This window comes from Heliobacterium chlorum, assembly GCF_014502795.1.
GTDB lineage: Bacteria > Bacillota > Desulfitobacteriia > Heliobacteriales > Heliobacteriaceae > Heliobacterium > Heliobacterium chlorum.
Genome location: NZ_JACVHF010000006.1, coordinates 57,672 through 173,014 on the forward strand (window position 1 = coordinate 57,672; position 115,343 = coordinate 173,014).

At 51.4% G+C, this 115,343-nt stretch carries 98 protein-coding genes; 10 read left to right on the forward strand and 88 right to left on the reverse strand.

Annotated elements, in window-relative coordinates:
• Window positions 1-69: 69 nt before the first annotated feature.
• The 6 genes from H1S01_RS08115 to fabZ form a co-directional block, all read right to left on the reverse strand.
• Entirely contained in the window at window positions 70-1,536 is a 1,467-nt protein-coding gene (locus H1S01_RS08115) for a phosphoglucomutase/phosphomannomutase family protein (RefSeq protein ID WP_188039592.1), read from the reverse strand.
• Complete coding sequence (locus H1S01_RS08120) at window positions 1,526-1,708, reverse strand: hypothetical protein (protein ID WP_155477012.1); 183 nt, start codon at window positions 1,706-1,708, stop codon at window positions 1,526-1,528. The genes H1S01_RS08115 and H1S01_RS08120 overlap by 11 nt, the downstream gene beginning before the upstream one ends.
• A gap of 551 nt (window positions 1,709-2,259) precedes the next feature.
• A complete protein-coding gene (locus tag H1S01_RS08125; RefSeq protein ID WP_188039593.1) occupies window positions 2,260-3,189 on the reverse strand; it encodes an NAD-dependent epimerase/dehydratase family protein in 930 nt (309 codons plus the stop codon).
• Between the two features lie 68 nt (window positions 3,190-3,257).
• Window positions 3,258-4,130: an SH3 domain-containing protein gene (locus tag H1S01_RS22290; protein ID WP_188039594.1), complete on the reverse strand. Its 873-nt coding sequence runs from the start codon at window positions 4,128-4,130 to the stop codon at window positions 3,258-3,260.
• A gap of 94 nt (window positions 4,131-4,224) precedes the next feature.
• Window positions 4,225-5,313, reverse strand: a complete 1,089-nt coding sequence (locus H1S01_RS08135) for an MraY family glycosyltransferase (RefSeq protein ID WP_188039692.1) — start codon at window positions 5,311-5,313, stop codon at window positions 4,225-4,227.
• A 125-nt stretch (window positions 5,314-5,438) separates the two neighbouring features.
• Entirely contained in the window at window positions 5,439-5,879 is a 441-nt protein-coding gene (gene fabZ, locus H1S01_RS08140) for a 3-hydroxyacyl-ACP dehydratase FabZ (RefSeq protein WP_188039595.1), read from the reverse strand.
• A gap of 124 nt (window positions 5,880-6,003) precedes the next feature.
• Here fabZ and H1S01_RS08145 point away from each other — a divergent pair, with 124 nt between their 5' ends.
• The gene (locus tag H1S01_RS08145; protein WP_188039596.1) at window positions 6,004-6,498 is read left to right on the forward strand and encodes a DUF4330 family protein; all 495 of its coding nucleotides are present in this window, start codon (window positions 6,004-6,006) and stop codon (window positions 6,496-6,498) included.
• 119 nt (window positions 6,499-6,617) lie between these two features.
• Here H1S01_RS08145 and H1S01_RS22295 read toward each other — a convergent pair whose 3' ends face one another.
• Entirely contained in the window at window positions 6,618-7,859 is a 1,242-nt protein-coding gene (locus H1S01_RS22295) for a glycosyltransferase (RefSeq protein ID WP_188039597.1), read from the reverse strand.
• Window positions 7,860-7,976: 117 nt separating this feature from the next.
• Between H1S01_RS22295 and H1S01_RS08155 the strand changes: the two genes are divergently transcribed.
• Entirely contained in the window at window positions 7,977-9,947 is a 1,971-nt protein-coding gene (locus tag H1S01_RS08155) for an O-antigen ligase family protein (RefSeq protein ID WP_188039598.1), read from the forward strand.
• A gap of 122 nt (window positions 9,948-10,069) precedes the next feature.
• Here the strand turns inward: H1S01_RS08155 and H1S01_RS08160 are convergent, their stop codons facing one another.
• The 8 genes from H1S01_RS08160 to H1S01_RS08195 all read right to left on the reverse strand — a co-directional run bounded on the left by H1S01_RS08160 (window position 10,070) and on the right by H1S01_RS08195 (window position 26,684).
• A complete protein-coding gene (locus tag H1S01_RS08160) occupies window positions 10,070-14,593 on the reverse strand; it encodes a S8 family serine peptidase (protein WP_188039599.1) in 4,524 nt (1,507 codons plus the stop codon).
• Window positions 14,594-15,115: 522 nt separating this feature from the next.
• Window positions 15,116-16,702 (reverse strand): murein biosynthesis integral membrane protein MurJ, encoded by a 1,587-nt coding sequence (murJ, locus tag H1S01_RS08165; RefSeq protein WP_188039600.1) that lies wholly within the window; start codon window positions 16,700-16,702, stop codon window positions 15,116-15,118.
• Between the two features lie 95 nt (window positions 16,703-16,797).
• A complete protein-coding gene (locus H1S01_RS08170) occupies window positions 16,798-17,922 on the reverse strand; it encodes a glycosyltransferase family 4 protein (protein WP_188039601.1) in 1,125 nt (374 codons plus the stop codon).
• 206 nt (window positions 17,923-18,128) lie between these two features.
• Window positions 18,129-19,382: a flagellin lysine-N-methylase gene (gene fliB / locus H1S01_RS08175; RefSeq protein ID WP_188039602.1), complete on the reverse strand. Its 1,254-nt coding sequence runs from the start codon at window positions 19,380-19,382 to the stop codon at window positions 18,129-18,131.
• Between the two features lie 200 nt (window positions 19,383-19,582).
• A complete protein-coding gene (locus tag H1S01_RS08180) occupies window positions 19,583-20,716 on the reverse strand; it encodes a TolC family protein (RefSeq protein ID WP_188039603.1) in 1,134 nt (377 codons plus the stop codon).
• Between the two features lie 96 nt (window positions 20,717-20,812).
• Window positions 20,813-23,017, reverse strand: a complete 2,205-nt coding sequence (locus H1S01_RS08185) for a copper amine oxidase N-terminal domain-containing protein (RefSeq protein WP_341479060.1) — start codon at window positions 23,015-23,017, stop codon at window positions 20,813-20,815.
• A 216-nt stretch (window positions 23,018-23,233) separates the two neighbouring features.
• Entirely contained in the window at window positions 23,234-24,355 is a 1,122-nt protein-coding gene (locus H1S01_RS08190) for a TolC family protein (RefSeq protein WP_188039604.1), read from the reverse strand.
• Between the two features lie 112 nt (window positions 24,356-24,467).
• On the reverse strand, window positions 24,468-26,684 hold the full coding sequence (locus H1S01_RS08195) for a stalk domain-containing protein (protein WP_188039605.1): 2,217 nt from the start codon (window positions 26,682-26,684) through the stop codon (window positions 24,468-24,470).
• 298 nt (window positions 26,685-26,982) lie between these two features.
• On the opposite strand from H1S01_RS08195, the gene H1S01_RS08200 reads away from it, so the two are divergent.
• From H1S01_RS08200 to H1S01_RS08210, 3 genes are read left to right on the forward strand one after another with little or no spacing between them, the layout of a single operon-like run.
• Window positions 26,983-28,383, forward strand: a complete 1,401-nt coding sequence (locus H1S01_RS08200) for a copper amine oxidase N-terminal domain-containing protein (RefSeq protein WP_188039606.1) — start codon at window positions 26,983-26,985, stop codon at window positions 28,381-28,383.
• Window positions 28,384-28,443: 60 nt separating this feature from the next.
• On the forward strand, window positions 28,444-29,067 hold the full coding sequence (locus H1S01_RS08205; RefSeq protein WP_188039607.1) for a sigma-70 family RNA polymerase sigma factor: 624 nt from the start codon (window positions 28,444-28,446) through the stop codon (window positions 29,065-29,067).
• Window positions 29,068-29,073: 6 nt separating this feature from the next.
• A complete protein-coding gene (locus H1S01_RS08210) occupies window positions 29,074-30,072 on the forward strand; it encodes a hypothetical protein (protein WP_188039608.1) in 999 nt (332 codons plus the stop codon).
• Window positions 30,073-30,074: 2 nt separating this feature from the next.
• On the opposite strand, the gene H1S01_RS08215 is transcribed toward H1S01_RS08210, so the two are convergent.
• The 60 genes from H1S01_RS08215 to speD all read right to left on the reverse strand — a co-directional run bounded on the left by H1S01_RS08215 (window position 30,075) and on the right by speD (window position 97,208).
• A complete protein-coding gene (locus H1S01_RS08215; protein WP_188039609.1) occupies window positions 30,075-33,449 on the reverse strand; it encodes a S8 family serine peptidase in 3,375 nt (1,124 codons plus the stop codon).
• A 115-nt stretch (window positions 33,450-33,564) separates the two neighbouring features.
• The gene (locus tag H1S01_RS08220; protein ID WP_341479061.1) at window positions 33,565-34,362 is read right to left on the reverse strand and encodes a WecB/TagA/CpsF family glycosyltransferase; all 798 of its coding nucleotides are present in this window, start codon (window positions 34,360-34,362) and stop codon (window positions 33,565-33,567) included.
• A complete protein-coding gene (gene csaB, locus H1S01_RS08225) occupies window positions 34,359-35,468 on the reverse strand; it encodes a polysaccharide pyruvyl transferase CsaB (RefSeq protein WP_188039610.1) in 1,110 nt (369 codons plus the stop codon). Before csaB ends, H1S01_RS08220 begins: the two co-directional genes overlap by 4 nt.
• A 138-nt stretch (window positions 35,469-35,606) precedes the next feature.
• The gene (locus H1S01_RS08230) at window positions 35,607-38,006 is read right to left on the reverse strand and encodes an S-layer homology domain-containing protein (protein WP_188039611.1); all 2,400 of its coding nucleotides are present in this window, start codon (window positions 38,004-38,006) and stop codon (window positions 35,607-35,609) included.
• 32 nt (window positions 38,007-38,038) lie between these two features.
• Window positions 38,039-39,643, reverse strand: a complete 1,605-nt coding sequence (locus H1S01_RS08235) for an S-layer homology domain-containing protein (RefSeq protein WP_188039612.1) — start codon at window positions 39,641-39,643, stop codon at window positions 38,039-38,041.
• A gap of 28 nt (window positions 39,644-39,671) precedes the next feature.
• Window positions 39,672-42,359, reverse strand: a complete 2,688-nt coding sequence (locus H1S01_RS08240; RefSeq protein ID WP_188039613.1) for an S-layer homology domain-containing protein — start codon at window positions 42,357-42,359, stop codon at window positions 39,672-39,674.
• A gap of 20 nt (window positions 42,360-42,379) precedes the next feature.
• On the reverse strand, window positions 42,380-48,343 hold the full coding sequence (locus H1S01_RS08245) for an IPT/TIG domain-containing protein (protein ID WP_188039614.1): 5,964 nt from the start codon (window positions 48,341-48,343) through the stop codon (window positions 42,380-42,382).
• A 261-nt stretch (window positions 48,344-48,604) separates the two neighbouring features.
• Window positions 48,605-49,378, reverse strand: coding sequence for a flagellar basal-body rod protein FlgG (gene flgG / locus H1S01_RS08250; RefSeq protein ID WP_188039615.1), 774 nt, complete (start codon window positions 49,376-49,378; stop codon window positions 48,605-48,607).
• A 92-nt stretch (window positions 49,379-49,470) separates the two neighbouring features.
• A complete protein-coding gene (gene flgF / locus H1S01_RS08255) occupies window positions 49,471-50,277 on the reverse strand; it encodes a flagellar basal-body rod protein FlgF (RefSeq protein WP_188039616.1) in 807 nt (268 codons plus the stop codon).
• Between the two features lie 202 nt (window positions 50,278-50,479).
• Window positions 50,480-51,367 carry a UTP--glucose-1-phosphate uridylyltransferase GalU gene (galU, locus tag H1S01_RS08260; RefSeq protein ID WP_188039617.1) on the reverse strand — a complete coding sequence of 296 codons (888 nt, stop codon included), beginning with the start codon at window positions 51,365-51,367 and terminating at the stop codon, window positions 50,480-50,482.
• Window positions 51,368-51,474: 107 nt separating this feature from the next.
• On the reverse strand, window positions 51,475-52,503 hold the full coding sequence (gene mreB, locus H1S01_RS08265) for a rod shape-determining protein MreB (RefSeq protein WP_188039618.1): 1,029 nt from the start codon (window positions 52,501-52,503) through the stop codon (window positions 51,475-51,477).
• Window positions 52,504-52,636: 133 nt separating this feature from the next.
• Window positions 52,637-52,888 carry a sporulation transcriptional regulator SpoIIID gene (spoIIID, locus tag H1S01_RS08270; protein WP_155476687.1) on the reverse strand — a complete coding sequence of 84 codons (252 nt, stop codon included), beginning with the start codon at window positions 52,886-52,888 and terminating at the stop codon, window positions 52,637-52,639.
• Between the two features lie 127 nt (window positions 52,889-53,015).
• Complete coding sequence (gene spoIID / locus H1S01_RS08275) at window positions 53,016-53,960, reverse strand: stage II sporulation protein D (RefSeq protein WP_188039619.1); 945 nt, start codon at window positions 53,958-53,960, stop codon at window positions 53,016-53,018.
• 130 nt (window positions 53,961-54,090) lie between these two features.
• The gene (gene murA, locus H1S01_RS08280) at window positions 54,091-55,353 is read right to left on the reverse strand and encodes a UDP-N-acetylglucosamine 1-carboxyvinyltransferase (RefSeq protein WP_188039620.1); all 1,263 of its coding nucleotides are present in this window, start codon (window positions 55,351-55,353) and stop codon (window positions 54,091-54,093) included.
• A gap of 186 nt (window positions 55,354-55,539) precedes the next feature.
• A complete protein-coding gene (locus H1S01_RS08285; RefSeq protein WP_188039621.1) occupies window positions 55,540-56,742 on the reverse strand; it encodes a YwmB family TATA-box binding protein in 1,203 nt (400 codons plus the stop codon).
• A gap of 89 nt (window positions 56,743-56,831) precedes the next feature.
• Window positions 56,832-58,334, reverse strand: coding sequence for a B12-binding domain-containing radical SAM protein (locus H1S01_RS08290; RefSeq protein ID WP_188039622.1), 1,503 nt, complete (start codon window positions 58,332-58,334; stop codon window positions 56,832-56,834).
• Between the two features lie 180 nt (window positions 58,335-58,514).
• Window positions 58,515-58,934: a HEPN domain-containing protein gene (locus H1S01_RS08295; protein WP_188039623.1), complete on the reverse strand. Its 420-nt coding sequence runs from the start codon at window positions 58,932-58,934 to the stop codon at window positions 58,515-58,517.
• Window positions 58,918-59,244: a nucleotidyltransferase domain-containing protein gene (locus tag H1S01_RS08300; RefSeq protein WP_207732249.1), complete on the reverse strand. Its 327-nt coding sequence runs from the start codon at window positions 59,242-59,244 to the stop codon at window positions 58,918-58,920. The genes H1S01_RS08295 and H1S01_RS08300 overlap by 17 nt, the downstream gene beginning before the upstream one ends.
• 137 nt (window positions 59,245-59,381) lie before the next feature.
• Entirely contained in the window at window positions 59,382-59,801 is a 420-nt protein-coding gene (locus tag H1S01_RS08305) for a F0F1 ATP synthase subunit epsilon (protein ID WP_155476682.1), read from the reverse strand.
• 17 nt (window positions 59,802-59,818) lie between these two features.
• Entirely contained in the window at window positions 59,819-61,234 is a 1,416-nt protein-coding gene (atpD, locus tag H1S01_RS08310; protein ID WP_188039624.1) for a F0F1 ATP synthase subunit beta, read from the reverse strand.
• 42 nt (window positions 61,235-61,276) lie between these two features.
• Window positions 61,277-62,143: an ATP synthase F1 subunit gamma gene (gene atpG / locus H1S01_RS08315; protein ID WP_188039625.1), complete on the reverse strand. Its 867-nt coding sequence runs from the start codon at window positions 62,141-62,143 to the stop codon at window positions 61,277-61,279.
• A gap of 54 nt (window positions 62,144-62,197) precedes the next feature.
• Complete coding sequence (gene atpA, locus H1S01_RS08320) at window positions 62,198-63,706, reverse strand: F0F1 ATP synthase subunit alpha (RefSeq protein WP_188039626.1); 1,509 nt, start codon at window positions 63,704-63,706, stop codon at window positions 62,198-62,200.
• A gap of 40 nt (window positions 63,707-63,746) precedes the next feature.
• Window positions 63,747-64,307 (reverse strand): F0F1 ATP synthase subunit delta, encoded by a 561-nt coding sequence (locus tag H1S01_RS08325; RefSeq protein ID WP_188039627.1) that lies wholly within the window; start codon window positions 64,305-64,307, stop codon window positions 63,747-63,749.
• Window positions 64,301-64,798, reverse strand: coding sequence for a F0F1 ATP synthase subunit B (gene atpF, locus H1S01_RS08330; RefSeq protein WP_341479062.1), 498 nt, complete (start codon window positions 64,796-64,798; stop codon window positions 64,301-64,303). Before atpF ends, H1S01_RS08325 begins: the two co-directional genes overlap by 7 nt.
• A gap of 86 nt (window positions 64,799-64,884) precedes the next feature.
• A complete protein-coding gene (gene atpE / locus H1S01_RS21410; RefSeq protein WP_170291904.1) occupies window positions 64,885-65,121 on the reverse strand; it encodes a F0F1 ATP synthase subunit C in 237 nt (78 codons plus the stop codon).
• 68 nt (window positions 65,122-65,189) lie between these two features.
• On the reverse strand, window positions 65,190-65,924 hold the full coding sequence (atpB, locus tag H1S01_RS08340; RefSeq protein WP_155476676.1) for a F0F1 ATP synthase subunit A: 735 nt from the start codon (window positions 65,922-65,924) through the stop codon (window positions 65,190-65,192).
• A gap of 21 nt (window positions 65,925-65,945) precedes the next feature.
• Entirely contained in the window at window positions 65,946-66,338 is a 393-nt protein-coding gene (locus H1S01_RS08345; RefSeq protein WP_188039628.1) for an ATP synthase subunit I, read from the reverse strand.
• 52 nt (window positions 66,339-66,390) lie between these two features.
• Window positions 66,391-66,654, reverse strand: coding sequence for an AtpZ/AtpI family protein (locus H1S01_RS08350; RefSeq protein WP_188039629.1), 264 nt, complete (start codon window positions 66,652-66,654; stop codon window positions 66,391-66,393).
• Window positions 66,655-67,209: 555 nt separating this feature from the next.
• Window positions 67,210-68,373 carry a non-hydrolyzing UDP-N-acetylglucosamine 2-epimerase gene (wecB, locus tag H1S01_RS08355; protein ID WP_188039630.1) on the reverse strand — a complete coding sequence of 388 codons (1,164 nt, stop codon included), beginning with the start codon at window positions 68,371-68,373 and terminating at the stop codon, window positions 67,210-67,212.
• 5 nt (window positions 68,374-68,378) lie between these two features.
• Complete coding sequence (locus tag H1S01_RS08360; RefSeq protein ID WP_188039631.1) at window positions 68,379-68,840, reverse strand: nucleoside triphosphate pyrophosphohydrolase family protein; 462 nt, start codon at window positions 68,838-68,840, stop codon at window positions 68,379-68,381.
• On the reverse strand, window positions 68,841-69,269 hold the full coding sequence (locus H1S01_RS08365; protein ID WP_155476671.1) for a deoxycytidylate deaminase: 429 nt from the start codon (window positions 69,267-69,269) through the stop codon (window positions 68,841-68,843).
• Window positions 69,270-69,957: 688 nt separating this feature from the next.
• Complete coding sequence (gene upp / locus H1S01_RS08370) at window positions 69,958-70,587, reverse strand: uracil phosphoribosyltransferase (RefSeq protein ID WP_188039632.1); 630 nt, start codon at window positions 70,585-70,587, stop codon at window positions 69,958-69,960.
• A 309-nt stretch (window positions 70,588-70,896) separates the two neighbouring features.
• Window positions 70,897-72,168: a serine hydroxymethyltransferase gene (locus H1S01_RS08375; protein ID WP_407928952.1), complete on the reverse strand. Its 1,272-nt coding sequence runs from the start codon at window positions 72,166-72,168 to the stop codon at window positions 70,897-70,899.
• A gap of 51 nt (window positions 72,169-72,219) precedes the next feature.
• On the reverse strand, window positions 72,220-72,759 hold the full coding sequence (locus H1S01_RS08380) for a TIGR01440 family protein (protein WP_188039634.1): 540 nt from the start codon (window positions 72,757-72,759) through the stop codon (window positions 72,220-72,222).
• 13 nt (window positions 72,760-72,772) lie between these two features.
• Window positions 72,773-73,222, reverse strand: coding sequence for a ribose 5-phosphate isomerase B (rpiB, locus tag H1S01_RS08385; protein WP_188039635.1), 450 nt, complete (start codon window positions 73,220-73,222; stop codon window positions 72,773-72,775).
• 213 nt (window positions 73,223-73,435) lie between these two features.
• Entirely contained in the window at window positions 73,436-73,966 is a 531-nt protein-coding gene (locus tag H1S01_RS08390; RefSeq protein WP_341479063.1) for a low molecular weight protein arginine phosphatase, read from the reverse strand.
• Window positions 73,963-74,613: a manganese efflux pump MntP gene (locus H1S01_RS08395; RefSeq protein WP_188039636.1), complete on the reverse strand. Its 651-nt coding sequence runs from the start codon at window positions 74,611-74,613 to the stop codon at window positions 73,963-73,965. The genes H1S01_RS08390 and H1S01_RS08395 overlap by 4 nt, the downstream gene beginning before the upstream one ends.
• Before the next feature lie 116 nt (window positions 74,614-74,729).
• Complete coding sequence (locus H1S01_RS08400; RefSeq protein ID WP_188039637.1) at window positions 74,730-75,875, reverse strand: L-threonylcarbamoyladenylate synthase; 1,146 nt, start codon at window positions 75,873-75,875, stop codon at window positions 74,730-74,732.
• 147 nt (window positions 75,876-76,022) lie between these two features.
• Window positions 76,023-77,312 (reverse strand): SLC13 family permease, encoded by a 1,290-nt coding sequence (locus H1S01_RS08405; RefSeq protein WP_188039638.1) that lies wholly within the window; start codon window positions 77,310-77,312, stop codon window positions 76,023-76,025.
• Between the two features lie 80 nt (window positions 77,313-77,392).
• On the reverse strand, window positions 77,393-78,424 hold the full coding sequence (locus H1S01_RS08410; protein ID WP_188039639.1) for a N5-glutamine methyltransferase family protein: 1,032 nt from the start codon (window positions 78,422-78,424) through the stop codon (window positions 77,393-77,395).
• Window positions 78,425-78,625: 201 nt separating this feature from the next.
• Window positions 78,626-79,690 carry a peptide chain release factor 1 gene (prfA, locus tag H1S01_RS08415; RefSeq protein WP_188039640.1) on the reverse strand — a complete coding sequence of 355 codons (1,065 nt, stop codon included), beginning with the start codon at window positions 79,688-79,690 and terminating at the stop codon, window positions 78,626-78,628.
• Window positions 79,687-80,637: a DUF1385 domain-containing protein gene (locus H1S01_RS08420; RefSeq protein ID WP_188039641.1), complete on the reverse strand. Its 951-nt coding sequence runs from the start codon at window positions 80,635-80,637 to the stop codon at window positions 79,687-79,689. Before H1S01_RS08420 ends, prfA begins: the two co-directional genes overlap by 4 nt.
• Before the next feature lie 58 nt (window positions 80,638-80,695).
• On the reverse strand, window positions 80,696-80,893 hold the full coding sequence (gene rpmE / locus H1S01_RS08425; RefSeq protein ID WP_188039642.1) for a 50S ribosomal protein L31: 198 nt from the start codon (window positions 80,891-80,893) through the stop codon (window positions 80,696-80,698).
• Window positions 80,894-81,035: 142 nt separating this feature from the next.
• On the reverse strand, window positions 81,036-81,893 hold the full coding sequence (locus tag H1S01_RS08430; protein WP_188039643.1) for a peptidoglycan DD-metalloendopeptidase family protein: 858 nt from the start codon (window positions 81,891-81,893) through the stop codon (window positions 81,036-81,038).
• Window positions 81,894-81,958: 65 nt separating this feature from the next.
• The gene (locus H1S01_RS08435; RefSeq protein ID WP_188039644.1) at window positions 81,959-82,438 is read right to left on the reverse strand and encodes a DUF2062 domain-containing protein; all 480 of its coding nucleotides are present in this window, start codon (window positions 82,436-82,438) and stop codon (window positions 81,959-81,961) included.
• Window positions 82,439-82,569: 131 nt separating this feature from the next.
• The gene (gene glpX, locus H1S01_RS08440) at window positions 82,570-83,553 is read right to left on the reverse strand and encodes a class II fructose-bisphosphatase (protein ID WP_188039645.1); all 984 of its coding nucleotides are present in this window, start codon (window positions 83,551-83,553) and stop codon (window positions 82,570-82,572) included.
• A gap of 77 nt (window positions 83,554-83,630) precedes the next feature.
• Window positions 83,631-84,278: a fructose-6-phosphate aldolase gene (gene fsa / locus H1S01_RS08445; RefSeq protein WP_188039646.1), complete on the reverse strand. Its 648-nt coding sequence runs from the start codon at window positions 84,276-84,278 to the stop codon at window positions 83,631-83,633.
• A 148-nt stretch (window positions 84,279-84,426) separates the two neighbouring features.
• Window positions 84,427-85,281, reverse strand: coding sequence for a class II fructose-1,6-bisphosphate aldolase (locus tag H1S01_RS08450; protein WP_188039647.1), 855 nt, complete (start codon window positions 85,279-85,281; stop codon window positions 84,427-84,429).
• Between the two features lie 151 nt (window positions 85,282-85,432).
• Complete coding sequence (locus H1S01_RS08455; protein WP_188039648.1) at window positions 85,433-86,101, reverse strand: hypothetical protein; 669 nt, start codon at window positions 86,099-86,101, stop codon at window positions 85,433-85,435.
• A 69-nt stretch (window positions 86,102-86,170) separates the two neighbouring features.
• Window positions 86,171-86,548 (reverse strand): response regulator, encoded by a 378-nt coding sequence (locus H1S01_RS08460; RefSeq protein WP_207732250.1) that lies wholly within the window; start codon window positions 86,546-86,548, stop codon window positions 86,171-86,173.
• A gap of 164 nt (window positions 86,549-86,712) precedes the next feature.
• Window positions 86,713-87,588, reverse strand: a complete 876-nt coding sequence (locus H1S01_RS08465; protein WP_188039649.1) for a Yip1 family protein — start codon at window positions 87,586-87,588, stop codon at window positions 86,713-86,715.
• Between the two features lie 53 nt (window positions 87,589-87,641).
• On the reverse strand, window positions 87,642-88,604 hold the full coding sequence (gene sppA / locus H1S01_RS08470) for a signal peptide peptidase SppA (protein WP_188039650.1): 963 nt from the start codon (window positions 88,602-88,604) through the stop codon (window positions 87,642-87,644).
• A gap of 112 nt (window positions 88,605-88,716) precedes the next feature.
• The gene (gene alr / locus H1S01_RS08475) at window positions 88,717-89,949 is read right to left on the reverse strand and encodes an alanine racemase (protein WP_188039652.1); all 1,233 of its coding nucleotides are present in this window, start codon (window positions 89,947-89,949) and stop codon (window positions 88,717-88,719) included.
• A gap of 24 nt (window positions 89,950-89,973) precedes the next feature.
• Window positions 89,974-91,044 (reverse strand): peptidoglycan bridge formation glycyltransferase FemA/FemB family protein, encoded by a 1,071-nt coding sequence (locus tag H1S01_RS08480; protein ID WP_188039654.1) that lies wholly within the window; start codon window positions 91,042-91,044, stop codon window positions 89,974-89,976.
• A gap of 100 nt (window positions 91,045-91,144) precedes the next feature.
• On the reverse strand, window positions 91,145-92,758 hold the full coding sequence (locus H1S01_RS08485) for a CTP synthase (protein ID WP_188039706.1): 1,614 nt from the start codon (window positions 92,756-92,758) through the stop codon (window positions 91,145-91,147).
• 157 nt (window positions 92,759-92,915) lie between these two features.
• The gene (gene rpoE / locus H1S01_RS08490) at window positions 92,916-93,311 is read right to left on the reverse strand and encodes a DNA-directed RNA polymerase subunit delta (protein WP_155476649.1); all 396 of its coding nucleotides are present in this window, start codon (window positions 93,309-93,311) and stop codon (window positions 92,916-92,918) included.
• A 52-nt stretch (window positions 93,312-93,363) separates the two neighbouring features.
• Entirely contained in the window at window positions 93,364-95,043 is a 1,680-nt protein-coding gene (gene argS, locus H1S01_RS08495; RefSeq protein ID WP_188039655.1) for an arginine--tRNA ligase, read from the reverse strand.
• The gene (locus H1S01_RS08500; protein WP_155476648.1) at window positions 95,040-95,474 is read right to left on the reverse strand and encodes a YwiB family protein; all 435 of its coding nucleotides are present in this window, start codon (window positions 95,472-95,474) and stop codon (window positions 95,040-95,042) included. Before H1S01_RS08500 ends, argS begins: the two co-directional genes overlap by 4 nt.
• Before the next feature lie 123 nt (window positions 95,475-95,597).
• Complete coding sequence (locus H1S01_RS08505) at window positions 95,598-96,305, reverse strand: Crp/Fnr family transcriptional regulator (RefSeq protein ID WP_188039656.1); 708 nt, start codon at window positions 96,303-96,305, stop codon at window positions 95,598-95,600.
• A 48-nt stretch (window positions 96,306-96,353) separates the two neighbouring features.
• On the reverse strand, window positions 96,354-97,208 hold the full coding sequence (speD, locus tag H1S01_RS08510) for an adenosylmethionine decarboxylase (protein ID WP_188039657.1): 855 nt from the start codon (window positions 97,206-97,208) through the stop codon (window positions 96,354-96,356).
• A 181-nt stretch (window positions 97,209-97,389) separates the two neighbouring features.
• Here speD and H1S01_RS08515 point away from each other — a divergent pair, with 181 nt between their 5' ends.
• Window positions 97,390-98,397, forward strand: a complete 1,008-nt coding sequence (locus H1S01_RS08515; RefSeq protein WP_188039658.1) for a methyl-accepting chemotaxis protein — start codon at window positions 97,390-97,392, stop codon at window positions 98,395-98,397.
• A 94-nt stretch (window positions 98,398-98,491) separates the two neighbouring features.
• Here the strand turns inward: H1S01_RS08515 and H1S01_RS08520 are convergent, their stop codons facing one another.
• The gene (locus H1S01_RS08520) at window positions 98,492-98,962 is read right to left on the reverse strand and encodes a response regulator (protein ID WP_188039659.1); all 471 of its coding nucleotides are present in this window, start codon (window positions 98,960-98,962) and stop codon (window positions 98,492-98,494) included.
• A gap of 27 nt (window positions 98,963-98,989) precedes the next feature.
• Window positions 98,990-101,260 carry a PAS domain S-box protein gene (locus tag H1S01_RS08525; RefSeq protein WP_188039661.1) on the reverse strand — a complete coding sequence of 757 codons (2,271 nt, stop codon included), beginning with the start codon at window positions 101,258-101,260 and terminating at the stop codon, window positions 98,990-98,992.
• A 227-nt stretch (window positions 101,261-101,487) separates the two neighbouring features.
• On the opposite strand from H1S01_RS08525, the gene H1S01_RS08530 reads away from it, so the two are divergent.
• Window positions 101,488-102,456, forward strand: a complete 969-nt coding sequence (locus H1S01_RS08530; protein ID WP_188039663.1) for a LysR substrate-binding domain-containing protein — start codon at window positions 101,488-101,490, stop codon at window positions 102,454-102,456.
• On the opposite strand, the gene H1S01_RS08535 is transcribed toward H1S01_RS08530, so the two are convergent.
• The 4 genes from H1S01_RS08535 to H1S01_RS08550 all read right to left on the reverse strand — a co-directional run bounded on the left by H1S01_RS08535 (window position 102,409) and on the right by H1S01_RS08550 (window position 107,171).
• Window positions 102,409-103,404 carry a YeiH family protein gene (locus H1S01_RS08535; RefSeq protein WP_188039665.1) on the reverse strand — a complete coding sequence of 332 codons (996 nt, stop codon included), beginning with the start codon at window positions 103,402-103,404 and terminating at the stop codon, window positions 102,409-102,411. The genes H1S01_RS08530 and H1S01_RS08535 overlap by 48 nt on opposite strands.
• 260 nt (window positions 103,405-103,664) lie before the next feature.
• Window positions 103,665-104,576 carry a DHH family phosphoesterase gene (locus H1S01_RS08540; RefSeq protein ID WP_188039667.1) on the reverse strand — a complete coding sequence of 304 codons (912 nt, stop codon included), beginning with the start codon at window positions 104,574-104,576 and terminating at the stop codon, window positions 103,665-103,667.
• 151 nt (window positions 104,577-104,727) lie between these two features.
• Window positions 104,728-106,239: a nickel-dependent hydrogenase large subunit gene (locus tag H1S01_RS08545; RefSeq protein WP_188039669.1), complete on the reverse strand. Its 1,512-nt coding sequence runs from the start codon at window positions 106,237-106,239 to the stop codon at window positions 104,728-104,730.
• Window positions 106,236-107,171, reverse strand: a complete 936-nt coding sequence (locus H1S01_RS08550; protein WP_188039671.1) for a hydrogenase small subunit — start codon at window positions 107,169-107,171, stop codon at window positions 106,236-106,238. Before H1S01_RS08550 ends, H1S01_RS08545 begins: the two co-directional genes overlap by 4 nt.
• A 248-nt stretch (window positions 107,172-107,419) precedes the next feature.
• On the opposite strand from H1S01_RS08550, the gene H1S01_RS08555 reads away from it, so the two are divergent.
• A complete protein-coding gene (locus H1S01_RS08555) occupies window positions 107,420-107,935 on the forward strand; it encodes a hydrogenase maturation protease (protein WP_188039673.1) in 516 nt (171 codons plus the stop codon).
• Between the two features lie 76 nt (window positions 107,936-108,011).
• Here H1S01_RS08555 and H1S01_RS08560 read toward each other — a convergent pair whose 3' ends face one another.
• Window positions 108,012-108,731 carry a peroxiredoxin gene (locus H1S01_RS08560; protein WP_188039675.1) on the reverse strand — a complete coding sequence of 240 codons (720 nt, stop codon included), beginning with the start codon at window positions 108,729-108,731 and terminating at the stop codon, window positions 108,012-108,014.
• 102 nt (window positions 108,732-108,833) lie between these two features.
• On the opposite strand from H1S01_RS08560, the gene H1S01_RS08565 reads away from it, so the two are divergent.
• Together H1S01_RS08565 and H1S01_RS08570 are read left to right on the forward strand one after the other, a co-directional pair.
• Window positions 108,834-110,933 (forward strand): methyl-accepting chemotaxis protein, encoded by a 2,100-nt coding sequence (locus H1S01_RS08565; RefSeq protein WP_188039677.1) that lies wholly within the window; start codon window positions 108,834-108,836, stop codon window positions 110,931-110,933.
• A 191-nt stretch (window positions 110,934-111,124) separates the two neighbouring features.
• Window positions 111,125-111,433, forward strand: a complete 309-nt coding sequence (locus H1S01_RS08570) for a zinc-ribbon domain containing protein (RefSeq protein ID WP_155476633.1) — start codon at window positions 111,125-111,127, stop codon at window positions 111,431-111,433.
• Window positions 111,434-111,550: 117 nt separating this feature from the next.
• Here H1S01_RS08570 and H1S01_RS08575 read toward each other — a convergent pair whose 3' ends face one another.
• The 6 genes from H1S01_RS08575 to H1S01_RS08600 form a co-directional block, all read right to left on the reverse strand.
• A complete protein-coding gene (locus tag H1S01_RS08575) occupies window positions 111,551-112,024 on the reverse strand; it encodes a YhcN/YlaJ family sporulation lipoprotein (RefSeq protein WP_188039679.1) in 474 nt (157 codons plus the stop codon).
• Window positions 112,025-112,226: 202 nt separating this feature from the next.
• Window positions 112,227-112,580 (reverse strand): stage V sporulation protein AE, encoded by a 354-nt coding sequence (spoVAE, locus tag H1S01_RS08580; RefSeq protein ID WP_188039680.1) that lies wholly within the window; start codon window positions 112,578-112,580, stop codon window positions 112,227-112,229.
• 12 nt (window positions 112,581-112,592) lie between these two features.
• Window positions 112,593-113,606 carry a stage V sporulation protein AD gene (gene spoVAD / locus H1S01_RS08585; protein WP_188039681.1) on the reverse strand — a complete coding sequence of 338 codons (1,014 nt, stop codon included), beginning with the start codon at window positions 113,604-113,606 and terminating at the stop codon, window positions 112,593-112,595.
• 1 nt (window position 113,607) lies between these two features.
• Window positions 113,608-114,087 (reverse strand): stage V sporulation protein AC, encoded by a 480-nt coding sequence (spoVAC, locus tag H1S01_RS08590; protein WP_188039682.1) that lies wholly within the window; start codon window positions 114,085-114,087, stop codon window positions 113,608-113,610.
• A 52-nt stretch (window positions 114,088-114,139) separates the two neighbouring features.
• Entirely contained in the window at window positions 114,140-115,000 is an 861-nt protein-coding gene (locus H1S01_RS08595) for a DUF421 domain-containing protein (RefSeq protein WP_188039683.1), read from the reverse strand.
• 28 nt (window positions 115,001-115,028) lie between these two features.
• Entirely contained in the window at window positions 115,029-115,235 is a 207-nt protein-coding gene (locus tag H1S01_RS08600; protein WP_188039684.1) for a DUF1657 domain-containing protein, read from the reverse strand.
• Between the last annotated feature and the right edge of the window lie 108 nt (window positions 115,236-115,343).

Genomic DNA, 115,343 nt, shown 5'->3' on the forward strand with positions numbered 1-115,343 from the left:
CACCAGATGATTTAATTTCATATTTGCTCGATTCGCTTTTCTACAGTTCCCTTTCTCCGCGGCCAATTTTTACAGCTTCAAGGCTTCCTTAACCTCACTCTGAATCGCCTTCAACTGCTCCTGGCTGTTGGCTTCCACATAGAGTCGGAAGAGCGGTTCCGTACCGGATGCGCGAACCAGAGCGTAGGCGCCGTCAGCTAACAGCAGCTTCACTCCGTCGATGGTCAGCCGTTTGACCACGTCCACCCCGGCGATCTTCGACGGTGAATAGGCTTGCAGAGCCGCCATAATGGCCCCTTTCTCTTCCGGCGCCGTATGCAGATCAAGTCGTTGCGAGACCAGTTGACCGTATTCCCGACTAATGTCAGCAAGCACTTCTGTCAAAGGCTTCCCAGCGGCCGCCCGGACTTCCGCCATCAGGATGCAGGCTAAGACGCCGTCTTTTTCCGGCATATGGCCTCGGACCGATAAACCGCCCGATTCTTCCCCGCCGAGCAGTGTTCCATGGTCCCGCAGGGAAAGGCCGATGTATTTAAACCCGACAGGGGTCTCTTCAACAGTGGCGCCCTGCTTGGCGGCGATACGGTCAAGCATATGCGTCGTCGCTACGGTGCGGGCGACAGGCCCCGTCAATCCCCGACGCGTCAGCAAGTGGTGGTACAGTAGCGTCAATACCTGGTTGGCATTGATAAAGGTGCCGTCAGCATCAATGACGCCAAAGCGGTCGGCATCCCCGTCTAATGCGAGCCCGAGATGAGCGCCCGATTCGACCACTCTCGCTTTTAGCTCTTTGAGAACAGCGTCGGAAGGTTCCGGCAGACTGCCGCCAAAGAGAGCATCGCGATAGTTGTGAATCACCTGATATTCGAGGCCGCACTGTTCCAGCACTTTCTCCAGGTAGCCGATTCCGGCTCCCCACATGGGATCGACGACAATTTTCAGTCCCGAGGCAGCTACCGTTTTCATATCCACGACCAATGCCAATTGCGCCATATAGGCATCCATGGGATCGATATCCCGGACCAACCCTTGTTTCCGGGCTTCGCCCAGTCGCAGCTTTTTCACCATCGGGGGGAAATCTGCGCGTTCCTGGTCATGGTTCCCCTCAGAGCCCTGCGTTGATGCGACGAGCTCCTTGACCCTCGATTCGATGCGATCAGTAATCTCCGGCAGGGCAGGGCCTGCATATTCGGGAATAAACTTTATCCCGTTGTATTCCGGCGGATTGTGGCTCGCCGTCAACATGATCGCCCCGGCAGCCTGGTGATGGGTGATGGCAAAAGCCGTCACCGGTGTGGGCAACGCCGCCGGCGGAATGAGCACGGGAATCCCGTTGGCCGTCAAAACTTCGGCCGCCCGGACAGCAAACTTATCCGATAAAAAGCGCATATCATAGCCAATGACAACACCACGGCCGGCAATTCCTGCTCCCTGGACAAAATCAGCGATCGCCTGGGCCACGATCTCCACATTTCCAAAGGTAAACTCATCGGCCATGATGGCACGCCAGCCATCGGTACCGAACTTAATCGCCATTCATCGACATCCTTTCATTTGAAGAAACGCATTGCAAATGGGGGATGGGCCGGATGACCAACCGGCCTTCCGCATCTATGTTAAAACGGACTAGGCCACCTTGGGGAAAGGCTTCCCATAAACCCTGGGGAATCGACAGCTCTCCTTGTTTGGACAGGTAAGTCAACTGCATGCCTGCGTCCCTCCGCAATCGTTTGTCAAATTACTCAGCGGCGGCGGCGAGCTGGTGACGTATTCCGCATCGGTGTCTACACATTAGTGTATATCACCCAAACCAGCGCCCTGCCTCCTGGCGAGTGTTAGCATAGCATGCCTTTTATCGGGTTGTCCTCAGAAAAGCGTCGAAGAGTCGTGCCATTCCCTCTCCTGTTTTGTCTCATTCTGTCGAGGAAAGTCCTATCTTCCGGCCAGCCGTCGCAACTCTGCCAACTGGCCGCCGGAATTTACCACCAAAACCCATTCTCCGTCAGTCTTCAACCCTGTCAATATATAGCGTTTCCTAAATGATGTTTCCAGACGTGAAGTCGATTCTCCTGCTACCTTTCACTCCCTCAAAGTGTCTCCCAAAAAAGACTTTTCCATGATCACCGGCCTAATTTCCTCATCAAGCCTTCTTCATCCACCTTAAGGGAACAAAAAAGCCGCTTCGGCAGCGGCTACGTCAAAAAAGCTATGCATGTTAAGAACCGCTAAGGTCCGTTAGGTCCCATTCCTTCTGTTCAACTACTTGTCGTTTCTCCAGAAAGCGACGGTCTGTTCCAACCCCGCTCTGAGCTCAGTTCTGGGTACCCAGTTGAGGGCTTCATGCAACCGGCGGTTATCCAAATAGCTGTGCAAAATATCGCCGGGACGGGGTGGCAGGTAGTGAGGGTTCGGATCAGCGCCGGTGGCCTCGCAAAGGGTACGAAAGAGATCGTTTACCGTTAGCGGCCGACTGGTGCCTACGTTATAGACGCTTTCCGAAATCCGGTCGGCGTCCGCCTCAAGCACCGTAACGATCGCGTCAGCCACATCGCCTACATAGACAAAATCACGGGTCTGCTCGCCGTTCCCGAAGATCGACGGTGCTTCCCCTTTACAGAGGCGGTCGCAAAAAATAGCGACGACCCCGCCCTCACCGTTTGCGTCTTGGCGCGGACCATAGACATTGGCAAAACGCAGCGCGACGCCAGCGATTCCGAAAAGGCGGCGGTAGACTTGTAAGTAATGTTCCGGCGTATGCTTGCTGACACCGTAACAATTGGCCGGATCGAGGGGATGATCTTCATCGATGGGCAGCCGCAGGGGATCCCCGTAGACGGCTGCCGACGAAGCGACGATCATCCGGTTCACCGCACTCTCCCGGCAAGCTTCCAATAAGTTCAAGGTCCCTAGAATATTCACCTGTGCATCGCGCATGGGATCGCGGAGAGACACTTGGATATCCACTTGGGCCGCCAAATGAACGATTCCATTGGGACGTTCCTGGCGAACGACCTCACGAATCTCCGGCTGGGCCACATCCATCTGCAGAAAACGGGCCCGGGGATGAATATTTTCCGCTTTTCCCGTAGACAAATCGTCCACAATCAATACATCATCGCCCCGGTCGATCAACCGATCGACCAGGTGGGAGCCAATAAAACCAGCCCCGCCAGTAACCAATATTTTCAACGATGCACACTGCCTTTCCATCCGGAAAATGGTTCCCTGATGTTTATAGCCGACTTAGGCGGCCCTAACTATTTTTTCAATGTGACTAAATCCTGGCGAATAAATCCTTCTCGCCCATCAGGCAACGTAACCCGGTACCAATTGGAACCATCCGATCCGGACTTCGTTTCCAGGATGGTCAGTAGGGTTCCATGATCTGCGATGCAGAGGACGGTGTAATCCATGCCCGGGCCGTAGCGCACATTGGCTCCCGTCGTCGAGTTGATCGTCCCCTGCGGTTTTCCGCTGGGAACTACGGCAGAAGCATTGCCAGCCCCAGCTGCCGAACCATCGCTGCCTGCTCCAGTCGAGCCGTTTAGGCCAGGATTTCCCGTAAAACCAACGGCCCCGGAAGTTCCCCGATTTGCCGTCGCCCCAGTATCTCCTGCTGAACCCCCAACGGGGCCATTAATCAGCACGGGCCCCGTATAGCCCCCGCCGCTGGTCGCCGTCCAAGGCGTATTTTGATAGTTCGACGGCATCGGCGGCAGCTGTACTGGGGTACCGGACTTCTCGAGCGCGTTCTGCAGCGTTTCAATCCGTTGATTTAAGGCAACAATTTGATTATGTACCTCTACGGAGTTATCGCGCAGGATTTTATCCAAAAAACTCTTCGAGATCAAAGGATCGTCGGAACCACCCGGGGCCGCGACGGCCAACACCACTTGCCCCATGATAAAACCAGCGACGAGAAGAGCCACGCCACCGGAAAACAAGCGGACAAAGCCTCTTCCCCGCCTCGGCGTGGCGTCAGATTCTTCTGACACTCCAAGGAGCACCTTTCGCTCCTCTGCAGTGAGGCCGGAAAAGCTGCCTGATTCGGCCTTCGATTCTACCGTCATCAATTCTTCTTTCCATTGCAAATCGGGCTGTTCGGTAGCTGGTAATCCTTTCTGTTTCACTGGAACTCCCCCTAGGATATGTATTTCGAAAACAGGAAAAGCCACTGGCGTTTATACCAATGGCCTATATTCGCCTCCAACCCGACCCTAGATACTATTCATCGTCTGCCTCTAAGCGAACACGACTCGCCGCCACTTCCGAGGCGCTCGCCGAACGCCCCAAGATGCCCAGCCGATCAGCCGTGACGATGATCAAACTCGATATCAGGATGAGAATAAAGACGCTCTGGGCGGTGGAAAGACTGGTCAACACGACCGCGGTGACCCCTAAGACGGTATTGATGCCGTAGATGATCATCACCGTCTGGGGATGGCTAAAGCCTAAGGCCAACAACCGGTGATGCAAGTGATCCTTATCGGCCTGAAAAATAGGTTGTCCCTTCTGATACCGGCGAAATATGGCGAACCCGGTATCGAGAATCGGAATGCCGACGATCAAAATCGGGATAAATACCGAAATAACCGTAGCCACTTTCGCTAAGCCAAGAATGGACAAGCAGGCCAAGGCAAAGCCTAAAAACATAGCCCCGGCATCACCCATAAATATGCGGGCGGGGTGAAAATTATATTTCAGAAATCCTACGGAAGAAGCTGCAAGAATCAGTGCCAGATAAGCGACTAAAATTTGCCCTTGCGTCCAAGCGACCACAGCTAGCGTCACCGAGGCAATCGAGGCAATCCCCGCGGCAAGCCCGTCCAGACCGTCAATCAGGTTGACCGCATTGGTGACGCCAATAATCCAGATGACTGTAATGGGCGCCTTCAGCCAACCCAGGTCGACCACATCCGGTCCAAACAAAGGCCCGAAAAAGGGGTTGGTCACAAACTCGACAGACAGTCCAAAAGGTATGACCGCACTTGCCGCCAAAATCTGTCCGACCAGCTTCCACTTGGGCGACAAATCTCGCGCATCGTCGATCACCCCGACGAGAGTAATGATGAATCCGCCAATCAACAACCCGACGATTTCCGAACGTAAAAAGTCGGAATCCTGAAAGCTCATGACGGCGATAGCGGCAGCAAAACCGCCATAGATCGCCACACCGCCCAGATAGGGCATGGGCTCCCGGTGAACCTTGCGTCCGGAGGGCATATCGACGATGCCAAGGCGTAAGGCCAGTCGGCGGACCAGAGGGGTTAGTACGAGGGCGAATAGAAACGCAGCACAGGCTGCCAGGGCCATCGACACCCAGGTCGCCTCCTTCAAACTAAATCGACATATACAACTGTTATTTTACTCCACGTCTCAGGTGAATACAACGGGGACCTTCGTCCCGGCAGCAATGTTAACAAATGTATTACGAAATTTTACTTGGCGATCGCAAAGGTCAGTTCCGCTTCACAAGCCAACTGAGCGTCCACATAAGCCTTGCCGACGCCTTTGCCGATGCTCTTGCGAAGGGCCGTCAACTCCACCTCAAGACGGAGCGTATCCCCGGGCACCACTTGACGGCGGAAGCGAACTCCATCTACCGCAGCGAACAAGGCAATGCGCCCCTCATACTCGGGCATCTTCAAGAGGGCAACTGCCCCGGTCTGGGCCATCGCTTCGAGGATCAGCACGCCGGGCATCACCGGATGGCCCGGGAAGTGGCCTTGGAAAAAAGGCTCGTTGATCGTCACATTTTTCAGCGCAACGGCTGATTTTCCCACTTCCAGTTCCGTCACCTTATCGATGAGTAAAAAAGGAGGTCTATGGGGTAGAATCCCCTGAATATCTTGGGCCGATAAATTCACATTTTCCCTCATGGGTATAAATCTTCCTTTCCCTTTTTATTGTGTCCTGAAAAAAAGGAACGGGACCCCTCATGTCGAAACAACTATCTTTTAGGGACCCATCCCAATTACAACAGTCGAGGAGGCTTTTCATCCCGTGAAACTAGTCGACGAAAAAGGACGACTCTTCGGTATCGTCAACCCGCTGGATCTTGTCATTCTACTGGCGGTCCTCTTGCTAGTCACCGGACTAGCGACGAAAACCAAGACCATCGTTCAAGCGAAAGAAACAGAAGTGCAGTTTGAGGCCATCTTCAAACGGGTCGCGCCGGAAGTGGCGGCAAACTTGAATGCGAACGAACCCCTGTTAGCGGCAGGTGCACTGGTGGATCCGAAAGATGCTCACGTCGACTCCATCCGCGTCGTCCCCACCCGCTCATCCCAACCGAACGCCCAAGGCCAACTGGTCCTTACCGATGATCCTTATCTCAAAGATGTATATGTAACCGTACGCGGCATATCCCGCTCGGCTACCGATGACTTAAAAGTGGCTGCCCAAGAAATCAAGTCAGGAAAAGAGTATTACTATAAAACGCAGCGGGTTCAGTTGCTGGGCACCGTCGGCGGCGTTACGGTACTGAACGGAAAGTAAGTGTTCACAGCCACTGTCTTTAGTATTTCGCCGTTAACTATTTCGCCGAAACTTTCCCCGTGACTATCTCAACGTTTACAATTTCACCGTTTACTCCGAAAACCTTGTCCCTCTTCATGTCACTTCTCACCCAGCTTTTGTTGAATCTCCTGCAGCATCGGTTCGAGCCGGGCGTCCCAGGAATGGTGTTCTGCCAAAGCCAATCGTTCGGCCCGCTTTTCCGGCGAATCAGTGGCTAAGGCATTCCGAACGGCTTCAATAAAAGACTCTTCGTCTTTTGCCACGGAAACCACTGGCGCAAATGGTGTCACTTCCGGCAAAGCCGTCGATACGACCGGTTTTCCGGCAGCCAGATACTCGTAGACTTTCACGGGATTGACGCTGAGCGTTAGTTCATTGATGCGAAAGGGAGACAGGCAAACCTCAAAGTGTCGAATATAGTCCGGAAGAGAGCCGTAGGGTTTTCGGCCCAGCAAAAAAACATTGGGCAGACTCTTTAAGGCTTGCACATCGGTCTCCACCGGCCCGATTAAGACTAGGGCGCTCTCTTTTTGACCCGCAGCCAAACGGGCGAGCAGGCTTACGTCGATCCAGTCGCCGATCCCCCCGACAAAGCCGATCAAATGTCGAAAACCGGACGGGAGATCGGAAGGTGTGCAGATATCGGTCGCTTCAGCATCGGGCTTCCCGGTGCTGAGCTTGCCATCGCTAAGGATACCAGCGACGGATTGTTCGCCATTTGCAGTTTCGCATCGTCCATAGGCCTGGCGGAAATGCTCCACATCAGCTGCATTCGGAACGAGCGTCACATCCTCCCGAACGCGGCGCATCTTATCACGAAGCGTCATCGCCGAAGCGAATACAGCATCTGCCTCGCGGGCCAGCTCGTTCTCCATGTCGACCATCACCGCCGGATCGATGAACCCGGAAAATGCGGCGTGGTCATCGACACAATCGTAGACCACTCCTTGCCAGGGGAAGCCTGTTGAGAGAAGGTCACAAGATCCGGGAAGATAGGTCCAGAGCAAAGGCTTGTCCCAACGAAGTTGTTTCAGCGCTTTCCGCAAGGAAGAACCCAATCGCCGCTGGTTCATCCGGTTGATGCTGCGCCGCATTCCATGAAAGGGAAAAAAGACGGGCGGCTGATATAGCCAGATTCTCCCGGCATCCACTTCTTGCAACTGGTCGACCTCTTGCCAACGAGTCTTCCACAGGGCCGGATTTTTTAATGGCGCCAGGTAGGTGATGGGCGGATCGACATAGAGTATCCGGTGCCCTTGCCGGGCGAGCCGAACCATAAACTGCTGCGCCCGTGCCCAGATGCCATGCCACTCAGCAGCGCCAATACAGACAATATCCACGTACGTCCATCCTTTACGTGTATTCCCTATTGTTAGATTATACGCGATGGTCTACCCCTTGTCATATTCGCAAGGAATGTACGCGTTTAGAAGGGCTCGCAAAAGGTAGCCCTGGAGGTGAATCCCCTGAATACCATTCAAACCCTTAATCGAATAATTGTCAACAGTCTGGTCGTTCGAGCCGGACTTTGGCTTTATCAACTCGTCCTTCGTTTGGAACCCCTTTGGTTGTACAGCCGCTTTTACGAAGTGATGGATCGTGGGATTACCCTGGCAGGCAAAAGCGCCTTCGGCCAATTTTTCGGCGCCGATCCCCTCGTGCGTCACGAAAGGCAGCTTCGATCCTCGTGGATGATCGGCCTATGGCGAAAAGTCACCGGCCCGGTTCAGTCGCTCCGGCTCACCCTCATCGACCGGCTTCACCGTATCGCAAAGGGCAGCTTCATCGGTGACATCCTCGCCCATATGGCTGTTCCGGAAGGTTGGCAGTTAGGCGGCTTAGCCAAAGCCGGTTTAGCCTTTTTGCCTGGGTTCATCCTATCCTACAGCTTGTTCAAAGGGACAAACCAAATTGTCGCCCTATCCCTACTGGTGCTGTCCGCTCTCTTCAACTGGCGCCGTTCGGAAACGACCGTGACCGAAATCTGGTATGATTCGTGGCTCGGAAAAGCGGTTACATCTCTGATTCCGGAGGATATTGCCCCGCGGAATAGGGAAAACATCATCGCCCCTGCTTTGACGGGGGGTTCGGCCATCGGCATGTACACGGCACTCTTTGGTTTCGGAGTCCTTTTACCTTTTTTGTGGACAAAAACAGGGAATCCCCTTGTTCTCGCCCTCCCGGTTGCCCTATTCGGCCTGCAACTCATTCTTCTTCGGCCTTCGAGTGCCTTATGGATCGTCACCGCCTATACGGCAGTCGACTGGCTCCTTCGCTTAAAGACAGCCTCATTAGCCAACTGGTGGGACGAAATGCTCTTCGCATTGATGGTAGCCGCCATCGCCGCACACTGGTTGACCCGCCGCGATTTCCGCTGGCGCCTCCATCCCTCCTGTTTTACGGTGACCACCTTTATCTCAGTCATGCTGTTCCTCTTCTTGATCGATCACTCCTATCCAAACATCTCTATACCGATAGACGGCCTGCGGGTTGTCATCCAGCATATTCTCTGGTTTTACGTGGCCGCCCAACTGGTTCGATCGCCGAAACAGGCGAGCCTCTTGCTCATCTTCTTTACCCTGATTGGTACGGCGATTGCCGCTTACGGCGTTTACCAGTATGTCACAGGTGCCCCTATGCCGGCCGGTTGGGTCGACCAGGCCGAAGATATCAAAACCCGGGCCTTTTCCATCGTCGGCAGCCCCAACATTTTAGGAAGCTTTCTCGTACTCACCACGCCCATTGCCTTAAGCTTGGCCTACCGGGGAACGGCCTGGCAACGTCTCTTCTATCTGGCTTGCGCCGGTATCATGGGCCTCGGGATGATCTTTAGCTTCTCCCGCGGCGCCTGGCTGGGACTCGCCATCGCGATCATACTCTTTAGTCTCCTACAGGACCGGAGACTGATTGCGCTCATGATTATTGGCGGTATCCTGCTTCCCATCGCTTCGCCTTCCGTTTCGGACCGGATTAGTTACTTACTGAGCCCAGAGTACTTCAAAAAATCGGCCACCGACGGCCGGCTCGAGCGGTGGGACCTCGCTTTAGACCAGTGGAAAGCTCATCCCGTTACCGGCGCCGGTTTTGGCCGCTTCGGCGGCGCCGCGGCGGAACGGCATAAAGATGAATTACCTCACCGCACGCTCTATACGGACAACTACTATATGAAAACAGCAGCCGAAACGGGCACGGTCGGTCTCATCGCCTTTATCACCCTGATGATCGCGGCTATCCGAACAGCCATCGGATCCGCTCTGCATACTCCTCGAAACTACCGTGCCCTGGCCACCGGGGTCGCCTGCGGACTCGTTGGGGTCGCGCTGCATAATGCGGTGGAGAATGTCTTTGAAGTGCCGCTGATGGTGGTATCTTTCTGGATATGTGTGGCGCTTGTGTGGGCTTTACGAAGGCAACAGCCAATCAGTTAATCAGAGCAGAACTTTATATACCTGTTTCTCCTTATATACGAAACAGCCCAAGGTCTCAACTATAGGAAGACCTTGGGCTGTTTCTATTGGTAATGTAACCTCATGTTTCAGAACTTAAGCGTTTACGGATTTACCGTAGTCGATTGTATATCAGAACTTGCTGTTTGCGAGTTAGACGATGGCGTCTGTGTATCAGAGCTTGGCGTTTGTGGCTCAGGGGTGGGAGCTTGTGCATCGGGATTTAACGTTTGTGGATTTGTGGCTGGGGCTTCTACGTCAGAGCTTGGCGTTTGTGGATCTGCGGCAGGAGTTTGTGTGTTGGAGTTTGGTGTTTGTGGATTTGAGGACGGAGCTTGTGTGTTAGAGCTCGATGTTTGTGGATTAGAGGATTGTTCTTGTGTGCTAGAGCTTGGGGTCACAGGCGTTTGAGTATTATTTTGATTGTTTTGTTGTGAAGCCTCTTGTTGGTTGCCTTGCTCAATTTTGGTCTTATCGGTAGGTGTTTCGGGAGTTTGAACCGTTTCAAGGTTTGTAAGCTGTTCGATTTTCTGTTGTTTAAGATTTGTTTTTTGGGCAACTGAGAGATCGGTAATTACGTCAAAAGCATCTAGATTAATATAGGAGTTAGTCGAAGATGCGTTTTTCGTTCCATTTCTTACGATTTTTATCGTATGTGAAGTGTTTGGTAAACTTAGATTCTCATATAAGGTCTGTTGATAGGCTGCAGTTGAAGAATACAAATCGACGTTAGAAGCTACTTTCGTACCGTCGATGTAGACATCAGCATAGCCCATAGTATTGTTCTTATACCCGATCCAGCGAATACCCGTTCCCGTGAATGTGTACTGAGCATATGCACCGGTAGTTGTAGCGTATTTTGCTGAACTTCCGCTGTAACTAGTGCCGGTCACTGCAGTCCATGTACCGCTGATAGTTGCTGCCGATTCTTCAACCCTTTTAATCGTTGGCGCCTTATAGGTATACGTTCGGGTGACATGTTGTGATGTATTCCCTTTTGCGTCAACGGCATAAAGATCAACGGTGGTGACGGAGCCATCGACTGCACCCTCATTTTTCAGATTGACAATCGTCGAGAAATTAAACGTGTTTGTCGTGTTTGCGTTCGGAATCTCGATGTTCTTGGTTACTGTTCCGCTTTGCGTATTAAACGAGCAAGCGACCTTCACGGAACTAACAACCTTATTATCGTTCGCCGTTCCGCTAATCGTTAGCTGACCTCCAACGGTTGCTCCGTTTGCGGGGGATACTGTGGAAATGACCGGGGGTAGATTATCCAGGATATCCACAGCCAGATCATAGGGAGTTCCCCCAAAGCTGTAAGAACCGTTTACATCGAGATAGTAAACACCGGTTGTGGGGACCGTATAGGAGAAGCTAATACTTTGCGTATCATAATCACCATAAGCACCGGCCACGTTCGGGATATAACCTGGGAGTTCAGGGTTTACGGTCGTTGATTGCGGTGGGAACAGATAGAGGCCCATCGTATGATCTGGGTTTTTCGTGCAAGTTGACATCTGGGCATTAATCGTATCTCCAGCACTAAGGGATATCGCGTAGACATCATCCGCATCAAGCTTATCTACCATATCGCTAGCCTTATTATTTTGCAGGGGTACTCCGGGAATATCGTCATCATAAACCGTCGGTTTGGAGTTTACCGTCAGCGTATAATTGCCGGAACCAGAAAATCCGACAACCCAAATATAGTACTTTCCAGATTGGTTGACCGGGTAAGAGAAGTATTCTTCCGATCCAAAGGTGCCTCCCGAACGAAGGATATTGTCATTGAATACGTCTTTTGCATCAGGACCGAATAGGGCGAGGTCAAAATCAGTACCGTCTGCACCTTTGAGGCCGAAGCTGTAGGTTTTATTGGCGTCTAAATCGATGCTCCAGACATCGGAAAAGTCTGTCGAGTTAAAATTTACGTCGTCCAAATAACCGGTCACTGAACTGGTTTTCATGGGGAATCCAGGAATGTTATCATCGCAGGCAAATTCGAAGGGCTTAGACTTATCCGATTCATTTTTACTGTAATCTACTGCGGATACGGCGTACTCGTACACGTTTCCGGGAACGGCTTTAGCGTCGTAGAAGTACGTATCCACCACAGGTACCGTCGTAAGTTTGGCGAAGTTCGTCTCACCTTTCAATCTCCGATATACATGGAATCCCTGCAGGTCTTCGATGTTACTTGCCGTCCAATAGACTCCCGCAGCATGCATAAAGGGCTCATAAAAGACCGTTTCCATCGTCGGTGCCGAAGGTGGAACGTTATCCCACGAGGCGACAAGTGCGTCAATGTTGATGTTGGTACCACTCTTCCGTCCCGACGGATCGCACTTACCGGTCCATTCGATTTTTACATTGTGCTTTCCTGGACGGGTCGCATATTGGAAAACTTTCTGTTGAGTAGCTGTTGTTGAACTGTATAGCGAAGGGGAACCCACCAATTTGCCATCCAGGTAGACGTTGGCAATACCCTGGTTCGAATTCTTCATTCCAATCCATTCAAAACGGCTGCCTACAAAGGTTAGCTCTACACTTCCACGTGCGTTAATTTGTTTGGCTGTGCCGTTGGAATAGGCTCCGGACAGATTCGCCCAAGGTCCGCTATATTGAAGCTGACTACTCGTGTCCTCATATACGCCTGGACCATTTCCGGTATACAAATAGTAAGAACCGGTTCCTTTATAGGTGTAAACATCAATATAGTAAACACCTGACTCGGGGGCCGTATACTTGATTGATTCCTCGGAGGAAGCTACGTTCTCAGAGAAGGCCAGCATGCCTTCACTGTTATTGACTGTCGTTGCGTAGGGCGAATAGAGATACAGGTCGAAGTCTGTACCTGATTGACCGCTTAAGTTAATTGAAAAAGGCTGCCCTTGTTCGAGATAGACGGAATATACGTCATCGGTGTCACTTTGTTCTGTCAGATTTTCTTCAACAAAAGCATCTTTAAAGGGGACTCCAGGAATATCATTATCGCTGATTGGGCCTGAGTTTGTGAGTGCGTTATAAGCGTTAATCATCCGACCGCTGCCGACATAACCTTGCAGGCTGCCAAGAGGCGTTCCCGTATTCTTCAACCTATTAATTACATCGGTCGCCGATAGCCCTGGATTTTGACTGTATAATAAGGCTGCCGTACCCGTCACATGAGGTGTCGCCATGGAGGTACCACTATAATAGTCATAGCTGTTACCGGGAAGAGTGCTCTTGATTAAGTGGCCCGGGGCCGCCACGTCTACTGTATTTACACCGTAATTGGAAAATCCGGCAAGCCATCCCCAGTTTGTAAGCGCGGCGACAGAGATGATGTTGCTGCTGTCATAACAGGCAGGATATGTAGGAGAAAGGTCGGTGTTTTTACCGTCGTTTCCGGCAGCGCATACGAAAAGCTTACCGAAGCTATCAATCGCTTCTTTCAATGCAGGGTCGTAACCGCCGCCTCCCCAACTGTTGTTGGCCAAAGTGGCTCCCATTTGCTTCGCATATTCGATAGCGCTGATCGCGTTCGATGTAGAGCCAAACCCATCGGGGCCGATAAACTTCAGTGACATAATTTTTACGTTGGGAGCGATGCCTGCCACACCAATCTCATTGTTCGAAGCGGCAGCAATGGTTCCAGCTACGTGGGTCCCATGATAATCGGAATCGGAGTATCCACCATCATTCGGATGAAATAAAGTATTGTCATTGTAGTAGAAGTCCCAACCGTTCACATCATCCACATAACCGTTTTGATCGTTGTCTATACCGTCCCCTGGAATCTCACCCGGGTTTACCCAGGCCGCTTGTTGCAAATCGGGATGGCTGAAGTCAATGCCCGTATCGATAACGGCAGCGACAACACTCGGACTCCCTTTAGTGATATTCCAGGCTTCAGGTGCGTTGATGTCGACATCGGGGGCACCTAAATTGCCCAAGATCGGCTGTCCCGTGTTGTTAAGGCCCCAGAGCTCTGAAAAATAGGCATCATTCGGTATATCGGTCAGCCGATATTTGTAGTTCGGCTGTACGGAGAGAATGGTGGGATCCTTCTTCATTTTCTGCATCATCGTGGAGACAGACGTTCCTTTGGGTAACTTCACCAACTCAGATCCGATGGAATTAAACTTTTTGGTCGATTTTAAAGAATAAACTTTACGTATCTTATTTTGATCTACACCAGGTTTATATTTGACGATTAATTCATCAGGAGCATAGGCAGCTGCAGAAGCAGTAGAGATCTTTCCAAACGTGGCTTTTGCCGCAACAGCCTTCGTTTTATCCGACTTTTGTAAAGGAATGCCTAAGCGCTTGGCGGTCTGTTCAACCGGACGAGCACTTTTTCTCGGCTTGTCGCTGGTTCCAGTGACGTTCGTAGATGTCTTGTTCGCAGAGGCCAGGCTTTTGGCATTTGCCGTGGGTCTATTCTTTTCCTGCGCATGAAGTTGATCCAGCATTGCTTTCAGCTTATCTTTAAAGCTGGTCTTGTTCGGCACCTGAGGTTGAACTACGGTTGTTTTAATGGCTGTTGATGTATTCGATGTCGATGCAAAGCCTGGTGTAATCATGGAAAAAAGAAGTGTGGTGCTCAGTGCAATTGATGTGATTCGATGGACATACCTGTTCATTTGCTTCCCCCCTCCAATAAATTTACTTAGTAAAAAGGGTTTTCTTTGAGACAATATGAATTAAGCATCCCCCCAAAAGTTTACTTGGGCGAATTCATTTGCTTAGAAAAACCACGATATGTAAATAACTGTAATTTAATAAATTTGTACGTACACTCATATCGCCGGGATAACACTCATCCACCCAATGAAGATTAAACCATAAAATTAAAAATACTGTCAATCTATTCAAACATATTAATCACACTTAAATGTCCGCTGTTTACCCATAATTCTCCATGTATTTTTAGATTCTTAACGATCTTCTAACTCTCTACAATCCTGATCGCAATCGCAATTACATAATCTAAACCGGTTCATTAAGGTATAATTTTTCTAATTTCCCTGATGCTTCTATAATGTATTCAAGTTAAAAAGCGAGTCTAACTCATTCAGTAATGGTTAGGCTCGCTTTCTTTACTAAAGACATTTTATAAGTTTTGGTACGATCGCTCAAAGACTCATAATGAGAATGTGTAAATATTACGAATGCGTGTTTCGAAAAACAAATCGAGAGAGCAACCCTTGAATCTTCTGTCTAAAAGTGACCACAAGAACCTGCACTTCCTCCACTTTCAACAGCCACATGACTAATAAATAGATAAGAAAACCTGCTGAAATAGCTCCGGTAAGTTGGAGCACTTTGTCTATTTCCGTAGTCCCACCAAGATAACGGAAAAGCAGGCGGTCTATTTCTAATACGGCAAAACCCATCAGCACTGCTGCCAGCGCAGATTTTCCCAAGAGTATAAGTTGTCCTTTCAGCGCCCAACCTCCGACACGTCTCCAGAGAATCCAGCCGAGGATAAGCATATTGATCATCGTCGCCAGGGATGTAGCTAGAGCGAGACCGGCGTGAGACATAAACCGTACCAGGACAAAGTTTAGAATGATATGCAGCGTCACACTGACAGCACCGACTTTAACAGGTGTACTCGTATCCTGTAACGCATAGAAGACCCGGGTGATCAAATCTCGTATCGCGCTGGGGAGAATCCCTAGTGCATACCAAAAGAGAGCTATTGCTGTAGCAGCCGTATTCTCCGGTGTAAACTCGCCTCGTTCTAAAATGGCCCGGACTGCTGGCACTGACAGGACCATGAGGCCTACGGTGATGGGCGTCAGAAGGAGGGAGTAATAATTAAACCCTTTACTCATCGTCCGCTCCAGTCCCGCCTGGTCATTCTGAGCTGCCAAGGCAGACAAAGCTGGAAAAATCGGAATGGAAATGGCCTGGACGAAAATCCCCATGGGAAGCTGCATAATCTGATTGGCGTAATTCAAGGCGGTAATACTCCCACCCGGTAGTTGAGAGGCCAACATCCGGTCGATGAGAATATTGGCTTGTCCGATGCCAACGCCGATCAGAACCGGAACGATAAGTACTCCGATCTGGCGCACTAATGGATCTTTTAAATCGAGGACCCACTGGTAGCGAAACCCTAACCGGGGTACAGCCGGAATTTGAATGAGCAACTGTAAAAACAAACCTGCCAATGTGCCTACAGCCAGTGCATAAATCCCTAATGAAGGCTCTAAGAACAAGATGGAGGCCACAACGGTGAGAGAAGCTAAGGCTGGACCGATAGATGGCAGAATAAAATGATCAAAGGAGTTTAAGATACCCGATGTAATCCCGCTCAGACAAGCAAAAAGTAATGTGGGAAACATGATCCGCATCAGTTTTACCGTCACGTCCAAACGTTCTCCGGCAAAGCCAGGCGCCAGCACATCCACGACAAATGGAGAAAAAATAATACCCAGTATTACGAGCGCAGAAAAGAATAGAAGGATAGCATTTAAGACTGTCGAAGCGACGCGCCATGCCCGTTCTTTTTGCCCGTTGACAATCAGCTGGGTGAAGGTCGGAATAAAGGCCGCTAAAAAGGCTCCCGTCATGGTAATGCCAAAAATATTCGGGAGCGTATACGCCACCAAATAAGTATCGACCAGTTCCGCCGGAAAATGGCGGGCTGTCAACATCTCACGAATAAAACCGAAAAAACGCCCGGCCAAGGTCACTACCATAATGAGTGCCGCGGCCTGGGCGATGCGTTTTTCTTTAGCCATTCGTCTCCCCACGCGTGGTTCCTAAAAAGGAACTCAAATACTTCTACATATTTAGCCTTTATCAACCCTTAAACAGATCCAATTTATCCTTCTTTCTAGGTAACCAAATGCCTATACACCGCTTGAGTTCTTTCAGCCATGCGTTGAGCGGTAAAACGCTCTTCAATCGTCCGCTTGGCTGCTTCGCCGAGGCGCCGGGTCAAGCAGGGATCTTCCAAAAGACGAAGCAGCGCCGCGGCTAAGGCCAAGGAATCCATCGGCGGCACGATAAGACCATTTTTCCCGTCCGATACAATCTCCGGATTTCCGCCAACAGCGGACACTACAGCGGGACAGCCGGACAGCATGCTTTCCATTAGAGTCAAACTCAGCCCCTCCGAAAGAGAAGGAAGAGCCAGTATATTGATTGCACCATAAATATTTGCGATGTCTTCCCGGAACCCAGTAAAATAAAAATAAGAATCTAAGCCTTCATCCCGGACCAAGGCTTCCACTTCATCCCGTTGAAAGCCTTCGCCTACGATCAGGTAACGAACATCACGATTGATTTTAAGGATCTCCTTCGCCGCGGCAACCAAGTAAATATGTCCTTTAACCGGGTGAAAACGGCCCACCATACCGACTAGAGGCACATTATCCTCGATTCCTAATTCAGCCCGCAATGTAGTTGAGATACTTTGGCGAGAAAACTTCTCCTCGTCCACACCATTATGAATAACGGTGATCTTCGAGGCCGGAATGCCAATGTCACAGAGATTCTTTTTTAGATACTCAGCAACGACCACGTACCGATCAGTAAGGCTCGCCGTCATTTTTTCGGACCAGTGATTGATAAATCGAGATAGGGGATCTGGATAATCATTTTCCAGTACGCTGTGCACCGTGGTTACGATACGGGAAACACCCGCTAATTTTGCCGCGACGCGCCCAATCAAATTAGCCCGCACACCATGGGTATGGACAATATCCGGATTTACCCGGCGAATCAGCTGGATAATTCCCCAGTAAGTGGTCAAATCCACCTTAGATTTCATCGGAACTGCCGTGGCCTGGATTCCCTGCTGCCGGGCGCGTTGGACAAGCGGTGCCGGAAAAAGGCAGCACAGATGCAAGTCCACCTCTTGCGGCGAAAAATGTTTGGCCAGGTCCAGGATGTGAATCTCGGCGCCGCCGATTTCCCCACCGCCGATAATATGTAGTACACGGATAGGCCTGGACATGGACTCTCCCCCATCGCCAGAAATCATCTTTCATTATATCCGGGAACTGGCACTAAAACAAGCATATCGATTAACCCGATAAAATAATAAAAAACCGCGCAAGATTACTTGCACGGTCAAACGTTTCGAAACCCATATTGGATTTATTCATCTACTTTTTCCGCAATGCAGTAATTGTTATTCCAAGTCAAGCACCATCTATAACGTTAATATTTTAATAAATAAGTGAGAAAGGCCATGTTATAATAGTTGTTATGCTCCAAAATCTCTAACATTTGATCTTTAAACGATTGAGCATGTTCAACGTTTCGTGAAAACAAATAGATAACCTTGATAACATGATCGACTGTAAAACCTTCCTTATGATAGGCAGAAATTCCGACGAGATGCAGTTTAATTAAAGTATAGTACAATACCATGACAAAATACCATTTGAATAAAGAGTTGGTATCTTCGTAGGGATAAAACCGCAAAAGTGTGTGATTGATTAAATAGTTCTCCAGAATACCCTCTGGATTTACTGTAGAAGACTTGAAAATATCCTCATGTAGGGCAGTGTATTTGTTGGCAAAGGTTTCGTCGTTTTGATCGGGCGCCAGTCCCAACCCTTCAAAAACCTCGGTATATAGTTGAAAATAGCTATTCTCTTGTGTCTTTTCAGAAGCACGGGCTTTCACGTATAGGTTGAAAAGATATGACAATACTGCCGTTGTAGTGCCCTTGATCATGTCAGCAGGAATCTTTACCGTAATATTATTTCCCCGCCCAAACTTCTCTTCAAAGGACTTCATTATTTTAATAATATTATTTTTACTATGCACTTTTTTCTTTTGTACTTCATTAAAAAATAACCCAAGTATCAAAAGTCGATCTTTGAGTGCATAATTATGATTTTGCAACCATCGAATCGTAAATTCCCTCAAATAATAAAACGATCTGGAAACATCGTTTTTCGATTTATCGACTGTATAAATATGAGAGCTCGTATTTCTTGTTACAATCCTGTTCGGCACTTTTTGAAGTAGCAATTGATTAGGTTCAAGCAAGGCTATCCTTGCCACGACAGGGCAGGACATTGTACATACAACCTCTAGTTTATCGTCGATGACTTTTGCTACCCTGGGATACATGCTGCAAATATCCGGAATATATTCTTCCCCTACTTGCTTTTGAATTGAACACATCTTTTCTGAATCAAGGAAGGGGCAATAGGTGCTTTTTCCCATGAGGATTCGAGCAAACTTAACTTCCTTTTGATTTTCTTCGTGTGGCACAATGTATTGTTCAATGAGATTTTTTAAAGACTCATCTGCTATCGTACAATACTTTGTAAAAGTGCGCTTATCAACGTCAATATCCCAGTTTGCACAGCATGTATCCTCACAATCAGAACCAGTACAAGAAAATTTTCGCATGTAAGCAGGTGCATAAACTCCAGTAACTTTTACATCTATATTCATTAGCTTGCTCTACCTTTCAGATTCTTTTTTCGGACTAACCATAAAGTCTACTCTATTTTAGTATAACATAAAAGCTAGTTTACGAGCACAATCTTCTTATTCAAATTCTTCTTCGAAATAAATACAGCTATAGGTTTTTCGGTAATGTCACAATAAAAGAAAAACTGTACCGACATTTCGATACAGCTTAACAGCTCTTCCTATGAAGATGCCGCATAGGCCCAGGGTTTTTCAAACCCGTAAACTAGATTCTGATGACGTACTAAGGCGTCCATCAGATCATCACGACAGTCAGCGAGCTTACTTTTCGCACTCAACAAATCCGCCTGTGTCGCCATGCCGATCTCGAACTTCACTTGTACGACTCGTAAGTCTTCCTCCGCGACAGCCAGCTTTTGTTGGGATGCTTTATAGAGATCCTCGACTTGTTTCGCCGAATAGTAGATTGTTCGAATTACCTTATCCATCTGTTCACGTGTGCTTTGAGCAGAGACAGCCGCTTTATCGATATCGATCTCCTTGGCTTGGGATGGTTCTGTCCGGGACTGACTCGCAAAATTATAGGTGTCGTAAGCGATCTTTGCCAAGTCCACGTTCTTCTCGGCCAGCCATACGGTCGGGCTCTCATCTAGCTTTCTGGCGACTTCGTTGTCCAGGTTATCTATTTTAAGCTCTACAAACTGGGGTTGATCCGTAAGGACGGGTTTTGCATCGACTGCGATCCCCAGATGGCGGTTGAACTTTTGATAAGCGTCATTTAGAGAAGCCTGTGCTGCTTTCAAAGACTCTTCGGATGCGTTTACAGAAAGCATGGCTTGTTTTCGATTGTAATCGGATGTACTCCCCACTGTGTATCCAACAACTGAATTATTGTATTGAGCCCTGATGTTATCCAGTCGAATCTGTGCGTTTTTCACTTTTTCTTGCGCTTGCAGCAAGCCATTATAGAGCTGATAGGTTTGCATCACTATGGTATCTTCAGTGGCAGAAACGTTCTTGCGCGCCGACTGCCAGTTTATGTAAGCCTGGTTCATGCCCATATAGACGGAGTAAGCCGCGTCCGATGTAGTCGTATCGGTAGGAATGCCGTGGTTTGTATCTAAGACCCGTTGACCCATAAATTCGTGCACTTTTTCACTGCGATCGAGACTGAGTTCAGCGACCTGAAGGGACTTACTGTTGAGCTTAGCCTGTTTTAGTGCTTCTTCGAAGGTGTACGTAGGTTGCTGCGCCTGCACATCGGCGTATGCTACGGGAACGCCGAGATTGACAGTCGGCAGGAGGCAAAACGTTGCGGTCACGATGGAAGCGATACAAGCAGTAAGTTTACGCATACTAAACACCTCTTAGTTGGCCAAATGGCAAAGAGGCGAAAGCCGGGTTCTGATGTGAAACCCGGCTTTCGCTCATTTAGGTATTGGGAGAAAATCTTAGTTGCAGGTTACGGTTTGAGTAGCGGCATCCCAGTTGAGGGTTACGCCGAGAGCTTGAGCAACCCAGCGGACCGGCAGCATGATGCGACCGGGTTCAACGATTTCGGGAGCTACATCCATGGATACGGGGATACCGTTGATGCTCATTTCAGTGCTACCAACAGTCAGTTTGACGGCACGGTCGCCTTTGAGCAGGACTACGCTGCGGTCAGCGGCGTTGTAGACGATGTTGTTGTCTTCTACGCCGACAGCTTTAGCTACATAGCGGAGGGGCACATAAGTGCGATCGTTTTTGATGTACGGAGCAGCGTCCAGAGCTACTTCTACGCCACCGATGGTCATTTTGGCATCGCCAATTTTGAAGACAGCGGTGCGTTGCTGTTCGCCAGGAGCAGGGGTAACGACTTTGGCAACTACACCCTTAGCAGCCCAGCTTTGATCGAACTCGCCATTTTCCAGAAGGCTGGGGTTGCCAGCGGACTTGTCGTTCTCAGCTACGGCAGTACCTTTGACCTTCATTTCGATGTTACCTTCAGCAACAGAGCGGTTCAGGTCGATTTTGGCGCCAGAGATCTTGATCTTGGCAGCTTTGGTGCTGGCAGACTTGACAGGAACAGTGACAACGTTACCGTCTTTGCTGATGTTGTCTTCGTCGATGTCGAGGTTACCTTCGACAACTTCAACTTTCGGAGTATCGCTCCATTCTACATCATCAGGCAGTTCAAAATTGAGTTCGTAGCCGTTTTCATCGTTGATGGTGCCGGCTTTGGTCTCAGTGACATAGATGTCGCCCAGCGCTTGTTCTTTGATACCAACGCGGACTTCTTTGGAATCACTGGTTACTGCTACAGGGCAGTAAGCTTTACCAAGGATAGCTTCGCCTTCTGCACCGGCTTTACCGGAGACAGTCGCTTTGATATCGCCGGAAGCGTTGGCTTTAGCGGAGACTTTGAATTGAATTTCCATTTCGGCTTTGGTGCCGCCAGCAGGAGCGTTGTAGGTGAACTCATAGTAGCTGTCTTCACCGACGGAAGCAGGCTTAGTGGCGCGGGCATCACCTTTGGAGAAGGAAGCATCGGTGACTTTTACCCAGGAGGGGAAGTCAACGCGAATTTTGCGTCCGTCAACGAAGGAACCGGCAATGTTTTCTTTAATGCGAATTTTGGCCAGCTCTTCGTCTTGACGTCCAGCCATGACGTCTTTAACGTCTTCAGTGGCTTTGACTTCAGCACCGAATTCAGCATAAGTAGCGATGATTTGATCGGTGTCATCAATATCGGCGGCTTTGCCGTCGATCGATGCTTCCACATCGCCGAACTTAGCGTCAGATTCAGGGCTGATGACCGGATGGATTTCGATGATACCACGGTCTTGTCCGGCTGCATAGTTGATGGTACCGTAAACATCCAGTTCGTTGTCGTCAGCGTCGAGTTTGCTGATGCTCAGGTTGCCGCCCTTGTAACCAGCGATACCGGTGATTTCGGTGGTGTTGGTACCGTCACCGTTTTTGACGCCGTTGGTGACCCATTTGAAGTTGGAGGGCAGTTTTACCTTAAAGAGCAAGGAGTCTGCACCAATGTCTCCGAGTGAGCCAGCATAACGCTCCTCGATACGGATGATGCCACCGACTTCTTTGCCGCCGTCGCCAATGGTTTCAACTTTCACAACAGAAGCGGTGGTCTTGTCGCCGGAAGCTACGCGGCCAACAACGTATTTACCGCTGGTGGCACCGGATTCCATTCCGTCAACAGAAACTTCAATGTCGCCGCCGTCAAAGCCATCGACTTTGATGTTCGGGGTGAAGTAGATAGCTTGCTGGTTAGCATATTCGAAAGTACCTACAACTTCATCGGGCAGAGTAACGGTTACGGTGTAGTCACCGCTAACGCTTACGGTAGTCGCATCGCCAGCAACTGTTTTGTTGTTGATGAGATCCTTAAATTGGATCATTTTAGCGGGATCAGTGTCAACGAACTTGATGCCGGAGGGAAGAGAGATGGTGAAGGATTTACCTGTTTTCAGATCATCGGTGAAATCACTGTCTTCTTTCATGAGCAGTGTTCCCAGGTTTACGCCGTCCGCAGTGTCAGAAATGGTGGTTACAACGGAAACGTTGTTGTTCGTCATTGCGAACGCAGGAGCTGCCATGCTGGCCAGCAGACCTGCAGTGGCCAGAGAGGCAAAAAACTTTTTCGTGTACACCTATGTTCCTCCTCATATTCTTATCTAGGCTCTTAGCCGGAATCTTCATATCGGTTATGGGCGTTTAATTTGCCACAAACCAACTCTATTTTCCAGCCTTGCACCTTTACGTATTATTTGACCTCAATCTTTCCGTAAAAGTTCCGTCATTACAAAAAACTTTTTTAAAAAAAATTAGCGGAGGATCTTTTTCCCCCGCTGGCGACTCGTAAGTTGTTAAGTGTTATTATTAGCACCCGCATAGGCCCATGGTTTTTGCAATGCATACATCAGATTCTGATGACGAATTGTGATATCTATTAGCGTATCCTCCGCATTTGCCAACGTCGTTTCTGCTTCGGTTACATCGGCTGCCGTAACTATCCCGATTTGATATCGCAACTTGGCAACTCGTAAAGAGGTTTCGGCGACAGTCTTTCTTTGTTGGGCGGCATCGTGCTGATGTTCTAGTTGCTTGATTGAGTAATAGAGGGTACGAACCAGCTTTTCCATTTGTTCCTTGGTCCCGGCGGCTGACCATTTGGCTTTGTCTATGTCGATTTCTTTGGCTTTGGAAGGCTCTGAACGATTCGGATTGGCGAAGTCGTAGGCATCGTAGATCGTTTGTGCGAGATCTACTTTCTTCTCAGCCAGCCAGATAGATGGGCTGTCACTCAGGGCTTTCGCGACGATCCCGTCAAGGTCATCATCCGTAGACAACTCATATTTTGGTGCGTCAGAAAGAACCGGGCGGGCGTCGGGAGACAGATGTTCCAATTGATTGAATTTCTGATAGGCATCGCTCAACGATTGTTCCGCAGCGTTAAGACTCGCTTCTGCCGCGATTTTCGCGACGAGAGCTTGTTCGAGCCCATTTTTATCGATCAACCCGGCTTCATTTAGCGCCTGTGCTTTCGCGTATTGAATACGTGCATTTTTTAGGGTGGATTCGGCCAGTTCCACTTTTTCTTTCGCCTGGTAAAGACCATTATAGGTTTGATAGGTCTGCATGACCAACGTATCTTGCTGAGCGGATAGATTTTTCTTCGCCATTTCCCAGTTGATATTCGATTGCACCAGACCGAGAAAAAGGCTATAGGAAGAATCGGGAACGCTCCCCATGGGAATTCCACCAGCGACCGTTGAAAGCCGTTCACCGGTAAAGTCACGGACTTCTTTACTTCGGTCGATATCTAACTCGGCAGCACGAAGGGTTTCGCAATATGCTAAGGCTTGGTCAACGGCCTGCTGAAGCGTAAACGCAGGTTGGCTATCCAATTGAGCTTCTGCAAAGGCTGGCAATACGTTTACACCGATCAGTACCGAGAAAATGGTGATGACGATAGTCTTTTTTAGCATTTGGTTCTCCTCTGGTCGTCAGTCATTATGTACCCATAACAGGGAGAACAGAAGCCGGGTATTCCCGGCTTCTGTCTAATGGTTCTTAGAGGGGCAATATACAAGAGTAAACTTAGTTCAGGGTTACCGTTTGAGTGGCACCATCCCATTTGGCGGAGATGCCCAGAGCCTGAGCGACCCAACCCACAGGGAGCATGACACGACCGGGTTCAACGATTTCAGGAACTGTATCCATTTGGATGGTAACACCGTTGACAGTCATCATGGGGCTGTTAATGGTCATTTTGACGACACGGTCCCCTTTGATGATGACAACACTTTGAGAATCGGCATTGAACATGATGTTGCTTTCAGATACACCGACAGCTTGGGCTACAAAGCGGACAGGCAGGTAGGTGCGGTCGTTCTTGATATAGGGAGCAACGTCCATAGTGGATTCGACACCGCCCAGGTTCAGCTTGGTGTCACCGATTTTGAAGATAGCGGTCCGTTGTTGTTCAGCAGGAGCAGGAGTAACGACACGGGCTACTACGGCACTCGAAGCTGTAGATTGGTCAAACTCACCTGCGGCGAGAGTCGCACCGGATTTATTGTTTTCAGCAACGGCAGAACCTTTGAGGTCTAGTTCGATGTTGCCTTCAGGTACCATACGGTTCAGGTCAACTTTACCGCCGGAGATCTTAATTTTACTGGGCTTGGTGCTGCTGGATTTGACGGGAATGGTCACTTTATTGCCGCTCTTGCTGATGTTGTCGCTATCGATATCCAGGTTACCTTCAACAACTTCCACAGTCGGGGTGCTGCTCCATTGAACGTCATCCGGCAGAGCCAGGACGAGTTCGTTGCTGCCATTTTCGTCGCTGATAGCTCCGTCTTTAGTTTCCGTGACATAGATGTCAGAAAGGGGTTGATCTTTCACACCGACACGAACTTCTTTAGCATCTGCAGTGATGGTGGCCGGAGTGATCGCTTTGCCGAGAACGGCTTCACCGGTGGCGCCGGCTTTACCGGAGACGGTGGCTTTAATATCTCCGGAAGCATTGGCTTTGGCAGATACTTCGAATTTAATTTCAAATTCAGCTTTGCCGCTGCCGGGTTTATTGTAGGTGAATTCATAGTAGCTGTCGGTACCGCTGGGAGCGCTAGCTGTAGCATTTGCGCCGCCTTTAGTAAAGGTTGCCTTCGTTACTTTGGCCCAGCTTGGGAAATCAACGCGAATTTTGCGACCGTCTACAAAAGCACCGGCGACATCTTCTTTGATGTTGATTTTGGCCAGTTCTTGGTCGAAGCTGCCTGCAATCACATCTTTCGCATTATCAACCGCTTTGACTTGACCGCTGTAGTCGGCATACTTGGCAATGACGAGGTCGGCACCGTCGATATCGGCAGCTTTACCGTCAACGGAGGCTTCTACATCACCGAATTTTGCGTCCGAATCAGCACTGATTACGGGATGAATCTCAAAGATACCGCGGTCTTGTCCGGGAGCATAAGCAATGGTACCGTATACACTCAGTTCATTGTCGTCGGCTTCCAGTTTGCTGATGTTCAGGTTGCCGCCTTTGTATCCTGCAATTCCGCTTACGGAAGTGGTGTTGGTGCCATCACCGTTCGATTGATTGTTTTCTGTAACCCAGTTGAAGTTAGAGGGGAGTTTGATTTTGAAAAGCAACTGATCAGCCCCACCAACTTGAGGAACGCTACCAAGGGAACCTGCATAACGTTCTTCTACACGGATGATACCGCCAACTTCTTTACCACTGTCTCCGATGGTTTCGACCTTCACGACAGAAGCGTTCGTTTTGTCTCCGGTAGCAACTCGACCGAGGACGTATTTGCCGCTGGTTACACCAGATTCCATGCCGTCAACAGTGGCTTCGATGTCGCCGCCGTCAAAACCGTCTACTTTAATGTTCGGTGTGAAGTAAATGGCTTGTTGGTTCGCGTACTCGAAATTGCCGGCGTCTTCAGCGGGCAAAGTTACGGTAACTGTGTAATCGCCGCTGACACTGACTGTATTGGCATCGCCAGCAATGGATTTACCAGTGGTGAGGTCTTTGAATTTAACCATATTGGCAGCAGTTTTATCGTCCAACTTGATACCGGAAGGAAGCGTGATGGTAAAAGATTTGCCTTCTTTCATATCGTCAGCGAAGTCGCTGTCTTCTTTCAGGAGCAGGGTACCCAGGTTTGTATTTTCAGCGGTATCGGAAATCGTGCTGACGACAGAGACGTTGTTGTTGGTCATAGCAAATGCAGCCGGGGTCAACATGGAAGTCATAACGACTGCGGTCGAGACGGTTGCAAAGATTTTTTTCAAGTTAGTCACGTAATTTCCTCCTAAGTTTCTCTCATTTAGTGATTGTGAGATTTACCTCTTGTTGTTGCGGATAACTACCTTGGGCTGGCAGCATCCCCCCTTTAATGCAAATTGTTATTCTTTAATTGGAATTGGTTTCAGCGACTGTTTGTTTGTCGTCTGTCATATAAATTCGACTGTCGCCGTTTCTTTGTGTCCATCGTATTCAACCATTTTTTTCTTAACCATGGACACGATGATAAGTGTGTACGGGAGTTTCGATTGCTTATATAATGAAAGTAATTCATTTAAGCAAAGGAGGGTTTCTATGTTCTCCCGGTTTTTCACTAGTATATTCGCGCTTTCGCTCCTATTTCTGTCGGTAGTCAGTCCCGCGGTTGCCAGTTCGACTTGGCAATCTATGAGCGGAAACGGCTATGCAGAAGTATATCCCGCACCAAAAGGCTCTGTACAGGAACAATATCTGGTTTTATTGGATGGTAAGCTTTATGGCGCGGGCGTCGACAACAAACTTACCTTGCTGTCTGATGACGCGATCCGGCAAGTTTATGCAACACCTAGCGGAGATCTCTACGCCTTGAAAGGAATGGACAAGCAGTCCTTGTACATAGGTAAGTGGGATCCCCTTCAATCCTCCTGGACGAAGATATGCTCTGCACCTCCAAACACGGACCGCTTCGCTGTCACCTCGAGTGGTGCGATTGTATATGGTGTCTTCATCTATGACACTCATATCCGTAAGTTAGCTATGACCCTGCCGGACCAACCGAATTGGATACAAAAGAACGAAACTGGCGGTTATCGGTTTGCGGCTACCCCCGACGGGATCGTATTCACCCGGGAAGAGGGAGAAGTAGGGAATAAGCGAAGCGCAGACAATGGAGTCACCTGGCGTAAGATTCTAGGCGTTGACACCTTTGAACAGTTCTTCGTTTCACCGGCCTATAACGATGATGCTACTGTCTTCTCCATCAGCAGTCACGGTCAGATAAACCGGTCATCAAGCCGTGGAGAAACATGGGTAGAAATCATGGAGGGCATCGAAGGAAACAGAGCTCTCAATGTACTGGCATTTTCACCGAATTACGCCCAAGACAAAACTATTTATGCCGCTGATAAAGACGGTCGAGTTTTTTCCTCTGACAACCGGGGCAATTCATGGAACCCTCTTTCTGTTCAGCTTCCTAGCGGTACAACCTTGAACAGCATAGTCGTATTGCCAAATAAGAAGCTGATCGCTGGAACCGATCACGGTATCGCTCAGTTGGTAGACGTAGATATAGCTCCTGCAAAACCAGCGCCAACCTTGAAAACCATGGCAGCTAAATTCAGATTGGGACAAGACACTTACCAAGTCAATGATGATCGCTGGCTTATGGATGCGCTCCCTTATTACAAAAATGACCGTGTCTATGTACCGGTCCGCTATCTCGCCAAGGCGCTCGGGATTTCCGATAAGCAAATCCTCTGGGATCCCGATGCAAAAACGGTCACGCTAACCCGGGGTGAAACAAAGGTCACTCTATTTTTAGATAGAAAAGTCATCATCGTGAATGACAAACCCACTCTGATCGATGTATATCCGGAAATCACGAACGAGCGGGTTTACTTGCCTGTTCGATGGGTGGCAGAAGCCTTCGGAGCGAACGTATACTGGAACGCCGACGAAAACAGCGCGAGCATCATTTATCAAAAAGTACAGGAATGAGTGGAACTTTCCACTCATTCCTCTTGTCTAAAGTAATAACACCGGATCCTGCGGTGATTGATGGAGGAGAGAACCCTGTCCGAGCTTAAAGATCTCATCCTCGCCGCCCAGTCCGGAGACCGTCAAGCCTTCTCGCAACTGGTTGAGTTATATCAAAGCCGTGTGTATGGTTTGGCCGTCCACCTGACGGGTAACCTAGAGGACGCCAACGACTTGGCACAGGAAGCTTTTATCCGGGCCTATCGGTATATCGGAAGTTTCCGTCATGAGTCTGAATTTACGACATGGCTTCATCGTATCACAGTGAACACGTGGATCAACATGAGCCGGAAGAGCCGCGGTGTTGTCGTAGAGTCGCTGGATCAAGACTGGAACGACGATACTAAGGTCAAACGAGAAGTGGCAGCGACGACCGGGGATCCTTTAGAAGAGTTTGAAAACAGCGAGTTTAAATCGATGGTTCGATCAGCTCTGAAGGAAATGACGGAAGAGCATCGCACTGTTTTGGTCATGCGTGAGCTGTACGGCTACTCTTATGAAGAGATCGCTGAGGCGACCAATACCTCTTTAGGAACGGTAAAGTCCCGTATCAATCGAGCGAAATCTCAATTTCGCAGTACCATTTCTTCTTTAGCCGGTAAGTTCGGCATCCATCTACCTGCCGAGTCAAAACAAAGGGGGTGAAGCATCATGAAGAAGGGGCGTAGCGACAACTCAAACATCACCAGTGAATTTGAATTGTGGCGGCAGGCTGAACTAGCGTTACGTCAGCTTCCGATGGAGATGCAACCACCTGTTGGTTTTGCCAGCCGGGTGATGGAGCGGATAGACCAAGAACCCCTTTCATCTGTTAATTCTCCAGCGCATTCGATTTCCATTTCAGCAGTTCGACGCTGGTTGCCGTCCGTTGCTGTTCTTTTATTAACACTTGGCGTTGGCGGCGGAGCTTATGTGGCAATGGATAATTCCACTTCGCTCGTGCCTGCCGAGAAAATCGCCATACATGACCCCGCCTATACGGCTGGACAGACCGAAACGAATCATCCTTCATCCCCTCCACCTTCAAACGTCTTACCGAATGAATCTACAGTAAATGATCATCCTCCATCTACGGAGAAGTCCAATCCTAATTCTTCGGCAAACCAGACAACGGTCACAGATCGTACTACTACAACGCCCCCGCCTAGTTCGACATCGTCTTCTTCCCGCGTAAGCGGTGAAAAGACGGGCGAATCGCAAGTTACCCTGCTAAGCAAGCCGATGGTTATCAATCGAACCCTGCTACGCTACCGGGTTAACGCTCTTGATGCAAGTGCGGATAAAATCAAACAAACAGCACAGCTTTTCAATGGTACTTTCAGCAGCTTAGGTCTTCAAGAATCAGAAGGGATTAAGGTTCAAAATATCATCGTAAAAGTTTCTCCAGAACGAGCTAAAGAATTTATCAGTACTATCCAACCAGGCCCATTGTTGGAGAACAAAAACGATAGTCAAGACGCAACGAATCAGTATCAAGATATGTTGAATCAACTAAACTTCCTCAAAGGCCAAATGGCTTCAACACCTTCAGATCAGCAAGCTGTTGTTAGCTCCAAGATTCAAAGTTTGGAACGTCAGCTAACCGTTATTTCACAGGATTCGGCCTTACAAACGATTGTTATCTGGCTAGAAACAGAGAGTGGACAGTGATATCACTGTCCACTCTCTTCTTTTTGATAGTGTTCTATTGCTTGAATTACTTGTTGTAGTAGAACTACAGCCATCGCCCGGGTTGCTGGATGCTCTGCTTGGTATCCTTCCGGCCCAAATTCTCCTTCTATCCAACTGGGCCAGTAACGAGGGGGTATATCCGATTTAGACATCTTTGATTGCGCGATTTGAATCAATTCAGATTGGGATAACTCGCTCATCCCTGTCGCTTTTTCATAGTCTTCCATGCCGAATAGACGCGAGAACATGACATTGAAATCTTGTCTTCGAATCGACCTATCCGGTTGGAAGGTTCCATCGGGGTAGCCTCGAATCAGACCCATGCGCCGGGTCTTGTTGAGTGCCTCTTCCGCCCAGTGTCCGGAAACGTCTTTAAAACTATAATCTCTCCCGGCCGGAATCGCCAGATATCGTCCGGTGACTTGCCCCGATAGCGAAGCCGCAACGATTTGAAATCCTGTCTCGCCTAGCCGAGGTTCTGCAGCCCATGCATAATAGCCGTCAGGCTGAACAGGGACATGAATCTTTTCGTTCCCTAAGCTGGGGTAAATCCAGATGTCTTTGCCATTTGTTTTTCCTAGGATCAACAACTTCTGATCCATCGGAAGAACGGACGCCGTTAGAGAAGGCTTTTCGTTCGGCTTTTGAAGTGTATTTTTTATGGAGAGAGATGCAGCATACCGTTGATTCGTATCGGCTTTTTCAAAGACAGGCACCCACTCGACGGTTTGGCCTGGATGAAGCCATTCTGCTGGGATGGGCAGTCCGTCATAATTGAGAGATGTCAGGGAAAAAAGCCGGATATGTACGTTTTGATCCGTCAAGATTTCTTTTTTCGATAGATCGACGCGCTGAATCAAACCCACAGAAACAGGATCGGTTTCCACAACTCGCACATTCTGAATCCGGTTGTCCAGACCAAGGGTGATCCATGCCCAGCCTCCTATTGGAATCGCCGACATTTCTACAGGCATATTCCATCGTTGAATCGCAGCTCCAGGATTCAGTAGAGAACGATGCAAACGTTGAAACTGATCGGCAAAGTATACCTGTCCGTCTTTGGCCGAAACATAGATGATTTTTCCCCACAACGCCCGTTCTGTCGCTATGACTCCGTAGGCTTTGTATTCCCGCGATAGAAGATTTGCTTGAACATAGTCCCCCATGCGCAGATCTTTTAATTCTATCTCTTCCCCATCTCGGCGAATTGTAGATCCCGGCATCACAGAGATCGTTCCGAATCCCTCGATGTTGAATTCTCGGTTTTGATTGGTTTTGGTAACGAGCCCTTGAACCACCGTTCGGAGAACTTGAATATTTGTCACTTCAAAGGTCTGGGGATCGATGGTAAGTCGCAAATCACTGCCTGGAAGGATTGAATCGGAAAGGCGATTGCCAAAGATGGGTCCGGGTACATCCGCCTCTCCGAGTGTTTCGTTGATGATTTCCACAGGAGTGTCGGCGCGAGCCCGATAAACTTTCTTCTGTCCGATCAGTGTCAGTTGTTCTTTTTGGCTCAACCATTCTTCCAGTTTTCCATCCACTCTAGTATACGCAGCTTCAATCTTCATGGCTTTCTGGCTCGGTGGGTGCAACCATACGAGAGTACTGGAACCCTTTGCATCCGTAGGCCACAAAGGGCTCGTCTTACCATTCACCTGAATAGAAGCTTTGGGATCGATGGAATATCCCTGAAAGAGCGAATCGTTCCGCCTAGGAACAAGTACGTTTTTTCCCCCGATAGAGGCTACATCGGCACCCTGTAAACGGACAGCTCGAGCAATTCCGTATCTATTTTGAGGTCCGTCATATACCTGGGCGCCTACAGGTATAAGGCCGGTAGTGTTTTTCGCTAGACTATCATTGAACACGATTCGAAGGGGCTTATCATCTTGGTTTTTCGCTGAATAGGTCACGACGGGTTCTTCGACAAGCGGTTGTCCCATCACCAGGGCGAATCGCTGATGAGGCACCGTGATCGATGACCCGGTTACGGTAATCCGGTACCGTCCCGAAACCGGATGAGGAATGATGACTTGTTCAACGTTGTTTTTATGATCACCGTTCTTCATTCCCATATGAGCATTCCCGGTGTACAGAACTCCATCAGGCCCAGTAACTGTTAAGTCGAGATCGTTAACTAATTCCCCGCTGTCCTTTACGGGATCGATCCAGCTTAAGGTGACTTTTACGGGGGCACTTTCTGTCCACGGCTTAACGTCGAATGTCTTCGTTTCCCCATTTGTAATTTCGGAGTCGTTATCGACATAGGTAAAACTCTTTTCTCGAAGTGCGAGAATCGTCCGTCCTACATCCAGGATTCCGAAGCCTTCACTGTTCGGCTGACTATTGGTTTCGTTGTTCTGTCCCATGCTTTCCGCTTGGCTTCGAGCTCCGTTAATCAGGGCTGCCTTCAGCAATGCGGAGGATGGCATCGGGTAATCTTCCTCCCTGAAATACTGTCGAAGTAACGCTGCCGCACCTCCGGCGGTGGCTGCAGCCATGCTTGTTCCTTGCATCCTTTGATATAGATGAGCTTCATCGTCAGCCATACCAGGCACACGCGGGGCCGTTGAAACGATGCCTACTCCCGGTGCTGTTAAATCCGGCTTTATTCGGCCGTCCGCAGTTGGTCCCCGGCTTGATAGTTCAGCGATTTGCTGAGGTTCTGTTGTTAAAAGAGAACCTGCGGGGCGAACGCTCGATGAGGCGCCGACGACTAATGCGTTTTTGCTGTTGGCTTCACAGGTCAGAGAGTTCGGTTGCGGTCCGCCGTTGCCAGCTCCAAATATCACTAAGAGATCGGTATATCTATTTAAAAACCGATCTGTCTCTCGTGCAATTCGGTTATATTTATTGCCCGGCGTCCCCCATCCGTCCACATGAATATGTGCGTTTGCCTTATAGGCTGGTTCATAGAGCCGGCTCACATCTTCTGGAGGTGATACTTGCCCTTGCGAATCGATAATTCCTTGAATATATAAACTGGCTTCCGGCGCCATCCCCTTGTATTTTCCTTGAGATGCGGCGCCGGTTCCTGCGATTATCCCTGCCATGTGCGTACCGTGCCCGGTCGTATCTTCTGTCGGTCCATAAGCCCAAGATTTTAGATTTAGCACTTTGGGAAAGCGACCCGGTTTATTTTGAAAATCCGGGTGTAAGTGGTTGATATCTCCACTGTCTAACCCACTATCGGCGATAGCGATGACTTCACCTTGTCCTTGTATTCCTGTCGAATGTACCACTTCGGGAACGGCGACTAATGAAGCGCCGATAATGTCTCGCGTACGATCGTTCAGCAGGGTTGGGTGACCCTGATCGAAATCAATAGCCTTTCCTTCTGTGAAAGGCATCATCGGCGTTACGCCTGAGAGAATAGCACCCACAAGCGTTACGCTTAAAAACCTATACTTAATTTTCCTTATATCCATATAAGACATCTCCCAAACAGGGATGGGTATAATGCTGTGTTTATTTCCCCCCCCGATTTGACTGACGCAAAACTTGCCAAGCGAAGATCGGTAAATTTAATTGTCTCTTTATACGGGAAGGTTGAGTCAGTAAACGGTAAAGCCATTCTATATGCAACTGTTGACACCATGCTGGAGCCCTCTGCACAGTTCCTGCAAAGACATCCATGCTTCCACCTATACCCATAGCTAGTAAATCGGGCAACGGTGTTCGCTGTAGATACATTTTTATCCACTTTTCTTGCCGGGGAGCACCTAGCCCGACAAAAAGCAAGCGGGGCTTGGCTGCCGCGATTTGCATGTCAAGCTCCGCCTGTTGCAATTCGTTAAAATAGCCGTGAGCCGTTCCTACCACTTGTAGTCCTGGATAGAGACGCTTAAGGCGTACTGCAGCTTCTTCAGCTACAGAAGGGATAGTCGGTTGCGTACCGGACGCCGCCTTTTCAGGCGCTCCACCTAAAAAGAAGCAAGGCCATCCTTTTTGCGCAGCCCTAGCTAAGATATTTGACATGAGATCGATGCCGGTCACTCGTTCAGGTACCGGCGTGCCCACACGGGAAGCTGCCCAGACAACTCCGATCCCGTCTGCTGTCACTAATGATGCCTGTTCTATGATTTGGTTTAACTCGCTGTCTTGAAGTGCCGAGTACAGGATTTCCGGGTTTGCTGTTACGACTTGGTGGTTCCCGCCTTTTTCAACGAGATTCTCCACTTTTGCTAAGGCCGATGACATGTCCAGCACATCAACAGGAGATCCGAGTATATAGACTTTTTGGGGTTGATTCTCTTGTCGATTCACGCACGATCCATCCCATGATTGTTTTTTTCGGAAAATGCTTCTCCCGATTGCAATAGTTCCAGCGCTAACACCGCATTTCTTTCAGAACGCACTCGCATTTGCTCTGCCCATCGGCGAGATTTTTCTCGTTCAGCATCATGATTGGCTAGAATCCGCTTCACTTCACCGATTAAAGCATGCGGGTTTAATGGCACTCCGTCTCCGAAGGAGGGAAGCTCAATCTCCCGCAGAAAGTCTCTCACCTTGGGATCGTACGCGATGCCCACAACGGGGACACCCTGCATGGTCCCAAAAATCAGGGCATGTAACCGTACTCCGATGAGTAAGTCAGCATCACCAATCACATCAATGGCTTGTTCAAAGTCCGAAGCCGTCGTATTTACTGTTGCCTGTGGATGAGACAACTGTTGCACTAGTTTTATACTGTACTCTGTGTCTTCGTGGACATGCATAGGTAAGAAACTGATTTTCCAACCTTCAGCGAGTAAAAATTTTGCAACTTCGAGAATTGAGATTTCCATTTCCGAAAAGGACGGCCAACGTCGAACACAAAAAACCGCTTGTTTGTGTTCTTTCGCACTTGCCTCGGTTTTGCCTTGGTAAAGGGCAAAGACGGGATCGGCGGTTACATACAAAGGAGGTCGATTGACCCCCCACTCCTTTAATCGTCCCTTGGAATGAGAGTCTCGTAGTGTGATAAGTTGAACCATATTGGCTATTTTTTTAATAAGGTATTTTCCAAAGGATCTACGCACCGGCCCTATCCCTTGTGCATAGAACATCACTTTTCGTCCAAGCAGCTTTGCAATTAATACGACTAGCAAATAGTAAGGGATGGTCAATAACCCTGTCACATCCTGTAATAGGCTCCCTCCTCCGCTGATGACGAGATCAGCCTGAGAAAGAGCCACGAGGACCGTAACCGGATTATAGCGGTATACGGCCTCTACTTGGTGCAATCGCCGAGTTACCGCCGGGTTTCCGGATAGGACGACGATATGCACCTCGGGACGTAAACGTCGCAAGGTTAGGACCATAGCTTTTAGCAATGCTTCATCACCAGCATTGTCATATCCGAAATAACCGGAAAGCACAATCGTCGCCACGAAATCCCTTCCCCCGGCCACTAGAGCCAAATCTAGCCGTATTTTAACACGATTGGTCTCTGGTTGCCAACAAAGCTTCTTGAACTTGTCCCCAGAATGTCGAATTTGTTGCTTTCGACTCCCCTCTGGTTTTGTATATTAGCGCACAGATGTTAAAAAAGAATAAATTACGGTAGCTGCTTCTGCACGGGTGGTACTGCCTAGCGGATCAAAACTTCCATCAGGTCTCCCGTGAATCAGATTTCCACGAACGGCCGACGCAACGGAGTCTCGTAAATTCTGGTTGACCGACTGCCAATCTTTAAAGCTAGTCGGGTCTATGCTGGTTCCGAAAGCCATACGCCCGCTTAAACTACGTCCAACCCAGGCTGCCATGTCTTGGCGCGTAATGGGATCGTACGGTCGAAAATGTTGGTCCCCTGTTAGGATGATACGGCGTTGAAGGGCTTGGCGTAAAGAGGGGGCAAACCAGTCATCGGCGCGTACATCTTGGAACGGCAGCGAGCTTGGTAAGAGATCCTGGCTCCCCTGAGTGCGCATCAGCATAGTCAGAAATTCCGCTCTTGTCACAGCTTTGTCGGGTTCAAACATGCGCGGAGCTGTTCCGCTGAGGATTCCCTTTCCTGCCAGTGTTTCAATCTGGGAACGAGCCCAGTGTCCGGTAATGTCGATAAAGGAGGTATTCGCTCCCCCGGAATAGGCACCTTGGGTATATGCTATACCTCCATAATTTGAATAGGCATTTGTCACCGGAGATGAGTATTGAGACGGATTATATCCGGGTTTAGTATCATTAAAACCTGCTCCGTACCCTGGCCCAAAACCGGGAGGATATCCTGCCGGAGTGGGTAAATTCGTATTAAAACCCGGGTACCCATACGCACCTGGGTAGGGTATGGTAGAAGTTCCCGGAACCAGACCGCTTGCGCCTGTAGGAGTCTCAAACAATGCGAACCGGCTAAAGTGATTAACCTTTGCGGTTACCGCCCGATCCGCCGTATTCACAGAGCTTGGCAATTCCGCCCAATTCCCGTTCTCCATCGTGTAGATTTTTAGTGACTGGGGATTGCTCGTTCGCCAATAATCATAGTAGAAGGTGATGATGACATCCTCATCATCATCGTCAAACTCGTTCTCGGTATAACCTTTATTGGTGTAATCAGAGTAACGAATTAAATCAAATTCGTAAGCCGTACCGACACGAAGCTTGCCGGTTGGGGCACTTGTATTGTCCACATACTCTCGAAGACCCACCGCCATACCGCCGGAATCATCACTGCGGTCTAGAAGTTTAGCCGGTATTTTTAGTTCGACATCAGAGGTTGAGATTCGTACGCGCCCCTCTCCATAATCATCAAGCGCATCGCTGGTGAAGGCGACGTATCGATTTTTCTCTGTCATAACGACATAGTCCTTATCGTCGTCTACATCAGAGGGGTCGATAATCACTACGTCTGAGGCTGAGACAGCATTATCTAAGGCGTATTGAAGTGCATCGGCTATGCGAGAGCGATCAGAGCTAGAGCTATTCGACCCGCTGCTGCTATCGGAATCGTCGGTCCGAGCCGAGGCATAGATCGATTTGTCCCCCTCTTTCGACGTTGTAGTCCCGTCACCCGCTCGGTAAGCCCGAACATAACGACGATAGGTATGATTCCGTTCGAGTCCGCTTTCCTGGAAACTCGTTCGGCCCGCTTCCACCCGTCCGATAAGATCATCCGTATCATAATCGTAGATGTTATAGCCCGTCTCTCCGTAGGCGTTATCGGTCCACGTCCAGAGAATTTCACGGCTGGTGATGCTTTGCGGGTCCGCCTTAAAGTCGAGCGGCGGAGCCAAGGAGTTAAAAGTGAAGTTCACTGTATTGGATTTGCTGCTGTAGTTTGTTCCGTTGTAGGCATACAAAGTACGAGTATAGCTGTTCCCATCCACTAGATTTCCTTCAGTTATTTTTAAGTTGCTCGTTCCCTGGGAACTATTTATAAAGCTACCCGTATTATCGTTGCCTGCGTAAAGCTTAAAACCGGTTACCGGTCCACCGCTGTATGTCCATGTCCACTCAACTGAACTAGGTCCGGTAACACGATAGGTGAGGTTTTTCGGTGTAAAAGCGCTGTCAGTGAGAGCGATAGTGGTGAAGGTAATCTCGATATCGTCCGTCAACACGTTGGTTGCATCACTTTTATCGGCTAAAGCAGTGCGGGGTACGGTCAGTTTATATTGGGTACCGTAGCTTAAATTCTGTCCACTGACGGGCGTAATCCGCAGTTTATCGTCACCCGGGGATTCGACACTGGCCGTAACAGTGGTGCCGCCATCCGTCTGCGGTTTGAACTGGATCGCGTTGATGGCTGACGTGGTTTTTATCGTCTTATCAAATGTGATCGTTATGGTGGGACGGATGCCATAATTATTGGTTCCAAGATCAATACTGTGCGTCTCTGTCAGTGCCCAGGCCGGCATAGAGAGCCCCAGAAAAATACAGACCGTCGCCGTGAGGAAAAGAAACTTTCTCCATGGTAAACGGGTTTGGCTCATGAAAGTAGTCACCTCCCGATGAGAATTTGAGGTTAATGCAAGTTAAGCAGGCGATCTCGGTAATCCCGTTTTAGATCTCTTTGGAGGAAATCGATCGACTTCATGAGCAGGCTGGCCGCTTCGGCCCGGGATAGCAGATCCTGTGGTCGGAAGGCGCCGTAAGCATCGCCGGACAGTATCCCCAATCGCTGTGCCACATAGATAGAGTCGCGTGCCCACGGGCTGATTTGCCCATCATCATAGTACGGTAAGTAAACGCTCCCCGATGGGGCTAACGTTTCCAATCCTAGTCCACGAACGATCAATGTCGCCGCCTGTTCCCGGGTCATCAGTCCATAGGGATCAAAACGGCTAGGACTAACGCCCTGCATGAGGTTGCTTTCGAAGGCTGCCTTTACCTCGGCATATCCCGGTTTTTGCGGGCTAATGTCTGAAAAAGGTGGTTGTTCCGGCGGAACTTTCTTGTTTCTCGGTATACCTGTTGCTCCGTTATATCCGGTGCCTCCACTGCGACTACCTGTACTTTTTTGCCCCGGCTCCGGCAGGTTGGGATAGCCCGCCGTATAAGCAATATTTCCGGCCGGTCCGTCCGTTGATAGGATGCCTAGTGCATTGACAAAAGCGGTGGCAAAATCCATACGCGTAATGGGCTGCCCTGGGCCGAAATAACCCGTAGCATTGCCCCACGCTTTTACCCCGGCGAGTCTAGCGATGTCAGCTTCTGCCCAGTGCCCGCGAGTGTCTTGATAGGCCGGTACGTAAAGTCGTTGAACTTTCGGTGCTGTCTTCAAGTTTAGTGACAGCGTGTCTTGGTCACGCCGTGAATTTTTTGTGATGGTTCCGTCTGAAGACGCATAGGGGAGGTCGTAACGGGCCAGAACAGCCGTACTCCCCTCTTCGTCAAGGAGGTAGCCGCCGCTGAAGCTGATGTCTACCGGTTCGTTTTCGTGATAGCTCATCTCCCGATCGGTAGAGAGATTGATGGTATAGTCGACTTGACCATCCCAATTGATAGAAGGCGTGTTTCCGGTGACTGTTTCTTTAAGCGGTTCGTAGGAAAGCGTTTGGGTCATCCGTTGGGTCTCGGACCGTCCCCAGTTATGGTCGTAGCCGACAGTCGTGCCGGAGATATCGACGGTGAGTCGGCCTTGATCCTTTTCGACTTGATAGATCTTTCGGCCTTCCCAGTTACCGCTGTAGTAATTTACGGCGGGGTGCTTATCGATGACTACGGATTTACTCTGCCGGTAGTCGACTAGTTGATACTTTACATCGTTGATCGTTGCTGATTCGCTGAATTTATCGACTTGGCTGGTGCGAACGGTTTGCCCCATTTCCGGCTGGTCCGCTTTCTTTTCTAAAAAAGTGAGACTGCGGCTTAATTTGTCGAGGCCTGTGTCCTTGTCTTTTAAAGTGTAGGTAATCTTCGTGGTCGTCGTATCCCCGCTAGATGAGACGGTTACTTTAAAGGTTCCTGTAAAAAGAATGGGCTTACCGGAGAGAAATACGTATTCCTGATAATCATATTCATTGGCTCCGCCGCCTTCAATCGTTAGGTGACTCGATTCGGCGAAGGCCGCTGCCGGTGTCCATAGGGCCATTAGAAAGAGAAGCACCGCGCTAAGACAGCGTTTCAAGGTAAATACCTCCTTGCGTCGCAAAGGTTTATTGTTTGAAGATAAAGTAGGCGATGCGGTCAGGCGATTCGCCGGAGCGTGGTTCTTTGCGGATTATTAAGCAGGTATCTCCCTTGCGCAGGTTCTCTAAATCGCTGATCTTACGGCTGTCGATGACAATAGCTTTATCGGCTAGGACGCTTAGACTAATCGGATTGGGGAGCCAACGTCGACTACTGTCGGACCAGTCTCGAACGGCCTCAAGGGTCAGCGTTTTACTGTCCGTATTGATATCAGTAACCCGAGCCAAAGTGGTCCGTTCCTGGGGAGCCTGATCGGTCGATGGGCCGCTTGAGAAGATAGAAATGGCCAGTGGACGACCGTTTTGAACAAAGGCATACAGAAAGTCCTTATCGTATTCGCCAGCAGGACCTTGGGATAGGAAATCGCGTACGGGGACTTTCGTACCTGAAAGACCACTTCGGTAATCGTAGATGATTGTATCGCGGGCTGGTTTCAGGGTAAAAGTGCTGGAACTGCCGCTAAAGCGCTCCCACTGGTTGTCACGATAACGGCTGTAGAAGTTAAGATCCAGATATCCGTCTTCATCAAAGTCTTTTACAGTTCCCTGTACCAAGCCGTCTTTGTTATCTGTCTCCTGTATGAGGTCTTTGTCTACGGTGATCAAGGCGGCCCGGTAGCCGCTAGACGAGGTGTCTGCGTAGGCTAAGATGGGGTCGCCTTCTTTGAGGTCACGCAAGTCGGTAAGGCGTCCATTTCGGATGACGATGGTTCCCGGATCGATCGCTAGATAGCTGCCATCGACGTCAAGTTTAAGAGAGTTGCCTGGAATATCGATACGGTCCACACGATCGTTGAATGACTCCAATTCAGAACCGCTGTCGATTACCGCTACCCGGGTAGCAGATAAGCCATCAAACCCATCGGCGGCACTGAAGATGATTTGCTGACCCCGGCCGAAGCGTTGGAACTGGCTTTTATTGACGGTACGGCCATTGATGGTGACCGTATCGAGGTTGTCGAGTTTAACCTGTTTGCTGACATCCACATTTGACCATGTGCCGCTGTCAAACTTTTTTAAGCTCCGTAAGGTAACCCATCCGGTGACGGGATTGATGGCGCTCACGTCACCCAGATAGACCCCTTCAACCTGCCGGTTTAATGTCGGGATTTCAATGGCCGCTACCTGTTTGCCTAGATAATCGGAAAAACGAAGGGTGACAGGGTCGCCGATTTCTACATCGTCAATACTTCCCAATTCGCGGCCGACCCGGACGACATAATCGGATGCAAGCGAGTAAGCACCTTCTCGTCCCTGCCCGTCTGCGATCCGAATAGAGTCATTGGTAATTTCCCGCACCTTTCCTTGTTGAATCAGGCTTTCCGGTACGATAGCTCCCGGCTCCGCAACGGGTAAATCCGCTGTGACAGAGGTGAGGCCATTGCCGGATCCTCGACCAACGATATAGGTTCCACCGGGAATATCCGTTAGTGGTCGCTGGACGCCGCTGATCCAAGCAACTGCCCCCGGCATTATCTGGGCAGTGCGTAGATTCCCCCAAGCATCCTGGATCACCATTTGTCCATTTGAGGAGTCGTAGTGGATCAAAGTCCCTTCTATGGTTGTGGTAGTAGGTAATACACGTACATAGTATGCCGTTAACGAAGTAGGGAAGGTTGAATTTTGACTTATCGCAGAGGTTGTGCTTCCAGCGGAGGATTCTAAAGGATATAGTTCAATTTGATCGCCGGGAGATAAAGCTTGGCCGTCGGTGGGTCCTACTTTCCACACGGCTACATTTGTTCCAAAGGGATTGTCCGGGTCAGGACTACCGAGTAGCAGGGCTGACTTTTCACCGTTGGGACCGATAATATGAATACGTTTTTGTCCTGGGAGACCGGAACTGGATGAGATTTGATCGATATCGGTGACGCTTGCCGAGATGACCGGGCGGTTTTGCAGTTGACGGGCTGGTTTTAATGCCCGGGTGAGAACGGCCGCCGCCTCGGCACGTGTCAGTGCCCGCTGAGGGTATAAATAGGCGCCATCTCCGTTAAGGAGATTTTGTTGCAATACGGCCTCCATCCATGGGACGTTGTCTGCTTTCATTTGGTTCCAGTCGTAGAACATATATGTACGAGATTGGGCACTTCCGTAGACGGGCTGTAACGGAAGTGCCTTGGCGATCCATAAAGCTAGTTCTTCTTTGGTTACAGGATCGTCTAGCTTGACTCCCCGGACGGTTCCGGGATTGTTCGATCCTGCCGTTTGATTCGGAAAAAATCCTTTTTGGGCGGCGAGAGTAAGAACACGATTCCCCCATGTCTCCCAGCTTCCCGTCGATGGAGCGGCGCGCTGGTTCGTACCGTTGCCGCCCGGCGTTTGAACGTTTTGCATCCACCCCGCTAAGGCAGCAACGGCCAACAGGCCGTCGCGCTTGTTGAGGAGTTCATCGGGACGAATCCTGCCATCCGGATCTGGCCGGAGCAAGCCGTTTACCCCGGCTGCAAATAGATATTCTTCGGCCCAGTGCCCCCGGCTGTCATTAAAGGTTCCGTTTGTCACTAGGCTTTGCGCATAAGGCACTCCCTTTATTTCAGGAGGAAGGACAGCAACTGCTGCCCATCCCGCCCCTGGTGTTAAAGCTGCTGTGAGAGTCAAGGCCGTCGATAGGATCGAAGCGGTAAAAGTTTGCCAAAATGTTTTCCTGAACATGGCAGTTCCATCCTTTTGGTTTATTCAGGGAAGACAGCGTAATATCCAGCACGGGTGATTGCCGCTGATACAGCCACGTTGTCTGTGTATCCGTCTACTTTGGTCCAGGCACGATTCATGCCGTCATAATAGTACATGGCAGCCCGCTGGGTCGGTACGGTGGCTTGATAGTTCAAGGTCAACGTCACTGCTTGGGCGTAGACCGCCGGGGTGGAGGACTGGCTGTCTTTGTCGAAAGTCAGTTTGAACTCATAGATGGGGGAGATAGGACGCTTGTAACGGTTGGCCATGAGTACTTGTTCTTTCTCCCGGCCCGTAACAGGGGTTACGAAGACTGTCGCATAAGCGTCGGTCAGCGGATTCGAATTGTAGCGAAGTGCTAGAGGCGGAATCAGCACCTTCCAATCACCACTGTCGAGGAGTACGGGGCTACTAAACCCTTGCGCATCAGGACTGAAGGCAATTGCTTTTTTGGCGGCACTGCCCATGGTCCCGGTGCGAAGATCATAATATTTTTCCGGCGGTCCTTTATGGATAACGAGTTTCGCACCGCCTGGTATGGTGACGGCTTCGTTATCAGGTTGCTCAAAGCCTTTCCAGCCATTATTGCTGCCCGTGTCGGCTGAGACGGCATCTGAGTATGGCCCAGGACCTAACGAGGAGATAGCCCGAACACGGAACCAGTATTTGGTGTCACCGCTTAACCCTTTGACGAGCACGTAGATTTGCCCGTTTTGCAAGTGGTCTTTATCAATGACTTCGTATAGCCGAAAATTACCCCGGCCACCTTCCGACACTTCCACCTCGTAGGCTTTCGCCATGTTAATGGGGCTCCAGGTAACCCGAACTGTATTTTCATTGATTGCCTTGGCGACGATGAGTGGTGCTTCTGTAGGTTGACCCTCATCCTTATAGTAGGTGAATCCTTTTGCGTAAGTGTGGGCGCTCCCGTCAGTATTAGTCACGGTGACATCAACAGGAATGCGGTTTTCTCCGGTGGGGATTGCCGGTCCTGCTGGTGTAACCAGTTTAATTTCGGTGTCGCTCACCGATTTCACTGTTGCTTGACCGGAACCGAAGGAAACTTTCGCGCCTTGAGCAAAACCGCGTCCAGTAATGCTCACTTCGGTGCCTCCCGATACAGGGCCTGAGGCAGGACGGATCGATTCGATGAGGGGCATTTTCGTATAAGTGAACTTTTGAGCTAGGATACCTTCCGAACCGTCGGGATTGGTAACGGAGATATCTACTTTCCCCGCTTCATGGGCCGGCACTTGGACGGTCAGTTCGGTCGGTGTGAGGCTGAGCACCCCAGCTTCAACGCCGCCAAACTCGACGCGGGGCATTCCGCCGTTGTTATTAAATCCTTTGGAGTTACTGTTGATGGCGGCTGTAATGACGGCAGTGATGTTCCCTTCGACCGGGGACTTATCCGGCGTCACTGACAGCAGTTCCAGGCCGCCGGCGGGGCGGGTGTAGATAAATTTGGAATCAGCCGTCCCACTGGTGCACCATAGCCGGTCGACAGCCATAACATCGACGGGGAGTTGAGTGAGATTCTTATGGTCATCATCATTCGGCCAAGGATATTCGGGGACGATGACTTCCCACTCCCACTCATCGGTTGTACTGTTGCCGGGGGTAATCAGTCGCACTGGTTCGTTCGTCAGGTCTTTGTTGGGATCCGCAGGGTAATTGATTCCTGTTGCGTCGTTGGGCATAACCCGGATGCCGCCGAAGACGAAATAGGGCCATTGCTGTTTTTTGTTCCAATCAATGAGCAGATTGGTCATTTTGATGCGAACAGCTTTTCCGCCTTTGGCGGAGGCAGTATCGGGAGTGATCGATAGGATTTGGGGACCTGATTCATTGTCAAAGAGCCGGAATCTTCCAGACCATTGAATTTCCTGACCATCGGGGTTATAGATGGTGATTTTAATTTTATTCGTATCACTGTAGGGATCGATTCCGTTGTAAAGTCCCTCTAGATTCGGAACCGTGACTCGGTATACGCCCCGCTTTGTGGTAGAGTCATAGGTCACCGTTTCAACACCAGGCTTGCTATCCGGAAGGGGAATGGGAACTCCGGAATCGCTCATACCTAGTTGGGTCTTGGTCACGTCATAAGGTCCGCTCGCGGGCTGCCGAGTGCTCTCTCCAAAACGGACGATCAAGCCTGTTCCGTCGTTGTAGAGGTCGGTTCCGGCGATGAGGATAGATGGCCGGGGTAAATCATTTATATCGGCACCACAGGGACTGATGCTTTCGATGACCGGAGAAGCCCCAATGTAAGTAAAGCCGTTCGCAACAGTAACCGAGCCAAAGTCCCAGTTGGTGACGGTAACATCTTTCGCACCGGCCTTATTCACTGGAGTGACAACCTCTAAGGTCTGATCGTCCTGGTAGAATACTTGTTCCGGCGGTACGGGTACCCCGCCAAACGTAACTGTAGGAAGTACGGTTTTTACTTCATCCGGCCCTAATGGGCCGTAGATTTCTGTATAGATGTCGACAAGATCAGGCGGATAACTCTTGATGGTTTTGCGAAAGTCAGTTCCCTTGATGACAACTGTGGTTCCGCCGATAGAGGGACCTGATTTAGGTGTAATCGAGGTGATTGTTGGTGAACTTCCTGGGGGAATGAAATAGTAGCCTTTTGGTCCCGTCGATACGGTACCGCCATCGGGGTTTGTCAAGGTTACCCGTTTCCACCCTTGAGAGTTAGTCGGTGTTTTAACATAGATCAATTTAATCGGTTCCGAGTTGGTGGAATCAGTTTCTCCTGTAGCAACTACCTGAATAATAGTGGCTTCTTTTCCACCGAAGTACACTTTTGCATTCGTGCGGACATCACTGGCTTTGATTGTGACTGAGGTGCCTCCCTGGATCGGGCCGATTTGTGGTGTCACGCTCAAGATGTGGGGAGCGCTGTCAACCATTTTGTACGTATAGGCGTTTTTCAGCAGTGCGACTGCTCCGTCAGGGTTGACAACTCGCACATCGTAGGTGCCCAGTTCACCAGGAGGGGTGAACACCTCAATTGTGTTACTGGTTACCCTATGGGCCGGTTGTTCGAAGGGACCGAAATAAACTTTTGTATACTCGCCCGGAGTTGTCTGTCTATCACCAGGATCGAGGGCATCTGATGGATCGGCGGGGTGACTGGGAAGTGGTTTTCCATAGCCCGTATTGGCTTTAAAATCACTGCCAGTAATAGTTACCAGTGTTCCACCCTTAACATCACCTGACGGCGGGGTTACGGCGTTAATTCCGGGGTGACTAAAGGTATTTTTATATTGGAAGTCAGTATATAAGGCTGAACTCCCGTCATAGGGGTTGACGACGCGAATGGGAATGTTGATACCGACACGACTACTGTCATCTTTAAAGGGGTAGATTTCTTTAACCGCGGGTACGATAACTCGAAGTTCTGTGGAACTAGCCCGTATCACTTTGTCAGCGCTTAGTTTTGTCATGTCGAAATAGACGGTGGCGTCTTCATCGAAGTCTTTACCTTTGATCAGGACTTCAATATTTCCATCCCGAGTCACTCGGTTGGGGATCACGCTGTCAATTTGCGGGTCGAGATTGGGGTCGCGGATTTCAAATCCGTCTTTAAACTCGGCCGTTTGTCCGTCGGGGTTAGTGATCTCAACGATCGCTTCTGAAGATACGCCATTTTTGAAAAAGGGAGAGGGATTTGTCGGAATGCCGAACCGCAAGTCCTTGTCTGAGTACAACTGGATGACATAGTTGTAGTCCACAATATCATCGGGTTGTTCGATCTCTTCGAAGGCACTTTTGTCGTTGTCGTAGTAAATTCTAATTTTTGGATACGTGAGTTTTCCGGCGATGACTTCTGACATATAGTCTTGGCCAACTAACTGTACGATGTTTCCGCCGAATTGAGAGACCCGGGCTGGGTTTACTGCAGTAATCTTCGGCAAACTCTTATAGCGAAATTTGATATCTTTCGTTGTGGTTCCGCCATCCTTGTTGATTACCTTAATGCGATAGTTGCCCGGCGTTTGCCAAGCAGGCATGGTCACTTCGAGCCGGCGACTGTCTTTCAAAACGACGGCAGAAGCGGGCAGTGCTGTTTCTCCAACGTATACAGTGCATCCCTCGTGGAAATCTCGCCCTACGAGGACGGTTTTTACAGGTACGTTTCTCGGGGTTTTACGAATCCAGCCATTGAATGTATCTGTAGCTACATTTCCCAGATTATCTTGATCTGTCGTCGCATAGTCGTCTTGGTGCCCCGGAAGTTCGGGATCAAAACTTGAGTCATAAGCTTTTTCCGGAGAAAAAATGCCGAATAATTCCGGGCTACTTTCCCGAGGCAGGTACAGAAAGTTTTTTACCGTTCCTGTACCGTACCTCGTGACTAGTTTGATGTCGGTATATCCGGGGTTGTTAGCTGGTACGAGTACTTTGATCTTTTTATTTCGGATATTGGGATCTGCTGCAAGTTCTTCAGCGGAGAAATCTAACTTCTGATAAAGAGTTGGGTCTGCGTCTTTGTCTACATTATAAATCGTTTTTCCCGGTTGATCGCGAAAGTAGACAACTGGATAGTTGGGTAGATTCTGGAACGTATTTCGCACGTACTTATCTTGGGTAAGTTTCTGATTGGCATCTTCGATGATTACGATTTTTTCGTTGCCGCCAGTTAAGGGATCGCCGCCATCTACATATGCCGATTTATCTCCCTCGATTTTTAGATCGTAGGGTTCATTGATAAAGCTGTAAGAACTGTTAGCCGTATATGCCAATCCCGCATTGTTTACAATCGTGACCGAACCAAAAAACTTCGGCTTCGCTTTTGTCTCCCATTGTTCGCCTAACTCGGTCGGTAAGCTTACTGCGATGGCTTGCAAAGCATCGGAACTGCTATCAGTAAGTCCTGCGAGGGGCATTAGTACTTCATCGTCGAAAACGAGGGGACAATCAACGCCGTCAATCTGAACTTTTATAGGTTGACTCGTTAGCACGTTTTTTGTCTTAAAGTTTTTCCCGACGATGATAACTTTGTAACCGGGGTCGCCGAACTGGTCTTTAATGTTGACAGTATCTAATGTACCCTCTGGCAACATATCTGATGGAATGGTTGCTCCGGTTGTGCCAATGATGCTTAACAGTAAATTCTTCAGATCATCTTTAGTTTTTGGGACCCATGATGGATCTGTTCCTGTTGAAGAATAAGGGAAAATGTTATAGGTGTTATGAATGACAGGCTCCGTGTTTCCACCGCCGATATGAAAGTTGAGGGGCCCAAAACTTTGTTGAAACGTCATTTTCACCTTGGTATTCTCTGCGGTTGTTCGTGTAAATTCGGATACGAGGTATGACTTCTGTAAGCCCGATGCTGCGGGTGTAGAGAAGGTGATCTGTGTATTGGTTACATTCGCTCCGTCTTTATCTATCGGTACTTGTACATTCCCAACAACCACCATATAGCTTGACAATGTTCCATAGTCGCCGCTAGCTAATTTAAAACCGGAACCGGTTAAGTTCAATGTAGCCGGGTTGGGGGAACCCGCACTCATGTCAATATTGTATTTATCTACTTTGGTGACGGTAAAAGGAGCACCGAAGGAAATGGCGTCAGTTGCCGTAGCGCTATTGCCGTTGCTTGGATTATAGATGTGCACAGTATACTTCCCAGTAGCATTAATGGCAGATGACGGTAAGGGTACTGTTACTAACCCCGTTGCTTCAGTAATAGTTTGGGAAGGAATAGTGTTTGGCCCAATAAAATCGATGACATAACCTTTAAGACTTGTTAAATCGGTTTTGATCATTAACATGGGTACTGATTGCCCATCGTATATGTAGGAAATCTCTTGAATGGTAAAGCTGGCAGCTTCCGCTTTTTGAATCCCTCCCACCCACATCGTAAAGGGGAACATGGTAAGAACCATTACCAATAGCAGAAACGTCGCTATTGCCTTATGAAGTTTTTGCATATGCTGTCTCAACATCAATACCCCCCCGGACAACCGGCACAGTTTTCGTTATCTTTATTTTCGAAGATTTTCTATGGTATCTTAAAAAGATTTATCGAGGATTAGTAAGAATCCTTCTATGAAAAGCTCTATTATCCTCCTGTTTTTGTTTCTTCCGCTATAGTTAACAGTTTACAAAAAAAGTGGCTAAGCGTGACCCCTACTGGGTCACGTTTTTAGATTTCAGATAAGTAAAAGCCACTGCTGTCTCGGTGGCAGCAGTGGCAACGCTCGACATTACCGTTTTAAATTGTTCGCCTGCCCTAGCATTTCATCGGAGGTTTGGATTGATTTGGTGTTAACCTCGTAGGCCCGCTGAGCCGCGATGAGGGCTACCATTTCTTCGACAACCTGAACGTTTGACGATTCCAGGTAGCGCTGAGCAATGGTGCCTCTTCCTTCTTCTCCTGGGATTCCTTCGATCGCGTCGCCTGATGCGGCAGTTTGGGTAAGCAGGTTCCGACCCTCGCGGTTCAAACCAGCCGCGTTCGTAAAGGTATAAATCTGGAGTTGCCCCAGCTCTTCTCGAGTTCCTTCGGCGTTCTGATAGGTGATTCGTCCATCAGAATTAATATCGATGTTCGTCGCCCCTTCAGGGAACGGGTCTATACCGTCGAGGCGATATCCGTCCGCATTGGTCATATAGCCTTCACTATCAATTTTGAAGCTGCCATCCCGGGTATAAAAGGGCCGATCGGCATTCGTTGGGTTCGTCAGACGAAAATACCCTTCCCCCATGATGGCCATATCGCTTGGGTTCTCTGTCTGAATCATGTTTCCGTTGGTTGCAATCGTAGTGATGGAACTAGGACGGACACCGGATCCGACGAGCATCCCTGTCGGCACTTCTGCCGTCGCCGCACGCAGGTTGGTATATAAGAGATCCTGAAATTCAGCACGGTTCTTTTTGTATCCGTATGTATTTACGTTGGCCAGGTTGTTGGCGATGGTGTCCATATTCAGCTGTTGGGCCTTCATCCCCGTGGCTGCTGAGTACATGGCTCGAATCACGATGGTTCACCTCTCTGATTCGTTATAGAGTTCCACTTAGTTCGTTTACAGTTCGCAAGGTTCTATCTCTACATTTACTACCGTTATCTCAATTATGCTCTTCCTAATTCCCCGCAAGCTTTATCCAAGGTCCCATCCTGGGCTTGGATGGCTTTTTGGTTCGCCTCGTAGGCACGAGCGGCACTAATCATCTGGACCATTTCTTGAACTACGTTGACATTGGCCAGTTCAAGACTGCCTGATTTCACTTCCGTTTCTCCGGCAGTCATCTCCCGAAGTGTTCCGTTGCCTTGCTGTTGACCCGATAAACGAAAGAGGCTGTCACCTTGTTTCTCAAGAATCGGCTCCTGTCCGGCCACTGGTTCGTCAAAACCCATGATGCGCAACTGGTCTAGTTCTTGGTCGCCGTTAAAAATGCGGCCATTCGCATCAACGTGAATTTTCGCATTAGCCGGGACAACGATGGGACCCTTTTGCCCAAGAAGCTGATAGCCGTCGGGGGATACTACGGTTCCGTCGGCTCGGACTGAAAATTGACCGTTACGGGTGTAGCGCTCCCCATCGGGTGTATTGACGACAAAATATCCTTTACCGTTGAGAGCCAAGTCGGTAGGATTATCGGTCACTCGTACCCCTGAATAGGAGAAGTCTGTCATAATCCCGTCCGGGGTAGCCCCTGTGCCGAGCCGGCCGATGACCGGATTTTTTTCCGTCTGACCCGGTTCAGGGGGGCTGAAGTCGGCCATCCGCCGAATGAGCATTTCCGGAAAAGCACGGAAGACGGCCATATCTTTTTTGTAGGAGGGAGTATTGACGTTAGCGAGGTTGTTCGCGATTACGTCCTGGTTCGTCTGCTGGACGAGCATTCCCGACGCTGATGTGTATAAGCCACGAATCATTGAGGGATGATTCACCTCCGTATTTGCCCTTGTACGTCTGGTCCAATGATTTGATCTATCGAATGGATTCAGGCTCAAGAATCACAATCTGCAAAACAGTATGTATAGCGACATGTAGTCACGTCTTATTATATCGTCAAACGCAGCCAAAATCTTTAGGGAAAAAGTCCTTTCATTTGTAAAAAATAAAAAAACCGGGGGTTTAACCCCGGCGTTGTAAGACCTCTTTGAGATAGGTAAGAAACTCTTCGGCCAAATCGTCCCGGCGCAGCGCAAAATCCACTGTCGCTTTCAGATAGCCGAGACGATCCCCTACATCATATCGAGTGCCCTCGAAAATGTAAGCGTAGAGGCCGCGCTTGAGTTGTGAGTGCAAGCCGTAGAGCGCATCGGTCAGTTGAATTTCGCCGCCCTTACCGGGAGCCTGGTTTTCCAAGATATCGAAGACGTCCGGTTCAATGACGTACCGGCCCATCACCGCTAGATCAGAAGGTGCACGCTCAGGATCGGGCTTTTCCACGATGGAGTTGAGCTTCCACGTGTTTGGCGCTATTTCCGCTTCGAGGGAGACGATGCCGTAGCGGCGGCTCTGTTCTCTGGGGACCGGTTGCACGCCGACGACGGTTCCTTTCACCTGGTGGTAGGCGTCGATCAGTTGTCCGATACAAGGTTTATTGGCGTGAATCACATCATCGCCCAAGAGGACGGCAAAGGGTTCATCGCCGATAAAGGAACGAGCGCAGTTGATGGCGTGTCCGAGCCCAAGCGGTTCTTTTTGCCGTACATAATGGATATCGGCCAAGCTGCCGATCTGGCGGACCGTATCGAGCAGTTCCCACTTTTGTCGGTCTTCCAGAAAAACTTCCAACTCAACGGAACGGTCAAAGTGATCTTCGATGGCCCGTTTATTCCGCCCGGTGACGATCAGGATATCTTCGATGCCAGCCGAAATGGCCTCTTCGATGATGAATTGGATCGTCGGCTTATCAATGATGGGCAGCATCTCTTTCGGCTGCGCCTTTGTCGCGGGAAGAAACCGCGTCCCCAGCCCAGCGGCCGGGATAATGGCTTTTCGAACCTTTTTCCGCAATACAAACCCACTTCCTCTAGAGCCCCGTCGGAGATGGTGCGCTTTTACAAAGCCTCTCCGATGGCACAGTTTACTCTATTGTTTTATGGTTTGTACTGGATTATGTGCTACATCACTTTTTTCGATAGGATCGTGTTCTTTTGCAGGTAGTTAAGCATGCCTAATGCCAGGCCTGTCCCTAATGCGACGCAGGAGATGGCATCGTCCGCTACATGTACCGGCAGCCGGGTTTCTTTGGAGATGAGTGTATCTAGTCCGTTGAGCAAGGATCCGCCGCCGGTCATGACGATGCCTTTGTTCATGATGTCGGCCGACAGCTCCGGTGGAGTCCGTTCGAGGACCTCTTTGACGCCGCTGACGACGGCTTCGATGTTTTCCTGCATGGCCCGGTATGTTTCCATCGTCGATACCCGGACGGTTTTCGGTAAGCCGCTGACAAGGTCCCGTCCACGGATCTCGGCGTATTCTTCGCCTTTTCGTCCTTGCGGGTAGGCGGTGCCAATTTTGATCTTCAGTTCTTCTGCAGTCCGCTCACCGATCATGAGGGAGTGTTCTTTCCGGATGTAACGGACGATGGCTTCATCGAACTTGTCCCCACCAACGCGGAGCGATTTGGAGCAGACGATGCCGCCCAGCGAGAGGACAGCGATGTCGGTGGTGCCGCCGCCGATGTCCACGACCATCGAGCCGGAGGCTTCCGAGATGTCCAGGCCGGCCCCTAACGCCGCTGCTAGGGGTTCTTCGATGAGATAAGCCTGCCGCGCACCGGCTTGCAGTGCCGCTTGCCGTACGGCCCGCTCTTCGACGCCAGTTACGCCGGAGGGGATGCAGACCATCACCCGCGGTTTAAAAAAGAAAGACTTGCCGCACGCTTTCGTGATGAAATAGCGCAGCATCCGTTCGGTTACGTCATAGTCGGCGATGACTCCGTCCCGCAGGGGCCGGATGGCGACGATATTGCCCGGTGTCCGGCCGAGCATCCGCCGTGCTTCTTCCCCGACGGCAATGATGGAACCTGTATCCTTGTTGATGGCCACCACTGATGGCTCCATGAGCACGATGCCTTTTCCCTTTACAAAAACCAGCACGCTGGCTGTTCCCAAATCAATCCCAATATCCACGTTTAACCCAAACACGCGCCGTCCCCCTAGTCTGCGACAAAATTTCGAGTTTCTATGTCAAATACAGTATACCCTGTCGAATACATGCAGCCAAGGGGAACTGGGAATGAAATTTTTGCGACAAGCACAATTGGCGCGATGAGGTTGCCTACAGCGCTTCTTGATACTTTTTTCGCGTAGCTTCCCCACCCCGGATATGCCGTTCTGCCTTGTTTTGTTCTAGGACGTTTTTGATTTCCTCGGCCAGTTCCGGATTGATGGACGGGAGGCGTTCGGTTACATCCTTGTGGATGGTGCTCTTGCTGACTCCAAAGACGGTTGCCGTTTGGCGTACTGTAGAGGCGGTATCCAATATGTACTGAGATACCTCCATCACTCGTTTGCGGATGTATTCCTGCATGCCCGGCCCTCCCTCACCTGAAGTCAGTTAGATTATATGAGGGAGGGAGGAAAAAAGAACGACGAGGGGCGCCGAAGCTAGGCGGTAAAATCCGGTCATATTCGGGAATTGTTGCCGTATTCGAAGGCTAATACATCTTTTTTAACTCTGTTTCCGGATAATAATGGGCAAGAATTTCTTCGTAGCTCTTCCCTTCTTCAGCCATGGTGATATCGCCGGTTTGACAAAGACCGACCGCATGCCCATATCCGCGGGTTTGGATGCGCAGTTGATTCTTTTCCCATTCCATCTGCAGATCTGTCGAGGCGAGTCCTAACAGAGAACGGAATTTCGTTCCTTCCAGGTCTGTCTGACCGATCCGGATGGTCTTCACACGCCCGCCAGCCGTTTTATCGGCGACTTGCAGGGCTTTTGCCCGGTCTTTCGGGCTCATCGCCGCTAAGGTCGTCCCGAACTTGGCATCGAGTTCTTCCGCGGTAAAGCGGGCTTCCTTGACGACTGGTTTTTCCGGGCACGATACGCTCTGTAAATAGGGGATGTCCGCCCCCCAGACGTCGGCAGCCGACTCGGTGTGGCCGCCACAAGCGGCGTGGTAGGTCGCGTCAATGACCTGGCTGTGATAGAGCAGGAACTGCCCTTGCGTCGCTTTGACCGCTTGCTCGATCCGCCAGGTGTAGAGGGGAGTTTTCAGGCCCCACCGTTCTTGCCGCTCTTCCGGCGAGAGCCAGACTTGGCAGTGGACAGTAGTACAGATGGGATCTCCCTTTAGGGCGTGGTACCAGGCGTAGCCGCGAGCAGCTACGGCCATCGCTTTTAAGGCTTCCGGGGGATCGAGCGGGGACATTTCTCCGGAGAGCACGCCGACGAGGTATTCTTCCATGGGAATGTCCGAGATGTTTCCGTCTTTTTGCTGTAGCTGTATCTTCGGTCCTTCCGGTGGAGTTTTCCAGAAGAGAATTTGCGGATTCTTGAGGATGAGCAAGGGAATGCCCAAAACCAGCAGCAAAGCAGTCATGATGGTCCCGAGCAAGTAGAGTTTCCAAGGCTTCCACCGACTTCGTCTCGCGGGCATGAAAATCCCTCCCCGTCGTCGTCCATGCGCCTACATGTTTATGACGAGGAGGGATTCAAGATACCTAGCGACTGCCTCTTGCTCCTAAAATATAGCGGTGTCAACGCTAGCGGGGGAGTTCTCTTTGAGCTTAACAGCCCCCATTATACCGGTCGATTCGTGCACCTACTGCCCGCAGTTTTCCGACGATGTCGTCATACCCGCGATCTATATGGTGAACGCAGCTGATCTCTGTAGACATTTCCGCGGAAAGGGCCGCGATGACGAGGGCCGCGCCGGCTCGCAGATCTGTCGCTTTGACTGGGGCGCCGTAGAGTTTTGATACGCCTTGCACGACGGCGGTCCGGCTTTCGACCTTGATCTGGGCACCCATCCGTTTCAGTTCATCGACGTGCATAAAGCGGTTCTCGAAGACGGTCTCGGTGACGACACTGGTCCCTTCACTGACTGCCAGCAACGCCATCATCTGGGCTTGCATGTCTGTCGGAAAGCCGGGATAGGGGAGGGTCTTGATGTCCACCGCCCGGAGGGGTTGTTCCGCTTTGACACGCAGGCTTGTTTCCATTTCCTGAACGGTGACGCCCATCTCTTTCAGCTTGGCAATGACCGGTTTGACATGGTCGATGATGACATTGTCGACCATGAGGTCTCCGCCAGTGGCAGCGGCCGCGACCATATAGGAGCCGGCTTCGATGCGGTCGGGGATGGGTGTGTAACTTGCCCCATTCAGTTGTTTGACGCCTTCGATTTTGATGACTCGTGTGCCGGCCCCTTTGATCTTAGCGCCGACGGCGTTCAGGTAGTTGGCGAGGTCGATGATTTCAGGCTCTTCGGCAGCGTTTTCGATCACCGTTTGCCCGTCGGCCAAAGCAGCAGCCATCATCAGGTTTTCCGTGGCCCCTACGGAAGGAAAGTCTAAGTATATCTGGGCCCCTTGTAACCGGCGGCACCGGGCTTCTACATGGCCGTGTTCCATTCGCACTTTGGCACCCATTGCCTCTAGGCCTTTGAGGTGCAGGTTGATCGGCCGCGTTCCGATGGCGCATCCACCGGGCAAGGAGATTTTCGCCCTACCGAGGCGGGCAAGCAACGGTCCCATGACCAAAAAGGAGGCACGCATGCGCCGGACAAATTCATAAGGCGCTTCATGGCTGATCAGTTTGCCGCAGCGAACGACGATGTTGTTCTCGACACGGGCCACTTCGCAGCCCATATGTTGGAGGACCGCGCAGGTCGTATCGACGTCGGCCAACCGCGGCACATCGGCGATGATCGATTCGCCGTCAGCCAAGAGGGTGGCGATCAGAATCGGCAGTACGGCATTTTTGGCGTTGCCGACACGAATATTTCCGACGAGGGGGATACCCCCGTTAACGACTATCTTTGTTTCCATCTTATTGCTTCTGCCGTCTTCATGTAGTGGTTCTGGAAGCCGGCGGCTCCCCCCTTCTTCCGGGTTTTCCCATTTTCTGCTGGATATGTAGAAACTTATTAGGTTTTTAGTCCAACCTGAATATTTTTCGACAGGTTTATTGCCTTTCCTGCCTAAAATAATTTTTCCGAAAACCTTTTTTCTATCCTACATCTCCTGCATGACGAGGGGGTAACCGATGGCAAAGTAGGTCCGCTGATCCACGCCGTGATAGCGAGCTAAGGCCTGTAGGTTGAGATTTTGCTCTCCCATTTGGATTCCCTTGGGAAGTAGCGGACAGTAGCCGCTGACGAGCAGTGCGTCGTTGTTGGTCACCCGTACGCGCTGAGCTTGGATTCGTTCGAAGCAGGCGTTAATGGCAACTTCTTGTTCTTCCGGCGATAAACGACCATCCCGGCTTCCATGCAATGTGACACTATAGTCAAAACCGGGATTTTTTTCGGCATATTTATTCAGCCGTTCAAACCATGATCCCGTAGTAAATTCCGGAAGCGGTTGGTTGACTGACAGGGTCAGATGGCCTTCATTTCCATCGAGTTGAAGGGTCATTTCCAGATGGGCGTTATCCGGTTCATCACAGTGAAGCTTTCCGTAGAGTCGTTTTCCCTCCATACGTACGTTCGGCTGTTCCGTGCAGTCGTGATTCGTCACGTCTTTATACGTGGTCAGCAGATACAAGCCAGCCCAACCAAGTGGATCCCTGTTCCATGGATAATGGAGCACCCTTTGACTCATCCCGTTGTTATCGTCAGAATGAGGCGCTCTGCTTTCGTCAATTTTCAACGAACTTCTAGTAAACGAAGGGGCCGTTAAAGAGGATTTTGCCTCATTATCGTTCTTTTGATCGTTCTTTTGCGGATTTCCATGTATGTTTACACTCTGATTTACCGTAGGGGTGATGGGAGAATTATCTGGAAATCTCAGTGGGATCCAGAGAGTCACCGAACCATCCGTCGGGGTTATATGAGCCTGTTCCATAGCACGATGTATCTTGTTAATACTTTCCGGATCAACTTTTTTTAGCTCTGTCGACGAGAGTTCCCCTTTCGGATCCGTTGAATCAATTTTACTATAGCTCGCTCCCGGTTCTTGAGCTTGGTCTGTTATCTTCAAACTTTCACTTTTCCAACTGTTAGGAACGGGTAATGACGTCCAAGGGATGATGCTTTCCAACTTTTCCACCATTGCTGGTATATGATTCAGTCTGTATTCTACGATGGTTTTTTCCACTTCGGGAATACGATACATGACCCACTTGGCTCCTGCACCATCATTTCGAAAGAGGAGAAAGAAGCTGATGAAGATGAACAGTGTCGTCTGAAGGATCATCTGAAAGAGGAACTTACACATGAAAAACACCCTTTTTCCGGCAGTAATCATTTCCAGTCTTGCCGTTAGGGGTGTATTTTTAATCTTTTATGGGTAATGTTCGTTTGTTGTTACGCTATGCCCAACTTGAGCCGGATCTTACGGTTTACCCGTCGCAATAAGTTCCAACCGTTGGCCGATGTGCGAAAGAGGTTCATCGTTTCGGGCTTTTGCCGGAAGAAATCCTTTTCGAAAAGGGGTAAGATCGCCGAGGCGAATCTAAACTGGGTCAAGTAAATCATGTTTTTCCAGTAAGCCCGTTCTCGATCCTCTTGGGAACCCGTATGGGTCCACCAACTGAAGGACCGATACATCTCTTCGATCGGTTTGGATTGTTCTCGCTTTAGCTCTTCCCAAGTGAGCAATCCCTGGTTGATAGCCAGTTTTTCGATGTCTGTTCCAGGCAAGAAGCTGAGCCCGTGCAGGTTCAGGGTATAGGGTTTATAAAGTTTCCGACAGAGATGATATGTGTCCTCTAAATCTTTAACGGTTTCGAAAGGACTGTCTAGTATCAGGTCGTAGACCATTTCCGGTACCTTCGCCTCTGCGAGGATCCGGCTCATCTCGATCAATTGTTCATCTGTCTCGATCCGATAATAGATGTCTTTTCGAATGCGTGCTGATCCGTGTTGAATACCGATGACGATTTGATGCAACCCCGCATTGACGAGCAGTTCGATGATGTTTTGCTTAATTTTTAAGGGGTGGCCCCAGATATTAAAGGGAAGGTTGATTTCTTGCTTATACATATGGACGAATTCTTTGACCCATTCTTCGTCATCAGCAAAAATCTCATCCCAGAACCAGACCATGCGCATGTTTTTGACCTGGCTCCGTGCCCACTTGAGCTCTTCAATGGTATTTTCGACGGAACGCATGCGTACGAAGGTTCCTTTATTTTTATAGAGGCGCTTTAAGCTGAGGCAACTGCAGTAGGAGCAGACGTAAGGACAGCCTCGGGATGCACTCATTTCATAAGAAATACTGCCAAGCAGGGGGTCACAGTCCCATAGCTTGCCGTGAGAGATATGCGTCATACCTTCCCCGCCCATGTCGGGAAAGGGTAATTCGTCCAGCTCCTGCCGAAGCTGATTCATCTCATTGATGATGACTTGTCCATCTTTTTTGTAGCAGAGGTTAGGGACGTCCGTAATGTCTCGTCGCCCTTCTAACGCTTCGACGAGATCGATGATGGCCTCGTCACATTCGCCACGCATGAGATAATCGCAGTGTTCCAACCCTTCCTTCGGAAACAGCGTCGCGTAGACACCGCCCCAAAGCAGGGGAACCTGAGGAAAAGTTGATTTAATCCGCAAGGACATTTCCTGTGCTGCCGATAGGTAAAAAGAGGACATCACACTAAGTCCAATCACGTCCGGATTCAATTCAGTGAGCTTATCGATCAACAGATGATATTCCTGTTCCGTGGGACTCGATGCATTAAGGCTGTTGAAATCTTTGAAGAAGATGAGATTTACCGAGTAGCCTTTGTTTTTTAAGGATGCCGATAGGCACCGTACGCCGAGTGCTTTTGCGTTGTATAGTCCGATGAGTACAACCTTGGTCGTTTTCATGGTTTAACCCCGTCAGCTTGGTATTTACTGCTTATGTTGCGTAAGGTATCCAGTTATTATTCCTTCCATTGTTCGAAATGAATTATTGGATTGTAAGGGTGCCTAGAAATTTAAAACACTAAAGGCCAACCCTTACTTTTTTTAGTAGTCTGACCTTCTTTTAAATTCTACGTTCTTTGATTAACTATTCTTCTTACAATTTCTTAGTTCAATTATCTCTGTCGTGAGTTCGTAAATACTCTCGGCTATCCCTATGGCTTTAAACGCATTTTCTTTAGTTGCCTCCGGCCAATCGCCAAAATATCTGCCTGCGGTCACCCAAGTAGTTAGCCATTCTATGTCTATGTCCTCAAATTTAGCTCTTGAATCTTTCGGAAGTAAATCTACCAATTCATCGAGTTTATGACTTCTTCGTATAGGAGTTTCGAATAATGTCATAAGCGCTTTTAAGGATTTTTCGCCACTTTGTTGCGCTAGAAAACAAGCAGTTCTTGGTGGTAAGTCCTCACGACTACTGAGATGTTGAGCCGTTATTAAATCTTCTTTTGCGTACTGAAGCCAGCGTAAAACATCATGTGAGGGATCAAACGGCACGTTCATACATCACCAGTCCTTCCGTGAGTGCAGAAACGTATATATATCCGTTCATATTGCCAAACTTATCGATTGTCTCTGGATTTGCCACTATGATATCTTTAGGGACTCGAAAATCCCTTAGTTCTCTTCGAATCTCGGCCATGACTTCGAGGTAATCAGCCTTTTCGCACTCCATGATGATGAGGATGTCGATATCGCTGTCAGGTCGGGCTTCTCCTCTTGCCCATGAACCAAAAATGATCACTTTTATGGGTTGAAAGCGGTTCACTATACGGTCGACCATCTCTTTTACAATTTCTGAAGATATCTGCATACCTTCGTCCACCTTATTAGACTTATTTTCTATATTTTACCACATAGGCCGTTTAATTTGCACCATTTAAAGAAAAAACGCCAACTCTTCCATTTCGGAAGGTTGGCGTTTTTTAATCCCTAGGGATCATTCTATTACTATTGGTTATGTTTTGCAGCCTCTAAGCGCAGTAACGCCCGTTTCAGTGCCATTTCGGCCCGGTCGATATCTACTTCAGAGTTGCCGGTCTGCGCTTTTTCAATGCGCTGTTCCGCCCGGCGGCGAGCTGCTTCCGCCCGGGAGAGGTCGATCTCCTGGACTTTCTCGGCCGCGGTCGCCAGGACGGTGACCTTGTTGTTGGCGACTTCCAAAAAACCGCCGGTGATGGTCAGTTTTTTGTTTTCACCGTGTTTGCCGTACTCCAAGAGGCCAATGTTCAAGGCGGTCAGCATGGGAGCATGGTCGGCCAGTATACCAAGGCTTCCCTCGGTACCGGGGGCGGAGGTGACCTCCACTTCCTCGTTGACGACCACCCGCTCGGGAGTAACCACCTCGAGGAGGTAGGTCTGGTTGGCCATGACTGGTCACTCCCCTCTTACGCCATTTCCTTGGCTTTTTCCACAGCTTCTTCGATGGTGCCGACCATGAGGAAGGCACTTTCTGGAAGATCGTCGTGTTTGCCTTCGAGAATTTCTTTGAAGCCACGGATGGATTCTTTGAGGGGAACGAATTTGCCGGGCATGCCGGTGAAGGCTTCGGCGACGAAGAAGGGCTGGGACAGGAAGCGCTGGATCTTCCGGGCCCGGGCCACGACCAGTTTGTCGTCGTCCGACAGTTCGTCCATCCCCAAGATGGCGATGATGTCCTGCAGTTCTTTGTAGCGCTGCAGCATTTTCTGGACGCCCCGGGCGACGCCGTAGTGCTCTTCGCCAACAACGTTGGGGTCCAGAATCCGGGAGGTCGAGTCGAGGGGGTCCACGGCGGGGTAGATCCCGATCTCGGCGATGGCCCGGGAAAGAACGGTGGTGGCGTCCAAGTGGGCGAAGGCCGTAGCGGGCGCCGGGTCCGTCAAGTCGTCAGCAGGCACGTAGATGGCCTGTACAGAGGTGATGGAACCGTTCTTGGTGGAGGTGATCCGTTCTTGCAATTGGCCCATTTCGGTGGACAGTGTAGGCTGGTAACCAACGGCGGAGGGCATCCGGCCGAGGAGCGCCGACACTTCGGAACCGGCCTGGGTGAAGCGGAAGATGTTATCGACGAAGAGGAGCACGTCCTGGTTCTGCACGTCACGGAAGTATTCGGCCATGACGAGACCGGAGAGGGCCACGCGCATACGGGCACCGGGGGGCTCGTTCATCTGACCGAAGACCATGGCAACGTTTTTCAGGATGCCGGAATCTTTAAATTCGTGGTAGAGGTCGTTACCTTCCCGGGTCCGCTCGCCGACACCGGCGAAGACGGAGAAGCCCGAGTATTCCATAGCGATGTTGTTGATCAGTTCCTGAATCAAAACGGTTTTGCCGACGCCGGCGCCGCCGAAGAGGCCGACTTTACCGCCTTTGGCGTAGGGAGCCAGCAAGTCAACGACTTTGATCCCCGTTTCAAGAACTTGGGTGGACGGTTCGAGACTTTCAAAGCTCGGCGCTTTGCGGTGAATGGGCCAGAATTCCTTGGCGTCCACTTCACCGGCTTCGTCGATGGGGTTGCCGAGAACGTTGAACATGCGGCCCAGGATTTCATTGCCGACGGGAACGGAGATAGCGGCGCCGGTATCGAGGGCGCGCATGCCCCGGGTCAGACCGTCAGTGGTGGACATGGCGACGCAGCGGACGGAGTTGTTGCCGAGGTGCTGCATCGCTTCGAGGGTGATGTCGATGTCGACGGTGCCCTCGTAGTTTTCCTGATCGGCCTTGCGGATCTTGATTGCGTTATAAATCTCAGGCATCTGACCGGGCGGGAACTGAATGTCCACGACCGGTCCGATGACCTGGATTACTTTTCCGAAGTTCATCGAATGCTTTTACCTCCCCTGGTAGGAGTCACGATACATTGTTTAGCCAAGCGCCGCGGCACCGCCGACGACCTCGGAGATTTCCTTGGTGATGGCGGCCTGACGGGCCCGGTTGAAGGACAAGGTGAGCTTGTCGATCATTTCTTTGGCGTTGTCGGTGGCCGAACCCATGGCGGTCATCCGGGCGCCTTGTTCGGACGCTTTCGATTCGAGCAGCGCCCGGTAGATTTGGTTCTCCACGTAGCGGGGAAGCAGTTCACTTAATACGGCTTCAGCGCTCGGTTCGAACTCATACAGAGGGCCTACGCCGTTTCCATCGTCGCCGGCTGCTTCACCGGACGGCGAGGGAATGGGCAGCAGTTGCATCTGGATCGGTTTTTGAGTCAACGCCGAGAAGAACTCGGTGAAGACCAGTTCGACCTTGTCGAATACGCCTTCTTGGTAGAGCGCCATAACCTTGCCGGCGATCTCTTTCGCCATGGCATAGGTGATGTCTTCGCCCAAGCCGACATATTCGGCTTCGATCTTTTTGCCGGTCCGCCGGAAAAAGTCCCGGCCTTTCCGGCCGACACAGACCAGGGATACGTCGTTGCGGCCTTTCACATCCTGATGGACTTTCCGGATGATGTTGCCGTTGTAGCCGCCGCACAGTCCGCGGTCAGCGGTGACGATGACGTAGCCGGTATGTTTGACGTCCCGCGTCTCCAACAAGGGATGGTTTACATCCTGGACAGCGGCCACCAGTCGCGAGAGGACCCCCTGTACGCGCTTGGCATAGGGGCGGGCTTGGGTGACTTTCTCCTGAGCCCGGCGCAGTTTGGCCGCCGCCACCATTTTCATGGCTTTGGTGATCTGCTGGGTGCTTTTAATCGAACGAATGCGGCGCTTAATATCGCGCATTCCAGCCATGTTATTTCACCTCGCTATCCTCTCGGAGTCTTTTCATTGCGTCAGACTTCGAGACTAAGCCACGAAGGTCTTTTTGAACTCTTCGATGGCTTTTTTGAGCCGCTCGGTGATATCGTCGTTGAGGGCTTTCTTCTCGCGGATATCCTTGAGAATGTCGGCCTTCTGGGTGCGTAGGACTTTGATAAATCCTTCTTCGAACTTCAGCACGTCGGCCACTTCGATGTCGTCCAGGTAGCCGTTAACAGCGGAGAAGATAATGGCCACTTGTTCTTCAACAACCATGGGGACATACTGGTTCTGCTTGAGGATTTCGACGAGCCGTTGACCGCGGTTGAGGCGGGCTTGGGTCGCTTTGTCCAGGTCGGAGCCGAACTGGGCGAAAGCGGCCAGTTCGCGGTATTGGGCCAGTTCTAGACGGAGGCGGCCGGCGACCTGTTTCATCGCTTTGATCTGGGCGGCACCACCGACCCGGGATACGGAGATACCGGCGTTGATGGCGGGACGAATGCCCGAGTTGAAGAGGTCCGACTCCAGGAAGATCTGGCCGTCGGTGATGGAGATGACGTTCGTCGGGATGTAGGCCGACACGTCACCGGCCTGGGTTTCGATGATAGGCAGCGCGGTCAGAGAGCCGGCGCCGTATTCATCGGAGAGCTTCGCAGCCCGTTCCAGCAGGCGGGAGTGCAGGTAGAAAACGTCGCCAGGGTACGCTTCGCGGCCGGGCGGACGGCGGAGGAGCAGGGAGAGTTCCCGGTACGCGACAGCCTGTTTGGACAGGTCGTCGTAGATGACCAGGGCGTGCTGTCCGTTGTAGAGGAAGTATTCGCCCATGGCGCAACCGGAGTAGGGAGCGATGTAGAGCAGCGGAGCCGGCTCGGAAGCCGTTGCGGTGACGATGATGGTGTAATCCATCGCGCCATGCTCTTCGAGGGTCTTCACGACACCGGCAACAGTCGAAGCTTTTTGCCCGACAGCCACATATATACAGGTCACGCCTTGACCTTTTTGGTTGATGATCGTGTCGACAGCGACAGCCGTTTTACCGGTCTGACGGTCACCGATGATCAATTCCCGCTGGCCACGGCCGATGGGAACCATGGCGTCGATGGCCTTGAGGCCGGTCTGCAGGGGTTCATGAACGGATTTCCGTTTGATGACCCCAGGGGCTTGCGATTCGATGGGACGGAACTGTTTCGCATTGATGGGACCTTTCCCGTCGAGCGGCATGCCGAGCGGGTTGACAACCCGACCGACGAGCTCGGGACCGACGGGAACCTCCACGATGCGGCCCGTCCGTTTGACCGTGTCCCCTTCTTTGATGTCGGTGTAGGGACCGAGAATAACGCAACCGATGTTATCTTCTTCGAGGTTCAGCACCATGCCGTAAACCTGTCCGGGGAACTCCAACAGTTCACCGGCCATGGCCTTTTCCAAGCCATAGATACGGGCAATACCATCACCGACCTGAATAACGGTGCCAGATTCGGCGGCCTCCAGGGGTTTTTCGTAACGCTCGATCTGTTGCTTGATAATGGCGCTAATCTCTTCAGGACGTAAACTCATGGACGGTTCTTCACCCCTATTCTCTTGTGAGAGTTACCAGTTATGGAAGCGACGGCAGAGGAATCTGCTGCAGGCTTTCTTTTAGGCTCCGGATTTTTCCGGCTACAGAACCGTCAATGATCCGGTCGCCGAAGGCTACGACCAGTCCGCCGAGCAGGCTGGGGTCGACTTGACGATGGAGTACCACCTGTTTTCCGGTGGTGGTACGGAGTTGTTCTTTGAGGCGTTCCACCTGTTCCTCCGACAGTTCGACGGCGCTGGTGACCCGCGCTTCGACGATGTTGCGGATTTGGTTAGCCAGGCGGACGAATTCCTGGTAGAGTTCGATGAAATAGTTCTCCCGGCGCCGTTCAATAACGAGAAGGATGAAGGCCCGTACCGTCTCAGGGAATTGATCCGCTTTGAGTACGGCGTTGACGAGCTCCTTTTTCTCGGCCATGACGACGGAGGGATGATAGAGTACCCGGCGAAGGTCATCTTGGTTGTCCAACATGTTCACAAATCGGCCAAGGTACTGTTCCATTTCGTTCAGGCTGTTGGTCTCGATGCCGATCTCCAGCAGAGCCTGGGCGTAGCGGCGAGCGACAGCACCATTTAGCATGGCAGTTTCCCCACTTCGCCGATGACTTCATCGACCAACTGACGCTGGGTGTTCTCATCCAGGTTCTTTTCAATGATCTTCTGCGCGGCAAGGACGGAGAGACCGACCACATGGGCACGCAGCTCTTCGAGGGCTTTTTCTTTTTCCCGTTTGATGTCGGTAACGGCTTTTTCTTTCAGCCGCAGGGCGTCCGCTTGGGCCGCCGCAATGATTTCCTGGGCTTTTTCCTCGCCCACTTTGGTGGCGTTGACAATCAGTTCATGAGCTTCCTGACGGGCTTTTTGCAGTTCAGCTGCATATTCGGCCCGCAAATTGGAGGCTTCCTCAAGGTCGCTTTCCGCCCGCTTGATCGATTCGTCGATTTTGCGGCGGCGCTCGTCGAGCGCGCCCAACAAAGGTTTGAAGGCGACCTGTTTCAGCAGCGCAACCAACAGCAGGAAGCTGACCAGCATTGCCAGGAATGTCCCATTTAGGTTCAAAGCCTCAAGCACCGCTGAACCTCCTTATCGGAGAAAACGCTTCGCTGTTTTCTAAGTTTTTGATTTTAGGATGACCGATGTAAAAAGGGCTGAGTGAATTACTTGCTGCCGATGTTGTAGAGCAAGAAGGCGATAACGACGGTGATGATGGGGAGCGCTTCGATCAGACCGACGGAAATGAACATGGTCGTTTGCAGAGCGCCACGAGCTTGGGGTTGACGAGCGATACCTTCAACCGTTTTGGAGGTGACGAGACCGTTACCGATACCGGCGCCGAGAGCGGCGAGACCTACAGAAAGACCGGCACCCAAGAGAGCTAAAGCTTTGACATCCACGAAAAAACCTCTCCTTTCATGTTTTCCAGCATACTGGCTGGAACATTGCACATTTCTTTTTTGGTGATTTAGTGAGCATCGGCAGAGCCGATGGCTTGGGCGATGTACACAATGGTCAAGACGGTAAAGACGAAGGATTGGATGGCTCCGACGAAGACGGAGAACGACAACCAGATTAGATGGGGTATGAACCCGCCTGCCGCGTAAGCCACTCCAAAGGGCAGGAAGGTGAGCAAGACGGAGATCAAAACTTCACCAGCATAGATGTTCCCGTAAAGACGGAAGGCCAGCGTAACTGGTTTGGTGACCAATTCTACGGCGTGTATGGGGAAAAACACCCAGTTTGGAGTAAAAAAGTGACCGAAATAGTGGCTGCCGTTGAACTTGATCCCATAGTACTGCACCAAAATAATGGTCAATGTCGCCAAGGCCATTGTCGTGTTCAAGTCTGCCGTCGGAGACATCATGTTCGGATTCATATGAATATGACCGACGCCGAAGGTGAAGTTCGGGAACAGACCGAGCATGTTGGCGAAAAAGATGAACATGATTAACGTGCACAGGTAGCTGAGCAATCCGGCCAGTTTCTTGTAGTCGGTGTTCTCTGTGATCAGTCCACTGACGAAGTCAATGACGTACTCCCAGATAGCGACGAGACGGTCAGGAACTCCGGTGGTCGCCCGTCTTCCCGCTATGTACCCGAAGACAAGCAGGAAGGCCATGACGATCCAGGTCATCAACAGCGTATCAGCCCAGAAGCTCATCCCCATAAAGTGCCACACCTGCCGTGTGTGTTCTCCCATAAACTTTCTGATTCACCCCTTTCATTTAGTCTTTTCCCACGATGATGTGGATCTTTGTGCCTCCACCATCCCAAACATCAGCGAGATCGCCGGTGTCAGGAGGAGGCCGAAACCGGTAGCCATGAGATCGAAGACGCCGGGGGTTTTGTAGGCGATGAGCAATGCCAGTACGCTCAAGCTCAGGCGAGCGAATGAGCTGAACTGGATGTTGCGCACAGCCTGGTCGGGGTCTTGATCATCCATGCGGGCGAGCCGCATGTAGAGAAGCCGCGATGCTGCGATACCGGATGCCCACCCGAGGGCTACGCCTGAAGGGAGGTCCGGCCTATCGACGAATGGGATGAGCGCCAGGCAAGCTCCCACCCCAAGGAGACCTGCGCGCCACAACCGCGAAAGAAGCTGTTGCAATTCCATGGTTCTTTGTCCACTCCCGTTTCCCACCCTACCAGGCGTGTCACGGACGGCTTCACTCCGGGAGGTCATCTTCGGTCGTCTTCCCTTTATCTTCCTTGAAAAATGTTGCGACAAGGTAGTAGACACCGAAAAACCCGCCAGCGACACCCACTAAAACACCAGTGAGCATCAGCCACGGGTCTGTCCCCCAAACACTATCGGCGTAGCGGCCTGCTAGATAGCCGATGTACACTGCAGCCGCAAACTCGGCGCCAATGGTCGAAGTTAACGCGAACGCTCTCAAAACTCGCTTGGAGGGTAATTCAAAGTTGGCCAAACCTTTCCCCCCTGAAAATATCAGCCAAAGCTAGCATGCCCTGGATGGAATGGCCTCATTCCACTCTATACCTGCTTCGTTTCTTCAACAGCAATTCGGCAAACCTCTTACGCACTAGAAGCCAACAATAGTTATTCGCGTTCAATGGCAAAAATCCTACTTTGATCCAAAAAGAATCTGCTTCGTCTTTGATGTATACATGATCCATGAATCCGATCGCTTTTCATTGATTTTGAAAAAGCTTCGTGTCTGGATCGGGGTGCATTTACTCCGTTCGCTAAGGGCTTCGCGGCTACTCGCTTGGACGCGCTGGGCGCCAAAACCTCTGGGCTTTTCTGCATGTGAACCATGGCGCCCTAAACGCTCAGCATCCTGCGCTCGCTGACGCCGCTACGCCCAAAACGCTCACTCCGTAAACGCACCCACATTTCGCCAATGCGCCCACAGGCTTTTGAATCTGCTATCGGGTAGCGATAAAATACTGGATTACTTCGCTTGATTTACACTTATTACTACACTTAGGTACTAAACTGCTTCACAGGTATACTTAGTGGATCACTTTACTGGATTAAACTCCTCGGGCTTTGCTTCGCTTCGGCCAAAATGATGTAAGATCGCCTGAACGGTGCGCTCGCTGGCCTTTCCATCGCCGTAGGGATTGACGGCGTTGGCCATAGCGTCGTAGGCGCTCCGGTCTTCCAACAAGGTAAGTGTCTCCCGGATGATGGTCTCGGCGTCGGTGCCGACGAGTTTCACCGTACCGGCCACGACCGCCTCGGGCCGCTCGGTCGTATCCCGCAGAACGAGTACCGGTTTGCCTAAGGACGGGGCCTCTTCTTGCATGCCGCCCGAGTCAGTCAGGACAAGGGTGGCCCGGGCCATCAGGTTGACGAAGGGCTCATAATCCATCGGTTCCACGAGGTGGACGCGAGGGTGTTCGCCGAGGACTTCGCTGACGACGCGGCGGACTGCCGGGTTTTTGTGGACCGGGAAGATGATTTCCGCCTGAGGGCGGGATTCTAATACGGTATAGAGCGCCCGGTAGACTTGGCGCATCGGTTCGCCTAAGTTTTCCCGGCGGTGAGTCGTCACCAGCAGAATTTCCCGGTTTTTAAAATCAATTTTATTCAAGGCGGGGTCAATAAATTCATAATCTGGACGGACAGTCGCTAATAAAGCATCGATGACCGTGTTGCCCGTGATGTAGATGTTGTCTTCGGAAACGCCTTCTTGGCGAAGATTTTGTTGGGATGTGGAGGTCGGTGCGAAATGAAGGGTGGCGATGGCGCCGGTCAGTTTCCGGTTCATTTCTTCCGGGAAGGGGGAGTATTTATTATGGGTCCGCAATCCCGCTTCCACATGGCCGACGGCGATCTGCTGGTAGTAGGCCGCAAGGGACGCCACAAAGGTCGTCGTCGTGTCGCCGTGGACGAGGACCACATCGGGCCGCTCTGCTTCCAAAACCGGTTTCAGCCCCAGCAGTGCTTTCGATGTCACATCGTACAGGGTCTGTTCCGGAGCCATGATGTTCAAGTCGTGGTCCGGCGTGATCTGGAACAGTTTCAGCACTTGGTCGAGCATTTCCCGGTGCTGAGCCGTGACGGCCACTTTGGAGATGATCTGTTCCGGGTATCTTTCGAGGGCTTTGACCACCGGTGCCATTTTGATGGCTTCCGGACGGGTGCCAAAAATGGATAGGACTTTAATCGGTGCAGGCATTTCGTTCACTGCCTTTCAACAGAATTCGAGGCTAGATAACCCCGAAAGGTGAGCTTTTCCCTGTGTTCCGCGATCAGGCTGTCCAAATCAACATCCAACTGGTACATAAAGGTGGCGCAGGTCTGCATCACGTCGAGCAGTTCCCGGGCGATGAGCTTATCGATCTCTTTCGGAGCCAATTGGGCTTCGACCTCATCGGGCTGCAGTGCAGCCAGGCAGGACGCCAAATCGGACGCCGGCACGGCTTTTCCCGGCTCTAAGAGCCGTTCCAACAGGCGCGTTAATTCCCGGGCACGCAGTTTCCGCACGACCGTCTGCCGCTCTTCTCCATTGAGCTGCCGGACTTTTCCGCAGATCTCCGCCAGTTCTCCCGCTTCTTCGACGAGCTTGATCATGGTGCTTTCGATGGTCGGCGTGAGGGCTAAACGGGGAAACACTTTTTCCAACTGTTTTACGAGTTCCGCCATTTATTCGTCTCCCTTTTCCCGCGTCGGTTTATGAACGACTTCCATCCAAGGGGCAAGGGCGAACCAGTCACAGTCGGTGTGATAGTCCCGGGCAAAGACGACTCTGGAAATCCCTGTGGAGATGAGCAGTTTCGAGCACTCTGCGCAGGGCCTGTCTGTCACATAGACGGTGGCGCCCTTGCGATCATCGGGCGCACACTCGAGCAGCGCATTGACTTCCGCATGGATCGTGCGGATGCAATGATGGTTCAACATGTAACAGCCTTCGTCAGCACAGTGGGGCAGTCGGGCAGGGCTGCCGTTGTATCCTGTCGCCTTGATGCGTTTGTCTTTGACAATGACCGCACCGACGCTTCTTCTCGGGCAGGTGCTGCGACTGGCCACTTCGAAGGCGATGTCTAAAAAGTAACTGTCCCAATCTTTTCGCATGGCAGTCCCCTTCAAAAAGGCTAACTCAATGGACGAATGATGTTACGTCATTATGATATAAGAATCATCCCGTAAGAGCAAGAAATTCGGCCCTTTCGCGGAAAACCCTACCTATTCTGAATCTAATTATTTAGACTAATTTCTCAATTTAATTACTTTATTTTTGAAATTTTATGTTTTTGTTTTTATTAATTATTCTAACTTGCGCTATTTCTTGTAAAAACATTTACGTATCTTTGTGTACCCATTACCATAAGAAAGTCGTAACTCACCCGCTGTCGGTGTCAGAAAATTCCTTATCAGAAAAGATTGCCGTATTTACATGCCTGTATTGGGTGATAATACCGTCTAGGAAATTTTCCCGCCTTTGGTTTCTCCTTCACAGTCTCTCTTGCCGCACTTTTTGCTTCTTCATTTCCCACCGCTTTTCAATAACGTTATAGCAAATGGAGTGAAACAAATGGCTATGGTAATCATCGGAGCCGTCGCAGGCGCTGTGGTTGGTGCTGTCGTCGGTGCTATTGTCGGAGGCGTCGCATCAGGGGGTTTCTTTTAAGCCTTCGATAACTTTGATCAGGTTTTGTCAGGCATGTAAAAGAACATATGCCACCGATGATGATTACTCGCTGGTAACCATCACCGGTGGCACAGTGGCACCCCCTGTCCGATGGGCAGTGAGGGTGTTTTTTTATTTCGTGCCGAACAGCCGATCTCCCGCATCGCCGAGTCCGGGAACGATGTACGCATGTTCATTCAATCGGGGATCGAGGGCTGCCGTAAAGATGTTCACATCGGGATGATCCTTCTCCACGCGAGCCACCCCTTCAGGAGCCGCGATCAGGACGACCAGTTTGAGGTTGCGGGCACCTTTTTTCTTGAGCAGCGTCAAAGCCGCCGAGGCCGAACCACCTGTAGCCAGCATCGGGTCAATGACGATCATTTCCCGTTCGGCCACATCTTGCGGCAGTTTGCAATAGTATTCAACCGGTTCTAGTGTCTCCGGATCGCGGTAGAGGCCCACATGGCCCACCTTGGCTGCCGGGATAAGCTTGACAAATCCGTTGATCATGCCCAGTCCTGCCCGGAGGATGGCGACGACACCGAGCTTTTTACCGGCGAGCACTTTCGTCTTGGTCACGGCGACAGGAGTTTCGACTTCCGCTTCGGCCAGCGGCAGGTCCCGGGTCACTTCATAAGCCATTAGCATGGCTACTTCTTCGACAAGTTCCCGAAACTCTTTGGCACCGGTCGATTTGGAACGGATAAAGCTGAGTTTGTGCTGGATCAGCGGATGATCCATGATAAAGACTTTGGCCATGGTTATTACCCCCGTTTGTTCAAAACCGTCTTAGTGAGTTGCCTTTTACGTGTAAGCCGAAGCTTGAGATTCATATGTTCGTGAATCATCGGGAGTAGCGTCGTTACGATGATGTCAAACATGATGTCAGATAGTAGTCGATGCCAGATAGACCTTGTTGTTAGATAAAAGTCGTTGTTAAGTCGAGCTCGGGCCGATCTTAGGGTAACCTTGATGGGCAGAACCCATCCCGGACATCGAGAAGACCGGCACCCTGAAGGGTAGATCATCGCAAAAAATTTATGGTTCTCCTTTGCCCTTACGTTTAGTTTAGGCGTATAAAGGGAACTGCTGGCAGAGTTCTTTTACGATGGCGCGAGCTTTGTCCAAAGCTGCCTCGCTGCCGTCGCTAAGGCAGAGGTCGATCGCTTCGGCGATTTTGACCATGGCTGCTTCGTCCATGCCCCGGGATGTGGCAGCCGGCGTACCGATGCGAACGCCGCTGGTGACGAAGGGGCTTTGCGGGTCAAAGGGAATGGCGTTTTTGTTGACGGTGATGTTCGTCTCGTCGAGACGTTTTTCGGCCACCTTACCGGTCAGGTCTTTGTTGCGCAGGTCGAGCAGCATCAAGTGGTTATCAGTACCGCCTGAAACGAGCTGGAAGCCCCGCTCCATCAAGCTTTCCGAGAGCGCTTTCGCGTTTTTCACGATTTGCGCCTGATAGGTCTTAAATTCCGGCGCCAAGGCTTCTTTGAAGGCCACCGCTTTGGCCGCGATGATGTGCATGAGCGGTCCGCCCTGCATGCCCGGGAAGATGGCTTTGTCAATCTTGGCGGCCCATTCTTGTTTGCAGAGGATCATGCCGCCGCGAGGTCCCCGGAGGGTTTTATGGGTCGTCGTCGTGACAAAGTCGGCATAAGGAACGGGAGACGGATGCAGGCCGGCGGCAACGAGTCCGGCGATGTGGGCCATGTCGACCATGAACAGGGCTCCTACTTCGTCGGCAATCGCCCGGAAGCGAGCAAAGTCAAGGGTGCGCGGATAGGCGCTGGCACCGGCGACAATCAGTTTCGGCTTGGCTTCCCGGGCGATCCGGGCCACTTCGTCATAGTCGATCATGCCGGTTTCTTTGTCGACACCGTAGGCAACGAAGTTGTAGTATTTGCCGGAGATATTCACAGGCGATCCATGGGTTAAGTGACCGCCGTGGGCCAGGTTCATGCCTAAGACCGTATCGCCCGGCTCAAGACAGGCGAAGTAGACGCCTAAGTTGGCATTGGCGCCCGAGTGGGGTTGTACGTTGGCATGTTCGGCACCGAAGAGTTCCTTTGCCCGGGCGATGGCGATGGCTTCCACTTCGTCGACGAATTCGCAGCCGCCATAGTAGCGCTTGCCGGGATAACCTTCGGCGTATTTGTTGGTCAGGACGCTGCCGGCTGCTTCCAGGACAGCTTCACTGACGAAGTTTTCTGATGCGATCAGTTCGATGTTGTTTTTCTGCCGGTTCTTCTCCCGGTCCATGGCTGCGGCCACGTCAGGGTCGACGTGACTCAGGTACTTCCAGTCGCTCACAAAAAAGGCCCCCTGTTTTTCATTTTGAATATGCGAACATGTTCTATGCCTCAATATATCCTCAAGGGATACCATTGAGTGTCACATGTAGCAGGCTCTTTCTCCGCCGATGAGTTTTGGCCGGGTGCGGGCGGCATTGAGGCGGGCATGTCCGATGTGACGAAGGCTGAGACGGACAGGGACCGCGACCGGCTTCAAATGCATGCCGATCAAGGTCTCACCGATGTCCAACCCCGCATGGGCCCGGATGCTTTCGACCACCACCGGCTGGGTAAAGCCGTTCATCGCCTGCGCCGCCAGTGATCCGCCGGCTTTCGCCACCGGTTTAACGCTCACTGGCTCTAGTTCTCGGTAGAGTTTTACCATTTCCCGCTCGACCACAAGGGCGCGGTTCAAATGTTCACAGCATTGAACAGCAAGAAAGATACGGCGGCTTTGGGTCACCGACAACAGCGCCTTGAGAATCTCCTGGGCTACCTCTTCGGAACCACCGGTTCCGATCATAGCCCCGAGTACTTCTGAGGTGCTGCAGCCTACGACAAGAATCTGTTCCGGCTCCAATCCAGCCATCTGGACTAGTTCTGTCGCAGCCGTGGTCACTTGGGCCCCGATGTTGTTCATCTACGATGTCCCCCTACTGTTCCAAGGCACGCAGTTTTTCGACGCGGCGGGCATGGCGCCCTCCGGCAAAGTCACTGGAGAAGAAGGCCGCCACGATTTCTCTCGCCAGTCCCGGTCCGATGACCCGTTCGCCCATGGCGAGCACGTTGGCATCATTATGCTCCCTAGCCATTTTGGCCGAGAAGGTATCGGAACATAAGGCGCAGCGGATGCCGGGAACTTTGTTGGCGGCGATGGAGATGCCGATGCCCGTCCCACAGATGACGATGCCAAAGTCATACTCTCCAGCGGCTACGGCCCGGGCGACTTTGGCGCCGAAGTCCGGATAGTCGACCGATTCTTCTGTGTGGGTTCCCAGATCATCCAGGATGATCTCTTTGTCACCGGCTTCTTTCGCAAAATAGGTTTTGATCTCCTCTTTCAGGCGAAAGCCGCCGTGGTCACTACCGATCGCGATTTTCATTCATTTCACTCCAGATTCTTAACTGCAACTCGAATGGTTAAACCTACACAGTTAACTCCACGTAACCATTAGCCCTATGAACGGGAAATCCCAAGGTTAGTGTAATTCAAATATAACCTAAGTTAACCCTAAATGTGTGTTTATTCGACAGAAAGTATCGTTTCCCTTTTACACCGGGAAAACCCCTATAAAAAAACATCGGTTGACAGGGCGTCAAACGATGTCTTGGCTTCCCCTTTTCAAAGACTGCTCGATCCGATCTAGTGCTTTTTCGATGGCTTCCTCGATCTCACCGGCACAACAGGCATAAGCCTGTTCATTCCGGCCAAAGGGATCGGCGATGTCTCCCTCTGTGCCAATAAACTCCCTGAGCGAAAAGACTTTCCCGTCGTTCCCCGGCGCTGCTTGCAACACCATGTCCCGGTGACTTCCCGTCATCGTGAGAATGAGGTCGGCCTCTCTGATGAGAGCTTCATCGAGCGGTCGCGACGCGTGTTCAGACAGATCAAGGTTCCGATCCGCCATCACTTTTTGGGCATGAGCTGATGCGGGCGCTCCCGGCCAAGCCATCGTGCCGGCAGAAGCTACCTTTACTTGCTCCTTTAATCCACGCTGAGCGATCCCTTTTTGGGCCAGCACCTGTGCCATCGGACTGCGACAGGTATTGCCTGTACATACGAAGAGCAGCGTAAACAGGTTGATCCCTCCGGCATTTCCACACCGGCCCTGTTTGAGCCGGATTATCCTATCAAAAGCTTAATACCTATGCCTAATAAAATCAACCCTCCGACGATCTGGGCCGTGCTGCCCAAGAGTTGACTCACTTGTCGACCGATCAACGCACCGGCGACGGTCATGATGCCTGCCACGACGCCAAAGGTCAAGATCGTCGGAACCAGTTGGGCGCCGACGGTGCCCAGAGAAAAACCCACGCTCAGGGCATCCATGCTCACAGCGGCACCGATGACGATCAGCCCCCACAAGGTCGGCGTAAAGGGGCGTCCGGCGACAGCGGTTCCTGCGGTCGCGCCAATCGCTTGACGATTTCCCCAGGTTCGATTCGACCCCGGTAGTTTCATCCCCTGCCCAGGCAGGTTGCGCCCATGAAGCGGATCTTCCGGTTCTTTCTTCCAAGCATGAAAGAGCATGCGTCCACCGAGAAAAAATAGCACCGCTGCGCCGATATAGGTGGCCAGTTGGCCGATAAAGTGTCCCAGGGTGGTGCCCAAGACGATCCCGATCCAAGGCATGAACACGTGAAAGAGGGCTACAACCAGCCCCAGCAAAAAGGCGTCCCTCCGCCGAACCCCTTCCAGGCCGATGCCGATGGCCATGGAAAAAGCATCGGCACCTAATCCAACTGCCAAAATACCTAGAGCCCAATAGCTCATCCCCAAACCTCCACTTTAGCCACATCGTGCGATGGCCTTCGTTCGCCTTGGGCCGCTGCGTCGAGCTGCATCGACTACGCTACAGGTATATGCAGGCAATAGACAAGCAAGAAGGACTATTCGCGCCAAATCCGCCCGCCAGCCGCTTTCGTCAGCCGGTTCATCAGCGCCATGCCGATGCCTTCCCGAGGATAACTCTCCGCAATGATGGCCGTCACCGGCGTCTCATCAAAGGATCGCAAAGATCCAAACAATCGATAGGCCACTGACCGTAAGTCTTCCCGAGAACCGGCTAAACGAACCTGGTATTTTGAGCCGCACTCTTGGGGCAAAAGATGCTTGATGTGCTCGTAGGTCTCTGCGGAGATCAGCAGGCCTAGTGGGTCTGTTTCTTTCTCCAGCAGTACCGTTATCGCTTGTACCTGCTCTTTCCACGACCCCGTAAGCAAGTAAACAGGCGCCTTGGGCGCATAGTGGGCATATTTCATACCCGGCGAACGAGGGGCCGAACTATCGGGCGAGGCAGCCTCCCCGTTCGTTTCTAAGAGGCAATGCTCAGTCGTTGCCTCTGAAGGCCGCTCTGATATTGCTTTGGTTACACTGGGTTCCCCGTCTACTTCGACTCCTTCGAAATGGATCGACAGCATTTCTCGGGTGATGCCGCCGGGGCGCAGAATGACGGGATGATCACCGGTCACATCGACGACCGTCGATTCCAGCCCCACCGTACACTCTCCCCCGTCGACGAGACCGTCGACTCGCCCCCAGAGATCCTGCCGCACATGGCCGGCTGTGGTGGGACTCGGTTTTCCCGAACGGTTCGCCGATGGCGCAGCGATGGGAACTTGGGCGCTCCGGATCAGTTCCCGTGCCACCGGGTGGGAGGGCATGCGAATAGCCACCGTCGACAGCCCTGCCGTCACTTCCGCTGGAACCTGGTTCGATGCCGGTAAGATCATTGTCAACGGACCGGGCCAGAACAGTTTCGCCATCTTCTGTGCCATCGGCGGAAAATCAGAGACGAGCGGCGTCAGTTCGTCCAGACTGGCAATATGTACGATCAAGGGGTTGTCGGAAGGCCGCCCTTTCGCCCGAAAGATACCTTGAACAGCTTGCACGTCTAAGGCGTTGGCCCCTAAACCGTATACTGTTTCCGTTGGAAAGGCGACCAGTTTTCCCTCCCGGATAAGTTGAGCCGCTTCTTGTAATTCGTCTATGCTAAAGTTGTGCGGGGCGACCCGCCAGATTTTTGTTTCTGTCATCGTTTCATCACACCATATCAATCACTTTAACCGCTTTTCTATCCTGTCTAACCTTGTTGATATTTGCTCATGTGCGGTCTGTATTTAAATGCAGACTTTTATTTTTATTCATGATGTCAGCAAGTTCATCCCGGAGCAGGTTCTACGCTAGAAGAGCCATCCCAGATAGCGAACCCCTACATAGACCGTGGAAATGACGATACTGATCAGCATCAGCGGGAAGGCGACTTTCATAAAGCCCATGAAGGAGATGGGAAATCCGTTCTTCTCGGCGAGACCAGCGACGATGACGTTCGCCGAGGCGCCGATCAAGGTACCATTGCCACCGAGACAAGCGCCTAAGGCTAAGCTCCACCAGAGCGGATTCAAATTCATCCCGCTCATCTCCCCCATCGCCTTGATCATGGGGATCATGGTGGCCACGAAGGGAATGTTGTCCACGAAGGCCGAGGCGATGGCTGAGATCCAAAGCACAAACATGGCGGTAGGCCCAAGGAGACCGCCTGTCAGTTTCAACCCTTCTTGAGCAATCCAGCAAATGATCCCTAAATGTTCCAAACCGCCGACAAGCACGAAGAGCCCGACGAAAAAGAAAATGGTCGGCCATTCCACGTGCAGTAGAATATCCTCCGGTTCCTCCCGGGTGATGGCTAAGAGCAGAATGGCACCAGCTAGGGCGATCGTCGCCGATTCCAGGCCGAACAGCCCATGGAGGATAAAGCCCAGGATCGTCAATGCCAAGACAAAGAGCGACTTTTTCAGCAGAGCCCAATCTTTGATCTGCTCGCGCTCATCAAAAGCGACGACCCGTGCTTTTCGTTCTTCCGTCGTGACCAAATCATTTCGGTAGAGAAAACGTAAAATCACCATATTGGCAATGAAGATGATCACGATCGGCAACGTTAGATTCAGAATGAAATCGTTAAAAGACAATCCTGTCGACGATCCGATCATGATGTTCGGCGGGTCCCCAATCAGAGTGGCTGTGCCCCCGATATTGGACGCTAAGATCTCGCTGATTAAAAAGGGCATGGGGTTCACATCCATCTCCTGAGCAATGGAAAAGGTCACCGGTACCACCAGGAGAACCGTCGTCACGTTGTCCAAAAAAGCAGAAGCGACCGCCGTAACGGTACTCAACAGCACTAAAATCCGCAAGGGCTCCCCTTTCGCCACCTTCACCGCTTTCACGGCGATAAATTCGAAGACACCGGTCCGGCGGGTGATGCCGACGATGATCATCATGCCGATCAATAGACCGAGCGTGTTGAAGTCGATCGCATGGATAGCATCTTCTTGCGACAAGATGCCTACGAGCAAGAAAACGACCGCACCGAGCATAGCTACGACCATGCGGTGCATCTTTTCAGAAATGATAAAACCATAGGTCAACAAGAAGATAATCACCGCAACGATCACCTGTGTTTGAGCAGTCACGAGAAACCCCTCTTCTTAAATCCCGACTTTTCCACATCCTAGAACAGGACCATCTTCCGAATCAATCGCTGTGCCGAACACTAGCCATAACCCAGTTTAACTTTATCCATCCGGTTCTTTTTCATGCAACCCATGACGATCCGATCATGACCTTGAAAATCGGGAAGGACACGGATCTCGTCAAAGCCATGCCTTACTAGCAGTTCAGCCACAGAAGGCCCTTGGTCGAAGCCGATCTCCAAAGCGATCAGCCCTCCTGGTACTAATACCTTGACGGCTTGCGGAATCAGGCGACGGTACACCTGAAGACCGTCATCGCCACCGTCCAAGGCCAGGCGAGGCTCAAACTGGGCTACTTCCCGCTGAAGGCCGCCGATATCTTCTGTGGGGATGTATGGCGGATTGGACAACACCGCCTGTAACGGTAACCCTGCTGCGATCACCGGTTCGAGCAGATCGCCTTCCCAGAAGGTAATACGGTGGACCAGGCCGTTTCGCTCCGCATTCCCCCGGGCTGTCGCCAACGCTTCCGGGGAAAGATCGGTGGCAACCACATTGGCATGGCGCAACTCTTTGGCCATGGCAAGCGCAATCGCTCCCGAACCAGTTCCTACGTCAGCCAACCAGATCTCTTTCCCGACAACACTACCTCGAACTAGTGGAGAATCGGGATCCACCGGAGCTTTGTCAGCATTATCTTTACCCAGGCCGCCCATGTCGGATCCTTGGTCCTGCTTTTTCGGGAAACCAGCCATTTTCTCTTTCAGAGACGTTACTGCCGCTTCTACAAGCAATTCCGTATCGGATCGTGGGATCAGCACAGCCGGATTCACCTGAAGTTCCATCCCCCAGAATTCTTGACATCCTGTAATATACTGCAGTGGGCACCCCTTAGAACGCTCCCTCACGAGCCCTTCAAGCTTTTCGACCATTTCCACAGAGAGCGGATCTCGTAAGGACGCCAGCAAACCGGCTCGGCTTTTTTCCAATCCGTACGCGAAAAGTACCTCCGCCTCCAGCCGCGGTGACGATAGTTCCATATGTTTAAACAAAAAAACCGTCGCCTGCAGAGCTTCCCCAACAGTCGCCGGCTTCTTTTCCCAGATTCCCATCGTGAATCACCTTGCGTTTCTTCCAACATTGCTCTTTTCGACACCCAGCACAACCGGTAGAATCGGAAAAGCGCATAGACACCACAGTCTACCCGAATGATGACGGCGTGATGCCTATGCACTATTGAAATCCCCTTGGCAGAGATTTTGAGCCGATTAAAGATGATCAACAGACTAAAGACTACAGGCAGATAGCGAAATCTACTGCATGTTTTTCATCTTCTCCGCTTGGTCTGTGGCGATCAACCCGTCGATGATTTCTTGAATATCTCCGTCGAGGATCGCTTCCAAACGGTGTAAGGTGAGGCCGATGCGGTGGTCTGTGACCCGCCCCTGGGGGAAGTTGTACGTACGGATGCGTTCGGACCGGTCTCCGGAACCCACCATGGACTTACGAGCGCTGGCCATTTCGCCGTGCTGTTCTTCCTCGGCTTTTTCCAACAGGCGAGCCCGCAATACCCGCATCGCCTTCTCCCGGTTTTTCAGCTGTGACTTTTCGTCTTGACAGGAGACGACAATGCCTGTAGGCAAGTGGGTGATGCGGACAGCCGATTCGGTCTTGTTGACGTGCTGACCGCCGGCGCCAGAAGAACAGAAGACGTCGACGCGCAGTTCGTTCGGATTGATGTCGATCTCCACCTCTTCCGCTTCCGGAAGGACAGCCACGGTAGCGGCTGAGGTGTGAATTCGGCCGCTCGACTCGGTCGCCGGGACCCGTTGGACCCGGTGAACACCCGATTCGAACTTCAATTTCGAAAAGGCCCCTTGCCCTTCGATCAGGACGATCACTTCTTTGAACCCGCCGATGTCGGTGTAGTTCGCCGAAAGGACCTCGGTCTTCCATCCTTGCCGGTCGGCGTAGCGGTTGTACATGCGATAGAGGTCGCCGGCAAAGAGGCCGGCCTCTTCACCGCCGGTGCCAGCCCGGATCTCGACGATGACGTTCTTGTCGTCGTTCGGATCTTTCGGCAAGAGCAAGATCTTGAGCCGCTGTTCCAACTCCTCTTGTCGTTCCGAAAGTTCGTCCAGTTCCATCGAAGCCATCTCTCGGAGTTCCGGGTCCGATTCTTCGAGCATGGCCTTCGCGTCATCGATGCCGGTGAGGACGTTCTTATATTCCCGAAAGGCCTCGACGATCTCCGTCATGCCCGCTTGGGCTTTGGCATGGCGCTGCCACGTCGTTTGATCACCGATGATATCGGGGTCGCTCAACAGTTGGGTCAGTTCTTCATATTTTTGTTCAATAATTTCTAGCTTATCGATCATATCGCTTCACCTGCATCGGCAAGAGTGGTACATACCTTGGGGTAGATCTGTTCTGGTTCCGTCGAAGCCTCTTTCGCTTCGGACGTCTCCGGTTGCGGTAGAACTGCTTGTAAAGCGCGGATGGCCACTTCCACTTGCTTGTCATCGGGCTCGCGTGTGGTCATGTTCTGCAGCCACAGCCCCGGCAGAATAAAGAGCTTCATCAGCCAAAACCGAGGATAGCGTCCGGAGAGTTTGATGATCTCATAACTGATCCCCGCGACAAAGGGAACGAGGGCGAGCCGATAGGCCGTCTTCCAAAAGAGGGTCGCATCCGGTAATAAAGAAAAGACGAAGATCTTGATGACCATCACGAAGAGCAGAAAACTGGTGCCGCAGCGCGGGTGCAAGGTCGTGTGGCGCTGTACATTAGCGACAGACAGTTCTTCGCCCGCCTCATAGGCATGGATCGTCTTGTGCTCGGCGCCATGATATTGAAAGACCCGCTGGATGTCGGGCATACGCGCGATGACCGCAATATAACCAAAGAACAGGGCAATCCGGACCGCCCCTTCGATGACGTTTTGCCCGAAAAGGCTGGAAATCACTTGGCGGGTCAGGTGGGCCGCCGCCGTCGGCAAGAAGATGAATAGACCAGCCCCCAAAATCATAGCCATGGAGATGGTCACCGTGATTTCCCAGGCCGACAATTCCTCTTCCTCTTCATCGGCCGCTTTGTTCGCCGAGAAGGACAGCGCTTTGACACCGAGGATCAGTGCATCGAGCAGCGCCCCAGTCCCCCGGATGACGGGGGTCTTCATGAGGGCGCCGTTCATCCAGGATGCCACCGGCTGCTTATTCACCACGATCTCCTCATTGGGGCAGCGGACAGCGATGGCCATTTCTTGAGGGCCTCGCATCATGACGCCCTCAATGACGGCTTGGCCGCCGTATTGAAATTTCCCCATGTCACTTCTCCCCCATAGAAAAATAGCAGAGCTTTGTGCAGGCTCTGCTACTTAAGACTTATAGACCGTACTTTTTCTTGAACTTATCAACCCGTCCACCGGCTTCAATCGCGCGGGTCTTGCCGGTAAAGAAAGGATGGCACTTGGAACAAACGTCCACTTTGATCTCCTTACGGGTCGAGCCGGTTTCAAAGGTTTCGCCGCAAGCGCAGCTTACCATAGCCCGGTCAAATTTCGGATGGATGCCTTCCTTCACAGGGTTCACCTCTTTCTCAAGGATCGGTCCTTTTTCAGAATCAATCCGGACTCTGGCCTCTCAGTCAACACCCGAGATTATATCATAGCCCAAGCTATGGTGCAAGAGTCAGATTATTCGTCTCCCTGTGCAGTTTCGAAGATTATACTTTTTTACTGGTACTGCGTATATAAGCGAGCGGATTGACGGCTTGGCGGTCCAGGCGCACTTCAAAATGCAGATGAGGACCGGTGGCGACGCCAGTCGAACCGACTAAGGCCAGTGAATCGCCCTTATCTAACTTATCTCCCTTTTCGACGAGCAGCTTGGAGGCGTGCGCATAGAGCGTGGACACACCGAAGGCATGATCGACGATGACCGTATTGCCGTAGATCGGCAGCCAGCCGGCATAGCTCACCTGGCCGCTCTGGGCCACCCGTATGGTTTTCCCCGTATCGGTGGCGATGTCGACACCGTGGTGGAATGATTTATGGCGAGGGCCGAAGGTAGAAGTGATGATCCCTTCCAGGGGGAATCGCATCGAAGAGAGCAGTGCGCCGCGCGATGCGAAACGGGGGTTCTCGGCCTCCCTTTTATCGTTCGATGACGCCTCTTCCGCTGTGGAAAGCTCCGCAGTCGAATCGGCAGGGGGCTCTACCGTCTCGACCGATCCCGGGATGATCAGAGTCCGGCCAACGGCGAGCACCTGGTTCGGATCGAGATGGTTAAGAGCGCACAGTTCCGAGGTTTTTAAGCCGTAGGAACGAGCAATGCCGTATAAGGTCTCCCCTTCAGCGACCCGATGGGTCGCCAAATCTTCCGGGATGGCCTCTTGTTCGCTCGGCACTGCGTCAGAGGCTAACATCGTCAGACTGTCCCCTTTGAACAGGCGAAAGAGCCCGTCCTCTCCTTCATCGCTGTAGGCTGGTAAGGGAACAGACAAGGATAGGGCAATCGAAGACAGAACGAAGAGACGGGTCATCCCCCACGGGCGGTTGCCGTCTCTTTCTGATTTAGACATGGTAAAAAAAATCACCTCAGAATCATTTACGGTCCATTTGGTATTTTCACCAAAATCCGTAAATGTTATTCGAGGTGATGTTGCAATACTCGTTTACCAACCCGGCGCTGTGCACGGCGCCGCTGAGCCCATTGCAATATGGGGAAATAGGCTAGGAAATAAGCTGCCACCGAGTCGATGGCACTGCCGGTGAGAAAGACAGCGCCTGTCTGCCGCCAGAACTCCAACGTGAACAGGTGATGGTGCCCTCCGTGAAAATTGACTGATTCCCCCCAGATCAAGGAGCCGACGAAGATGTTCGAGGTGACAAAGAGCGGAATGGCCCACTTGAACAGGAGGGCGGTGATCACTGCGGCTAGCCGGTTTCCTCGAAACAGCGCCGCAAAAGCCCAGGCCGCGAAGACACCGAAGCCGATAAAAGGCCCGAATCCCGAAGCAAACCCGAAGGCGATACCTCGGGCCAGCGCTTCCGGCTGATCTTTGACCCGGAGCAGGCGCAGATAGTTAAGGCGCATATACCGTTTGAAGTTCACCCAGTAGGTCAAGGTGATTTCCCCCTGAATTTTTCTGTCAATACATCCGTCACCTCTATTGTAACAGCCTACGATAGAAAAAGCCAGTTTGGCGAATCACTTGACGCATGGTTATATCTATTTTTGCGGTGATCCTAGAGGAGCTATTTTTGACTGCATCGACCTCTTCCGAAGTTCGGCTTTTTATCCAGTCTATGCAGCGCATCGATAAATCGAATCGTTCCGGTGCGTCCGCGAATGACGACTGTATGGGTCCGGGCGCCTTGCGAGGTGAACTTAACCCCTTTGAGCAAGCTCCCGTCGGTGATGCCCGTCGCCGCGAAGATAACTCCGTCTCCCCGAACCATATCATCGAGCAAAAGGATCTTGCGGGGATCTTCTAATCCCATAGCCCGGCAGCGCGCTTCTTCTTCCTCAGTCTCTGGAACGAGGCGCCCTTGCATCTCCCCTCCCAGGCAGCGGATAGCAGCCGCAGCGATCACCCCTTCAGGAGCGCCGCCGATCCCCATCATGATATCCACCCCCGAATCGGGGAAGGCGGTAGCTACTGCGGGAGCAACGTCGCCGTCGGTGATCAGTTGAATCCGAGCTCCTGCCTTTCGACAGCGGCTGATCAGTTCATGATGGCGAGGACGATCCAGGATGACGACGCTGAGTTGTTCCACTTCTTTACCGAGCGCCTTGGCCACATTGTTGAGGTTTTCTTCCACCGGTGCGTCGATGTGGATGCATCCGGCCGCTTCGGGACCGACAACGATCTTATTCATATACATGTCCGGGGCATGGAGCAAGCAACCTTTATGCGCGGCCGCCAGTACGGCGATGGCCCCGCTTAGCCCTTTGGCGACGATATTCGTCCCTTCCAGGGGATCGACGGCGATATCCAGTTCCAGCCCGCCGTTCCCTAAACCGACTTTTTCGCCGATATAGAGCATCGGCGCTTCGTCCATTTCGCCCTCGCCGATGACGACAGTGCCCCGGATGTTGATCGTATCGAACATGGCACGCATGGCTTCGGTCGCCGCATCATCGGCAGCGTTTTTGTCGCCTCGTCCCATCCAGCGGGCCGAAGCTAGGGCAGCTGCTTCGGTAACACGGGCAAATTCGAGCGCCAGTTCTCTGTACATTATGTATTCCTCCCAAAAATAAAAAAACGGGCCGGGTTGGCACAATGAGCATCCCAGCCCGCAGGTTGAGTTTTGCCTTATTTGTTTTTGACCGTTTCCCAGTCTTTCAGAAACTGTTCAATCCCCTTGTCGGTTAGCGGATGTTTTACCATCTGCATGAGCACTTTGTAAGGGATGGTCGCGATCGGCGCTCCGGCACGGGCGGCAGCGGTGACATGGAGGGGATGGCGGACGCTGGCGGCGATGATTTCCGTAGCCAGGCCGTGAATGTCGAAGATCTCCACCATCTCACGGATGACGTCCAGCCCGTCATGGCCTACGTCGTCGAGCCGTCCCACAAAGGGGCTCACGAAGGTGGCACCGGCGTTCGCCGCCAATAAGCCTTGGTTCGCTGAAAAGATGAGTGTTACGTTGGTGCGGATCTTTTCTTGGGACAGGCGAGAGGTGGCTTTTAATCCTTCGGCGCACATGGGGATCTTGATGACGATGTTCTTATGGATCTGGGCCAGTTCCCGGGCTTCAGCGACCATGCCCTCTGCATCGGTGCTGATCACTTCCGCCGAGATAGGTCCGTCGACAATCGCCACGATTTCTTCCACCACTTGGCGGAAGTTACGACCTTCCTTGGCAATCAGTGACGGGTTGGTCGTTACGCCGCTGATGACACCGAGGGCATTCGCTTCCCGGATTTCATCAATGTTGGCGCTGTCCAGAAAAAACCTCATCGTTCCAACTCACCTCAAAGAAATATTCATCCATCCAAACGTTATCTGTACCATCATGACTATTGTGCGACATTTTACGGGCTATGACTCACTTTCGCCCAAATCGCTCAATCCGTCATAGCGCCCTGAATTTTAGGCACAAGAATGCTTATACTTTACCGTTAGACCCGAAAATACGAATTTTCTCCCGGATGACCTCGCTCATTTTTGTCTTAGCCGGCCCTAAGAGTTTGCGCGGGTCAATCTCTTTTGGGTTCTTCGCGATGGCTTCTTTGACGCCTTCGACAAAGGCTTCCCGCAGGTTCGTGTCGATGTTCACCTTGCGGACGCCCAGCTCGATGGCTTTGCGGATATCTTCTTCCGGTACCCCAGATGAGCCGTGCAGGACGATAGGAGCGTCGACGAGGGATTTGATTTTCTTCAGGCGCTCGAAGTCCAGTTCCGGACGGCCTTTGTATTGTCCATGGGCCGTTCCGATGGCGATAGCCAACGCATCGACGCCTGTTTCTTCGACAAACCGTTTGGCATCGTTCGGGTCGGTGAATAGGGCATCGCGCTCATCGACGTGGATGTCGTCTTCGGTCCCACCGATTTTTCCGAGTTCCGCTTCTACCGATACACCGACGGCCCGTGCTACCGCGAGGACACGGTTGGTGATGGCGATGTTTTCTTCCAGAGCATATTTAGAACCGTCGATCATGACTGAGGAAAAGCCGCTGCGAATGCATTGCATGCACTGGTCAAAGCTGGTGCCATGGTCTAAGTGCAAGGCGACCGGGACGAAGGTTTTTTCGGCGGCAATTTTCGTTAAAGCGACGATGTACTCGATACCGGCATACTTAATAGCCCCTTGCGAGGCCTGAATGATGACGGGGGCTCGCTCCGCTTCCGCGGCGTCGATGATCGCTTGGACAATCTCCATGTTGTTGCAGTTGAATGCGCCGACGGCGTATTTGCCCTCTTCGGCTTTTGCCAACAGGGGGGCCATTGGAACCAAAGGCATGTGAAACATCTCCTCCTTGATATGTGTCCATCTGTAAAGGTTCGCCATGGCGGCGATATTCCCTTCCGGTTATTATGTCCCACTTTGATAGACAAACAGGAAAAGACCGCGGAACCGGTTTTTCCGAACGCCGCGGCGGATGATTACCCGATTATGTGGTTTTTTTCGTACGACGCCGACGGTTGCGTCGGCTCTCGGGAGCAATAGGGGAATAGCCTTGGATTTGCAGTTCTGCACACCGCGATAGGGATTGCAGGTCATTGTCTGACTCGGCATAACATACATAGGTACTGTCGCAGAGTTCACAGCGAAGTTCCACCCGATCGGGATATACTTCTACATTAATTTGAAAACTGCCGCACTCACAGGAAAGAGAGCCTTCTTCAGCCAGTTTGTGCAAGCGTTCCAAAATCGCGTACATAACTTCAGGGTTTTCAAAGTAATCGGCTAAGCCTAAGTTTTCGGCCATTTCGTAGAGGGACTTGTCTTGACTGAGTATGGCCGTCTTCACTTTTTCGCGAGGTCCGATAAACCCTACTTCGACCATCGTTTCCGTGCATCGCAGTTCCGTCAGTTGTTGCGACCAAAGGCGCTCTCGGGTGAACCATTGCAGGTGTTGGGTTTCGCACATGATACAGTGAGTCTGAATCCAGAAGCGTTTCCGGTCCTTACTGCCCACCGTCATTAACGCCGCTCCGCAGGAACATTGGATCTTTTTCACTTTTCGTCCCGCAAAGGAAAAGAGAGACAAGGCATGAAAATCCATGCGACCACAGGCGGGACAACGGAGAGCGATGACCGTCATGGTGGACAAGATCATGTGGAAGAACCCCCTTTCTACCCCCAATATTCCACACCGGAAAGCAAAATCCTTTTTTGCGCACCCAGTTTACACAGGGGATCTTAGCCACAGATTGACTTTTTGGGCTAGGTCCATCACGTCAAAAGGTTTGATCACGTACTGTTCGGCGCCAAGTCGTTGGGCCTCCTCGTACAGCTTTACTTCTTCATAAGCGGTCATCATCCAGACAGGCGTCTTATCTCCACGTCTTCGCATTTCCGTAAGTACTTCCAATCCCGACATGCCGGGCATTTTCATATCCAGAAGAACAAGCCCATAGCTTTCTTGGCCGAGACGTTCCAGTGCTTGTTGCCCGTCACAAGCCAATTCGGCCGTTACACCGACGATGAGCAATGCTTCTCGCAGTAATTGACGAACGCCTTTTTGATCATCGACAACCAGAGCACGATTACACACTGATGTCATTCCTTCCTTGTTCTCCTATCGGATTAATCTTTTTTAACGATTCAAAAATGTTTTATATTGATTCGTAGCAAAAAAAGAAAATCCTGCCTCATTTTTAGATGAGACAGGATTTTTTTGCTAATTCTTAACATTCTTGCTTCCGCTGTGACGTTTTAGAAGTTCCTCTACATTATCGGAAAGCGGTTCGCAAAGGGCATGAAAGATATCATCACTGCTGCCATCAAGGCGAACAACAGGATGAGGACGATAAGGGGGAAAAAGATAACCAGCAAAGACCTTCCTGTTGAGAGATAGAGACTCTCACGGATAGCCAACACTTGCAGCACGAAACCCCATAGCGTTACAGCGAGCAGTCCAAGGGATTGGATGACTTTCCCTCCCGGCAGGTATTGACCAGCCAGATTTACGGGGGCGAGCAGAATCGAGGGCCAATAGGCCAATCCTAAGGCCGTCAATAGACCTTTAGCATTTCCCCGCCCGCCTAGAAGTTCCCCGACAAGGTTAAAGAAGCCCGCCATGACAAACCACATGATGATGCCGAGCGAGACGGCAAAGATGCTCATGCCTGCCACGACATTACCGAATACGTCGCCGGTCACGCCGGGCGGGTGAAAGGGGGCGGTACGATCGGCCAGACTCGTGTTGACGATCAAGTTGATGAGGGATGTTCCGAGGACGATGGAAAGGGCCAGCCCAAGGGGCTTTTTTTCTGCGGCAGCGGAAAAGGCCTGCCTTGGGTGGACGAGCACTTGGTAGAGGTAGTCTGTGACAGACCAATCGCGCCCGAATCTTTCCTTATCAGGGTGATTGGCTCCCCCGCTCGGCCTATATTCACCTGTTTGAGGGTTCCATCCGGCCTCTGGGCCTTCTCCACTCGACACAGGCGCTGCATAGCCTTCGTTCTCAGAAACAGGATCCATCTGAGGCCCGACCGTCCGTTTCGGTTCAGCAGGCTCAGTAGCTACCGGTTGTTCTGGCACTTGAAGATCAGGCGATTGGCCCATCGTCCGTTCAGTTCCGGAGAGTTTCTCTTCGCTCATGAAAGCCCTCCTTTTCAGGTATCCGGCACTTCAGGTACGCAGGGGCATTTTCTTTAGGGCAACGGCTGTTTCCCTTTGAGAAGTTCCATTAAGCGAAGCACGTCTTCTGCCGATAGTCCCGATCGTGTACCGCTTTGGGATGCTCCCTTCCAACGACTTTCCATGCCCAGGATTTCGTCTAAGGGGCTCCGTCGTCCGTACTCGACGATCTCCGGTTTTTCTTGCATGCCGGCCATGGTGGCGGCGAGTTGAACGGCATCATAGAAGTTGCCCAGCTCGTCGACGAGACCTAGATCTTTCGCCTGCCGCCCTGTATAGACCCGGCCGTCTGCCAAGGTTCGAACGGTTTCCTTCGGCAGCTTCCGCCCTTCTGCTACGACATCGACGAACTGATCGTAAATATCGTTGACCATCGTCTGCAAGATTTGCCGCTCTTCCGGTGTCATTTCTCGCGATGATGAGGCGATGTCTTTATGGGGTCCGCTTTTGATCACTTCCGGACGATAGCCGATTTTATCGTACAATTCCTTCAAGTTAGCTAGATCCATGATGACTCCGATCGAGCCGGTCGTTGTCGCTGGGTTGGCTACGATCTTATCAGACTTCGCTGCGATCCAGTAGCCTCCCGATGCAGCCACATCGCCCATGGAGGTGACGACGACTTTACCCGATTCCCGTACGCGCTGAATCTCTTGTCCGATTTCCTGGGATGCCGCCGATGTGCCACCGGGGGAGTTGATGCGCAGGACCACTGCTTTCAGCTCTTTGTCCTCCTGGATCTCCCGCAACGTCTCCAATAAATCAGCGCTCCCGCCTGTACCTCCCAGCAGTCCACCAGAGCTTCCCGAATCCATGATCGTCCCTTCCAGTCGAACGACAGCCACCCGATTGGCTCCCGCTCCTGTCTTCAAGCCGCCCTCTGGACGGTGCGAACCGACACGAATGACGACAACCAACAGGGAAAGGATCACGAGGCCGACGATGGTGCCGATGACCCAATTCTTTGCTTTCGCCAACTTTAGTCCTCCTTCGTATACCAGGAGTTTTCCAGTTAGGGATTATCCCGCCGTACGACGGGGTTGTAGACTCGCATGCGAAACGCTCACCATTGACGCTTTACTGTGCAACCTAGTTGGCTAAGGATACCTCGCGATTGAGCCGTTCCTGCTCCTCGGCGCTGATATAGACCCTCGGTACGTTCAAGGCCACCACCGTACGCCGAGCCGGCACTTCGGCGATGTGTCCAGGCTGAACATCCGGTATCGCCGTCACATCGACCATGGTAAACTGCATGGCCACTTTGCCGAGGACCGGCGCTTTTGCTTTTCCGATGCGGACAAACCGCGATGAAGGTCCGACACCGAAGTACGCTGCCGCCGTTTTGATGAGCACCTTCGTCAAGTCCCATAAGCCCGTAGGCACACTGACTGGCTCCAGTTGAAAGCCGTCTACATATCCCACGGGAAGAACAGCTACTTTCGTCGGCCGGCGAGTGACGAAGGCACGACCGTAGCCGATGCCATGGTCCGCCGGCAAGTGGGCCACATGAGCGATCCGCGCTTTCAGTCCCCATACTTCCCGCAAGTCGAGCCGCTCCCCGGCGGAGAGGGGAGGTTGACCGTAGAGGACCGTGCCGAGACGGACGGCATCGAAACGGTACTGCGGAAAAGCGAGGGCAGCCGCCGAATTGGCGGCATGTTTGATGGGAATCGGAAATCCGATCACCGATTCCATGGCCGCCACAGCCGCCTGGAATCTCGCCACTTGGTCATGAACAAACCGCCGATCGCCTGTGGCCGCCGTAGCCAGGTGCGTAAAGGCGCCTTCAAGCTGCAATTCCGGCCGGCTGGCGATCGCTGCCGCCAGCTCGGGGGCAGCGGCGGCAAATACACCGGTGCGGCCAAGTCCCGTTTCTATCTTCACGTGGATGGGATAGCCGCTCTTTCCGGAGCGTCCCGCTTCATCAGCAATGCGTTGGGCCATCTCGACGGTGGCTACCGCAGGCGTCAGTTTGTGGTAAATCAAGGCAGCGATTTCTTCCGGAAAGGCCGGTCCCATGACCAGGATAGGCGCCTTGATGCCGTTCTGCCGGAGTTGAATTCCCTCCGATACATGGGTCACAGCTAGCCGGTCGATACCGTTTTCCATCAGACAGCGGGCTGACTCAACAGCGCCGCAGCCATAGGCATTCGCTTTGACCACCCCATAGATGATCAACTCATGACCGAGAGTCTTACGGATAGCACGGGCGTTATGGGCGAGCGCATCCAAATCCACCTGAACCCAACAGCCTAAGCCACCGGTAGCTTCATCCAATCGACTTCGAGGTGTAAGAATTTCCGGTAGATGTAGTTGGTCCATCGGTCCTCAACCCTCCTCGTTCCATCAGGACCGCTTGCGCGATGCCAGGAGTTTGCGGACCGTGTTTTGATACAGTGGTTCTGCCACGTTCCAGAAATTATAGAAAAAGGGTTGGTACACTCGATCATATTCGCCGATGAAGTGCACATAGTCCCCGTTAAAACCGCGTTTGAAGCGAACCAGCCCGTAGAGCGGGTGATCTTCCCCGACATCCCCCGGTACACCCCGGAAGTCATAGAGGGTACAGCCGTTGGCTTTCGCCCAACAGATCATTTTCCACTGGATCAGGTAGTTGGGCATGACGTTACGATGGCGGTTCGATGAGGCACCATAGAGATACCAGGCCTTGTTCCCGAGGATGAGGGCCAAGGTGCCGGCGATGACTTCCCCTTCGTAGCGGGCGACAAAAAGTTTGGCCAAGCCGGCTGGCACGAGGTAGTCGTACATGTCCTCAAAATAGGAGTAAGCCCGGACGAGAAAATTATCCCGTTCCGTCGTCTCCTTGAGGACGTCGTAAAAGACGGGTAGATCGGCTTTGGTGCAGTTTTCATCGATAACGACGCCTTTTCGCTCCGCCAGCCGTATGTTGTAGCGGGTCTTTTGGTGAAATCGGCCGAAGACCTTGTCCAAGTCATCGGATATGTCCAGGCGAAACACATGGCGGGGCTGCACCCCTTCGAAACCTTCCCCTTTATCGACCAGTCGAAAGCCCCGTGTCGCTAAATAGTCGGTCCAAAGGGGAGAGGGTGCATGGATATCGGGGTCAATTTTTAGAAAAACAGCATTCTCCCGTCGTGCTAAGTCTTCGACAGCCTGGAGGAGACGATCAGCGATCTCTGGCTGGGCCGGATCAAACACGGGCCCCCGAGGCGCATAGAAGATATGTTTTCCGACGCCCGGGATGCGGCGCTTGAGGATAGAGATAGCCGCTACCGGCGTCCCCTTGTCCTCGATCATGAGGCGATGGGGCTGCCATCCCGTTTTCGCTTTGAGGTCTCCCCATTCCCACGATTGCAGGACATGTCCCTTAGGATGCTCCGCTAAGAAGCGATTGAACCGCTCCTTATCATTTATCGTTAATTCCCGTGTTTCCACGGTCGGCCTCCCCCTTTCAGTTTCCCCATAAATAAAGCATAACCGCCGATAAACCAAGAAAGACCTCTCCTTTTTCGGGAAAGGTCTATTCTGTCTGATGTTAGTTCTCCTCTTTAACCCTATTCAAGCTCGCACCGACAAAATCCCGGAACAGCGGATGGGGACGGTTCGGTCGGGATTTGAATTCCGGGTGGAACTGGGAAGCGACAAACCAGGGGTGGTCACGGAGTTCTACCACTTCGACGAGTCGTCCATCGGGCGACGTACCGGAAATGATCATGCCCGCTTTTTCGATCGCTTCGCGGTAATTGTTGTTGAACTCATAGCGGTGGCGATGACGCTCGTAGATGACTTCGTCTTGATAAGCGTCCCAGGTCTTCGTGCCTTTGTTGACCCGACAAGCCCAGATGCCCAGGCGCATGGTGCCGCCTTTTTCTTCCACGTCTTTTTGTTCGGGAAGCAGATCGATGACGGGATGCGTCGTCGTCTCAGTAAACTCGCTCGAGTTGGCATCTTCCCAACCGAGGACGTTGCGTCCGTATTCCACCACAGCCAGTTGCATGCCCAGACAAATTCCCAAGAGAGGAATTTTGTTTTCCCGGGCGTAACGCAAGGCCGAGATCTTTCCTTCAATCCCCCGGTCACCGAATCCGCCGGGAACGAGAATGCCGTCCACGTCGGAGAGAAAATCTTCCGGCGGGGCGCCTTCGAGGTCTGCCGAATAGATCCACTTGATTTTGACGGAGGCATTGTGGTGAATGCCGGCGTGGCGTAGGGATTCGGCGACACTCATGTAGGCGTCCGGCAAGGCGACATATTTGCCGACGAGGCCAATGGTCACCTGCTGTTTCGGGTTTTTTATCTTATGAACTAAGGCTTCCCAATCTTTCAGATCCGGTTCGCCGCAGGTCAGTTTCAGCTTTTCAATGACGATATCGTCGAGTTCCTCTTTTTTGAGGAGCAAAGGTACTTCATAGATCGTCTCGGCATCGACCATCTGGATGACGGCCGCAGGGTCGATGTCGCAGAAGAGGGCGATTTTTTCTTCCAGCTCTTGCGGGAAGGCTTTCTCGGTGCGGCAGACGATGATGTCCGGCTGGATGCCGATGCTGCGCAGTTCCTTCACCGAGTGCTGGGTCGGTTTCGTCTTCAGTTCTCCGGCGGCGGAGATGAAGGGCATCAAGGTGACATGGATGTAGATGACCCGATCTCGTCCCACATCGGACTTCATCTGCCGGATGGATTCCAAGAAAGGCAAGGATTCGATATCGCCGACGGTACCGCCGATCTCGGTGATGACCACATCCGGGCTCGATTCACGAGCGACACGGAGCACCCGTTCTTTGATCTCGTTGGTGATGTGCGGGATGACCTGCACGGTACCGCCCAGGTATTCGCCTTTTCTCTCTTTGGAGATGACCGACCAGTAGATTTTACCGGTGGTGACGTTGGACGCCTTGGACAAGTTGACGTCGACAAAGCGTTCGTAGTGACCCAAGTCCAGGTCCGTTTCGGCGCCGTCGTCGGTGACGAAGACCTCGCCATGCTGGTAGGGGCTCATCGTTCCCGGGTCGATATTGATGTAGGGGTCGAATTTTTGAATGGCCACTTTGAGGCCGCGGCTTTTGAGCAGGCGGCCGAGGGAAGCGGCGGTGATGCCTTTACCCAGAGACGACACGACGCCGCCAGTAACGAAAATGAACTTAGTTTGCATATCGATGCCTGCTTTCTTCAAGACCATTAACTCCAGTTCTTTGATAATATTGATGGCTCGTCCACTCTAATACTTTTTCTATTCTACCCAAACTCCGGGTGAGGATCAAGGAAAACGGAAAGCACCCGGGCCGCATGATGAACGTGAAAAAGCGAGCCTATTCGGCTCGCTCCCAGTCGTCGTCACGACCGCGACCATAATCGTGGTCCCGATCATCATAATCGTCGTCGTCTCCGCCTTCGCCATCTTCGTATTCAACGGTTTTGTTCAATAGTGAGATGGTGGGGATGCGGCGGGTCGATTTCGCTGGCGCCCAGTTGCGAAGGCCCCACATGCCGTTGCCAAAATGGATGAAACGCATGTCGAGGTTCATCTGGGTGTACACAGCGGCGATGGCTTTGGCGTCTTCCGGATCTTCGTATCCCATCCGGCTGAGGACTTGCACAATCAGATCTTTGTAAAAGGTGTTTTCACCTTTTTCCCGCAGAAGCTGATGAAGGACTTCAATTTCCGAGGCTTTTCGCCCTGTTGTCGGGGTGGTTGTCGGCGACACTACATACACTCCTTGTGTTCACGGCTACCACATATTTCAAAACGAGATTATACTACATCCGCTCCGGTGCTGTCAAACCCATGCTGGAAAGAACATTGCGCAGGACGATGCGGGAGTCGTCGACGAGGACGAGGCGAGCATCGCGCAAGGCTTTTTCGTCGGTCAACACACGGCAATGGGTATAGAAGCTGTGGAAGAGGGCGGCCAGATCCATCGCGTAGCGGGCCATGCGGTGCGGCTCCATTTGGGTGGCGGCCCGGGCAATTTCATCGGGTAAGTCGGCGATTTTGCGGATCAGGGACAGTTCGGCAGGATGGTCGAGGACGCTGTAGTCCACTCCGTCTACGGAAGGCACTTCGTAACCAGCGTCTTTGGCCGTGCGCAAAATCGAACAGATGCGGGCGTGAGCGTACTGGACGTAGTAGACGGGGTTTTCCGAGGATTGGCTTTTGGCCAGGTCAAGGTCAAAATCGAGGTGCGAGTCGGCACCGCGCATGACGAAGAAGAACCGGGCCGCGTCTTTGCCGACTTCTTCGACCAACTCGTCGAGGGTGATGTACTGGCCGGTTCGCTTGGACATGCGGACGATTTCGCCGCCTTTGAAGAGGCGCACCAGCTGCATGAGGATGACGTCTAGGTTTTCCGAGTTATATCCGACAGCTTTGACAGCGTTTTTGATCCGGGACACGTGGCCATGGTGGTCAGCGCCCCAGATGTTGATCACCCAATCAAAACCGCGGTCAAACTTGTTTTTGTGATAGGCAATGTCGGCGGCAAAGTAGGTGGGAATGCCGTTGGAACGGACAAGGACTTCGTCCTTCTCTTCACCCAAGGATGTCGCTTTGAACCAGAGAGCACCCTCGTTTTCATAGATGTAGCCGTTGGCCCGGAGGGTCTCCAAGGTCTCCCGGATGGCTCCGGAGTCGTGGAGGGACTGCTCGGAGAACCAGATGTCATAGTCGACGCCAAAGCGTGCCAGCGATTCCCGAATACCACTCAGTTTTTCTTGCAAGGCATATTTGACGAGCAGCTCCCGGCGAAGGGTCGTCTCCATGGGCACATACTTGTCGCCGTCTTTGGCGATGAGGCCGCGCATCGTCTCAGCTACATCTTCCCCGTGATAGCCTTCTTCCGGAAAGGGGACATCTTGGCCGAGCAGTTGCAGGTAGCGGGCTTCGAGGGACTTGGCAAAGTTTTCGATCTGGTTGCCAGCATCGTTGATGTAAAATTCTTTGGTCACATCAAAGCCGGCCAAGCGAAGCAGGTTGGCCAAGGTGTCGCCGAGGGCGGCGCCGCGGGCGTTGCCCATATGGAGCAAGCCGGTCGGGTTGGCACTAACGAATTCCACTTGCACCCGTTTTCCAGCGCCCACTTGCGAGGCGCCATACTGGTCGTCGGTCTGTTGAACGGCAGGCAGCACCGGGTAGAGCCAGTGGTGGTGCAAGGTGAAGTTGATAAAGCCGGGACCGGCGATCTGAACGTCTTTCAGCCAGTCTCCCCGGTCGATGTGGGCGACGATCTTTTCGGCCAGTTGACGCGGGTTCATGCGGGCTTGTTTGGCCATGGTCATAGCCACGTTGGTCGCAAAATCACCATGTTGTTTTTCTCGAGGTACTTCTAAGGCGACCGTAGGCAGGTGTTCAAAATTTATTTCGCCGGCGCTGCGGGCCGCTTCTAAGGCAGCTCCGATAGCACCGGTGATGTGGCGGCGAATGTCTTCAACAAAGTTCACTGGAATCTTTTTTCCTCCTTTACGGTAATCAACAAGGAGTTATCGCTCAGCTTGCGCTGATCGGCTTGGAGTTCGTAGATCAGGTTGATGGAACCTCCCTGATCATCCAATGCCACATCCACTTTCGAAGGGATGACACCTAAGTGCATGCTCCCGAAGGGGGTGTGGTAAACGCCTTGATGGAGTACCCCTTCTTCAAAGGTTTGTTTGAATTCGGAACTTCCCATGCGGTTTAAGGTCACCCGGTGAGGTTCCACCTTCAGCGTGGTGGTCGTCCCTTCCATTCCGGAGATTTCTGATTCGTTATACACAATATAATAGGAGGTGGGCTTTTTGAACATCTTTCCTTCGGTGATGAGATGGATCGTATCTTTTTCGCCGACGTCGTTCGTCTGTGTGCCGAGGACCGAAACCAGAACGTCTTTCTTCATCCCGAAACGCCCTCTTTCCTATGAAGATGCCTTAACAATTCGTGAATGAACCTCCGTTTCCTTCCTTCCTAAGACCATTTTTCCCCTATTGTTGTGATTTTAAGAACATTAAAAAGGGCCGGACTATGAAGATCCGTCCCTTTCCCTCGATCCGGTGGCCCATTGTTTTAATTCTTCCAGGTTTTTGACGGTGATCGTATGCCGGTCCACTTCAACGATGCCGAGCCGCTCGAACTCCGCCAAGATGCGCGATACGGTCTCCCGGGATGTGCCGACCAGTTGGGCCAGCTCCTGGCGGGTAAGATTGAAGTCGATGCGGGTCCCCTCTTTTTCAGGCACCCCATAGTCCTTGGTCAGTTTGTACAGGCGAGCGGAGACTCGTCCGTACGTATCTAACAGGGCTAAGTTTTTCATGTGCCGGTACGCTTGGCGCAGCCGCCGGGCTTCTACCTGCAGGCAGGCCATGGCTAAGGACGGATGGGCTTTGACGAGGGCTCGAAAATCGTCGAGTCCCATCCGGCTGACGGTGACCTCTTCCATGGTTTCTGCCGTATAGGGGCTTGGCCCATCGTCAAAAGCGGCGATTTCGCCAAAGATTTCACCGGGATTGACGATAGCCACCACTTTTTCCTGACCATCGGAGTTCATTTTCGCTAAACGGACTTTTCCCTGGTGCAGAAAATAGACGTCCTCGATCGGTTCCCCTTCCTGCAAGAGGGGCTGCCGTTTTTTCAGGGTCCGTTCGCTGATCAGGGGGGCCAGGGACTGTAGGATTTCCTCGTTGAGTACTGTGAAGACTCCCACCGACTTGAGGCGTTCCCACTTGCCCATGTCTACCGCCTCCTTCTATCGGAGAGACCGTCCTTGGGTGACAGGAATTTACACCTTGGGAATGTTCCGGCCGTGGAAAATTTCCGTCATTTCTTTTTTGACCCGCTGTTTGATCTTTTTCTTCTCACCGGGCAGGAGATCTTTCTTGGCTGTTCCGAAGAGATAATTGTCTAAGTCAAACTCTTTCAGCAGCATTTTCGTGTGAAAGATGTTGTCTTGATAGACGTTCACATCGATCATCTGATACATTTCACGGATATCCTTGGCGATATAGTTTTGGATGGAGTTGATTTTATGATCAATATAATATTTCTTTCCATTTACGTCCCGGGTAAAACCTCTCACCCGGTAGTCGGCGATGACAATGTCCGGACTGAAGCTGTTGATGAGGTAGTTGAGCGCTTTTAAAGGTGAAATCTGGCCGCATGTGGATACGTCGATGTCGGCCCGGAAGGTGCTAATCCCTTTGTCCGGGTGGCTTTCGGGATAGGTGTGTACAGTAATGTGGCTCTTATCGAGATGGGCAACGACCGCGTCCGGTCCAAGGTTGTACATCTCTAGATCATTATCATTGTCGAGTTCACTGGTACCTTCGTTTCCGTCATTCTCATCGGTGGGTTCCGATTCGATCTTGCCTTCCGAGATTAAGATGGTGACGCTGGCGCCCTGGGGATCGTAGTCTTGCTTGGCGATATTGAGGATGTTGGCGCCGATGATGTTTGATACTTCCGTCAAGATGCTCGTCAGTCGGTCCGAATTGTATTCTTCGTCAATGTATTCGATGTAGGCTTTCCGGTGTTCCGGCGTTTTCGCATAACAAATGTCATACATGTTGAAACTGAGGGTTTTCGTCAGATTGTTAAACCCGTACAGCTTCAGCTTTTTGATCGATTTTATCTCCATCCTCAGTCTCCCCATGCCAAAGTATTATTTTTATTATAACAGCATGATTATCTAATTCCTATTGCCATAGTGTCAAGAATCATCGGTGGTGGTTTTTTTTCGCGATTTTTCTTATTCCCGGGCTTTTCGGATTATGGCATAATAAAAAGTGTATGGTTTGAGGAAGAGAGGGATGGTGTAAATGGCGAACGAGCAAGCAGATACGTTGGATGTCTCCGTACTGCTCCATCAATTAAAACAAGCAAACAGCCAGATGGGACAAGTGGTCAAGACGATCGATCATATCACCAAACAGACCAACCTTTTGGCCCTAAACTCCGCCATTGAAGCCGCTCGAGCCGGGGAAGCCGGTCGAGGTTTCCGGGTTGTGGCCGATGAGATTAAAAAGCTGGCCGATCGCAGTTTTTCGGCTACGAAAGAGAGTCAGGAACTCATTAACAACATCCAGTCGAAAGCCAACGACGTCATCGCTGTTCGTACAGCTGATGTGGCTTACGATACGATCGACAAAATCGACCGCAACCTCTTCGAACGAAATTGCGACGTACAAGCTTGGGCTACCTTTGATAAAATCCGTGCTTGTCTGGTCAATGAGAACAGCCATACCAAAGAACAAGCGACGGCACTCATGAAGAAAATCGTGGATATTTATGAAGTCTACTTCGACCTCTACCTGACGGACCGGCGAGGGAAAATCGTCGCAACGGCGGTACATCAAAACTTGGTGGGGCAAGATATGTCCGACCGCGAGTGGTTTAAAGAAACTATTGCGAAAAATGACGTCTATGTCACGGATATGTATTACTCTGCAGCGGTTGGCGGTCACACTATCGCCTATTCTTGTCCCGTCCGTGCCGAAGACGGAACGGTCCTCGGCGTTTTTACGACCCGGTTTAACTGGAACTTCATTTATGATATTATCGATAACGCCCGCATTGGCAGCACCGGCGACATCTTTGTGGTGAACAAAGCCGGGGTTGTCATCGGCTCCCGGGACCGCTCCGGCATCTTGGAGAAAAACCTCAACCATCTTCAGGCGGTGAAAAAGGCTACCTCTGGCGAGGCTTACGGGTATACCCTGGAGAAGGACAACTCTGGGAAGATGCAGATTTTCGGTTATGCCCATACGCGCGGCTATAACGCCTATCGGGGAAAAGCCTGGTCGGTCATCGTTCGGGAACCGCTATAAAGCGGGGACTTTTATCCATTGAAATAAGCAAGTGCGAAGCCCGTTTCCCCTTACATCGTGGGAAACGGGCTTTCGTATGTTCGAGGGTTCTTTTTTACTCCGACTGATTTTCATCGCTGGTGCCGGACGTCGCCTTCGAAGACAAATCCCCCGCCGAAAAGACTTTGACCAGGGGCTGGTCTTTTTGCACAATTTCTTTGCCTAAGGCCCTGTCGATCCGTTCCAGCAGATCGGATGGTTCGAACGGTTTGAGCACGTAGCCGACTACACCGGCTGATTTGGAACGAAGCACATCTTTTAAATCGTTGCTTCCCGTAATCATGATGACAGGGATAGACTGGGTCCGCCAGTCCCGCTGAAGTTCTGCGATCGTTTGAAAGCCATCCATGATCGGCATCATGATATCTAGCAGGATGATTTCGGTCTGTGGTTGCAATCGTTTGGCCATTTCCACAACATCCCGCCCGTTGTGGGCGACAAAAACCCGATGGCCGTTCCGGCTCAATATCTTTTTTAAGAGTTCACAGTTGGCCTCGTTGTCCTCCCCGATAATAATCCGTGCCATCTTTCCTCCATCTCCATCAATACCTGCTTATTCCGTCTCTTTTTTCGGGTAACCCTTCGTTTCCGTCGACGGGGAGAAGGGAAACCGGACATAGAACGTGGTTCCGTGGCTCCCCGAGTCCACAATAATGACGGCATGGTGTCGGGCGGCGATATTTTGGCAAATCGCCAAGCCAAGACCGGTTCCTTGATCTTTGGTGGTAAAAAAGGGGGTGCCGATCTTCTCCAGCAGGGACGATTCAATGCCTGCGCCTTCGTCTTGAACGGCTAATACGACACTGTCACTGTCACGGTATGTTTTGATGGTCAAAATTTGTCCGGCGGTCATCGCTTCCAACCCGTTTCGGACTAAATTCAACAGCAGCTGCCGGATTTCCTTTTCACCTAAGAGAAGATCGGGGATTTGACCTAACTCTAGCCGCAGGAATTGCTTCCCCAGAGATGCGTTCGCTTCCATCATCGGGTATATCGTTTCAATGATTTTATTCAAACTTTGTATTTTGGGATCGTCTACTCTGCTTTTAGCCAGAGAGAGAAATTCGGTGATGATCGAATTGGCTCGATCCAATTCCTCGATCATCAAGTCGTAGTAGTTTTTGTTATGTACACTTTCATCTTTTGCAGCGAGAATTTGCAGAAAGCCACGGACCGTCGTCATGGGATTGCGGATCTCGTGGCCGATACCAGCGGCCATCTGAGCCACTAGGTTGAGGCGGTCCAGCCGAGCCATTTTCTTTTCGAGCCACCGCAACTCGGTGATATCGTTGATCGCATAGAGATGACAAGGACGGCCCCCCAGTTCAATCTGTTCGGCCGACAGGAGCCATATCCGTTTTTCCCCATTTTGCGTGGTAAAGTAGGTCTCTCGGTTTCGGATGACTTTCTCCTGCGGAGCTGGACTCGATAGATGCAGATCTTCGAGGCTCCGGCCGATCACCTCTTCCCGCCTCCATCCCGTGATCCGTAGGAAGCTCTCATTCACTTCAAAGAGACAGTCCTCGTCTATGCAGTGAATGTACATCGGGTTTGGATTGGCGTAGAAAGCCTTGGAAAAACGCTCCTCCGAGATGCGCAGATCTTCCAACGATTGTCTACGGGCGGTCATATCCCGTCCGACGGCGTAGATCGTTCCGTCCACCAAGTCCGGGACGGCGTTCCATGCCATCCAGCGATAATTGCCGTCTTTGCTGCGAAACCGGATTTCTTCTCCCACCGTCGGTTCACCCGATAAGAGCCAGCGAAATTCCGTTTCGACGACCTCTATGTCACTGGGATGGACAAAATCAGTGAAGGGGACGTCGGCCAACTCTTCTTCGCTGTATCCGAAGCGATGCTCCAAGGCGGGGTTCCACCGGCGTAGATGGCCGGCGAGGTCGATGAGGATGAGAATATCGACAGATACGTCGAAGAAACGGTTTAACTCTTTCTCCGCACGGACACGCTTGGCGATCTCCTTGGTTAAACTCGATTGAACCAGCTTTATGCTGCGTGTATCCGACTCTAGTTTTTCCAAGAGCGGGCTTAGCTCAGGAAGCAACTCTCGCGGCAGCTTTTGCGAATCTAGGGCCACCGCTTGGCCGAACCCTTCGATTTCCCCTTTAAAACGGGTAAAGAACCGCCAGGCTTCAAAAATCAGCAGTATCGCCAGTACCAATTCAATCGAGATGATCTCGGCGGTCCGCAGCAGCACGGCCGTATGAAAATCATCAGGTTTCACGACAGCCCAGCAATAACCGACCAGCCATCCCTCCCGGTATACGGGATGGGAGATGTAGATCATCGGATCGTTACGCCAATTATCAAATACGGGTATATCCGGTTTGTCCGCTTCTAGGTTAAAGCCGGGCAGTTCCCTCGCCGTCTTGGAGATCTCTAAGAAGGATATCGGCTGTAAGCCCAATGTGTAATCGATGACGCGGATATGATACTCATGACGCTCGCTATACGCTACGGTTCGCCCCAGCGCATTGGAATAGTATCCGATAACCAATCCCGGGTATATTTGCGAAAGCGCTTCCGTTTCCGGCCGCAGTGTTTTTTCGAGAATTAAGGAGCGTTCTTCCCAATTTCCTCTTATACTTTCCGGGTGGATCACCTGTTCAGAAAGGCGTTGATCCAGTTCTGCCGTCACCGTTTGCAGGTCTTTCATACGTTCGAAGCGCTCTTTTTTCAAAAAACCTAAATGGACGATGCCTGTTAAAATCACGGTGTGCAGGACTACCAAAACGACCATGGAATATAAAATACGTTTCGTAATCTGTTGGGGGACAAACTGTCTCCATGAGAGATATGCCTTCAAACCCATCGGCCTCCATCGCCCTCTTCCCGGGCGCCTTCTGCTAGAAAAAGCCGTTTTGGTTTGATGATACGTCGTTCTTTGCTGCAAGTAAAGATTTGTTGTCGACCTATGTCGAAAATATCAAAGCTTGCCTGTCCCTTTTGGGGGCGAGCTCGATTTAGCAAACGATTTTACGAAGATTCATTGCTTCCCGGTCTTTTGGTTTTTACCGTAGGGAGGAAATGACCGTGCTCGATACGCAACTGTTCATCTTCAAGACAGTGATGGAGAAAAACAGTATCTCCATGGCGGCACAAGAACTGCATATGACCCAATCGGCCGTCAGCCAGCAAATTCAAAATCTAGAAGCCCACTTCAATGTCAAGCTCTTTGATCGGCTTCACCGCCGTATCATGGCCACTACCGCGGGAAAGGTCTTATATCCCTTCGCCGTCGAGTTGGACCAGCTCTATACGAAAGTGAACCATGCCATGCAAGACCTGACCGGCGAAGTGAGTGGCCGCTTACGTGTCGGTGCCAGTTTAACGATCGGCGAATACGTCCTCCCTGCACTGCTCGTGCAGTTTCGCCAGGCCTATCCCAAAGTGAATATCGCTATGGACGTCTATAATTCCGAACAGATTACTGCCATGGTTATGGCAGGTCAGTTGGATATCGGCTTTATCGAGGGACCGGACCCACTGCCTGGGCTGCTCGTCAGTCTGCCTTGCAGCGGCGATGAACTGGTCGTCATCGCTCCCGCCGGGGGCGAGCAGCCCAGGGACAAAGCCATTTCTTTGGTCGAACTACTGCAGGCCCGGTGGGTCCTGCGAGAACCCCTGTCGGGCACTCGTCGTTCTTTTGAACAGTTCTTAGAAGTACACGGGCACTCTCGGGCGACGCTGGATGTGGTCATGGAACTCGGTAGCACCCAAGCAGTCAAGGAAGCCGTCAAAGCAGGCCTGGGGATTTCGGTCATCTCTAAACTGGCTGTGACTGATGAAGTATGCCGGGGAGATCTTGAACTCCTGCCTGTCCGAGAAGGCCCTATTCTACGATCCTTTACGATGTTCTACCATAAGGAAAAGTTTACGACCCTTGCCGTCGACCGCTTTCTCGCTTTCGTCGCTGAAAAACTGTTGCCCCCATCAGCCCTTCATCCCGCTCGGTTACAAGCCGAGGAGGACGATGAGCCCTCGTCCGAAGAGACTGAGTAAGACTGAGCCCGTTATCCCCACGACCATCGGCTTCAGGCCCACTCGTCGAATATCGCCGATGTGTACATTGAGTCCCATGCCTGCCATAGCCATGGCCAGCAAGAAGACACTCGTCGAGATGATCTTTTGAGCCATGTCCGCACTGAATACATGATAGGTGTTCAACAGGGCCATGCCGAGAAAACCGAAGACGAACCAGGGTATTACCCGTTTGCCTGGATTCGCAAGACTGGAGTTCTGGGTGCGCTTGTTGTACAGCCAGTCCATGAACATCACCACCGGTGCCAGGAGGACAACCCGGCCTAACTTGACCAAAAGGGCCGTGTCACTGCTCACGGGGCCTCCCGGGGCCGACGCCGCCACCACATGGGCGATTTCATGCAGAGTCGATCCGGCGAACAGGCCATACTCATGAGGCGACCAGTTTAAGATGGGCAGCAGGGCCGTATAAATCACGGTAAATAGTGTGCCAAGCAGTGCGATGATAGCTACGGAAAGGGCTACTTCTTCATCTTTAGCTTTGATTACCGGCCCAACAGCACCGATGGCTGCGGCGCCGCAGACGCCTGTCCCTGCGGCGATGAGAGATGTCAGTTTCGATGCCAGTGCCATCTTCCGGCCTAAGTAATGGATGACCGAAATCGCGAACAAGATGACCAGCACATCGAGCACGATAGTCTTCCAACCTGCTGCCACGATGTCACCGATGTTCAGCCGTACCCCCATCAGGATGATGCCCGCTCGAAGCACATACTTAGCCGAAAAAGAAATTCCGGGGCTAAGCGGTGTGACGACGGATTCGCTGATCGCCCGCAGAGTTAAGCCAAGGAGGATGGCTGTCACCATGACACCGAAGATGCTGAGTAAAGGGAGACGGGACATCATCTGGGCAGTGGCGGCAAGCAAGGCGGTCAAGAGCAAACCGCCGATAAATCGACTTTGATTCATGTAAAACTCCCCCCGTTCTTTGGGTTTATCCTATCCCCTTCCAGCGAAGGCTGTAAAATTACTTTTCATGATGTGTGAAATAAGCAATAATGATGCTAGCAAGCCGTCGCGAACTCGGCTGGAGGCCTAAGTTTACTGACTTGTCTACGATTGTTGAAACCGCATGGCTATGGCAACGTCGATAAAAAATAGCCCCTTGATGAGCATAGGAACTCATCAAGGGGCTGTTTTGTGTACTGGAGTTTTTACCGCCTAGCTTTTTACCGATCCGAAAACAGTTCCAGAATATTCGCTAGCGTCTCTTCGGCCTCTTCATTCTGCACCTGGCAGGTACCGACGTTGAAATGGCCTCCGCCGCCGTATTTCAACATAATTGAACCAATGTTTACCTGCGAAGATCTGTCGAAGATCGACTTACCGCAGGTAAAGACGCAGTTGCCGAGCTTTCCGTTGACGATCCAAATACTGATGTTGGCCTCTGGGAACAAAGCATATGGAATAAAGCGGTTGCCGGAATAGATAGGCTCGGCGTTACGCAGGTCGGTCACGAGCACGTTCTTATGTACCTTGGAGTGTGCCGTCACCATATTCTTGAACAGTTCCGTCTGCTCAAAGTACAGGCCGATCCGTTCCTTCACATCCGGGTCTTCGATAATGTCTTCGATGGTTTTATGCCGGATATCATGGGCCAGTTTCTCCATCAACTGATAGTTGCTGATGGTGAAGTTGCGAAAACGCCCGAGACCGGTTCGAGGATCCATGATGAAGGAAAGGAGAACCCATCCAGAGGGCTCGAGAACCTCATCGATGGCGAACTGAGCCGAATCGGCCTTGTCCACCGCTGCCATGAGGGCGTCAAAATCGGGGCCAAACTTGTCCCGACCGCCGTAGTAATCATAGATGACCCGGGCACAGGAGGGAGCCGGACGAGACAACCCTTTGTATTGTTGCTGTAAGCTGCCGCGCTCTTCCTCGGAGGCGTGGTGATCAAACCAGAGGCCGCAGCCGGGCGCATAGGGCACATTGGCTGCGATGTCATTTTCATTCGCCTCAATCAAGCCGTCTTGAACATCTTTGGGATGAACAAACTTAAAGGAGTCTACCATTCCGAGTTCAATCAACAGCGCAGCACAAGCCAAACCGTCAAAATCCGAACGGGTCAATAAGCGCATATTCTCCCCAATTCACACGAAAAATCGGGGAATTCACCTCCTTATTGGATCTAGTCTCATTGTACCTGTTTTTCCATATTACCGACAAGAAAAAAGAACGTTCTTTTCGAACCAGGTCGAGAACGCTCTCTCTGAGTAAGCCCAAGTCTTTCTAACCGAAGATTTCAACCATTTTAGATTCCCTAATGAAAGGGGATCCATTTTTTATGTCCATGATATGGGTGGCACAGTTCAAACAGGGATCAAAGGATCGAACGATCCGCCCCAACACCGTAAATAACATATCGGGGCGGGGAATTTCGGTACCAACAAGAGCACTTTCCACAGGCCCTCGTTGGCCCTGTCGATCTTTCGGGGAAAAGTTCCATACGGTCGGCGTGATGATGTCATAGCGGCTCACTTGCTCGCCCTTCACCTGAGCACGATGGAGCAAGGCGCCCCGCATGGCATCGGTCACCGCCACCACTTCTTTTTTCACAGGCTCTCGATTCTGCTGGATGGGCGGGGGTCCCGGTATAAGGCGGCCTAACCACTCTTTCATCTGTTCGACGATTAAGACCGTTTCCAGGGTACGGGCGTATATGCGGTCCATCGTGGACGTCCCGCCGCGATAGAATCCGTTGATGAGCATCCTCGCCAGCGGTCCTACTTGATAAGTCTCGCCGGCGTACTGCACCGATTTGACAAAGGAATAGGCCTGCCGCTTATAAGGGTCCGGGATTATCTCATGCCTTTCACAGCTGCCGTCGTTTCCCGAGCCTTGACTTACTCCAGGATATCCTTCACCGTCAGAATTTGGGAAAACTCCCAGCCTGCGACTGACCTCAGGGCTGCATTCATACCAACTATGGGTGACCTCTTCCTGAATGAAAGATATCTGGGGAACGGTTACCTGTTGTTCTTTTAGCAGGCCGCTACGCCAGAGCACCTGTTCATTTTTTTCACCGAAGCGAAAGAGCCCGAAGGATAGCATCCGCCGGGGCGTTTGCCCGATATGAAAGTAATCGCCATAAGTCCGGGCGATTCGTTCCGTATCTGGAACCATGCAGCCTTGTACAAAGTCGTTCACTTCTTGAAGCAGCGCTAAGGCGGTCGCCACCTTATCGGCCGTGGGGGCTACGGACACGCCGCCGTGAACAAAGCTGTGTTGATGAGGTGCCTTACCGCCGAAGATGGCCAGGATCTGATGGCATTTCTGGGACGCTTTGATCCCCTCAAAGTAATGGGCCACCATTTGTCGAGTGGTCGCACTGTCAAAACGGGCGTCTGCCAGGTTTTGCTGTTGAAACGGAGGGTGGTCAGGCATGCGCACAAAATCCGGCAAGCTAAAGAGATAAAAATGCCGAATGTGGTTCTGCAGAAAGTCGGCACCGAACATGATATTGCGTAAATACTGTCCCTGCTCAGGGATGCTGTTGTTCAACAGATCGTCGAGCAAGTAACTGGCCACCGCCCCATGGGAGGTCGAGCAGATCCCACAGACCCGTTGGGTCAAGTAGACTGCATCGGTCACATGGCGATCACGCATGATCCACTCGAATCCCCGAAACAAGGTAGCGCTGGCATTGGCCTCGGAGACCCATCTTCCCTCTAAAAAAACTTCCACCGAGAGCAAACCGCTTAGACGGGTGACAGGACTAAACATGATGCGTTGCCGGCTCATGCGCGCCCTCCTTCCTTGGGACGTTTTTGGGCCAAGGACTGGTAAAAGGGGGTTGAGCCATCAGGAAAGTCCCGGTTTGTGCAACCGATACAAGGGGTATTCGCTTTGACAGGCCAACTCACATGATCGACCCACTGCCGGTAAGGACAATCGGCCAGCGTGGCCGGCCCCATGCAGCCGACGGAGTACATGCATTCCTTATCGCCCAATTTTTCTGCAAAGACTTTTTGGTCAAAGTAAGAGCGGCGCTGGCAATGGCGGTGAACCGTGTCCCTATAGAACAAGGTCGGTCTCCCCTGGTCATCCACTTCAGGCATGCCGTAGAGGATCAAGTGGGCCAAGGTTCCCACGAACCATTCGGGGTTAACGGGACAACCGCTTACCCGGATGACTGGCCGCTGCAGCACATCCTGGATCGGCCGGCTTCCGGTCAAGTTGGGCCGGGCGGCCGAGGGTCCGCCAAAGCTGGCACAGGTTCCGACAGCGAGGACGTATTCCGCCAATGGGCCCAACCATCGCAGAATCTCCCAGGCAGTGAGAGGTCGCTCCGGCGTCCGGGCGATAACCGTATATAAGCCGTCCGCTTTGGTCGGCACGGCTCCTTCCACAACAAGGGTGAATTTTCCGCTGTATTCTCTCGCCGCATTTGTCAGCAGTTGTAGAGCGTCCGGTCCTTGGGCTGCCATAAAGGGGTTGCTGTACAAGAGGTCGATCATATATGTAAAAACTTGTCCAGCGTAGGGCGAAGTGGCATTCAAAAAAGAGATGTTATTGTCGCCGCTGTCGTTCGTCTCCAGCCAGATCACGGGCAGTTTTCGCCGGTGATTTCCGAACAGGTACGTCCGAACCAAGGGAACTACAGCTCCCGCCAGCGAATAGCCGCCTTGAACAGGCCAGTTACGGCATAGATGGGCGAATTCCTCTTTGCGCATTCACCGCACTCCCTTTTTTACGGGCTCTCGGTATTTTTATGTTTTGGTTGTATATAAAAATACCAAGACAAGTCGTCTAGGATAGACTCTCCACTCGGCGGTCCATGGCGGCGAAACGACACTACGATTTCGATAGCATAAGTACCTATTGTGAATACTTCAGGGAAGCAACGTGCCGCTCTGTTGCACGGCTACCCGGACGCTCTTATTTTTAGGGATGTTATTCGAAGCGGGACGGGAGTGAAGCCATGATCAGAAGTTGGAATCCAGCGCCTCAAAGTGAGTTATTGATTCTTGGCCTTGGGAATCTCTTGATGGGCGATGACGGATTGGGCGTTTACGCCGCGGAAAAGCTGCTCCCTTTTCACCATCCACCGGAAATCGACATCGTCGACGGAGGCACCTCCCTCCTGCTCTACCTAGAACAGATCAGCCGTTCCCGTCGTTTACTGGTCATCGATGCGCTCTTCGGAAACCAACCACCGGGCAGCCTATATCGAATCCATTTGGACGACATCTCCGAAGGCACCAATAGTTTTCGCACAGCCCACGGCATCACCCTTCCCGATGTCATTGGACTGGCCCGCTTGCTTACGGGCTCCCCTTCCCAAGTGACCATCATCGGTGCGGAACCTCTCGAATGTCATCCCGGTGTGGGAATTTCCCCACCGCTAGTAGCCGCTTTACCCCGTCTCGTGGAACAGGTTATCCATGAAATCCGACGTCACTGTAATCAAAAAGAAAATGTCCTTAGAGGCCCGTAGGAGCCTCCTAAGAACACTTTCTTGCCGCCAATCCAGTTTATATAAGTGGATTTTTCAAGGCAATGACGCTTGACAATTACCCTTCGTTCTTTAATAAACTATCTGCTCGGTCCCTCTCTGCACAAGGAACTGGATGGGAGGCCGGTTGCTTGTAGCACCAGTACCAATCCACACACTGCAACCCTGGGGAAGCTTTCTCTCTTTCCAACAGTTCCCCATAGGTTCGGGGCGGCGGTACCAGTGTCGGCTGTCCGGGTACCCAGTTCGCTGGTGTAACTATTCCCTCGCGATCGCTTGTCTGCAAGGCATCCACAAGGCGGAGGATTTCCGGAATGTTTCGGCCGTTGGTAAGAGGATAAGCCAGATAAGCTCGGATGTTTTGGCGATCGTCGATGATAAACGTATTCCGTACCGTCTCCGTAGCGCTTACATCCGGCGCAATCATCCCGTAGAGCCGGGCGATTTCACCGGAACGGTCGGCGATAACCGGGAAGGGAATTTGAACACCTGTGTTTTGGTAGATGTTGTGTACCCAAGCCAGATGGGCCGGATTACTATCGATGCTCAACCCTAACAGCTGTACATTTCTCTGGCTGAAATAGGGACTGTACTTGGCAAAAGCGATAAATTCCGTCGTACAAACAGGTGTGAAATCGCCGGGATGGGAGAAGAAGACCACCCATTTACCTGCAAGGTCAGAAAGTCGAAGCGTTCCGAAGGTTGTTACCGCCGTAAAGTCTGGAGCTTTCATGCCAATGCGGATGACTGATTCCAAGTTACTTTGAGTCGCCTTCATGCATGCACCGTCCCTCAGGATTATTCGGTGCAATATACGCATCTGCTGATAGGATTGTGTCAACGGTGAGAATAAACATGAGTTGCTAAAGGAGGTTTTACGGTGGAAATTCAGCGCCCGTCCTGGGGGATTCGAAATAAACTGATCGTCGCCTTTCTCCTCGTCACTCTCATCCCCCTCTTCTCCGTCGGTTATATCGTGAAAAATACATTGACGAGGCAGGTGGAAGAAGAATTTCTTGCAGCTACATCAGGGGAAATGCAGCAAGTTGAAAATGCCGTCAATCTCTTTATTGAGAGCATCAAAGATGATACGTACTTCCTCTCGACGTATCCCCTGCTTAAGCAGACCGATCAGCGCATCACCAGTTACATCGATAAACAAGGCGATGCCAACGACTTGGTGAAAATGAACCCCCTTGAAAATGATCCTTTAGAGGCGATGATATATCGCTTTTTTGAGCAATTCGCCAAATCGCATCCCAAGACGACGGCCGCCTACCTAGGCAGTGAAGCGAACGGCGGCTACGTGCAATGGCCTCCATCCAACCGCAAAGCCGGTTACGATGCCCGCAGTCGTTCCTGGTACAAAAAGGCGATGGAGAATAAGGATAAAGTAGTAGTCACCGATCCATACCTGCTTTCCACAGGAGAAGATGTGGTGTTCAGCATCGTCACTGCCTTACAAGATGACCACCATAATGCTAGAGGTGTTGTAGGCTTAGACGTGAGTTTGAAGGGGCTTACCGATATTGTAAAAAACATAAAAGTCAAAGAAACAGGCTATGTGATTCTGACCGATAAAAAAGGGACCATCCTGGCCCATCCTAAAAAACCGGAGCTAAATTTTAAACCGATTACGGATATGGACGTCGAGGCCTTCAACGATTTACCGGACCGCACCGACAACCGGTACTTCGAATTTAATCAAGACGGCAAAACTTTCATCGCTAACATACAGACTACACCCGATTTGGGCTGGAGATATATTGCTGTAATTGAAAAAGATGAATTGCTTCATAGCACCACGTCCATGCAAACCACGATCACAACGGTGGTTCTCGGATTTTCGCTCCTCGCGTTAGCCCTTGCCGTCACTGTGGCCACCCAGTTCAGCCGTCCCCTCGTGCTCGTCATGGAACAAATGGAACGAATCGGTTCCGGCGATTTTACACAAGAGCTCCCTGCGCACTTGTTTACGCGAAGAGATGAAATCGGCAAATTAGCCCATGCCGTGATGACGATGCAAGCCGGTGTAAAAGCGCTGGTGGAGCAAATTAAACAAGCCTCTTTAACGGTCTTCGAATCATCTACAGCACTCGCCCAGATTACCGCCGATACAAGCGATAATGTGAATGAAACCACCGAAACGATCCATTCCATCGCGGCGAATGCAGATACACAAGCCAAAGACTTAGAAACAGGTGTCATTCGACTGGGCGACCTCTCGAAGACGATTGACGTTGTTTGGGAATATACTCATCAGATGAGCGAGGTGGCCGCTACCATGCACCATCTCGGTAATCAGGTGTTGGATACAGTGCGGGCATTGACGGCCCGTTCAGAAGACAGGACTCGTTCCGGTCATCGTGTCTCTGAAGTGATCGGCGCCATGAACGCCATGTCTCGCGAGATCGGTTCGATCACAGAAACGATCACACAGATCGCAAGCCAAACGAATTTACTTGCGCTGAACGCCTCCATCGAGGCTGCTCGAGCCGGCGAACATGGCCGAGGATTTGCCGTCGTCGCCGAAGAAGTGCGAAAGCTTGCCGAAGAATCGGTCAAAGCGGCAAACGATATCAAAGTGTTGATTGGAAACGTGCAAAATCAGTCCAAACTGGCCGTGGAAGCCATGGATGAAGCTCTCCAGCAGGCTTATTCCGTCAATACGGTTCAGACAAAAACGGTGCAGGAAACAGAAACACTCTTTCACGATGTCCTTCCGGCTATCGCTGCCGTAATCGAGAAAACCGAAGAGGTACAGCGGGATTTTACTAAAATGAAGCTAGAGAAAGACAATATTCTCGATATCTTTTCCACGATGGCAGCGAGCGCTGAAGAAACGTCCATAGGCGCGCAACAAGCCGTTACAGTCATGCACAAACAATTGTCATCGACGCAGCAGACCGCTGCCTACGCAGATAATTTAAGCCAAATGGCGGGAAGCATGCAGCGAGAAGTGGATCGGTTTAGAGTCTAGCCTTTTTATAGTTTATTTCGTAACTTTCGTTACATTTTCTCTTTGCTATTTTCCAATGATTCGGTTATACTTATACATGGCTCGGTTTTGCTTACGGAACGACAACCCTTCTCGATTGCCCAGTGGCTAAGGGAAGTTTAGGTCTGGTCACTTCCTTAGCACGGGCGAAAGAATATCGAGGAGGATTTCTCATGTTTCAAGACAAAGTATTAGCCTGCAAAGAGTGCGGTCGTGAATTCGAATTCACTGCTTCCGAGCAAGAATTCTACGCTGAAAAAGGTTTCACCAACGAACCTGGCCGTTGCCCCGAGTGCCGCGCTGCCCGTAAAGCCCGTATGGGTGGTAGCAGCAACAACAGCGGTTATGGTCGTCAAGAGCGTCAAATGTACCCCGCTACTTGCGCATCCTGCGGCGTTGAAACCACCGTTCCTTTCCAACCCCGTGGTGACAAGCCCGTATACTGCCGCGATTGCTTCTCTTCCCGTCGCAGCAACTGGTAATTGAACTTATTCGTTCAGCTAACATACTCCCCAGACTTTCGAAAAGTCTGGGGAGTTTTTCATTTTAGAAGCATCAAGGCTCTCGCCTGATTTTGGCTTACCCCTATGGTTGGCCATCTATGGTACGGCCATCTCTTTTAAAATCTTTTTGTAATTCTCGATGATTTCCGGCGGCACTTCTTTCGGAGAGCCGCCTTCCTGTTTTTCTATCTGCTGCAATTGCTTGAACATTTTTTTGTCTGTCGTGACGTGAACTTCATATCCCGGATAAGATTCCTTCAGCTTTTTTTCGATGCTTCCACGGATCGTCTTCAATCGTAACCGGTCAAAGCCGGTGACCTTAAGGGCTGTCGATATGTCCTTATCAATGACAACGGCTGTACTATCCTCCACACCATCCACGGTTTTCACCGCCTCTTTGACTTCCGCCGCCACAGCCGGATATAACATCGGCTTCTGATTCGAGATGGATGGCGGTGTAAGCAATCGTTGCTGCTGCGGGACACAACCGGCTGTGACGGCCATTACAAGAATGAAAAGCGAAAGGCACGACCTTATCCTGACTGTTTTTAGATGTTCAGATGTTCGCACGATGTTAACCTCATTTCAACCACCAAAGCTACGGGCACCGAAAGAATCTATGGCAAGTATTCGAGCGAGGCCATCAAGGAGCAATCTCCTAAAGCCAAAGCTATCTGCGAGTTACACTGGAAATGAGCATCTCTCGCCAAGTAATTTTACACAGAGTAATTCATCCGTAAGCGAAGGTATCAATACCCGGAACTATATCTCGTTATCCCTTAGGTTTAAATACAAGTGACGCAAGGAATCCAAAGATGATGGCTGCCGAAATGCCGGCGCTCGTCACCTCAAAGATACCTGTTAAGATACCGATAATCCCTACAGCGTTTGCTTCCACCATGGCGCCATGGACGAGAGCATTCCCAAAGCTGGTAATCGGAACGGTCGCCCCCGCACCGGCAAAATCGATGAGCGGCTGGTAAAGGCCTAATCCCGAAAGAACGGCGCCAGCGACAACGAGCGTACTCATCGTATGAGCCGGCGTTAGTTTACCTACATCCAGCATCAACTGTCCGATGACACAGATCAGGCCGCCGACGACAAAAGCCCACAGATATACTTGCAACGACGGTCCCTCCTATTGCACATTCTCGATGGCTACCGCATGAGCAATGCAGGGAATGGATTCCTTTTGCTGGAACGACAAAGGGGAGAGTAAAGCGCCCGTAGCCACGATAAGCACTTTATTCAACTCACCGCGTTTCATCCGATTTAGAATGTGTCCGTAAGTCACTGTGGCCGAACAGCCACATCCACTGCCGCCAGCCAGAACATCTCTTTGTCTTTCCATATCATAGATCAACAAGCCACAGTCGGTATATTTAACTTCCGGAAGTTCGACACCGTGTTTTTGCATCAGATCGGCACAAATGCGGTAGCCAACCTTGCCTAAATCCCCGGTGGCGATGAGGTCGTATTCTTGATGATCCACATCAAAATCCCGAAAGTGGGCCGTGATCGTATCTGCCGCTGCCGGTGCCATCGCAGCCCCCATGTTAAAGGGATCGGAGATGCCCATGTCCACGATCCGTCCGATGGTGGCTCTGGTGATGACCGGTCCTTCTCCTTTGTCCGCTACCAAGGCGACTCCAGCACCAGTCACTGTCCACTGCGCCGTTGGCGGCTTTTGACCGCCGTACTCGGTGGGATAGCGAAACTGTTTTTCTACGGCCGCATTGTGACTGCCCGTACCGGCCAGCACGTACTGTGCCGATTTACTATCTACAAACAGGGCGGCTAAAGCCAGACTTTCCATAGACGTGGAACAAGCTCCGTACAGACCGAGGTAGGGGATAGCCAGTGTGCGAGCGGCAAAACTGCTGGGCGTAATTTGGTTCAACAAATCGCCAGCTAAAAAAAACTGTATGTCCTGCTTTTGAAGGCCTGCTTTCTGAACAGCGATTTCACAAGCTTCCTCCATCATCTTCTTACCGGCTTTTTCAAAACTATCTTGACCAAGCCACAGATCACCATGCAGCAGATCAAAATCCTCTGCCACAGGTCCCTGCGCCTCATAAGGGCCGCCAACGGTAGCGACACTCCGGATAACCGGACGGTTTGCAAAGACCCAACTCTGATGACCTTGCAGCATGTCAACTCCCTCCCAGCAGCGCCAGTGTCGTTCGAACCAGAGCGACGACAAAGGCGGCAAAGGTACCAAAAACGATCACAGAACCGGCGAGCTTAAACATATTCCCCCCAACCCCTAGCACGTAGCCTTCGGTACGGTGTTCAATGGCGGCAGAGGCGACGGAGTTAGCAAATCCAGTTACTGGTACTGCTGTTCCAGCACCTGCATGTTGAGCGATGTGATCGTAGACGCCAACACCGGTTAGCAAGGTGGAGAGAAGGACCATAACTGCCACCGTTGGGTTACCAGCTGTCTTTTCGGTGAACTCGAAGTTCCAGAGAAAAAAGTCCTGAATAAACTGACCGACCAAACAGATAAAACCGCCTACAAAAAAAGCCCATAGGCAGTTGCGAAGAACCGGTCGTTTGGGTTCTCGTACTTTGGAGAAGTCGTGGTATTCTTGTTGGACAGGCGTCATTTTTTTCTTCTTCTTATTGGACATCTTTGCCCCCCCTACCCGTCAATGCTTGCCGTTATTAGTTATTACAGGCTAGTTATCGCTTTAGCACTGGTTCGAGGTCTTGAACCACATCGTTCAATATCTGCGACGAATCGGCGTACATCTGCTTTGCTTGTAGCTGTTGTGTGCTTAGGGCAAAGAGTTCACAGTCGGCCTGACTTTTTTTCAAGGTTGCGTAAAGCAATTCTTTTGTCTTCGGTTTAGGGAGTATGATGGCATCGTCAAACAAGTCCAGGTAAAGTTGGCCTGTTGAATCCACTTGGGCGATAAAAACGTTTTCTGGTGCTACACCGACTTTTTCTAACTCTGTGTGTAACCAACCCCGGTTGAGACCCATTGCCGTTAACGCCTCATCCATCATGACGCCGTCTAGGATTACGGTCTGAGGAACGCTTTCTCGACCTACATCCATTTCCAAGGTTTTCGGGGTGATGGGCTGCTTCTCTTTATTGAGTAACACACTGATGTCCCCCGTAGGCTCCATTACGGCGAATTCTACATCAGCGAAGCTGAAAACATTCTTCCGGCGAAGTTGGCTCAGTAAATCTTCGGGAGTAAGTCGGACCTCCATCAGTTTATCATCGAGGATTTTTCCGTGATTGATGAGGATCGTTTCTTTCCCTAGCACAAAATCTCGGACTGTTTTGGACTTAATCGATAGGTAATGAAGGGCAATCGGAAAACCAGCCCAGACCACTAAGGCGATAATCCCGCCCAGCATGTTCTTCATCAGATTTAGTGATAAGAGGGCCACAATGACACCGATGGCAATTCCGATCACCACATCGAAGAAGGTTAACTGGCCAGACTGGCGCTTGCCAAGTAGGCGAGCACCTACCAGCGTCAATCCAAATAAGAGGATCGAGCGAATCAGAATCATCAACCATTCCGGCATGGAAAAAACTCCTTACCTCAGAATGTCCTTAAAAACCCTTGTATTGCGGCTCTTCGTATTCCAACACTTGAAGCCGTTTTTCCATGTCTCCAATCACTTGGTCTAAACGGTGTAAATTGTGAGCGTATCTATCTTTCGCTTCTTGATTTTCTTCTATGATTGTAAAGGTTTCCAGAGTCGCTCTCGCTCCCTTAAGGCTAGCTATCGTTCCTTTCACTTGACTCGCAACTGTCATATAATCCTTCCCCTCGAGTGAAACTATGATCTAAAACACATGGTTATCTAAAGGTGATGTTTTGCTAATGGAGGACCATCCGAATATAGTGAAGACCGGATCCTTCGA

Excerpts from the sequence above, each read along its gene's own strand:
- H1S01_RS08115 (WP_188039592.1), bottom strand. The coding sequence starts at position 1,536 with ATGGCGATTAAGTTCGGTACCGATGGCTGGCGTGCCATCATGGCCGAT.
- H1S01_RS08120 (WP_155477012.1), bottom strand. The coding sequence starts at position 1,708 with ATGCAGTTGACTTACCTGTCCAAACAAGGAGAGCTGTCGATTCCCCAG.
- H1S01_RS08135 (WP_188039692.1), bottom strand. The coding sequence starts at position 5,313 with ATGGCCCTGGCAGCCTGTGCTGCGTTTCTATTCGCCCTCGTACTAACC.
- fabZ (WP_188039595.1), bottom strand. The coding sequence starts at position 5,879 with ATGAGGGAAAATGTGAATTTATCGGCCCAAGATATTCAGGGGATTCTA.
- H1S01_RS08160 (WP_188039599.1), bottom strand. The coding sequence starts at position 14,593 with ATGAACAGGTATGTCCATCGAATCACATCAATTGCACTGAGCACCACA.
- murJ (WP_188039600.1), bottom strand. The coding sequence starts at position 16,702 with ATGGCTAAAGAAAAACGCATCGCCCAGGCCGCGGCACTCATTATGGTA.
- H1S01_RS08170 (WP_188039601.1), bottom strand. The coding sequence starts at position 17,922 with ATGTCCAGGCCTATCCGTGTACTACATATTATCGGCGGTGGGGAAATC.
- fliB (WP_188039602.1), bottom strand. The coding sequence starts at position 19,382 with ATGAATATAGATGTAAAAGTTACTGGAGTTTATGCACCTGCTTACATG.
- H1S01_RS08180 (WP_188039603.1), bottom strand. The coding sequence starts at position 20,716 with ATGCGTAAACTTACTGCTTGTATCGCTTCCATCGTGACCGCAACGTTT.
- H1S01_RS08190 (WP_188039604.1), bottom strand. The coding sequence starts at position 24,355 with ATGCTAAAAAAGACTATCGTCATCACCATTTTCTCGGTACTGATCGGT.
- H1S01_RS08200 (WP_188039606.1), top strand. The coding sequence starts at position 26,983 with ATGTTCTCCCGGTTTTTCACTAGTATATTCGCGCTTTCGCTCCTATTT.
- H1S01_RS08205 (WP_188039607.1), top strand. The coding sequence starts at position 28,444 with ATGGAGGAGAGAACCCTGTCCGAGCTTAAAGATCTCATCCTCGCCGCC.
- H1S01_RS08210 (WP_188039608.1), top strand. The coding sequence starts at position 29,074 with ATGAAGAAGGGGCGTAGCGACAACTCAAACATCACCAGTGAATTTGAA.
- H1S01_RS08215 (WP_188039609.1), bottom strand. The coding sequence starts at position 33,449 with ATGATGCCTTTCACAGAAGGAAAGGCTATTGATTTCGATCAGGGTCAC.
- H1S01_RS08230 (WP_188039611.1), bottom strand. The coding sequence starts at position 38,006 with ATGAGCCAAACCCGTTTACCATGGAGAAAGTTTCTTTTCCTCACGGCG.
- H1S01_RS08240 (WP_188039613.1), bottom strand. The coding sequence starts at position 42,359 with ATGTTCAGGAAAACATTTTGGCAAACTTTTACCGCTTCGATCCTATCG.
- H1S01_RS08245 (WP_188039614.1), bottom strand. The coding sequence starts at position 48,343 with ATGTTGAGACAGCATATGCAAAAACTTCATAAGGCAATAGCGACGTTT.
- flgF (WP_188039616.1), bottom strand. The coding sequence starts at position 50,277 with ATGATTCGTGGCTTATACACATCAGCGTCGGGAATGCTCGTCCAGCAG.
- spoIIID (WP_155476687.1), bottom strand. The coding sequence starts at position 52,888 with ATGCAGGAATACATCCGCAAACGAGTGATGGAGGTATCTCAGTACATA.
- spoIID (WP_188039619.1), bottom strand. The coding sequence starts at position 53,960 with ATGCCCGCGAGACGAAGTCGGTGGAAGCCTTGGAAACTCTACTTGCTC.
- murA (WP_188039620.1), bottom strand. The coding sequence starts at position 55,353 with ATGGAAACAAAGATAGTCGTTAACGGGGGTATCCCCCTCGTCGGAAAT.
- H1S01_RS08285 (WP_188039621.1), bottom strand. The coding sequence starts at position 56,742 with ATGTGTAAGTTCCTCTTTCAGATGATCCTTCAGACGACACTGTTCATC.
- H1S01_RS08290 (WP_188039622.1), bottom strand. The coding sequence starts at position 58,334 with ATGAAAACGACCAAGGTTGTACTCATCGGACTATACAACGCAAAAGCA.
- H1S01_RS08295 (WP_188039623.1), bottom strand. The coding sequence starts at position 58,934 with ATGAACGTGCCGTTTGATCCCTCACATGATGTTTTACGCTGGCTTCAG.
- H1S01_RS08300 (WP_207732249.1), bottom strand. The coding sequence starts at position 59,244 with ATGCAGATATCTTCAGAAATTGTAAAAGAGATGGTCGACCGTATAGTG.
- H1S01_RS08305 (WP_155476682.1), bottom strand. The coding sequence starts at position 59,801 with ATGGCCAACCAGACCTACCTCCTCGAGGTGGTTACTCCCGAGCGGGTG.
- atpD (WP_188039624.1), bottom strand. The coding sequence starts at position 61,234 with ATGAACTTCGGAAAAGTAATCCAGGTCATCGGACCGGTCGTGGACATT.
- atpG (WP_188039625.1), bottom strand. The coding sequence starts at position 62,143 with ATGGCTGGAATGCGCGATATTAAGCGCCGCATTCGTTCGATTAAAAGC.
- atpA (WP_188039626.1), bottom strand. The coding sequence starts at position 63,706 with ATGAGTTTACGTCCTGAAGAGATTAGCGCCATTATCAAGCAACAGATC.
- H1S01_RS08325 (WP_188039627.1), bottom strand. The coding sequence starts at position 64,307 with ATGCTAAATGGTGCTGTCGCTCGCCGCTACGCCCAGGCTCTGCTGGAG.
- atpB (WP_155476676.1), bottom strand. The coding sequence starts at position 65,924 with ATGGGAGAACACACACGGCAGGTGTGGCACTTTATGGGGATGAGCTTC.
- H1S01_RS08345 (WP_188039628.1), bottom strand. The coding sequence starts at position 66,338 with ATGGAATTGCAACAGCTTCTTTCGCGGTTGTGGCGCGCAGGTCTCCTT.
- wecB (WP_188039630.1), bottom strand. The coding sequence starts at position 68,373 with ATGCCTGCACCGATTAAAGTCCTATCCATTTTTGGCACCCGTCCGGAA.
- H1S01_RS08360 (WP_188039631.1), bottom strand. The coding sequence starts at position 68,840 with ATGGCGGAACTCGTAAAACAGTTGGAAAAAGTGTTTCCCCGTTTAGCC.
- H1S01_RS08365 (WP_155476671.1), bottom strand. The coding sequence starts at position 69,269 with ATGCGAAAAGATTGGGACAGTTACTTTTTAGACATCGCCTTCGAAGTG.
- upp (WP_188039632.1), bottom strand. The coding sequence starts at position 70,587 with ATGGCCAAAGTCTTTATCATGGATCATCCGCTGATCCAGCACAAACTC.
- H1S01_RS08380 (WP_188039634.1), bottom strand. The coding sequence starts at position 72,759 with ATGAACAACATCGGGGCCCAAGTGACCACGGCTGCGACAGAACTAGTC.
- rpiB (WP_188039635.1), bottom strand. The coding sequence starts at position 73,222 with ATGAAAATCGCGATCGGTAGTGACCACGGCGGCTTTCGCCTGAAAGAG.
- H1S01_RS08395 (WP_188039636.1), bottom strand. The coding sequence starts at position 74,613 with ATGAGCTATTGGGCTCTAGGTATTTTGGCAGTTGGATTAGGTGCCGAT.
- H1S01_RS08400 (WP_188039637.1), bottom strand. The coding sequence starts at position 75,875 with ATGACAGAAACAAAAATCTGGCGGGTCGCCCCGCACAACTTTAGCATA.
- H1S01_RS08410 (WP_188039639.1), bottom strand. The coding sequence starts at position 78,424 with ATGGGAATCTGGGAAAAGAAGCCGGCGACTGTTGGGGAAGCTCTGCAG.
- prfA (WP_188039640.1), bottom strand. The coding sequence starts at position 79,690 with ATGATCGATAAGCTAGAAATTATTGAACAAAAATATGAAGAACTGACC.
- H1S01_RS08420 (WP_188039641.1), bottom strand. The coding sequence starts at position 80,637 with ATGGGGAAATTTCAATACGGCGGCCAAGCCGTCATTGAGGGCGTCATG.
- H1S01_RS08430 (WP_188039643.1), bottom strand. The coding sequence starts at position 81,893 with ATGTCTAAATCAGAAAGAGACGGCAACCGCCCGTGGGGGATGACCCGT.
- glpX (WP_188039645.1), bottom strand. The coding sequence starts at position 83,553 with ATGTACAGAGAACTGGCGCTCGAATTTGCCCGTGTTACCGAAGCAGCT.
- fsa (WP_188039646.1), bottom strand. The coding sequence starts at position 84,278 with ATGAGGTTTTTTCTGGACAGCGCCAACATTGATGAAATCCGGGAAGCG.
- H1S01_RS08450 (WP_188039647.1), bottom strand. The coding sequence starts at position 85,281 with ATGCCTTTGGTTCCAATGGCCCCCCTGTTGGCAAAAGCCGAAGAGGGC.
- H1S01_RS08455 (WP_188039648.1), bottom strand. The coding sequence starts at position 86,101 with ATGATCTTGTCCACCATGACGGTCATCGCTCTCCGTTGTCCCGCCTGT.
- H1S01_RS08460 (WP_207732250.1), bottom strand. The coding sequence starts at position 86,548 with ATGACATCAGTGTGTAATCGTGCTCTGGTTGTCGATGATCAAAAAGGC.
- H1S01_RS08465 (WP_188039649.1), bottom strand. The coding sequence starts at position 87,588 with ATGAGCGAAGAGAAACTCTCCGGAACTGAACGGACGATGGGCCAATCG.
- alr (WP_188039652.1), bottom strand. The coding sequence starts at position 89,949 with ATGGACCAACTACATCTACCGGAAATTCTTACACCTCGAAGTCGATTG.
- H1S01_RS08485 (WP_188039706.1), bottom strand. The coding sequence starts at position 92,758 with ATGCAAACTAAGTTCATTTTCGTTACTGGCGGCGTCGTGTCGTCTCTG.
- H1S01_RS08500 (WP_155476648.1), bottom strand. The coding sequence starts at position 95,474 with ATGAAGAAAGACGTTCTGGTTTCGGTCCTCGGCACACAGACGAACGAC.
- H1S01_RS08505 (WP_188039656.1), bottom strand. The coding sequence starts at position 96,305 with ATGGGCAAGTGGGAACGCCTCAAGTCGGTGGGAGTCTTCACAGTACTC.
- speD (WP_188039657.1), bottom strand. The coding sequence starts at position 97,208 with ATGGAGATAAAATCGATCAAAAAGCTGAAGCTGTACGGGTTTAACAAT.
- H1S01_RS08515 (WP_188039658.1), top strand. The coding sequence starts at position 97,390 with ATGGCGAACGAGCAAGCAGATACGTTGGATGTCTCCGTACTGCTCCAT.
- H1S01_RS08520 (WP_188039659.1), bottom strand. The coding sequence starts at position 98,962 with ATGGCACGGATTATTATCGGGGAGGACAACGAGGCCAACTGTGAACTC.
- H1S01_RS08535 (WP_188039665.1), bottom strand. The coding sequence starts at position 103,404 with ATGAATCAAAGTCGATTTATCGGCGGTTTGCTCTTGACCGCCTTGCTT.
- H1S01_RS08540 (WP_188039667.1), bottom strand. The coding sequence starts at position 104,576 with ATGCGCTTATTGACCCGTTCGGATTTTGACGGTTTGGCTTGTGCTGCG.
- H1S01_RS08545 (WP_188039669.1), bottom strand. The coding sequence starts at position 106,239 with ATGAGCCGGCAACGCATCATGTTTAGTCCTGTCACCCGTCTAAGCGGT.
- H1S01_RS08550 (WP_188039671.1), bottom strand. The coding sequence starts at position 107,171 with ATGCGCAAAGAGGAATTCGCCCATCTATGCCGTAACTGGCCTGTTCAA.
- H1S01_RS08555 (WP_188039673.1), top strand. The coding sequence starts at position 107,420 with ATGATCAGAAGTTGGAATCCAGCGCCTCAAAGTGAGTTATTGATTCTT.
- H1S01_RS08560 (WP_188039675.1), bottom strand. The coding sequence starts at position 108,731 with ATGAAGGCGACTCAAAGTAACTTGGAATCAGTCATCCGCATTGGCATG.
- H1S01_RS08570 (WP_155476633.1), top strand. The coding sequence starts at position 111,125 with ATGTTTCAAGACAAAGTATTAGCCTGCAAAGAGTGCGGTCGTGAATTC.
- spoVAD (WP_188039681.1), bottom strand. The coding sequence starts at position 113,606 with ATGCTGCAAGGTCATCAGAGTTGGGTCTTTGCAAACCGTCCGGTTATC.
- spoVAC (WP_188039682.1), bottom strand. The coding sequence starts at position 114,087 with ATGTCCAATAAGAAGAAGAAAAAAATGACGCCTGTCCAACAAGAATAC.
- H1S01_RS08595 (WP_188039683.1), bottom strand. The coding sequence starts at position 115,000 with ATGCCGGAATGGTTGATGATTCTGATTCGCTCGATCCTCTTATTTGGA.
- H1S01_RS08600 (WP_188039684.1), bottom strand. The coding sequence starts at position 115,235 with ATGACAGTTGCGAGTCAAGTGAAAGGAACGATAGCTAGCCTTAAGGGA.